Genomic DNA, 103,084 nt, shown 5'->3' with positions numbered 1-103,084 from the left:
CTGCGGATTTCGCGCGCGATCGTGCCCTTGCTGGTGCTTCTGGTGGCGATGAACATCGGCGGAATGATCGCCATGACGCAGATGGCGGATCTCGCCAACACGCCGCTCTACCTCGCCGTCTCGCTGTTCCTCGCCTTCAGCGCGGTGTTCTTCGCCTCCGTGACCTCGGTCCAGCCCAGCCTCTACCGGCTGATCTTCATTGCCTATGTCTTGTCGGCGGTGGCGACCTCGCTGCTCGRCATCGCCGGCTATTTCCACGCCTTTCCCGGCGCGGAGATGTTCACCAAATACGACCGCGCAGCCGGCGCCTTCCAGGACCCGAACGTGTTCGGGCCATTCCTCGTGCTGCCCGGCACCTACCTGCTCTACCTGCTGCTCACCGGCCCGGTGTCGCGCATGCCGCTTCTAGCGGTGCCGCTGCTCATCATCACCGCCGGCATCTTCTTCTCTTTCTCGCGCGGCGCCTGGGGCATGTTCGCGGTGTCGGCGGTGCTGCTTACCGCGTGCCTGTTCCTGCAGAGCGCCAGCGGCAAGTTCCGGCTGCGGGTGGTGGTGATGACGATCGCGGCCGTGGCGCTGCTGGTCATCGCTTTCCTGATCATCCTGCAACTGCCCGGCGTGTCGGACATGTTCACGCAGCGCGCGCAGCTCGAGCAGAGCTACGATTCGGCGCGGCTGGGCCGATTCGCTCGCTACACGATCGGCTTCCAGCTTGCGATGGAGCATCCGCTCGGTATCGGCCCGCTGGTGTTCGGCACGATCTATGGCGAGGATACGCACGACATCTGGCTGAAGGCGCTGATGGATTACGGCTGGCTGGGTTTCGTGTCGTTCCTGACGCTGACCTTATGGACGATCGGCGCCGGCTTCCGCATCCTTTTGCGCGACCGRCCATGGCAGCCTTATCTTCTGTGCGCCTATGTCGCCTATCTCGGCAATATCGGCCTCGGCACCTTCATCGACATCGACCACTGGCGCCATCTCTATCTGCTGCTCGGCCTGGTCTGGGGCGCGATCGCGCTGGAGTACCGGCACCAGAAGGAATTGYGGCTGGCGAGGCCCTAATCCCTCCTTGYGATTTCACCTGCGCGATAGATACCGAATTCGGTTGACCCGCACGGGGTTATCACGATACATCGCCACCCGGTCCGGAGTGTAGCGCAGCCCGGTAGCGCACTTGACTGGGGGTCAAGGGGTCGTCGGTTCGAATCCGGCCACTCCGACCATTTAAATCCTTGAAATCCCCCACGAAGGCGGCACGAACGTGCCAGGCGAGCTTATTCCCGCCGCTTAACTACCATGCGCAGCCAGCATCCGGCGCGCGCTTTCCTCGTCGGTGATCAGGATGGTCGGCGCGATCAGGTGCATGGCGCCGAGCAATGCATCGGTCTTCTCCTCGCCGCCGGAGGTGAGGATGCGGATCGGCGCCTTGCGCAGGCGGTCGACATCCACCGACATCACGTGGCTGTTGACGGGATGGTCGACCAGATCGCCCTTGCGGTCGTAGAAATGGAACAGAAGGTCGCCGACGGCGCCGCGCGCCAGCAGGGCCTCGCGGTCCGCTTCCTTGAGGAAGCCGCCGCGCGAGAAGGTGGTAGCCGAAGCGATGCCGCCGACGCTCAGCAGGACCGCATCGAGCGCGTCGGCCATTGCAAAAATCTCCTGCAGGCCGCAGCGTTCCACCAGCGCGATCTTGGTCTCGACGCTGTCGACGACGGCCGGCGTCGGCATCAGATAGCCGTCGCCCTGGAAGATCTGGGCGAAGCGCCAGGCGAACTCGGCCGGATTGACCCGGCGTGCGACGCCGACGCCGCCAAGCAGCGAGATCACGCTGAAATCGGTGAGCGACTTGGCGCTGATGAAGGGCAAGGTGTTGAACAGTGTCACGCCCCAGCCGACGCCGACCCGCATGCCGGATTTCATCGCGTCGGACAGGAACATGCCGGTCTTGGCGGCGATCGCCGGGATCGGATCGGCCTTGGGGTCGGTGAGCGGCGCCACCAGCGCCTGCTGCAGACCGAAGGTCCGTTCGAGCGCGCGCTCCAGCCGCACGATCTCCAAAAGCTCGCTCTCGATGGTGATCTTCACCTCGTTGCGCGCCCTTGCCTCGGCCAGCATGCGCACGATGGTGACGCGGCCGACGCCGAGCACGTCGGCGATCTCGTTTTGCGTCATCTGTTCGACGAAATACATCCAGGCGGCGCGGATCCTGAGGCGGTCGGTCCGGCTTTCGCTGACGACCTGCTCGGATGCCTCGCCAGCCGCCCTGCCGTTTTCTGGTTCGCCCTGCCGTCGCCTGCCCAAGTTCCCCTCCAACTCCGGCGACGACACCGTCCCGCCGATTCTGCATGCTGGTTAAATATCGTCTATTGATCTACCAATCGAGACGAACAATCTAGAGAGGGCGACTGGCGCCCCAAGCCGTGAGCGGCTTCAGCATTTCGAGGCAATTGGCGATGCTGCGACAAATCTCCGAGGATGTCCGCGCCAACCTGAAGGATCGGCTTCGGGAACTGCGCGACGCGATCCGCCAAGGCCGTCACGACAGCGCCGGTGATACCTCGCACGACATCGCCGGCAATTTGCCGCCCTTTCCGGGCCRCAGCCTGCTCGGCCATGCCGCGAGCGCTGTCGACGAGGCGCTGACGATCGCCGAATCCTTCGTTCCGCATTCCCGGCCGCTCAAGGTCGACGGCACGACCGTGAAAAGCCTGCGGGCCTATTTCCCGCAAGGCGACGAGGACCGGCAGATCGGCGGCGAACGTCAGTTCAGGCGTGATATGTATTACCTGACCCGGGCGGTTCTCGCCGGCTACGGCATCGACAATCCCCGTGTCCATGAGGCGAGTTTTTCCGCCGTGCATGTCGCGATGCGCAAGCGCCACGCGAATCTTCTGGCTGCCGCGACGGCGGACGCGGCATCCACCGACCAGGTCGCGGCGGCCTGCGCGGCTCTCCTCGTCGAATGCCTCAACCATCGTCCGGTCCAGCCTGGCGAGATCGGGACAGGCCCGGCGATCGCCGGCGACCGGTCTCTCGACATCAGGTGCCTTGCGCCCGTGGTGCTTGCCTGCGGACTGGCGACCAAGGCGCACGGCACGCCCGAGCCCGATATTCTCGAGATCGCCGTGCTGGCGGCCGAAGTGCGGGAAGATCGCATCAGGCAGGCCTGTGCCCATGCGAATGCGGTCCAGGAGTTGACACCGGTTCTCGCCACGCTGCTCGCGCATCTGACGTAACCGCCGCGTGGGATCCGCTATCGCTCGGCCGCCATGGCCGCGATGGTCTTCTTGGCGCGCTGGATCGAGGCCGGGCTCATGCTGAGCTCGGTCAGGCCCATCTTCACGAAGGTTGGGATCAGGTCCGGCCGGCCGGCGGCCTCGCCGCACATGCCCACCATGATGCCGGCGGCGACACCCGCCTTGGCGGTCAGCTCGATCGCCGACATCACCGCCRGATTGGTGACGTCGTTGAGCTTGGCGACCGTCGGGTTGAGGCRGTCGGCGGCCATGATGTACTGGGTCAGGTCGTTGGTGCCGATCGAGAAGAACGCCACCTCCTTTGCCAAAGCCGGCGCGATCAGAACGGCGGCGGGCGTCTCGATCATCACGCCGAGTTCGAAGCTCGCATACGGCACGCCCTCCGCCTTCAATTCAACCGCGCATTCGTCGACCAGCGCGCGGGTGCGCGTGACCTCGGCGATCTCCGAAACCATCGGCAGCATCACCTTGATGTTGCCGTGCACGGCGGCCCTGAGCAGCGCCCGCAGCTGGCGCTTGAAGATGTCGGGACGATCCAGGCACATGCGGATGCCGCGCCAGCCGAGGAAAGGATTTTCCTCGTCGGGGAATTCGATGCCGGCRATCGGCTTGTCGCCGCCAATGTCGAGCGTGCGCACGATGACCGAATGCGGTGCGAAAGCCTTGGCCAGCGCGCTGTAGGTCTYGGCCTGCATGTCCTCCGACGGCAGGTGCATGTGGCGCATGAAGAGCAGTTCGGTGCGGAACAGGCCGACGCCCATGGCGCCGGCTTCCTGCGCCGCCTCGATCTCCTCCAGCGAGCCGATATTGGCCGCGACCTCGATCACCGTGCCGTCGGCGCGGGTGGGCGTCACGCCCTTGAACACTTTCAGCCCGGCGCGCTCCTGCGCCGCGGCTTCGACACGCTTGTTGAAATCGGTGCGCGCGGCCTCGTCAGGGTCCACGAGAACGTGTCCCGCATTGCCGTCGATGGCGACCTCCTTGGCCGTCCGCAACGCGTTGATCTTATCTCCCAGACCCAGCACGGCCGGGATGCCGTGCGAGCGGGCGATGATGGCGATGTGCGAGGTGGCGCCGCCATGGCCGCAGACCACGCCGCCGATGCGCTTTAGCGGGGCGCGCGCAAGGTCCCAGGCGCCGATGTCGTCGGCGATCAGGATCGCGCCTTGCGGTATGGTTTCCAGGCTGACCTCGTCCTGGCCGAGCAGCACCAGGCAAATCTGCCGGCCGACGGCATGGACGTCGTCGGCGCGGGCGTTGAGATAGTGATCGTCGACGGCGCTGAAATCGGCGGCGATGGTGGCCGACGCCGCGATGACCGCCGAGACCGCGTCGTCACCGCCTTTGATCAGCCTTTCGACCTCGCCGGTCAGGCTGTCGTCGGCGGCGATGTCGCGCAGTGCCGCAACGATGCCACGGTCGCCGGCGGRGAGATTGTTCTCGGCAAGCGTGCGATCCATGCGCGCCTGGACGCTGGCGACGGCGCCGCGGAAGCGCTCGAGCTCACCTTCGATCTCATCGCCCTGCAGGCGCCTGCCCGGTCCCTCGATCTCCGGCGGGAAATGGGCGAAGGCCGGCCCGATCGCCACACCCTCGCTGGCGGCGACGCCTTGAAGTTTCGGGGGGCCATCCACCGCCGCGGCGGCAGGCGGCGCGGTCCCGGAAGCGGGCGTCGCAACTGCGGCTTCCGGGCCACCCTCACCCGCCTCGCTCTCGTCGTCGAGGCCGGCACGCGGGTTCTCCAGATAGCCGATCAGCGCCTCGATCGCTTCGATCGCGTCGGCGCCGTTGGCGCGCACGGTGACTTCCTGGTTTTCCTTGACTGCCAGGAGCATCAGCTTGACCGAGCTCTTGGCGCTGACCGCCTTGCCGTCCTTGACCAGCTCGACATCGGATTCGAAACCCTTGGCTAGTTTCACGAACCGCGTGGCGGGACGGGCGTGCAAACCTTCGTGCACTCTGACGATGGTCGAGCGTTCCATGGCAATACTCTAGGWTTGGGCGCTATCGACAGACAGCGCGGACATTATCAGGCGGCGATGGTGATGACAGCGCCTGGGGTCAGGGCCGCCACGAGCGCTCCGGTATCGACCTCGGATGCGCAAACCTCGCCCGGCCTTTCGGCCTCTGTCGCTCCGTTGAAGGAGATCACGACATGGCCCATCTCGCGGACCTTACTCCAGGCCGTGTCGCCGACCGCCGTTATAACAGCCGAAACCGGTCCGAGCGTGATCGACGCGYCTTTCGCTGGCCCGTTGTCGCTCGGGCCTTCCTCCGTCTTGTGCAGCACGGAGACCTCGGCCAGTTCGGGAGGCGAGCCATCCGCGAACAGGATGACCACGCCGCCCTCGGCGAGGTCCGCCACTTCGGGTCCGATGGCTGTGACCCGTGTCTTGAGAAGAACCGACATGTGGCGAACCTCGTTTTTTACCAGTGATTTAGAACACGATCAGGGAGACGACCCATGCGATCAGCACGGAGACCGGGCCCATGATCTGGCGGCTGATGAGCACCGCCGGCACACCGATTTCAATCGTCTTCGGCTTGGCCTCACCGAGCGCCAGACCGACGGGGACGAAATCGCAGCCCACCTGGGTATTGTAGGCAAACAGCGCCGGCAGCGCCATTGCGGGCGAGATGGTGCCGTTGGCGATCTGCGGGCCGATGATGGCGACGCCGATGACCTGCGCAATGACCGCGCCCGGTCCCAGGATGGGCGACAGGAACGGCAGGCCGCAGATGGCCGAGATGACCAGCAGGCCGACGATGTTGTTGGCCAGCGGACCCATCGGCTGCGCCAGCACGTCACCGATACCGGTATAGAGGATCAGGCCGATCAGCATGGTCACGAAGGCCATGAAGGGCAGCACGTTGCGGACGACCTGGTCGATGGTGCGGCGGCCGGAGTTGAAGAAGATGCCGACCACGCGGCCCATGACGCGGCCGATGGAGCTGATCAGGCCGATAAGCCCGCCTTCGCTGGGCAGCGGCTCGGCCGCCCTGGCAGTGGTGTTGTTGCTTGAACTCATCGTTGCTGCTCCCCCCGCAGTGGTGACCGCTTCGGATCCGTCCGCCATTGTGACGTTGGCCGGCTTCACGCCCGAAACGTAGATGTCTTCCGTGATGAACTGGGCGAGCGGACCCGCCTGGCCGACCGGCGTCAGATTGACGGTCGGGATACGCTTGCGCGGATAGACGCCGCAGCGCRCCGTGCCGCCGCAGTCGACTACGACGACCGCCATCTCGCTTTCGATCGGCGGCGACTTGAAGCCGTCGACGGCCTGGGCGCCGGTCATGTCGGCGATGAGCTGCGCCACCGGATGAATGCCGCCGCCGGTCACCGACACGACCTTGTTGCGCTGATCGGTCGGCTCGATGACCAGAGGGCCACCCCAACCGGTGGAGCCCTTCGAGATCTTTACTGCCTTGTATGTCTTGGCCATGGGTGTCCTCCCGCCCTTAGAGCTCGACGCCCTGGCGGCGTGCCATGATGGCCGTGATGCRCTCGGTCAGGATGCCCTTCAGAAGGATGACGACGAGGCCGACGATGGCGTACCAGATCGCCACCTTGACGTGATAGCCGTTGGCGATGACGCCCCGCTTCTCGAGGTCGAGCAGCGCGACCAGCATGCCGCCCCAGACGAAATACTCGCCGGGATTGATGTGCGGGAAGAGGCCGAGCGGCGGATGCACGTAAGACACTGCCGCGTCGTAGAAGGCGGGCTTGTGCTTTTCTTCCAGGAAGGAGCCGAAGGTGTAGGCCATCGGGTTGGTGAGGAAGAACACCGACAGGACCGGCAGCACCGTATAGCGGGTCAGCGCGATGCGGCCGGCGCCGCGTGCCAGGCCGTGGACGCGCTCCTCGCCGACCAGCTCGGTGACGGCGTAGAAGGCGGTCATCAGCACGACCAGGGTCGGAATGATGCCGGTGACGAAGCCGGCGAACACTTCGCCGCCCTTCTGGAAGATGCCGATGAAGTATTTGCCGATCGCGGTCAGCCAGCCGAGCTGCTCTTCCTGCTGCACGTTCTTCAGCTGTTCCTTGAGCTGATCGGCGGTGACCGGCGCGTTGTCGGTCGTGGCCTGCGCCAGGATCACGAGATGATCGGTGGCATGCTCGACGCCGAGCTTGCCGTGCCAGGCAGCATCCGAGACCATGGTGCCTGCGACATGCAGGTTATGCACCGCCAGGTCGGCATGCTGCGCCAATAATGTAATTACAGACATTTCTCCTCCTTATGACCCCTGCCGGTCATTCCCAGCCGGCCGCCGGTGTCGTTTAAGCCCTTGYTACGTTCAAGCCGGACAGGCCCGGCTTCTTCCCCGGCTCCGACCGCGCGCGGTCGATTTGCTCGATCGCCCGTTTCACGGCCTCRGCCACACCGGGTTCCCCCTCCCCCATGATCGCAGGGTTGGACCGGAGTCGATCGAGGGGGATGCCCTCGAATTCTTCATGTCGCTTGAACTTAGTCAGCACCGAACGGCCACTCATGACCATCATGCGGCGCACGACGAGATCCGGCGTCACGACGATCAGCGCAATCGTGCCCTTGGCGAGCCGTCCGCGGAAATTGYCCGCCCCGACGAAGCCGTCCTTGTACTGAGCCGTGACACCTTTGAAGACGTCCGAATAATGCCGCATCTGCAGCCAGACACCGAGCGATTGCAGCGCCCAGACAACAAACAGCAGAAGCAGCGCCCACTGCCAGATCGCCATTTCGGTTTCCTCCCGAGTCGCTTTCTCCGGCACATATTGAACGGAGCCGAGACGACCCGAAAGTGAGAACATTTGTTTCCTCGAATGTCAACATGTATTATATTAGCCGCCATAACGCTCCACAGCCGGCTGGCCGATTTCGGCATTGGCGGCCCTGTGCTAGCCTATCGTCAAACGGGATATGAGACATGGATCTGCCTTTCAGGCACGAACTCGCGCTTATGCCGGACCTTCGTCACCGGCTGCGGCAACTGCGCTGGTTTCGCGCCACTTTCCGCAGCAGCGCGAAGGTGGTGTCGGAAACCTTCGGCGTTCGTTTYGAGATCGACGAGGCCAAGCTGACGCGCGCCTTTCTCGACTGGATCGAAGTCATGGAAGCGCAGAAGCGATTCGCTGCGGTCGATCGCGCGGACTTCATTGTCTTCGCCGCCGGGCTGGTGCTGCGCGAGCTGATCCGGCAGGCGCCGGCGCGGGAGGTCTCAGGTCTCACCGAAATGATCGAGACCGAAGCCAATGCCGGCACGGCGGAAATCGTGCGCTTCTGGCCGGAGGGATTTCTCTATACCAACTATTGCGTGTCGGCGATCCTGGCCGTGCACGAGCAGGAGTTCGGCACGGCGCCCAGCATCGACAAATGCGCCGACGACTTGCGCACCTGGTGGTCCTATCGCGAGAACGCGACGGAAATGCCCGCCTATGCCGTGGCCTTCCTCGACCGCTTCCTCGGCGCGGAGCCCGATTGGATCACGCCCGACCGCGCCCAGTCGCGCCAGGCCATGCAGCGCGCGCTCGGATCCTCGCCGGTCAGCGAGGCGCTGCGCCAGCTTTGACGGTTGGCCGCCTTGAACATCTGACTTTTTATCGATAGCGATGTGCGCATTGGCACAGGAGCCGGGAGACGCGCGTGGCGCAACCTAGATTGATGATTTTCGATTGCGACGGCGTTCTCGTCGACAGCGAGCCGCTGGCCGCCAAGGCCTATGAGCGCGTCTATGAGAAACACGGCATGCCCGGTGTCCATGGCGGCATCATCGCCCAATGCATCGGCATGAAGCAGTCCGACATCATCGTCAAAATCAAGGAACTGACCGGCCACCAGTTCCCTCCGGCGGCCGACGGCGACATCTGGGCCGAGACCAAGCTGCTCTTCTCCGAGGAGTTGAAGCCGACGCCAGGGATCGCGCCGTTCCTGAGCACGCTTGCCGGAGACCGTTGCGTCGCCTCATCGTCGTCGGTCGAACGCATCAACCACAGCCTGTCGGTGACCGGACTGTCGCGCTTCTTCGGCGACGCGATCTTCTCCTCCTCGATGGTGAAGAACGGCAAGCCGGCGCCCGACATCTTCCTTTACGCCGCCGAGAAGATGGGCGCGAAACCGGCTGACTGCATCGTGGTCGAGGATTCGCCGTTCGGCGTCCAGGGCGCGGTCGCGGCCGGCWTGATCGCGATCGGCTATACAGGCGGCGGGCACACCTATCCCGAGCACAGAGCGCGGTTGAAAGCGGCCGGCGCCGACTTCGTCTGCGCCGATTGGCACGAAGTGGGCCGGCAATTGGCGGGGCTTGGCGTACCGRCCTGAGTTAGCGGAGGCTGGGGAAGCGACGGCGAGTCCAGTCACCGGGCGGGACCAATCCCCCCACGCGGAAGTTGAAGGACAGGACCCTCGTCGCATCGGCATCGACCTCGCAGCGGAAGCTCAGATCGTACCATTGGGTTGTCGTGCTGAAGGCAGCCTGCGGAGGGTTGAGAACATTGCCTTGCTTCAGGGGAATGGTCGGCAGCCATTTCGGCGAATAGTCGGCGCTTTGCRATTCCTGATTCAGGACGTTGGCGCAAAGATTGGCAACGCGCTGGTCGCGCGGCACGTTCTCCATCGAGCTCGTAGCCTGCATATTGCCGGTCGCACCCGGCGAGTAAAGCTTCCTGACGCCGGGCAGGCCGGAATAGATCGGCGCTCCCGCAGCCGCGCTGTCGGCGGAATTCGACCTTCCCGGGTTCCCGCTTGGCGCTCTCAAAGCCCTTGCGGATTTGAACTTGATCGCCTTGGAGGGTTTAGGCTTTGCCTTTTCGGTTGAGGATGGAGGCGCGGGCTTTTCGCCCGCCTCGGCCGTCAATGGCTTCGGTGGCGCGGCCGGCTGTTCTTCGGTGGTTTGTGGCGCTGCCTGTTGTTTGTCGGGCTGCTGCTTGTCAGTGTCCTCGGTCGGCTGCTTCTCKTCGCCTTGCGCGGGTTTTTCATCCGGCGCGGCAGTTGCCGGCTTCTCTGGGGCCTTGCTGGAGTCGGCCTGCTGCTCGGGCGTTGCAGGAGCTGGCGGGTTGGGCGCCGGCTTCGGTGCGACAGGCGGTTTTGCTGGTTCATTTTGGGCCGGCGACGGCGCRTTGGCCGGAGCGCTGCCTCCGTTGAGAGATTTCTCCGGGCCGGTATCCTTTTCGCCATATTGGAAAACGCGCTTCAGAACCGGGATGTCTTGCGGTTTCGGCGGCTGCGGCGGTGGTGGCTTTTGCTCGGCCTGCTCAGGCGGCTTTTCGGCCTTCTTTTCAGGCTTGGGCTCCGGCGGCTTTGGAGCAGGCTTCGGCTTGGGTTGATCGGGCGGCGGCACGATCGCGACGTTGACCGGCTGTTCCTGCTGATCCGGCTGCTGCTCGGGTCTGGGCAAGCCGAAGAACAGGAACGCCGCGATCAGGACATGCAGGAACAGCGATGYGGCCAAGGCCCACCGCCAATTCCGAAACCATTCCCGCATCTTGCCGTTCATTGCGCTCCGATGTGGAACGAAATAGCGGCGGCTTCAAGCACTTGCCGGGATTCGCGTGAGCTGCCGTCCTGACAAGTCGGTGATCGGAGGGCCTGCGGTACAAGATCAAGGCCCTGCAGGGAGTGGCTTACACCAGCATGCTCATCGGGTTTTCGATCATGCGCTTGAAGGCGCCGAGCAGTTCCGCGCCGAGCGCGCCGTCGACGGCGCGATGGTCGGTCGAGAGTGTCACCGACATCACCGTTGCCACCTTGATCTCGCCCTTCTTCACCACAGCCCGCTCTTCGCCCGCGCCGACCGCCAGGATCGTCGCATGCGGCGGGTTGATGACGGCGGCAAAGTCCTTGATGCCGAACATGCCCAGATTGGACACCGCCGTCGTGCCGCCCTGATATTCTTCGGGCTTCAGCTTGCGGCTCCTGGCGCGGCTCGCCAGGTCCTTCATCTCGTTGGAGATCACCGACAGCGTCTTTTCATCCGCACGCCGGATGATCGGCGTGATCAGGCCGCCGGGGATCGAGACGGCAACGCCGACATCGGCATGCTTGTGCTTGACCATGGCGTTTTCGGTCCACGACGCATTGGCATCCGGCACCGCCATCAGCGCCATGGCCATCGCCTTGATGACCATATCGTTGACGGACAGCTTGTAGGCGGGAACCTCGCCCTTGTCGGTCTTCCTCATAGGGGCCGCGGCATTGAGCTGCGTACGCAGCGCCAAGAGCGCATCGAGCTCGCAATCCAGCGTCAGATAGAAATGCGGGATGGTGGACTTGGCCTCGACCAGGCGGCGCGCGATGGTCTTGCGCATGTTGTCGTGCGGCACGAGCTCGTAGGAGCCTTCGGCAAACAGCTTCAGCACCTGATCGTCCGACATCGGTTTCGGCGCGGGCGCCGGAGCGGACGGGACTTCGACCGGAATCTCGGCGGCCGGCTGAACAGGAGTGGCCGCGCCTTTCGCGGCGACTGCGGCTTCGACGTCGGCGCGCACGACGYGGCCGCGCGGACCGCTGCCTGCTATAGCCGAAAGGTCTAGATTTGCCTCACGGGCCAAGCGTCGAGCCAGCGGCGTGGCTCGGGCAGGCCCCTGCGATTGGCTGATCTCCCCCCCTGTGGGGGAGATGGCCGGCAGGCCAGAGGGGGGCGCGACAGAATGAGTGGGTAGCGGGACAGCGCCCCCCTCTGTCGGCTTCGCCGACATCTCCCCCACGAGGGGGGAGATTGGCGCCTCACCCTGCTTGGCCTCATAAACCTCGTCGTCGRCATAGATCCAGGCGACGGRCTCACCGACGGGAATATCGACGCGCTCCTTGCCGGTGACGTTGCGCAGCGTGCCGCTGGCCGGCGCGTCGATCTCCATCGCCGCCTTGTCGGTCTCGATCTCGAAGAGCACGTCGCCCTTCTTGACGTGAGCGCCCTCCTCGGCAAACCAGCGCGAGATCTGTCCGGTCGCCATGTCCATGTCGACCTTGGGAAGAATGACTTCTGTCGGCATCGCTCAGCGGACCCCTTTCACGAGGTCGCGGGCAGCGGTGATGATGTCGGGAACCTGCGGYACCGTCGCCTTTTCCAGATCCGGATTGTAGGGGATCGGCGTCTCGGCRCCGCCGAGGCGCACGATCGGCGCGTCGAGATAATCGAACGCCTCGCTTTCGGCGACGAGCGCGCTCACTTCCGCGCCGATGCCGAGCGTCTTCACCGCTTCGTAGACGCAGAGCAAACGCGAGGTTTTCTTCACGCTGTCGATGACGGTCTGCCGGTCGATCGGGCGGATCGTGCGCAGGTCGACCACTTCGATGTCGAGACCCTCGCCTTCGAGTGCTGCCGCAGCATCGAGCGCCTTCTGCACCATGATCGACGTGGCGACGATGGTGAGGTCGCGGCCCTCGCGGCGGATCTCGGCCTTGCCGATCGGAACGGTGTAGTGGCCCTCGGGCACATGGCCCTTCATCTTGTAGAGCAGCTTGTGCTCGAAGATCATGACCGGGTCCGGATCGGCGATCGCGGCCAGCAGCATGCCCTTGGCATCGTGCGGCGTCGCCGGCTGGATAACCTTCAGGCCAGGCACATGGCCGAGCCAGGCCTCCAGGCTCTGGCTGTGCTGCGCGGCGGCACCGGTGCCGGAGCCGGCCGGGAAACGCATCACCACCGGCACGGAGACCTCGCCGCCRAGCATGAAGCGCATCTTGGCCGCCTGGTTGACGATCTGCTCCATGCCGAGTGTGGCKAAATCCGAGAACTGGAATTCGAAGATCGGCCGCATGCCGGTGACRGCCGCGCCCACCGCGACGCCGGCGCCGCCCAGTTCGGAGATCGGCGTGTCGATGACCCGGTCGGTGCCGTAGCGTTCGACAAGATCGCCGGTCACCTGGAAGGCGCCGCCATAGACGCCGATATCCTCGCCCATCAGGAAGACGCGCTCGTCCATGTCCATGGCGATCGCCATGGCTTCCTGGATCGCCTGGGCGTAGCTCAGTTCACGCACCGCGGCGTCCATCACGCTTGCTCCGTGTAAACATAGTTCGAAAGGGTGGCGATCTCCGGCGCCGGGCTCGCCTTGGCGAACTCGATGCCGTCGGCGATCTCCTTGGCGACTGCGTCGCGGATGGCCTGGATGCCCTGGTCGTCGATGAAGCCGAAATCGCGCAGCTCGGTCTCAAACAGCGTGATCGGATCGCGGTTCGCCATCCAATCCTCGATCTCTTCCTTGGTGCGGTAGCGGTTGCGGTCGCTCTTGGAATGGCCGCGATGACGGTAGGTCTTGGATTCGATCAGCGTCGGCCCCTCGCCCGCGCGCGCCCGCTCGACCGCCTTGAAGGATGCCTCGGCGACCTCGGAGAAGATGTTGCCGTTGACGATGACGCCGGGCATCGAATAGGCGGCCGCCCGCTCGGCGATGTTCTTCACCGCGGTCGAACGCGCCGTCGAGGTCGACATGCCGTAGCCGTTGTTCTCGCACACGAAGATCACCGGCAGCTTCCAGATCGCCGCCATGTTCAGCGCCTCGTGGAAAGCGCCTTCATTGTTGGCGCCATCGCCGAAGAAGGAGACCACGACCTTGCCGGTCTTCATCCTCTTGGACGAAAGCGCAGCACCCACCGCGATCGGAATGCCGCCGGCGACGATGCCGTTGGCGCCGAGATTGCCCTTGGCGACATCGGCGATGTGCATGGAGCCGCCGCGGCCCTTGCAGTAGCCCGTGGTCTTGCCGAAGAACTCCGCGAACATGCGGCTGACCTCGGCGCCCTTGGCGATGCAATGGCCATGGCCGCGATGCGTCGAGGTGATCTGGTCATCCTCGGCGAGCGGCATGCAGATGCCCATGGCGCTGGCTTCCTGGCCGATCGACAAATGCATGGTGCCATGGATGAGGCCGCGCATGTAGCACTCTTCCGCGCCCTCTTCGAAGCGGCGGATGAGGTACATCTTGTGAAGCACCTGCCTGAGCTGCTCCGGACTGTACTGGCGATAGACGAAAGGCAGGTTGGCCCGGCTATCCACGACGGCTTTGCTGGCTCCGGCCATGATCACGCCTCCACAGCGCCGTAAACGAGCTTGTCCTGTCGGGCGCGCAGCTCGGCGATCTTCGAGCCCGGCGCCGGCGCCGCGTTGGCATAGGTGATGAGCTCGCCYTTCTTGATGAGCGCCGTGACGGATCCGCCCTGCAGCAGGCCGCAGGGGATGGCCCGCGTCGCATGGGCTTCCGGCGCCGTCATGATCCAGGCGCGATAGCAATATTCGCCGATGGCATCGAGCTTGTCGCCCGGCTTCAGATCCTTCTTGGCGACCGCGCAGACCTCGGCCACGGGCTTCGCCAGCGGCACCATGTCGGCCTTGCCGTAGAGCACGACGCGAGCGCAGGTCAGCGGCACTTCCAGCGAGGTCAGATGATAGGGGCGATGGAAGGTGAAATACGGGCCCTTGCCCATCTTCAGGTCTTCCATGCGCTCCGAAATGCGCGGATGCGACATGTCGGCGACGACGAAGACGCCCGGCGCCACGCCCTTGCCGATCGAATAGTCGACGACGCCGACCTTCGACAGCACRCCACCATCCTTCTGCGGCACCAGCACCTTGGACAATTCGCCCAGCGTCGCGGACGGGCCGTGCATGCCGGGCTTGTCGGGAACCAGTCCGGTCGCGTTGGCGATCGCCGCCATCTCGACCATGGTCTTCGAACCRTCGACGAATTCGACCAGCATGCGCACATTCATATGCCGGCGCTTCGCCTCCTCCTCATAGTCCGGWGGCGTGGCGTCGATGTTGAGCGGGTTGTTCTTGCCCTTGCCGGCGGCAACGATCGGGTGGCCCATGGCGGAGACGAACTCGATCAGCTCCATGCRGGAAGACGGCTCGTCGCCGGCGCCTAGCGAATAGGTGACGCCGAGGCGGTCGGCTTCGCTCTTGAGATAGGCCCCGATGGTGACGTCGGCTTCGACATTCATCATCACCAGGTGTTTACCGTGCTCCATGGCCCGCAGGCCGATCTCTGCGCCGACGGCTGGAACGCCGGTCGCGTCGATGACCACGTCGATCAGGTCGTTGCCGATGATCAGGCTGGAGTCGTTGGTGACGGCGATCTTGCCGGCCTCCATGGCCGAGGTCATTGCCGAGGCGCTCGACACTTCCCGCGCGTGTCCGGTTTCCTGGAAAGCGATATCGACGGCCTTGCTGGCCGCGGGAAGGTTCAATTCGGAGATGGCGCCGATCTCGATGCYGGACATATGGGCGACGCGGGTGACGATGTCGGTGCCCATTTCGCCGGAGCCGATCAGGCCGATGCGAATAGGCTTGCCGGACTTGGCTCGTTCATCGAGATCGCGGGCAAGGCCCGTCAACGACACATTGGACGCCATACCGTGTATTCCTCCCATATCGCATGCTGTTCGGTTGCTTGACCGGTATTGAACATATGTATTTCTGTCAAGACTAATGTCCAGAATTTGACCATCAGTCGACGCTTTTCGAATTGGTCGGGGCGCAACGACGAAACACGCCGACGGCTGGCGCGCTGTGCGGAGCTAAATAGAGGCGAGCGCTCGCGCGCCGGGGCGCCGGTCAAAGCCGCGCGGYAGCCCTTTCGCGGGCCGCAAACAGATATCTAGGCGAGAATTGTTACTGGCAAACGTCGACCCATACGGCGCCGACCAGATCGGCCATGCGCTGCGGCGTGATGTGCACCGCGGCATTGGTGGCGCCGGCGGCGGGTACGACTTCGTCGAAAGGCTTGAGCGACAGGTCGCAATAGATCGGCAGCGGCGCCGGCAGGCCGAACGGGCAGACGCCGCCCGGCGGATGGCTGGTGACCGCCAGCACCTCCTCGCCGCCCAGCATGCGCGGCTTGCCGCCCATCCTGTCCTTGAACTTGCGATTGTCGAGCCGGGCGATGCCGCTGGTCACCACCAGCATGGTCTCGTCGCCAACGCGCAGGCAGATCGTCTTGGCGATCTGCGCCGGCGTGACGCCATGCGCCTCCGCCGCCAGCGCGACAGTGGCCGAGCTTGCCTCGGTGACGATGACTTCCACGTCCGGGGCGTGCGCGGCAAAGAAGGCGCGAACCGATTCCAAGCTCATGTGAATTCCTCGTCAGGATATCTTTGTCTTTACACGCAATTCCGGACGGAAAACCGCTCACGCTTTTCCTGGAATTGCTCGAGCAGCAGCAGTGGCGAATCGCATGATGCGGCCGATCTTGGCAAGAGCCAGCGCCTCCGCTGTGCAGGCACCAAAAAAAGCCCACCGGGCAAAATCCCGGCGGGCTCCTCGATGGGCGCTTTTCGCGTCTCTATTGCTGGGTGGGCCGATTCTCTTCGGCCGGCACGCTGATCAATTCCTCTTCCGGCATCTGCAGGGCCGAAGCGATGCGCCGGAGCTTGGCGGGGTCCGCGTCCTTGCCATCCTCGATGTCGATGATCTCGCCGACGGCCAGGCCGCAGGTCAAAGAGAGTTCCTCGATCGTATATCCCCTCGTCTCGCGAGCGGCTTTCAACGGGTTGAGGCCGGACGCGGCAATGATGTTGTTGGAAACAGCGTTTCGTGYGGTGTTGGGCATGGCAACTCCTTGGGATGAAACAGGGTCTGATGAAATGGTGTTGCCTGAGACGGCGGGAGAATGYTCGTTAACACATGATTTGCCAAGAGCACCGATGCGGCGTCACGCCATCGTGAAGCGGCGTTTTGGCCGTGCCTCAGGCTCCCACAATGTAAGGTCGCGCAGCGCTCAATCAAGTTCTTTTGAAGGTCCGAGACCAGATTCGCCGGCATTTTCGACGTCCCGATTCGTTAGCTTGCCGTCACCGGTGGCCGACAGACGGCGCCGGAAGTTTCCCGGAAGGACTAGATGCCATGAATTTGAAATCGTTCACAATTGTGCTTGGCACAATCTCAAGCGTCATCGGCGCGACGCAATCATGGGCGGCGGATGCCACACGTGTTCGAGGCACTGTCGTCAGCCTTGCCGGATCGACGCTGACAGTGAAGGACCGCAACGGCAAGACCGATGCGATCACGCTTGCCGACGGCTGGAAGATTTCAGGTGTCGCCAAGGCATCGGCAGCCGATATCAAGCAGGGTGATTTTCTCGGCATCGCCTCGATATCCAAGGCCGATGGGGGCAGCGGCGCGCTTGAGGTCGTGATCTTCCCTGCCGCTCTGAAGGGTACGGGTGAAGGCGATCGCGACTGGGATCTGCAGCCCAACAGCCGCATGACCAACGGCACCGTTGCCGACGTCACCGAGATAGAGGGCCGCACGGTGACGCTCACCTACGACAACGGCCAGAAGAAACGGATCGCGATCCCGCAGGCCACACCGATCGTGACGTTCGCCGCCGCCACGCCGGCGGATCTCAAGCCTGGCGTCGCGGTGTTCGTCAATGCCGAGCGCAACGGCGACGGCAAGCTCGTCGCCAACCGGGTCGTGGTGGGGAATCACGGCGTCGCGCCGCCTATGTGAGGCCAAGCGTCCACGCCCTCGGATTTCCAGAAATCGCGCGGTCTTCGCACCTCAGGGCGCACGCGGCGCTGGAGAACTTCTCAGAAACAATCCAGAAACAAAAATCTACATTTGGGAAAAATTGTCGAAAAAAACCAGGAGGATAGTCCCTATYGCGAGGCTTGGGTCACCGATTTGCTCCGGTGGATCTCTGAACGCCCGCGTAAAAGGAAACGAAGTCATGAAGAAGTCCCTCCTCTCCGCGCTCGGGCTGGCTCTGGCCCTGGCGTTCACCGTGCCGATCCTCGGCGCCACCAGCGCCGACGCGGCTCCGATGAAGAAGCATCACCATCATCGCCATCACCGCAGGCATCATCACCGCGTTCATCATCACCATCACCACCATCATCACCACCACAAGAAGATGGCTCCGAAGAAGGCCTGACCCTTCCTTTCTGCCKATGGGGAGACAGGCTTCGCTTGTCGAGCGGCCCAGCCTTCCCATCGGGTTTCTTCTGCTTAAAGCATGTCTCCCGGAAGTGGGAACCGGTTTTGGGACAAAGACATGCGTAGAATCAACAACCTGAAGCGCGGAGGGCGAATCTGAAAGATCGCGGCGCGCTTTAACATCCGGTGATCGAACCGCATGCCGGAATGTATGTGATGGGGCCTGYGCTGATCTGCCAGCCAGACACCGCCTGGGGCCGGCGGTTGCCCCTGTCGTCCTGACGCTTCGCCATCAAGCTCGGCTATCTGCCAAATCCCGTCCCGACGAGCCATAACGGGCTGACGTTGTGGCGGAAGATCGTCAACCACAATCCGCCGTTCGTGACGCTGACCGACAAGCTGGCGGCGGAGTGGGCCGCTTCCATGCCGAGGCGCTGCGCGCCGGATGCGCCGCGAGAGCCGCACCCAGGCTCTTTCAATCCGTTGATATTGCCGGCCAAACGAAAAAATCGCGCGGCATATGAACCTTTCCATTGCGGGCAGCACTAAGCGGTCATGGGCGCCGCGAAGGCGCTCCTCAACCCAACGGGACGCCAGGAGAAGGCGAGCCCGACAACCAATGGAAGGAATGTACAAATGACCAACCTCAAGCGTATCACCCTGGCCGCGGCTCTCATCGTCTCGGCTTTCGGCTCGGTCTCGGCGCCGGCCTTCGCGGGCATTCTGCCCGGCAGTGACGGCCCGATCTGCAAAGGCCAGGGCCCGTGCTCCCAACTGAAGGCCAACTGCAAGGGCACATATGTCGACGCCACCGATTCTTCGGGCACCGTCTATGGCAAATGCCGCCCGGCCACGGTTCAGGTCGACCAGAAGAGCAAGATCAAGCTCGCTCGCTGATCCCACCCGCGGCATGGAAATGGCGGCCGCATTTTGCGGCCGCCATTTCCATAGCGATTCCAAAGATCAGCGGCGGCTGATGAGAAGACCGGCAAGCAATCCGACCACGACAAGGCCGACGGCGGCGGTGGTCGCCGGATGATCGCGCGCCGTACGCTCGATCGCCCTGCCCCTGCGCCTTATTGCCGGCAACGCCTCGTGGAGGCGATCGGCAAGGTGCGAATAGTAGTCGGACGCCGCCTCGCGGCCATCCTCGTAATAGGCGTCACCGCGCCTGRCCAAAACTTTCTTGAGATCGTGCAATTGCCGCGAAAGCGCCGCGACTTGGCTGTCGATATCAAGGTCGGAGAGGGTGGAAAACGATGCCATGCTTATTGTCCTTCTCTTCGAGAAGGCCTAACGCGCGGACGACGAGCCAGTTCCGGCGGGCCGACCGCGTGGCATCAAGTCGAAGATGACCCGTTCAACGAACCTGGTCGAGCAGGCGCTTGCATTCCAGCAAGTCGAACAACGCCTCCTGCAGCAAGGCACGATTGTCACGCGACAATTTCGAAGAGTCGGGTTGAACCGGACCTTCGTCGTCGCTCTTGCCGAGGCCGAAGAAACGGCGGCTGGGCTTGACCTTCGGCTGGCCGACCAGCGCGTCCTCGTCGCCGCGCGGCTGGGCGGCCGCCGTCAGCGGCACCTGCTCGGCCTGGCGGCGCTGGGCGATCGCCTCCACTGCGGCCATGTCGCCATTGCCGATGGCGACCAGAAAATGATTGCCGTTCTCGCGCAACAGCTTCTGCACGCCTTTGATCGTATAGCCCTGATCGTAGAGCATATGCCTGATGCCCTTGATCAACTCGACATCCTGCGGCCGGTAGTAGCGCCGGCCGCCGCCACGCTTCATCGGCTTGATCTGGGTGAAGCGCGTCTCCCAGAAACGCAGCACGTGCTGCGGCAGATCGAGGTCTTCCGCCACTTCGCTGATGGTGCGGAAAGCATCGGGACTCTTGTCCATGGGCCAATCCTCCACACTGGACCACAATCCGGCGCATGATGCCGAATCGCGCCTTATTTCAGCGATTTATGAAACGATATTCAAGCCCAGCGTCAAAACGGCCGGCGGTTTTCAACCGCATTCGCCAGCAAATTACTTGCCGCCCTTGCCCTTGCTGTTCTGGTGCGAACGCAGGATCCGGTTCTTGAGCACGTTCGAGGATTTGAACGTCATCACCCGGCGCGGCAGGATCGGCACTTCCTCACCCGTCTTGGGGTTGCGGCCGATGCGCTCGTTCTTGGAGCGGACATGGAAGGTGGCGAAGGAAGACAGCTTCACCGTCTCGCCGCGAACGATGGCTTCGCAGATTTCATCCAGGACGGCCTCGACGAGCTCCGCCGATTCAGTTCGCGACAAGCCAACCTTCCGATAAACGGCTTCAGCAAGGTCGGCACGCGTAAGTGTCTTTCCCCCCATGCGACCGTCCCATCTGCTCGCAAAAACGTAAATCGATACAGGTAAAGGCAGAGCCTAAGTAATTGATCCGGCAAGGTCAAGAACCGAACCGGCGAGTTCGGCACTTACCAGCGGAGCAATACCGCGCCCCAGGTGAAACCTCCACCCATCGCCTCGAGAAGCACAAGGTCGCCCTTCTTGATGCGGCCGTCGGCGAYGGCCACCGAGAGAGCGAGCGGCACCGATGCAGCCGAGGTGTTACCGTGTAAATCGACGGTGACCACCACTTTCTCTTCGGCAATCCCGAGCTTCTTGGCGGAAGCGTCAATAATCCGTTTATTGGCCTGATGCGGCACGAACCAGTCGAGGTCCTGCGCCGTTATGCTGGCCTCGCCGAAGGTCGCCTCGATGACGTCGGTGATCATGCCGACCGCATGCTTGAACACTTCACGGCCTTCCATCCYGAGATGACCGACGGTTCCCGTCGTCGAAGGGCCGCCGTCGACGAAGAGCTTGTCCTTGTGCGTGCCGTCCGAGCGCAGGCTAGCCGCCAAGACGCCGCGATCTGTGATCGCGCCCGCGCCCTCTTCCGCCTCGAGAACCAGCGCGCCGGCGCCGTCGCCGAACAGCACGCAGGTCGAACGATCGCTCCAGTCGAGGATGCGCGAGAATGTTTCCGAGCCGATCACCAGGACGCGTTTGGCCAGGCCGCCACGGATATAAAGGTCGGCGGTGGCGACCGCATAAACGAAGCCCGAGCAGACGGCCTGCATGTCGAAGGCGAAGCCGTGATGCATGCCGAGGCGGTTCTGGATTTCAACAGCCGTCGCCGGGAACGTGTTGTTCGGCGTCGAGGTCGCCAGGATGATGAGGTCGATATCGGCGGGCGTCATGCCGGCGCTGTCGAGCGCGGCGCGCGCCGCCGCCTCTCCGAGCGAGGCTGTCGTCTCGTCGTCGGCCGCGACGTGGCGCTGGCGAATGCCGGTGCGCTGGACGATCCACTCGTCGGAGGTCTCGACCATGCCTTCGAAGTCGGCATTCTTCATGATGCGGCGGGGCAGCGCGGCACCGTTGCCGCGCACGACTGATCTGATCAAGGCTCGTTCCTATTCCTCGGCGTCGGCGGCGACACCGGATTTCCTGTTTGCCTGCGCAGTCGGGTTGCGCGCATGGAACAGATCGAGGTCGGCCTCGATCCGGTCAAGCAGATTGTTGCGCACCATGTCGTAGCCGAGCTCGATGGCGGCCGCAAAGCCATCCGAATCGGCGCCGCCATGGCTCTTCACCACGATGCCGTTCAAGCCCAGGAAGACGCCGCCATTGGAGCGACCGACATCCATCTTCTCGCGCAGCCTGTCGAAGGCGCCCTTGGCGAAGACGTAGCCGATCTTGGCCATGAGCGTGCGGCTCATGGCTGCGCGCAGATAGCCGGCGATCTGCCTTGCCGTGCCTTCCGCCGTCTTGAGCGCGATGTTGCCGGCAAAGCCCTCGGTGACCACCACGTCGACCGTGCCCTTGCCGATATCGTCGCCCTCGACGAAGCCGCGATAATTCATCGAGGCCAGATTGGCCTCGCGCAGCATGCGGCCGGCTTCCTTGACCTCTTCCTGGCCCTTGATCTCCTCGACGCCGACATTGAGCAGGCCGACGCTCGGCCGCTCGACACCGAACACCGAACGCGCCATGCCGGTGCCCAGAATGGCGAAATCGATAAGCTGATGCRCATCGGCGCCGATGGTGGCGCCGACATCGAGCACCACGCTTTCACCGCGCGTCGTCGGCCAGAGCGCCGCGATCGCCGGGCGCTCGATCGTGGCCATCGTGCGCAGGCAGAATTTCGACATCGCCATCAGCGCGCCGGTATTGCCGGCCGAGATGCAGGCCTGCGCGCCGCCGCTCTTGACCGCCTCGACGGCCTTCCACATCGACGACTTCCAGCGGCCGTGGCGCAGAGCCTGGCTCGGCTTGTCGTCCATGCGCACGGCGACCTCGCAATGAACGAACTCGCTCACCTCGCCGAGTTTCGGGAACTTGGCGAGTTCGGGACGCACCACGTCCTCGCGGCCGTAGACGACGAAGCGGATGTCAGGACGGCGGATGGCGACGGTCATCAGCGCCGGAATGACCACGCTCGGTCCGTGATCGCCGCCCATGGCATCGATGGAAATCCTGATCACGTAGTGTTTTTCTCACGGTTTGCCTGGCTTGCGGCGGACGCCTGCCAAGGTAAGGGGGCTCGCGAAGGTTCGGCGAAAATAGCGGTTTTGCGCCTGCGCACAACCAACTTTTCCAAAATCCGGACCACTCTCAGGATTTTCCAAGCAGCGAACGCAGCTTTTTCTGGAATTCRCTTTCCTCGGGCTGGTCGTCGCCGGCGACGTCGAGCGAGGCTCCCGGCTTGCGCGGATAGGGGTCGATCCCCAGGCCGAAAAACTGCTCCGCCAGCGCGCCGACGTCGATGGTGTCGCCGGAAAATGTCTCCGGACTGTCCGGCCCGTCGGCGTCGAGGATGATTTCGCCTCCGCCCTCGAAACCTTCGCGCCCAAGCTTCGACTGCTCGGGCAGAAACAGCGCCTCGACAGACTCGTCGATATGCGCAGCGATCGGATCCAGGGTGACGATGCAGGCTTGCGTGATGTCGGCCTCGACGCGGCCGGTGACCTTGACGCCATTGCGCTTCCAGGAGGCCACGAGCAGTTCGGCGCGATAGCTTTCGACCGAAAGCAGGTCATATTCGGCGGCGAGCGCCTCACGCTGGCGCTCATCGGCCTCGATAACGACAGGCAGGCCCTTTTGCGGCAGCCGCGCGACATTAGCGACAAAGGATACGGGGCTGCGCAATTCGGCGTCTTTCATCACGGCCTCCTTCACGCGGCCCCCGCGGCCGGGAACGCGGCGGTGCCGGCGACGATCGATTCGGTCGGCTGCGCGGCAAGCTTTTGGCAAGCCTCGCAGACATAATCCGCCAACAGCGGCGCCTTTGGCCAGGAACCGGCGTCCGGCCTGACGTTGCGGGTGAGCGCCGCCGCAAGCGCCACCCGATCGTCCTGCCTGAGCGCGTCGTCATAAGCGGCCGTGCGGCCGTAAAMCATCTTTGCCAGCTTCTTCATGCGTTTGGGCACGCCGACATCGCTGATGCCGAGCTCGCGCAGCGAATGCTCGACATCGAGAAAGAACTCGTCGATCAGCACTTGCGCGACCTCGGCGGCCACACCTTGCTCGCCATGCAGCCGGTGCTGGACGAGATACATGTGCAGCGACAGCATCTCGAAGCGGCCGAGCGGCGTATCCGGCACATTCCAGTCGGAATAAAACACCGTTTGCCGCGCCGCTGCCACGATTTGTGCGTAGAGCGCGTCGGTGATAGCGCGGTTGGCATTGCGTTCGCGGCCAAAAAGGCGCTGGAACATTGAGGGCGGTCTCCCGGGGACCTGYTGTTTGATTTGGCCTTGTTGCATCGGCGTCGAAGCTGGTTTACCGGTTTTGCGGCCCAGCGCAAGTTGCGGGGATGTGATGGAGAATTGTTGTTGGGTGCGCTGAAATTCAAGTCGTTCTTTGCGCCCGCCCCGGTGGGCGTGGCCTCGCTGCTGGTCGTGGTATCAGCGCTTTCCGCCTGCAATTCCTCCAAGATGTTCGGCGACCTCCATCCAAGCGAGACGCTGACGAAAGGCTACGTCATCGACCAGCAGGCGATCGATTCGGTGCCGGTCGGGTCGAGTCGCGAACAGGTGCTTCTGGCGCTGGGCACGCCATCGACGACGGCGACCTTCGACAACGAGGCCTTCTACTACATCTCGCAAACGCGCAAGCGCTACGTCRCCTTCGACAACCCCCGCATCGTCGACCAGCATGTGCTGGCGGTCTATTTCGGCGCCGACGGCCGCGTCACTCAGATCGCCAATTACGGCCTCAAGGACGGCAAGATCTTCGACTTCATCTCGAGGACGACGCCGACCGGCGGCAAGGACCAGAACTTCCTCAGCCAGATCATCAGCGGCGCGAGCAAGCTGGCGCCCGGCATTCCCGGCGGCGGCAGCGGCGGCACGCCCTGAGTTTACCCTTCCGGTCGATCTGCTGCAGCTCAAAACAGAACCCGTGAGGTCGCTCTCACGGGTTTTTGTTTGGCCATGGCCCGGCTTAGCTTGCCAGCTCGATAGTAAAATCCTATCAAGCCGACCGGGTTCGGGGGAACTTGAAATGATCGGCGACGAGCGCGCAGAACCGGAAGGTTGGATGGCCACGGGCACACCCGACCAGCCAACCGTAACGTCCGACTGGCTTGCGATCGACCCTCCGGCAATCGAGGGCGTCGGGATCAAGGAAATCAGATCCGTCGCGACGTCCAACGGCTACCTGACAGAGATCTTTCGCGAGGAATGGGCGCTCGACCAGTCGCCGGTCGGGCAAGTGTTCCAACGCACGATGTATCCGGGCGCCGTGACGGGCTGGCACGCGCATGCCGTGACCCTAGACCGTTTGTTCTGCTGCGCCGGCAGCGTGCGAATATCGCTTTTCGATGGGCGCAAGGCCTCGCCCAGTTTCGGCACGGTCTGGCACAAGATCATCGGCGCCTTGCGCCCGGCAATCGTCACCATTCCGCCCGGTGTCTGGCACGGCGTGGTCGCGCTCGGACCGGAGTCGGCGTTGCTGCTCAACCTCGTCGACAAGGCCTACGCCTATGACGCGCCCGATCATTGGCGGCTGCCACCCGATACGCAACAGATCCCCTACAAGCTGGTATAGCGTGGAACCGGCCGGCCCCCGCGCGTCAATCGGACGGCTCGAACCGTTGGTTTCGGTCGTCATCGCGACGCATAATCGCCCGGCGGCGCTGCGCCAGGCGCTGAAGAGCCTCCTGGCCCAGACGATGCCGAACTGGGAGGCGATCGTCATCGGCGACGCGTGTCGGGCGGACACCGCCGCAGTAGTCGCCGCATTCGAAGACGCCCGCATCTCCTATGTCGATCTTCCGGTGAATTTCGGCGAGCAGTCGGGGCCTAACAATATCGGCTTTGCCCGCGCCAGCGGACGCTTCATTGCCATCTTGAACCATGACGATCTCTGGTTTCCCGACCATCTGGCGTCCATGTGCGGCTGGATCGACGCCACCAGCGCCGATGTGGTCCTCGCACGGGGCGCGGCCGTCGTATCGGCCGAGAGCAAAGGCTCCAAGCACACCCTTCTCGGAAAGGGGCGCGGCGGCTTCTATGATCCCGTCATCACGGTGGGATACGGTTCGACGCAAATGATCCGGCGGAGCTCGCTGCCAAGGCTCGGGCCGTGGCGTCCGGCAAGCCAGTGCGTCTGCGAGAGTTCCCAGGACTGGCTATTTCGCGCCTGGCGCAAGGGCGCGCGGATCGCGACGATGCCGCATCTGACGGTGCTTATGCTGCATTCGGGCGCGCGCGAAGGCAGCTATGTCCACGACGCAGCCTGGGAGCAGGAAGAATTGCTGGAAGCAATGAGCGCGCCGGACGCACTGCGCGTCAGGATTCTCGGCAACGCCGAGGAACCTGCCCTGCCAAGCCGCTCCCGTTACCTCAGACGCAGGCTGYTGGCTGCCCTCGGCATGCATCCGCGAGCGCGTTCCTTCCGTCGCCATTATCGCCGCGGAACGCTCGTTGCCATGCTGCGCCAGACACGCGGCTTGCCGCCAATGCCCGAGCGAGAACCAGACGCCGACGAATTGCTGGCCCGCTATCGCCATGGCAGCGAAAGGCGGGAAGCCGACTGAGTGGCCGCCGGGACGCGGAATGCATGACGTCATGCCGAAAAGCAAAGCCCGCGGGATCGCTCCCGCGGGCTTTGTCCTGCAATCTCCGCCGCGATCAGCCGTGCGCGAGCACGGCGAGCAGAAGCAGCGCGACGATGTTGGTGATCTTGATCGCCGGGTTGACGGCCGGGCCGGCGGTGTCCTTGTAGGGATCGCCGACGGTGTCGCCGGTGACCGAGGCCTTGTGCGCCTCGGAACCCTTCAGGTGCTTGACGCCGGCCTTGTCGGTGAAGCCGTCCTCGAACGACTTTTTGGCGTTGTCCCAGGCGCCGCCGCCGGAGGTCATCGAGATGGCAACGAAGAGGCCATTGACGATGACGCCGAGCAGCGAGGCGCCGAGCGCCGCGAAGGCCGAAGCCTTCGAGCCCGAGATCAGGAACACGCCGAAATAGACGACGAGCGGCGCCAACACCGGCAGAAGCGAGGGGATGATCATTTCCCGGATCGCCGCCCTGGTCAGGATGTCGACCGCGCGTGCATAATTCGGCTTCGAGGTACCGGCCATGATGCCCTTGTCCTCGCGGAACTGCTTGCGCACTTCCTCGACGATGGAGCCCGCGGCGCGGCCGACGGCGGTCATCGCGATGCCGCCGAAAAGATAAGGGATCAGGCCGCCGAAGATGAGGCCGGCGACGACATATGGATTGGACAGGTCGAAGGAGATCTCGCCCATGCCCTGGAAGTAGGGGTACTTGTCGCCATTGGCGGCGAAGAACCTGAGGTCGTTCGAGTAGGCCGCGAACAGCACCAGCGCGCCAAGGCCGGCTGAGCCGATGGCATAGCCCTTGGTCACCGCCTTGGTGGTATTGCCGACCGCGTCGAGCGCGTCGGTGGAGTGGCGCACTTCCTTGGGCAGGCCGGCCATTTCGGCAATGCCGCCGGCATTGTCGGTGACCGGGCCGAAGGCATCGAGCGCAACGATCATGCCGGCAAGGCCGAGCATGGTGGTGACGGCGATCGCGGTGCCGAACAGGCCGCCGAGCTGGTAGGTGGCGATGATGCCGCCGACGATGACGATGGCGGGCAGCGCCGTCGATTCCAGCGAGACCGCAAGGCCCTGGATCACGTTGGTGCCGTGGCCGGTGACCGACGCCTGGGCGATCGAGTTCACCGGGCGCTTGTTGGTGCCGGTGTAGTATTCGGTGATCACCACGATCAAACCGGTCACCAGCAGACCGATCAGGCCGCAGATGAACAGGTTCTTGCCGGTGATGGCGACGCCGGCAACGGTGCCGACCTCGCCCCAGCCGACCGTGGCGGAGGTGGCGGCGGCAAGACCGACGATCGATAGCAGGCCGGTGACGATCAGGCCCTTGTAGAGAGCGCCCATGATCGAGCCGTTGGAGCCCAGCTTGACGAAGAAGGTGCCGACGATCGAGGTCAGGATGCAGGCGCCGCAGATGGCGAGCGGATAGAGCATGGCCGCGCCGAGAGCCGCGGTGCCACCGAAGAAGATGGCGGCCAGAACCATGGTGGCGACGACCGTCACCGCATAGGTCTCGAACAGGTCGGCGGCCATGCCGGCGCAATCGCCGACATTGTCGCCGACGTTGTCGGCGATGGTGGCCGGGTTGCGTGGATCGTCCTCGGGAATACCGGCCTCTACCTTGCCGACGAGGTCGCCGCCGACATCCGCACCCTTGGTGAAGATGCCGCCGCCGAGACGGGCGAAGATCGAGATCAGCGACGCGCCAAAGCCGAGCGAGACCAGCGAGTCGATGACGACGCGATCATTCGGCTGCAGGCCCATCGGGCCGGTGAGGATGGCGTAGTAGATCGAGACGCCGAGCAGCGCCAGGCCCGCGACCAGCAGGCCGGTGATGGCCCCGGACTTGAAGGCGATGTCGAGGCCGGCGGCAAGGCTGTTCGATGCGGCCTGCGCGGTGCGAACATTGGCGCGCACCGAGACATGCATGCCGATGAAGCCGGCGGCGCCCGAAAGCACGGCGCCGATCAGGAAACCGATCGCGGAGGTGATGGAGAGCAGCCACCAGGCGAGCAGGAGCACGACGATGCCGACGACGGCGATGGTGGTGTACTGGCGCGCCAGATAGGCCTGAGCGCCTTCGCGGATGGCCGCGGAGATTTCCTGCATGCGCTGATTGCCCTGATCGGACGCAAGGACCGAACGTGTCGCCCAGATGGCGTAAAGGACTGAAAGCAAGCCGCAGGCGATGACGGCGGTAATGATGGTCATTGCCGGATTTTCCTCGATTGTTGGCCCAAAAGAACCCCTCCCTGGGCCGTTGGAACGGAGATGCATGCCGCGCACGGAATCCACCCCTTGGCTGGGGTGTATGCGAAACAAGGCTTGGAACGTCAAGATATTGTTCGGTTTTTGCCCGGCTTTCGCCCAAAAGAAGAAGGCAGTAAACGTTGTGCCAGCACGGGCCTGGAATTAGATCGATTGAAATGACGCGAGGGCACCTTCGCGCAATCCGCCGACCTAGCGCTATTCGGCGCCCTGCCCCATGCGCCRCGCGGCGTAGCGCTCGATCGCCGAGAGGCCGTCATAGATCAGCACCGCGAGCGCGGCGACGATCAGGCCGCCCTGCAGAACGAAGGCAAGATTATTCGAGATAAGGCCCGCGATGATCACCTCGCCCAGCGTCTTGGCGGCAACCGTCGAGCCGATGGTGGYGGTGGCCAGGCTGATGACCACGGAAAGCCGGATGCCGCCGAGGATCACCGGGGCGCTCAACGGCAGCTCGACCTTCATCAGCCTTTGCCAGCCGGTCATGCCGGCGCCGCGCGCCGCCTCCATGACGTTGCCGGGCAGCGTGGTGAGCGCCGTCAGCGCGTTCTCGAAGATCGGCAGCAGGCCGTAAAGGAAAAGCGCGATCAGCGTCGGCTTCTCGCCGAAGCCGACGGCGGGCACGGCAAGCGCCAGCACGGCAACCGGCGGGAACGTCTGACCGATATTGACCAGGCTGCGCGACAAGGGCAGGAACTCGGCGCCGGCCGGCCTGGTAACCAGGATGGCTAAAGCCACCGCGACGATCGTCGCCGCCACGGTCGCGACCAGCACGGTGCGCAGATGCTGCAGGGTCAGCGTCAGCAGGCTGCCCTGGTTGTAGATCGCCGGCGCGCCATTCTCGGTCAGCGGCTTCAGCAGCGGCTCGAACCAACCGGGGCTGGTGATGAAGACCACCAGCAACGCCAGGACGGCCAGCCTCAGCAGCGCGGGCAGCCAGGCTTTCATTGCGGCCTCGCCGCGCGTTTCACCAAGCCTTCGACGGTGACACGGCCTAGCGGCTTGCCGTCGGCGTCCTTCACCGGCAGCGCGGGGCGCCCGGACCATAATAATTCGGCCAGCGCGTCACGCTGCGTGGCGTCACCTGGGATCGCCTCGCCTTCGGCGCCGCCCGGCTCCACGGCATCGCGCACAGGCCCGAGCGACAGCAGCCGGAACGGCTTTTCGCTGGCGCCGACCAGCGTCTCGACGAAATCGCTTGCCGGCCTCGCCAGGATCTCCGCCGGTTTTGCGTATTGCACCAGCTTGCCGGCATCCATGACGGCGATCTTGTCGCCCAGATGCACGGCCTCTTCCATGTCGTGGGTGACGAGAATGATGGTGGTGCCGAAACGCTTCTGGATCGCCAGCAGATCCTCCTGCGCCTTGGTGCGGATGATCGGGTCGAGCGCGCCGAAGGGCTCGTCCATCAAAAGCACGTTTGGCTCGGCGGCCAGAGCGCGGGCGACGCCTACACGCTGCTGCTGGCCGCCGGAAAGCTCGTGCGGGTAACGCGGGCCGTAGGCCTGCGGGTCGAGCTGGTAGAGTGTCATCAGCTCGTCGACACGCGCCTTGATGCGATCCCTGTCCCAGCCGAGCAGCAGCGGCACGGTGGCGATGTTCTGCGCCACCGTGCGGTGTGGAAACAGGCCATGGCCTTGAATGGCGTAGCCGATGCTGCGGCGCAGCTGATAGCCAGGCACGGAGCGGTTGTCGGCGCCGTCGAGCCTGACGACGCCCGAGGTCGGCTCGACCAGCCGGTTGATCATCCTGAGCAGCGTCGTCTTGCCGGATCCCGACGTGCCGACGATGGTGGCGATGGTCCGGGGCTCGATGACCATCGAAACATTATCGACCACCGTCGTTGCGTCGTAGCGCTTGGTGATGCCCTCTATCTCGATCATGCCGTCTCAACCCTGCGCTTGGTGGCTGTCATCTCGATCACCGCATCAAGGATGATCGCCGCGGCAAAGGCCAGCGCCACGGTGGGCAGCGCGCCGAGCAGCACCAGATCCATCGCCGTCTGGCCGACACCCTGGAAGACGAACACGCCGAAGCCGCCGCCGCCGATCAGCGCCGCGATGGTGGCGAGCCCGATATTCTGCACCAGCACGATGCGGATGCCGGTCAGGATCACCGGAAAGGCGAGCGGAAACTCGACGTCGAGCAGGCGCTGGCGGTCGGTCATGCCCATGCCACGCGCGGCGTCGTTGGCCGCGCGGGGTACACCAGCCAGCCCGACCACGGTGTTGGCCACCACCGGCAGCAGCGAATAGAGGAAGAGYGCCACAAAGGCGGGCGCGGTTCCGATGCCCCTGATGCCGATAGCGGCGGCGCCTGGCACATGCAGGGCGACCCAGCCGAGCGGAGCGATCAGCAGGCCGAAGAGCGCGATCGAAGGAATAGTCTGGATGATGTTGAGCACATTGAGCACTCCTGCCCGCAGCGTCTCGACGCGATGGCAAAGGACGCCGAGGGGTATGCCGACGATCACCGCGCCGACCAGCGAGCCGAGCGCCAGCGTGACGTGCTTGGAGGCTTCGGCCCAGAAGCTGTCGGCGCGGCTGGCATATTCCTTGAGGATGGAGAGACTGTCCCAAAGGCCCGACACAAGCAGCGCGGCGATGGCCAGAGCGGCAATCATCAAGACCCCCACGCGAGACCAGGGCGACAGGTTCAGCCGAGTCAGCACATCGGCCAGCAGCAGCGTGAAGGCAAAGATCAGCAGCCAGAAACCGGAGGCCGGGGCGATGCGGGCGAACGTGTTGCCGTCGGGCGTCAGGAAAGCACCGGCGACGCCGATCAGGATCGCAAGAGCGACCAGCGCGACGATGCTGGCGGCCAGCCTGATGATGAGCGGTGTCTTCAGCAGAGCAATGATGCCGCCCACGATCACGATCGCCAGCAGCAGCATACCAAGCGTCGGCGGCAACGCTTCGAGGATCGAACGCGCTTGCCCCGGCACGATACGGTTGGCGCGGAACGTGGCGAACGGGGCGAAGAGCGCCGCGTAGGCGACGATCGCGGCGATGACGATGCCGAGCTTGTCGAAACGAAGGGTCATTGCTTACCCCCTGCGGCTTTGGCGATTGGCGAAAGCCTACGGGACAGCCAATCTCCCCTTGCGGGGGAGATCAGCAGTTCCGCCAACCGCACCTCTCCGACTCGCGTTTATTATGCCGCGATCTACTTCAGGAACCCGTTCTTCTTCAAAAAGTCCTCGGCCACCCCCTTCGCAGGCTCACCACCCAATTGCACGCGCCCATTGAGCTCCTGCAGCGTAGTAAGGTCGAGCTTGGCGAACACCGGCTTCAGCAGCGTCTCGATCTCGGGATGTTCCTTCAGCACCTTCTCGCGGATGATCGGTGCCGGCTGGTAGACCGGCTGCACGTTCTTGTCGTCCTGGAGAACGACAAGGCCGGAGGGCTGGATGCCGCCATCGGTGCCGTAAACCATGGCGGCGTTGGCGCCGTTGGTCTGGTTGGCCGCGGCCGCGATGGTCGCCGCGGTGTCGCCACCGGAGAGCGTGATCAGCTGGTCGGGCTTCAGTGTGAAGCCGTAGGTTGTCTGGAAGGCCGGAAGGGCCGCCGCCGAATTGACGAACTCGGCGGAAGCCGCCAGCACCACTTTGCCGCCGCCGGCGACATATTTGCCGAAGTCCGTCAGCGTGACGAGCTTGTTCTCGTCGGCCACCTCCTTGCGCAGCGCGATCGCCCAGGTGTTGTTGGCCGGCGACGGCGACAGCCAGACGATCTTGTTGGCGTCGTAGTCGAGCTTCTTGGCGGTCTCGTAAGCCTTGGCGGCATCCTTCCAGACCGGATCGTCGGCCTTCTGGAAGAAGAAGGCCGCGTTGCCGGTATATTCGGGGTAGATGTCGATCTCGCCAGCGGTGATCGCCTTGCGCACCACGGGTGTCGCGCCGAGCTGGATGCGGTCGGTGGTCTTGATGTTGTTGGCGTTGAGCACGAGCTGAATGATGTTGCCCAACACACCGCCTTCGGTATCGATCTTCGAGGAGACAACCACCTGGGCGCTGGCCGAGGCAGTGGCAAGGCCGAGCGCGATGGCTGCTACGGCGAGCTTTCCGATTGAAAACATTGTGAAATCCCTTGCTGTGAACCGATTGATCGGTGGCTGCATATGAGCACGGCTATAACGGGCAGTCGGGGTACACGGTTTCATAACTCGGGGGACAGGCGCAATAATTTTGTTCGATCCGACAAAAGCGCTGTTCAACCCGACATAGCGCAATGCCGACCTAAGGCCGGGTGGCGGCCTGCCCTGTTCTGGGGAATACTAGAAAGGCGGGTCGGCGGCCAAAACAGGAGTGTGTCATGGCCAAGCACAAAGTCGGCTACCTTATCGGCAGCCTCGCCAAGGGCTCCATCAACCGCAAGCTTGCGAAGGCCCTCGTCAGACTGGCGCCGCCCGAACTTGAAATGACGGAAATCTCTTTCAAGGACCTGCCGCTCTACAGCTACGACTATGACGCAGCCTTCCCACCCGTCGCCCTGGAGTTCAAGAAAGCCATCGCGTCGGTCCAGGCGGTGCTTTTCGTCACGCCGGAGTACAACCGATCGATCCCCGGCGGCCTGAAGAATGCGATCGACTGGGCCAGTCGCCCCTACGGCAAGAACTCCTTTGCCCGCAAGCCGACCGCCGTCATCGGAACGTCGCCGGGCGCGATCGCTACCGCCGTCGCCCAGCAGAGCCTGCGCAGCGTGCTTAGCTTCTGCAACGCTCCCCAGATGAATTCGCCCGAAGCCTACATTCAGTTCACTCCGGGGCTGATCACCGACGATGGCGAGGTGACCGTGGCGTCAACAGAGACATTCCTGCGCAACTACATGCAGGAGTTCCACATGTTCATCGCGCGGGTCCTGCAGGTGCTCCCGCCGGATGCATGACGCTGGCCTCGTTTTCAGGCAGGTCAGGCAGGTTGTTCAAGTGGCCGGAAGAGCGGGTCGGGCGCCCCTTCAAGGTTTGGGAGCGCCCACAAGCTTCAACGTGCCGAGCGCCACAAAGCAGAGCGCGACGACCGGAAAGACAATCCAGTTCAGCATGGTCCAGCCCCAGGCATTGTAGATCGCGCCCGACATCAGCGAGGAGAATGCGACGGAGCCGAACAGGACGAAGTCGTGGAAGCCCTGGACCTTGCTCTTCTCGGAGGGCCGGTAGCTGGCGGCGACCATTGCGGTTGCGCCGATGAAACCGAAATTCCAGCCGAGCCCGAGCAGGATCAAGGCGGTCCAGAACTGCCACAGCGCCAGCCCGGAAAGCGCGACGACGGCGCAGCCGATCAACAGGATAAGGCCAGTGGCGACGATGCGCTCGGCGCCGAAGCGGTGGATCAGCGTGCCGGTGAAGAAGCTCGGCCCGAACATGGCCATGACGTGCCAGGAGATACCCAGCGTGGCATCGTCTTCCGACAAGCCGCAGCCTACCATCGCGAGCGGCGCGCCGGTCATGACGAAGCTCATCAGCGCATAGCTGCCGACGGTGCAGAAAAGTGCTGCGACAAAACGCGGTTGGGTGACGATTTCAGCCAACGGTCGGGCATCGCTTGTGTCAGTTTCGGTCACGGCGTTTGCATGTGGGGAAACGCGCAGGAACGACAGGACGAGCGCGCCGACCGCCGCCAGGGGCAGGATCGAGGCGAACGATCCCGCGAACATGACGGGGGCCAGCAATTCGCGGGTGTAGATGACGATCTGCGGCCCGAGGATGGCGGTGATGATGCCGCCCGCCAGCACGAACGAGATGGCGCGTGCCTTGAATTCGGGCGGCGCGTTGTCGGCGGCGGCGAAACGGAACTGCTGGACGAAGGCGCCGCCGACGCCGATGACGCAGAGGCCGAAGGCGAACAGCCAGAAGCTCCCGTGGAAGAGCGCGAGGGTGGCGATCAGGCCGCCGAATGCGGTGACCACGGTGCCGGTCGTGAAGCCGCCGCGATGGCCGAGGCTGCGGATGATGGCGGCAGCCGGCAAAGCGCCTAGCGCCACGCCGAGATTGAATCCGGTGATCGGCGCCGTCGCCAACGACTTGTCGGGACCGAGCAAGTATTGACCGGCAAGCGCGCCGAGCGAAATGGCGATCGGCGCGGCCGAGCCGACGATCGCCTGCGCGGCGGCAAGCAAGACGGCGGTGCGGCGCCCTTCCCTTCCGGCCTCGACGATCGCCGCAGTCGCGGTTGTCACGAGGCGTCCTTGCCACGTCCCTCGCCGCGTACCCGGCGCGAGACACGATCCAGCACGGCGTTCACCAGCTTCGGCTCGTCTTCCTCGTAGAACGCCTTGGCGATGTCGACATATTCGGAGACGATGACGGCGACCGGCACGTCCTCGCGCTTCATCAGTTCATAGACGCCGGCACGCAGGATGGCGCGCAGCGTCGAATCCAGCCGCGACAGCGGCCAGTCCTCGGTCAGGGCCTGGCGGATGACGGGATCGATGGTCTTCTGGTTCTCGACGACGCCGGTCAGGATGGCGCGGAACCATTGCGCGTCGGCCTCGCGATAGAGCGCGCCATCGACTTCCTTGCCGAGGCGGAAGGTCTCGTATTCGGCCGTGATCTCGAAGACGCCGCTACCGGCCACATCCATCTGATAGAGCGCCTGGACGGCGGCAAGACGGGCGGCGCCGCGCTTGTTGGCGTGGCGCACCGATCCGGTCGAGGCGGGCTCGGTCACGATTGGGCTCCGAATTTCTCTTTGTGCGCGATCATGGTCAGCGCCGCGCGCGCGGCGAAGCCACCCTTGTCGCCTTCTGTCTTTCGCGCACGCGTCCATGCCTGCGCGTCGTTCTCCGTGGTCAGGATGCCGTTGCCGACCGCGATCGCCTCCTGCACCGACAAGTCCATTAGCGCACGGCTCGATTCATTGGCGACGATGTCAAAATGATAGGTGTCGCCGCGGACGATGGTGCCCAACGCGACGAAGCCGTCATAATGCGTGCCGCCTTCGGCCGCGCCATCGAGCGCGAAGGTGATGACGGCCGGTATTTCAAGCGAACCGGGAACCGTCACCACGTCATAGGTGGCGCCGGCCTCATCGAGCGCGCCGGTCGCGCCTTCGAGCAGGGCGTCGGCGAGATCGTCGTGAAAGCGCGCTTCGACAATGAGCAGATGCGCCTTCGCCTTCGGGCGAATGAACGCTTTGCCGTGTTGGGATGTGCCAGCCATAAAAGTCTCCGGGGGGGGTTGCCGGTGACTTAGGCCGAAGCCGGGTTGATCGCAAGCGGAAGATTGCTGCAGTCAGACGCCAGTAGCCTGGCGATAGCGACGCACCGTGTCCCTCAGACGGTCGTTCACCGGCCGCGGATTGGTCAGCGCTTCAACGAATACCTTGCGATCGTCGACCGACAGATTGAGGCCGGGCGCGTCCTCGACGTGGAGCTTTTCTCGCCGAGCGGAGCCAATTTCGTCCTTGGTCATCACAGCCCCTCTTTCGCCGCCTCCGCCAGGCGCGCCGCGTAGCGGGCCATGGTGTCGATCTCGATGTTGACGCGGTCGCCCGCCCGGCGCTCGCCCCAGGTGGTAACGGTCAGCGAGTGATGGATGAGCAGCACGTCGAAGCGGGTGCCTTCGACCTTGTTGACGGTGAGTGAGGTGCCGTCGAGCGCGACCGACCCCTTGGGCGCGATGAACTTCGCCAGGTGGCGCGGCGCTTCGAGGGTGAAGCGCACGGCATCCCCCTCCTCCTTGCGCTCGACGATCTCGGCGGWGCCGTCGACATGGCCGGAGACGATGTGGCCRCCGAGCTCGTCGCCGATCTTCAGCGCCCGTTCGAGGTTGATACGGGTACCGGATTTCCAGCTCGAAGCCGTGGTCAGCCTCAGCGCTTCCTCCCAGGCCTCGACCTCGAACCAGCGCGCGTTCGAGCCTTGCTCGGGAAGCGCGGTCACGGTGAGGCAGACGCCACCACAGGAAATCGAAGCGCCAATCGCGATGGTGTCAGGATCATAGGCGGTGTCGATGCGCAGGCCGATGCCTTCAGCGAGCGGCTTCACAGCGGCTACCGTGCCAACGTCGGTGACGATGCCAGTAAACATTACAGACCCCTTACCCACTCGGCGTAAGCGTCCTCGCCGAAGCGCATGTCACGCAATTTGCGAAATCCAGCCGGGATATGGTCGGCGTCGATGGGCGATGCAATACCGTCCTCACCGATGGCGTCCGGGCCTTGGAAGAGGACAATGCGGTCGACAAGATTTTCATCGAGGAAGGCCTTGGCCACCTGGGCGCCGCCTTCGACCAAAACGCTTGCCATGCCTAGCGCGGCAAGGTCTTCCAGCAATTCCGGCAAAGCGACGACGCCGTCATGGGTTTCGGTGCCGATGAAGCGCACGCCGGCACGTTCGAGCGCCGCCCGCCGATGCGGGTCGGCTTCCAGGCAAGCGGCGACATAGAGCGGCACGCGGTCGACTCCGGAAACCAGCTTGGACGTCTCCGGCAACCGGATCTGCCGATCGAGGATGATACGCGCCGGCGAGCGGTTCTCCAGTCCCGGCAGGCGCACGGTCAGCGCCGGATCGTCCTCGAGCGCCGTGCCGATGCCGACCAGGATGGCGTCAGACTCGGCGCGCATCAGATAGACGTCGCGTCGCGCGATCTCGCCGGTGATGGCGACCTGGCCGGCGCCCTTGCGGCCGATCTTGCCGTCGCTGGAAAGCGCAAGCTTCAGAGTTACTTCGGGGCGTTTTTTCAGAGAGCGAGTCAGATAGCCGGCCATCTGCTCGGCAGCCTCGGCCGCCAGCACCTTCTCCACCACCTCGACGCCGGCAGCGCGCAGGATGGCGTAGCCCTGGCCGGAGACGCGTGGATCGGGATCGCTCGCCGCACCCACCACCCGCGCTATGCCGGCATTGACCAGCGCATTGGCGCAAGGCGGCGTGCGGCCGTGATGGGCGCAAGGCTCCAGCGTGACATAGGCAGTGGCGCCACGGGCCAGTTCGCCAGCCTCGGTCAGCGCCTCGGTCTCGGCGTGCGGGCGGCCGCCGACTGCCGTCACGCCGGTGCCGACGATCATCGGCCCGGCGCCGTCGTCGCGCACGATGATGGTGCCGACGGAAGGGTTGGTCGAGGTGCGGCCGGCATTGCGGCGCGACAGCCTGATGGCCGCGGCCATGAAACGGCGGTCAACGGCCGCCTGCGCGGCCTCGTCCAGTCGCGGTCCCGCCATGATCAGCCGGCGTCCTCTTCGGTCTTTTCCTCGTCGCCCTTCAATTCGCCCAGCAGTTCATGGAAATCCCTGGCCTCGCGGAAATTGCGATAGACCGAGGCGAAGCGGACATAGGCGACGTCATCCAGCGACTTCAATGCCTCCATGACCAGCCGGCCGACCTCACCCGAGGCGATCTCGGTTTCGCCCGAGCTTTCGAGCTGGCGCACGATGCCGGTAACGGCGCGGTCGATACGCTCAGGGTCGACATTGCGCTTGCGCACGGCGATCTCGACGGAGCGCAGCAGCTTGTCGCGGTCGAAGGGCACTTTGYGGCCGGACTTCTTGATGACGACGAGGTCGCGCAGCTGCACGCGCTCGAAGGTGGTGAAACGACCGCCRCAATCGGGGCACACCCGCCGCCTGCGGATCGCCGCGCCATCCTCGGCGGGACGCGAATCCTTCACCTGCGTATCTTCGGACTGGCAATAGGGGCAGCGCATGGAAAGCCTTGGGTTCGCGATTCAGGCATGATCCCGAAAAGTTGCAGGCTTTTCGGAGAAGATCATGCTTCAAAAACAAAATTTTAGAGTGAGAGGGCGATTCAAGGAAGCGTCATCTCACTCTGGTGGGCGAAAGGCTTAGAGCCTTTTGTGTCTCAGAGATAGCGAGGCGGGAGCAAGATTGCCAGCGCCCTGCCCCGCCGGCGGGCAAGCGTCAAGGCGCGACGTCCTTGGTCGAAAACCCGCAGGACGTGCCGAGATTGCGATAGGCCTTGGTGAAGCCGTCCATCGGGATGCTGGTGACCTTCTGTTTGCCGAAAGTCACATCGAGCGAGGTAACCTTGCGCATGGCGCGCAGCAGGGCAAGGCTGGTCTTGGCCTGGTTGTCGACCATCCAGCTGGGACGACCGCCGGCGGCGGCGTTGGAGCTTACGGTCGCCGCAACCTTCACGCCCGGATCACCGAAGGTCGCGGCGATCTTGTCGCCGGTCGGCAGGGTCTTGTTGTCGATAATGAACATGATGGCCGGATACGCGTCCGGCGGCAGCGCGTCGCCGGTCGAGATCGACAGCGTCAGGGACCCGGCATTGCCGGTGCCGTCGACGAAAGCCGTCGAGGCGGCGCAGGTCTTGTGCGCGTCCTGCCCGGTATCGAGCGTATCGATGATGGTGGTCCACTTGCCGAACGTATTGGTGGCCGACAAGTCGGCGTTCGTCTGCTCCTCAGCGACCGCGGCGGAAGCGGTCAGCGAGCCAAACAGGACCAAGGCGGCAAAGCGGGAAGTGCGCATCATCAAGTCTCCGGTAAGCCGCGCCGCCCGATCAAGGAGCGGCGCGCAGCGCAGGGATAAAAGATGACGCGCGGCGCCTGGTCAACCGAGATAGGGGTAAAGCGGGAAGCGATCGGTCAGCGCCGTGACCTTGGCCTTCACCGCGGCCTCGACCGCCGCATTGCCCTCGTCGGAATTCGCCACTTTCAGACCGTCCAGCACCTCGGCGATCAGCTTGCCGATCTCGCGGAATTCGGCCTGGCCGAAGCCGCGTGTGGTGCCGGCCGGCGTGCCGAGGCGCACGCCCGAGGTGACGAACGGCTTTTCCGGATCGAACGGAATGCCGTTCTTGTTGCAGGTGATGTTGGCGCGGCCCAGCGCTGCTTCCGCACGCTTGCCGGTGGCGTTCTTCGGACGCAGATCGACCAGCATCAGATGGTTGTCGGTGCCGCCGGAGACGATATCGAGGCCGGTCTCCTGCAGGCTGGACGCCAGCGCCTTGGCATTGGCGACGATGCTTTCGGCATAGGCCTTGAAGCTCGGCTTCAGCGCCTCGCCAAGCGCGACCGCCTTGGCGGCGATGACATGCATCAGCGGGCCGCCCTGCAGGCCCGGGAACACCGCCGAGTTCATCTTCTTGGCGATTTCCTCGTCGTTGCACAGGATCATGCCGCCGCGCGGGCCGCGCAGCGACTTGTGCGTCGTCGTGGTCACGACATGGGCATAGGGCAGTGGCGACGGGTGCATGCCGCCGGCGACCAGGCCAGCAATATGGGCCATGTCGACCATCAGATAAGCACCGATCGAATCGGCGATCTCGCGAAAACGCTTCCAGTCCCAGATGCGCGAATAGGCGGTGCCGCCGGCCAGGATCAGCTTCGGCTTGGTCTCATGCGCGGTCTTTTCGATCGCGTCCATGTCGAGCAGGTGATCGTCCTTGCGCACGCCATAGGAGACGACCTTGAACCACTTGCCGCTCATGTTGACCGGCGAGCCGTGGGTGAGATGGCCGCCCGAATTCAGGTCGAGACCCATGAAGGTGTCGCCGGGCTGCAGCAGCGCCAGGAACACCGCCTGGTTCATCTRGCTGCCCGAGTTTGGCTGGACGTTGGCGAAGTTGCAGCCAAACAGCTTTTTCGCGCGCTCGATGGCCAGTTCCTCGGCCACGTCGACGAACTGGCAGYCGCCATAGTAGCGCTTGCCCGGATAGCCTTCGGCATATTTGTTGGTCATGATCGAGCCCTGCGCCTCGAGCACCGCGCGCGACACGATGTTTTCGGACGCGATCAGCTCGATCTCATGGCGCTGGCGACCGAGTTCGTTGCGGATGGCGCCGAAGATTTCCGGATCGGCGTCGGCAAGCGTGGTCTCGAAGAAGGATTCGAATTTGCTGGAGGCTGCCGCTGCATTTGACATGGCTTGCTTTCCCTTGGGGCCGGAGGTCTGCGAGGTCGCCGCGCATTAACACAGTTGTTTTCGGGCCGCCACGTTTGCGGCGCGAAATTTGCTGGCCGGTTTGCGCCAAGACAGCGCACCCGGTTCTAATCCCGTGGCGCGCGGCCCTTCAGGATCGCTTCGGAGAAGGTGATCTCGGTGAACAGCTTGCGCGCGGTGTGGTCGTTGATGTCGCCGCGGCGAAGCATCGCCTGCAGCTCGGCGCGCTCGGCCTCGATGCCGGCAAGCCTGAGTTCGATCTCGATGCGGCCGGATTCGCGGGCCTCGGCGCGCGCTTCGTCGGCGCCRTCGGAGAGCGAGATGCGGCGCCGGTAGATAGAGGCGACGCTCTCGGCGATGGCGAGCTTCATCTCAGCCGCCTCGCCTTCGTTACTGTCGCCTGCGAGGCCTTCGATCCTGGCGATTGCCGCGTTGGCGGCGCCGACGCGAGCCCTGCGCTCTTCAGCCGCGCCCGGTTGCTCGCCCGGCTCGACGAGACCGCGCGCGACCGTCGRCAAAGCAAGGCTGGCAATCGCCAGTGAGCAGATGATGACGCCGGCCGCAAGAAAGATCACGAGGTCGCGCGCCGGAAAGGGCGTGCCGTCCTGCAAGGTGAGYGGCAGCGACAGGATGCCGGCCAGCGTCACGGCGCCGCGAACGCCGGCGATCGAGCCGGCAAGCCTGACGCGAAAGCCAAAGGRTTCGGCCTTGCGCTTGCCGAGCCGCGCGGCAAGCACCGCCCCGATGTCGCCGATCCAGATCCAGACGAAGCGCAGGCCGATAAGGCAGAGCGTGAGCAACAGCACGGTCAGGGCCGGCTCGAACAGCCAGTGCCGGGTGGTCAGTTCCGGCGGTACCTTGCGGATAATGTCTGGCAGTTGCAGGCCGAGCAGGATGAACAGCGAGCCGTTGAACATGAAGATCAGCATCGACCAGAGCGAGATCGTCTGGATGCGTGCCGAAACCGCCATGTGGCGGACGATGCCGGAATATCCGGTCAGAAGCCCGGCGGTGACCGCCGCCAGGATGCCTGAAGCGCCGAAATGCTCGGCGATCAGATAGGCGACGAAGGGCAGCAGGACCATAACCAGCACCTGCGCTTCTGCCGGTGTGCTGGTGATACGGCTGAGAATCTGCAACGACTTCGCCGCGATGAACAGCGCCGCGACACCGGCGAGGATGCCGACCGCCACGGCCAGGAGGAAGCTCAGGGATGCCCCGGCAAACGAAAAGCTGCCCGTGAGCACCGCCGCCACCGTGAAGCGGAACATCACCAGACCGGAGGCGTCGTTGAGCAGCGACTCRCCTTCCAATATGTGCATCAGCCGCRCCGGGACGAGATTGCGGTCGACGATCGAGGACACGGCGACCGCGTCGGTCGGCGACAGCACTGCGGCCAAAGCGAAGGCGACCACCAGCGGGATGCTCGGCACCAGCCAGTGCAAGGCGTAGCCGAAGCCGACGATGGTGAAGAAGACGAGCCCGATGGCGAGGTCGAGGATCGGACCGCGCAGCGCCATCAGCTCACGCTTCGGCGCCGAAAAGGCGTCGCCGAACAGAAGCGGCGGAATGAACACCAGCAGGAACAGTTCCGGATCCACTTCGATGTGAACGCCTCGCGCAGGCCAGGCAAGCGCGACGCCAATAGCGATCTGCAGCACCGGCAGCGGCACGCGCACCAGGCGCACCAACGCGCCCGAAACGGTCACGAAGGCGAGCACGACGAGGATGAAGACGGCGACGTCCATGGTGCGATTCCGGCTGTTCCACCGACCATGGGCAATTGCCGGCCTCGCGTCCAGCCGCCCGGGCATCGAGCGGCCGCACCAATCGCGGACGGGCCGCCGTATCGCTAAAGTGACAGGACCGCCTTCGGCACGGAACAAAGCACCGTGAAAGCGGGATTCACGACATTGCCGATGCGCAGGTTGCAGGTCTGGCTGACCAGTTGATGCGCGTCCATCGTATCGAGGCCTGTACGATGCGCTACCCAGCGCACCAGCCCGGCGGCCGCGATGCGGGCGGCGTCGTCCAGCGGCCGCGCGCAGCCGATGACACCGATATGGTTTTCGGTCTCCAGGCGCGGCCAGTCGAAGCTCCCGTCCGCGGTGGCCTTCTCCACGGAAAGGGTCGTGAAGAAGGCGCCCTCGACCGCGGTGCCGGCGATCTCGCCGTCGCCCTGCGCGTAATGRCCGTCACCGATATAGATGTGCCCGCCATCGATATTGGCCCGCAGGTAAAGCGTTGCGCCCTCGGTCAGATCCGGGATGTCGAAATTGCCGCCGAAGTCGCCAGGGACCACGCCGAGGCGGACCTCGCCATGCGCGGGCGCGACGCCCAGCGTCCCGTGGAACGGCCGATAGCCGGCACGCAGCGTGCGGCCGGAGGAGGTCTGCGTGGTCAGTTCGGTTCGAGCGGACGAAAGGCGCCAGATCCACACCCGCTCTTCCTGCTCCGCCTGCAAATTGGGCGAGGCGCGAGTTCCCGACAGGAAACCGAAATTCGGCGATATCGTCGCCACGCCCCAGTCGCGTGCCGGCTCCAGGCGGTGAAGGCGGATTGCCATGATATCGCCGGCCTTGATGCCTTCGACAGCGATCGGACCGACCAGTGGGTTCACCTTTGGATAAGGCGCGACCTCGCGCGGCCTGCCGTCGACGCTGGTCAGCCGGCCGGAGAAGCAATCCTCGGTGAAGACCGTGAATTGCTCGCCGGGCCCGACGGAAAGCCGCGGCGCATGCCCTCCCAATTGGAAGACGAAATCGTGCCCGTCGTTCAGCGGTCGAACCAAGTGCCGGCTCCCAGTTTCTCGACAATGTCGACAAATGCCTGCGTGGCGTCGCGATGGATGCTGTGGCCGACATTGGGCATCACGACGACGGACCGCTCGCCGACCTCCGCCCGCAGGCGCTGGGTGTCGTCGGGCGGGACGAACCGGCTCACGTCCGGCAGGACCCAGACCGTCGGCAGCATCTTGGCCAGGCGCGCCGCCTCGTCCCGCAGGTCCCAGGGCGCGTTGCCGGCGAAGGCCGAACGCGCGTCGTCGAAGGATATCTGCTCGAGCGACACGACCTTCCAGGCGGCGTCCCGCCGCGACCAGCCGGGATTGAGTTTCAGCAACCCCTCAATGTCGTGAGGCAGGTTTGCCTCGTCCCAGTCCAACATGCCCTTCGGCGTCGCCTTGTCGGCGAAATGCGAGACCGGGTCTTCCAGAAGCATCGCTTTCGGCCGGAACAGGCCGCGCAGCACGCCAAGCTGCGCCAGCGTGCCGCCGAAGGAATGGCCAAGCAGCACATCCGGCGCGTCGGGCAGGTTCTCGGCAAAATCGGCGAGCAGACTGTCGAAGGAGAAATCGCCATTGCCGCGCGCGCTTTCGCCATGGCCGCGCATGTCGGGAGCAATCACCTGCCAGCCGCGCGCGGCAAGCAGCCTGGCCGGCTCGGTCATGGCGCCCRCATTGGCGGTGATGCCGTGCAGCGCCACCATCGTCTTCGGCGCGCCGCGGTCGCCCCAGCGCATGATATTGAGCGTGACCATATCAGACTCCCGCCGCCCAGCCGACGATCTGCCGCCAGAGCGTCGTGTAGCCTGGCCAATCGACAAAGGCCGGCGGTGCCCAGTGCGGCCCGCAGTCGGACGCGAAGGCGACCGACCGCCCCTTGCCGAATTCAGCCGCGACGATCAGCGGATCGTTGCCGACGGTCGCGACCACCGTCGCCTTCTGCCTGGCGGCAAAGCGGTTGTAACCGAGCAGCGCCGGCCATTCCGCTTCCAGTCCGCCGACGATCGGATGATTTGCTGCGGCGACACGCGGCTTCACGCCTTGCGGCCGCTCGGCGCGGTCATCGCCTGCCTCCATCTCCACGCCCAGCACCTCGGCGACCTCCGTATCGCGATAGCGCGCCTTGGCGTCTATGCCCTGGAAGGTCATATAGCCGCCGACCATCACCAGTCCGCCGCCGCCTAGGACATAGTCGCGTATCGCTTCGAGGCGATTGGGCAGCGTCTTCGAGCGCACGAACGTGTCGGGGTGGAGCAACAAAGTGTTGGCGCCGATGTCGCTCAGCATGATGCAGTCGAATTTCGCCAACTCGCCGGCGCTGAAGGGGAAATCGCGCGCGGCGACGTGGGCGGGCTGGTAGACAACGTCCCAACCTCCACCCTCAAGGGCATCGCGCAGCCAGCGCACGCCTTCGGCGTATTCCGTGGTGGTGAAGGAATCGAAGCCCTTCTGGTGGATCGAATGAACGGTCCAGGATTCACCCGCTATCAGGACGCGATGGCTCTTTGTCATACTTCCTCTCCTGTTCTGTCGGGCCGTCTGGCCAACCGCTTCAGCGCGGCGWTGAAGGCGGCGTGGATGCCCTCCCCGTCAAGCTCGACGGCGATTTCGGCGTTCGGCGCTCCGGAGCGTCTGGCAAAGTCGATGACCGTGCGGCCATAGGTCAACCTGCCGGCGAGCTCGACCTCGAGGCGCGCCGGAACCGTCCTGGCCAGGGAAGGCTCGGCCGCGACAAGGGACGCCACGGGATCGTTGAGCGGCATGGCGGCAGGGCCGAACACGCCCGGGCGGAATGTCTTGTTCAGCGAGCGCAAGAGCTCGGCAGCGAAACGCCCGACCCTACCGCCGATCGCCTCGGTGTCCGAAATCAATCGATCGGTGATAACCGCCTGCGGTCCGACGTCGATCGGAACGAGCGTCAAGGGAATGCCGGCTCCGAACACGATGGCTGCCRCCTCCGGGTCGCACAGCACGTTCCATTCCGCCGCCGCGGTCTTGTTGCCGAGCCCCCATGCGCCGCCGAGCGACACGACGCGCTCTATCTTCTGCGGCAGACCGGGGTTGCGCCGCAACGCCAAGGCCAGATTGGTCAGCGGACCAGTGGTGACGACGGTGCTTGCGACGCCCGAAACGACGAGCTCGGCGATGAGGTCGCTGGAGTGACGTGGATCGAGTGGGACGGCGTCAAGATCCGGCCGCTCCGGATCGAGCGCGCTGGTCTGGTCGAGAATGCCAGCGATCAACCTTTCGCGCACCAATGGCCCCATGGCGCCAGCAGCAACCGGAACGTCGTCGCGCCCTGTGAAAGCCACGGCAATGGCGCCGTTTCGTGCCGTGCGGTCGCCGGCGAGATGGCCGGCGCCCGTCGTCACCGCCTTCAGGTCGAGCGCCTCATGACCGGCCGCGACCAGGATGCCGAGAGCATCGTCATTGCCCGGATCGCAATCGAGGATGATCGGCTTCGTCATTGGGGATTATCCCGAATTCGGGCCGGCCGGTTGCGCACGAGGATGCGCCAGCGGGCGAAAGTCAGGCCGATGATGGCGGCGAGATAAGGCAGCATCAGCACGAACTGCGAGGGGATGGCGAACACCTGCAGGCGGTCGCCCAGAGCACCGAAGAAGCCGAACAGGAAAGACGCCGCCGCCGTCATCCAGGGCTGGCCGCCGCCGAACAGCGTTGCGGCAAGGCCGATGAAGCCGCGGCCGCTGGTCATGTCCGGCAGGAAGAAATGCAGCTTGTCCATGGCAAGCTGCGCGCCGGCGAGCCCGGCCAGCAGGCCGCTGATCGCCAAGGACAGGGCCTTCATGGCGGCGATGCGGATACCGGCGGAGCGCGCTGCGTGCTCGTCCTCTCCCGCGGCCCGCAGGCTGGCGCCGAGTGGCGTCTTGTAGAGGAAGACATAGGTGAGCGGCACGGCGACAAGCGCGATCACCACGATGACGCTCTGGCCTTCGAAGGCCGGGCCGAGCACCGGCAACCAGGACAGCGATCCGGCCGGTATGTGCCAGATGTCGGGAAAGGCGATYGGCCTCAGGCCGCCCGGACTGTTGTAGTAGCGCTCGAGAATGAACAAGGTGCCGCCGGCGGCGAGCAGGTTGATGCCTAGGCCCGCCACGATGAAATCGGCGAAGAAGCGCAGGGTCAGCAGCGCCAGGAGCTGCGACAGCACCACCGCGACCACCAACGCCGACAGGAAGGCCGGCCAGGCGCTGCCGCTCCAGTCGCCGACCGCGACGGCGGCGAAGGCCGCCGCCAGCATCATGCCCTCGACCGCGACGTTGAGGATGTTGGCGCGCAAGGTAATCATCGCCGCCAGCGCGGCAAGCAGGATCGGGGTCGACTGTTCGAGGACCGCGGCGAGCAGCGATGTGAGGTTCATCCGCGCCTCCTCACGCTGCCTGGGCGGCGCGACGCAGCCGCGCCGTCATCAGCAGCACGAGCAGGCCCGTCAAAAGATTGACCAGCGAGCGCGGCACGTCGGTGGAAATCTGCATATAGGCGGCGCCGTTCAGCATCGCGGCGTAGAACAGCGCGGTCGCCAGCGAGCCGATCGGATGGACGCGGGCAAGCAGCGCGCAGGTCAGGCCGACCAGTCCGTAGCTCGGCGAGAAATTCTGCTCGAAGCGATGGCCGACGCCGAGCACGTAGAGCGCTCCGGCCAGGCCGGCCAATCCGCCGGCAATGACCATTGCCGATATCACCCGCCGCRCCGCCGGCACGCCGGTGGCCTCGGCGAAGCGAAGATTGGTGCCGGCCGCGCGAACCTCGGCACCCCATTGCGTGCGAAACAGAACGATCCARGAGACCACGGCGAGCACGGCGGCGACGAGGAAGCCGCTGGTGGCGCGCGGGACGAAGGGCAAGGGCGGCAGCCAGATCGAGTTCGGCACCATCCAGCTCACCGCGCCATAGGCCGTGGTGTCACGGATCACCTGGTTGGCAAGCCATGAGGTGATCAGCAGAATGATGATGTTGAGCATCAATGTCGTCACCACCTCGTCGACGGCGAGACGCACCTTGAGCACGCCTGGAATCCAGCCGACCACCGCGCCGGCAAGAAAGCCGGCGATAATGGCGAGCGGCATCAGCACAAAGGCCGGCAGCGAAGCGCCGGCGATGGCGACGACGGTGGTGGTGACCGCGCCGGCATAGAGCTGGCCCTCCCCGCCGACATTGAAGATGYCGGCGCGAAAGGAAAAGACGACACCCAGCGCGATCAGGGTGAGCGGCGTGGCGCGATTGAGGAACAGGGCGAAGTTGCCGAGCGAATCGAAATTGGCGAGCAAAAGGTCGCGATAGGCGCGGACCGGCTCATCCGTGATCGAGGCGACCAGCAGGAAGYCGAGCGCCAGCGTGAGCAGGATCGCGGCCAGTGGCGCGCGAATGACACGCAGGAAATTGGACAGCGGGGTTGCCATCACGCTGCCTCCTTCGATCCGCCGTTCATCAGATATCCGACGGTCTCATCGTCGGCCTCGGCGCGGTCGAGGACGCGCATCATGCGCCCCGAATACATGACGCCGATCCTGTCGGAGAGCGCGAAGATCTCCGACAGCTCGGACGAGATCAGGAGCACGGCGCGGCCCCGGTCGGCGGCCTRCAGGATGCGCGCGTGGACGAATTCGGATGCGCCGATATCCAGTCCGCGCGTCGGYTGGCAGATCAGGAGCAGCGATGGATCGCGCTCCAGCTCGCGGGCGATCACCAGCTTCTGCATATTGCCGCCGGACAGCCAGCCTGCCTGCGTCGAAGGCTGGGCGCCGCGCACGTCGAACTCCCTGATCTTGTCGCCGGYGAAGCTGTCGAGCTTGTGCCGGTCGATCAGGCCGCCGGAGAGCAATCCGGCGCGTTTGTAATTGGTGGCGGCGACATTCTCGGCGACGCTCATCGTGACGCTGAGGCCGCGGTCGAGGCGATCTTCCGGCACGAAGCCGAGACCGGCCTGCTGACGTTCGCGCAGGTCGGCGTCGGTCAGATCCCGGTCGCCGAAACGGATCTTGCCCGCCTGCACCGGCATCAGTCCCGCGATCGCCTCGGCAAGCTCCGTCTGGCCGTTGCCGTCGACGCCGGCGATGCCCAGCACCTCGCCGGCGCGCACCTCAAGGGAGATGCGGTCGAGCAGACGGCGGCCTGAATGATTGGTCATGCTGACATTGTCCAGCGTCAGAACCGGGGCGCCGAAGCTGCGCTGGGCGCTGCCCTTGCGGCCGACAAGGAATACCTCGCGGCCGACCATGTCGCGGGCGATGTCGGCTTCGGTGACATCGCCCGTATTGCGCGTGGAAATGCTGCGGCCGCGGCGAATGACGGTCACGCGGTCGGAGACGGCTTTCACCTCGCGCAGCTTGTGGGTGATGAAAAGAATGGTGCGGCCCCTGGCGCGCAAGCCGTCGACCACGCCGATCAGCTCATCGACTTCGGGCGGCGTCAGCACGGCGGTCGGTTCGTCGAGGATCAGGAGATCGGCGTCGAAGGCCAGCGCTTTCAGGATCTCGACGCRCTGGCGTTGGYCGACCGAAAGCGTGCGCACCGGCGCTTCCGGATCGAGATGGAAGTTGTAGCGCGCGATCAGCTCACGGGCGCGATCGGCCATCTGGCGGCGGTCGGAGAAGATACCCAGCCTGCGTGGCTGGCGGCCGAGAAACAGGTTCTCCGCCACGGTCATGGACGGCACGAGCGTGAAGTGCTGGTGCACCATGCCGATGCCGAGGCGGCTCGCGGCGATCGGGTCGGCGATCGTGACCGTCTTGCCGTTGAGCACGATGGAGCCGGCGTTCGGCTGGTGAATGCCGGCAAGGATGTTCATCAGCGTCGATTTGCCGGCGCCGTTCTCGCCGCAGATGACATGCACCTCGCCGCGCCGGACATCGAGGTCAACATGGCTGAGCGCGGCCTTCTCGCCAAACGACTTGGCAATGCCTGCAAGGCTCAAAATGATGTCCGGATCGCTCATCAGTACGCTTTCTGGGGCACGCTTGCTGGTCGGCATGGCGGGACGCTGCCTAGAGCGTTTCGCCGTTTCGCGGAACCGGCGAAACGCTCTATCTCTTTGTTTTTACGCAATTCCGGACGGAAAACCGTCACACACTTTTCTTGGAATTGCTCTTGGCAGCGTCCCGTTTCAAGGTCCTGGGAGGCTTACTTGAAAGCAGTGTCGACCTTGATCTCGCCGCTGACCACCTTGGCCTTGGCGGCGTCGACCTTGGCCTTGATGTCGGCGGGCACCAGCTTGTCGTTGTAGACGAGGCCGACGCCCTCGTTGGCGAGGCCGTAGATCTTGAGCTTGCCGAATTCGGCCTTGCCGTCCTGGATCTGCTTGATCGAGTCGTAGATCGAGTTGCCGATCTGCTTGATCATCGAGGCGATCACATTGTCCGGGTGCAGGCCGCTCTGGTCGGAATCGACGCCGATGGCGTATTTCTTGGAGTCCGCCGCGCCCTTGAGGATGCCGAGGCCGGCCGGGCCGGCGACGTTGAAGACCACGTTGGCGCCGTTCTGGATGGCGGTCTTGGTGAGATCATAGGCCTTTTGCGCGTCGTTGAAGTTGCCGATGAAGATCACTTGCACGTCGATGTCCGGCACGACGGTCTTGGCGCCCTGCTTGAAGCCGAGGATGAAGTCCTGGATGACCGGCAGGTCCATGCCGGCGACCACCGCGATCTTCGGATCGCCGGAGGTGAGCGGAAAATCCTTCTTGTCGGTCGCCGCGATCGCGGCCAGCGCGCCGGCGAGGTAGGAGCCCTCGTTCTGCGCGTATTTCACCGAAAGAACGTTCGGCTGCTTCAACTCGTCATCGAAGAAGACGTATTTCTGGTCGGGGTGCTGCGGCGCGACGTCGGCCAGATTGTCGTGCATGTTCGGGCCGGTGAAGACGACGCTCCAGTCCCCCGAATTGGACACCGCCTCGAGGTTCTGGCGCCAGAGCTGCGGATCGGTCGGCGAGGCCTGCAGCAGGCGCGTCTTGACGCCTTCCTTCTCGGCGCGGGCGAAGCCGGTGGCGGCATTGTCGTTGAAGCCCATGTCGCCGAGATTGTCCGACATCACATAGACGGCGCTGAAGTCGGCGGCGAATGTCGGCCCGGCCATCAGGCCGAGCCCGAAGGCGGCTGCGTATGCCATTGATTTCATGATCGATCTTGTCATTTGTTTTATTCCCCTTTCTTGGTCTAGAACTGTCTTTCTCAGGAGCGTGGCGGCGCCACCGAGTTGCGCTTGACCAGCGCGACCGGGAGCCGGGTGAGTTCCGGCGGCGACGTCTTGTCGATCAGCGCCTTGAGCGTGCCGAATCCGATGCGGCCGAGTTCGGCCGTCGGTTGGCGGATGGTGGTGAGGCCTGGCGCGAGGAGGTCGGCGAACGGCATGTCGTCGAAGCCGACCAGCGAGATGTCCTGCGGCACGCCGAGGCCTTTGGAACGCACAGCCTCCATGATGCCGATGGCAATGAAATCGCTGCCGGCGAAAACGGCCGTCGGCGGCTCGGCGCCGGCCAGCATATCCAGCATGGCGGCGCGCCCGAACTCGCGCGAATACTCGCCCTGGCGGATATCGCCGTCGTCAACTGTTATCCCCGCCTCGGCCATGGCGTCGCGGTACCCGGCCAGTCGTTCGATGGCGCTGAACAGCTTCGCCGGGCCGCCGATATGGGCGATGYGCCGGTGCCCGGCTTCGATCAGATGACGCGTCGCGGCGCGGGCGCCTTCCCGGTTCTYGACGAAGATCTTCGGAACGTTGACGCCCGGGATATCCTCATCGATCAGAACGATATGGCCGTAGTGGTGGAGCGTGGCGGCAAGCGAGCCGTCGTCCGGCCGATTGGTCATCATGATCAACCCGTCGACATGGCCGTCCTTCAGTCGCCTGAGACTCGCGAGCTCGCGCTCGCGATTGCCGCCGGTGCTGCTCATCAAGACGGAATAGCCGTGCTTTTCCGCCTCGTCCTCGACGGCGGCGGCCAGCTCGGCGAAAAACGGGTTGGCGATTTCAGGCGTCATCATGCCGATCGCCTCGGAGCGGCCGAGGCTCAAGCGCTTGGCGAGGATGTTGGGGCGATAGTCGAGCGCAGCGATGGCCGCATCGATGCGGGCGGCCGTCTCCGCCGGCAGATCGATGCGATTGTTGAGGTAGCGCGACACGGTGGTGGTCGACACCCTCGCCATTATCGCGACTTCATTGATGGTGCTCATGTCCGTCCCGGCCAGCAACAGACCGAAACGCTATCTCATAAAATGTGGCTAGTAAAGCGGTTGCGTAAAGTGGTTTACTAACTTTTTTGAGCTTACGCGGGCCGATCGGYGCCGACCCAGGCGGCGGGTTTGCTTTTTGTGTCAGGGATCATCGACAGGACGAAGCTTCAGCAGCAGGCCGCTCATCCGCCGGAAACCGTTCGCGCCCTCGAGCCGGGGCGGTGGCGCGACCAGCGATCGATCCAAGCCTATTCGCAGACACAAAAAAGGCCGCCGAGCGGCGGCCTTTCTCAAATAATGTCAAATGCTTACTGCGCGGAGCTGATCTGCAGCTCTTGGGCGCCGTCGAGGCCGTAGATGTCGTCGCGGAACTGCACGACRCCCGGGGCGGTCGACCAAGCCGACAGGTACAAGAAGTGAACCGGCACCGGGTTGACCACATTGATCGGCGTGTTCTCGCCGGTCTTGATCGCCGCCTCGAAATGYTGGCGGTCCCAGCCGGGCGTATCGCGCAGGATCCAGGTGACGAGGTCGCGCACGTTCTGGACGCGCACGCAGCCGGAGGAATCGAAGCGCATCAGCTTGCCGAACAGGCTCTGCTGCGGCRTGTCGTGCATGTAGACGCCGTCCGGGCTCGGGAAATTGATCTTGACCGAGGCCATGGCGTTGTTGCTGCCCGGATCCTGGCGGAAACGATATTTCGCCGCGTCGTCGGTCGACCAGTCGACCGTCATCGGATCGACCTCGCTGCCGTCCGGCGCGAACAGGCGAATGTGGCTATCCTTGAGGTAGTTGGGGTCCTTCCGCATCAGCGGAATGATGTCCTTGCGCACGATCGAGACCGGCGCGTTCCAGTACGGATTGACGATGATTTCGTTGATCTTCGAATTCACGATCGGCGTCTGGCGGTCGATCTTGCCGACGATCGCCGTGTGTCGCAGCACCACGCGGTCGTTCTCGACCGCCTCGACCTGGGCGCCCGGAATGTCGACCAGCACGTAACGGTTGCCCAGCGTGCCGGCCTTTTCCTTCAGGCGCTGCAGATTGGTCTGCAGCTGGCCGAGCCGGACCTGCGCCGACACGTTCATCGCGGCATAAGTGTATTTGCCCATGGCGCCGTCGGCCGGCAGGCCATGGCGGAGCTGAAAGCGCTTGACCGCCGAGTCGACATAGGAATCGAAGGCGGTCGAGATGCCGGCGCTCTGCGGCAGGTCGCCCGAGATCATCAGGCGCTTGCGCAGCGGAACGACATCGGGATCGTCGACGCCGAGCTGCAATTTCTTGGTCGCCGGAACCTGTTCCCAGCCGCCCTGGGAGACGATGTTCTGGTACTGCGCCACCGCCTGCTCGGTGAAGGCGACGGTCTGCTGGCTGAAGATCGGCAGCGTCGAGGCGACCTTGTTGGTGTTGTTGCCACGGGCATCGAACTGGTCGTCCCAATTGCCGCGCGTCGAGGATTTCAGGATATCCCCGATCACGTCCTGGGCGCTGGCGTGGCCGGCGACCACTGCAGCAGCGAGCGCGGAGGCTCCGGTAAGGAAGAAACGGCGGCTGGTTCTCATGGCAGACATTCTTAGCTGTTCGCTCTCGCTCAATTCGCTTGCCGGGCGGCTTGTCMGCACTCTAGGGGTCGCAAACTTAACAATTCGCCAACCATGACCCGCATCGCTCGGCTGCCAGAAATGCGCTGCCGCCACGCAGGTTCCAAGGAGCGCAGGGCACAGGCCCGCAGCATCACCCGCAATCCGCATCCACCGCGATTATGGCGGCAACGTGGCCTTGGCCCGCGATTTGCTTATGGCGGCAAGGTGAAAGAAAAGGCGGCGATGCTTTTTTGCATCGGCAGGATGACCGCGGTGCCCTAGTGAAGTCTACGCCCTCCTCGCCAGGCGCGGAGGCTTCGACGCACGCGAAGCGACGGCCAAACTCCCGCAGATGCCGCCTTCGCAGAAAGAAAGGCCGGCGCGTTCGCACCGGCCCCACATTCTTTCCCCACGGGCCGCGCTTCTTCGGCGCGGCTCTCCCGTCCCCATTCCGAAGCGCTTACATCCGATACGCGATCGTGTCGTTCCAGAAGCGGTCGAGGCGCTGCAGCGCGCGGTTCATCTGCTTGAACTCGTCGGTGTTGATGCCGCCGACCGCCTCGATCGAGCCGACATGGCGCTCGTAGAGGCCGGCGACGACGTCGGCCACCTCGTTGCCCTTCGGCGTCAGCGAGACGCGGACCGAACGGCGGTCGATGCGCGAGCGCTGGTGGTTGATGAAGCCGAGGTCGACCAGCTTCTTCAGATTGTAGGACACGTTCGAGCCGAGATAGTAGCCGCGCGAGCGCAGCTCGCCGGCGGTCAGCTCGGAATTGCCGATGTTGAAGAGCAGCAGCGCCTGGATGGCGTTGATGTCGGAGCGGCCGTTGCGGTCGAACTCGTCCTTGATCACGTCAAGCAGACGGCGGTGCAGACGCTCCACCAGCTGCAGCGATTCCATGTACAGCGAACGGATAGCCTCGCGGCGATCGTCGGATACGTTTGCGGTCTTCGCCGCCGGACGCGAATTGATCATTGTCTTTGCCTCTCGTTTGTCGCCTTGGTGATTTTTTGTTTTTCACCTTGATCGCGACACTATCGAATACTCATAAAATTCGACTTAAACGCCAGGGCTAACAAGAGCTTACCGGTAAGAGGTTTCGGAAGACGCTTAACGATCGGTCACCCGAGCAAGAACAATTAACCTAAAGATTTAGCCAACGGATTTTGAGAGAAAACGGGCCGCGAAATCGACCCGGAAAACCAACCTCCGGCCTATTGGYGGAGCTGGCGCTTCTGCAGCCAGATGGTGACGCGAAAGACGATGTAGAGCAAGGCCACGCATGCGTGCGAGATCACGATCAGCATCCGGTGGCCGAAGAGATCGGGGAAGCCGGCATACATCACCGTCTCCGTCACCGCGCAGATGAACCAGATCACCGGTCCCCAGGACGCCAGCATCCAAAGGCCCGCCGCGGCGAAGGGAAAGAAGACGGCAAGCGTCGCCGCCGCCACCTGCCAGTGCACCGGCATCAGATCGAAGCGCCACAACTGGCCCGGATAGATGCCGATCAGGCGGATCCAGTAGAGAATGCCAAACAGGAGGCAGTAGCCGGCGATGGCGCGCTGGAACCAGGCGAAGATGACCTCGGTGGTCGAGGGTTGCAGCACCACGCGCCTGGAGGTGACCTCGCTCACAGGGCGAGCTCCTTATCCCCGAGCGGCGCGAAATAGGCGTCGATGTCGGCGGCGCTGATGTCATCAAGGCCCGCCGGCCGCCATTCCGGTTTCGACCCCTTCTCGATGATGGCGGCGCGGATGCCTTCGTAGAAATCATGGCCGGCCAGCATGCGGTTGAGGATGCGGAACTCCATCTTCATGCATTCGTCCATCGACAGCGTCGATCCCGCGCTGATCTGGCGCCAGGCGACGTTGAGGCTGGTCGGCGAGCGGGTCTTCAGCGTCGCCAGCGTCTTCGCGGCAAAAGCATCCTCGGCCCCTGCCCGTTCAAGACTGTCGATGATGCCGGCGAGCGAGCCCTGCGAAAAATGACGCGCGATCGCTTCCAGGTCCTGCCGCTCGGTCTCGCGCCTGGCGGGCACGAAGAAATCGCGCAGCTCGGCGTTGGCGTCGCCGCTCGTCGCCAATTCGTCGAGCAGGCCCGCCTGGTCCTCGGCCTTGATGGTGTGGGTGGCCAACCCCGACCAAAGCGCGTCGCCATAGCGGATGCGATTTCCCGTCAGCCCGAGATACATGCCGAAAGCGCCGCCCAGATCCGGCAGCAAGTGGCTGGCGCCGACATCGGGGAAGAAGCCGATGCCGACCTCCGGCATGGCGAACTGCGCGTTTTCGGTCAGCACACGATGCGAGCCATGGAAGGAGACGCCGACGCCGCCGCCCATGACGATGCCGTCGATCAGCGCGACATAGGGTTTCTTGAAGCGGGCGATGCGGGCGTTGAGCCGGTATTCGTCGGCGAAGAAGTCGACGGGCGGCTTGCCGGCGCGTCCGGCCTCATAGATGTGCAGGATATCGCCGCCGGCGGAAAACGCCCTGCCCTCGGCCTTGACGACGACGACGCCTACGCCCGGATCCTGCTCCCAGGCGTCCAGCGCCTTGCCGAGCGCCTTGACCATGTWGTGCGTGACGGCGTTGAGCGCCTTCGGCCGGGTCAACGTGACCACGCCCGCTCTACCCAGCCGCTCGAAGCGGATCTCGTCGCCTCCGCCAAAATCCATCACCAGAAAATCCCTCTCTCCGCCCGCCGGGGGAGAGAAGTGCTAAAGGCGGCATGGGGACGCGTCAATGGTAGCGGGTCCGAGCTGGCGGTTCTTGCGCTGGCGGGCGGCCGCGCCAGGTGTTAGGTAACCGGCAAAGCACTGTGCCCGCGTCCGACCGGTTCGAGCAGATCGACATGCCTGGAATTTCCCGCTTCGTGGTTGGATTGGCCGGTCTCCTGTGTCTGGGACTGYCCGCCCGCGCGGCGGCGATCGCCGATCTCTACCAGGCGCAAACGATCGTCACCGGCACCGGAGACGTGAACCGGCAGATCGGCTTCAAGGATTGCCTCGACAAGGTCCTGGTGAAGGTCTCGGGCGACCAGCGCCTGACGCAAAAACCGGAGATGCTGGCGCTGCGCGACAAGGCGGCCGACTTCGTCCAGTCCTTCCGCTATCACGACCGGCTCGAAGGCATCCCGATCCATGACGAGCAAGGCACGCATGACAGGCCGCACGACCTGACCTGCATCTACAAGCCGACCGTCGTCGACAAGCTCTTGGCGCAGCTCGGCAGCAGGCCCTGGCTCGGCGAGCGGCCGCCGATCGCCGTCTTCATGACCGTCGAGCAAGGCTCGCGGCATTTCGTTCTGACGGCAGATGAGGATCAGGGCAAAACGATGCGCGAATCCTTTTCCAATGCCACCTTTCCATTGCTGATGCGCGTCACCTTTCCAAAGGCCGGGCAGCTTGGCGGCCTGAGTGGCAAGGCGCTTCCCGGAGCCGATACGGCAAGGCTCGACAAGCTCGCGAAAAGAGCTGGAGCGGCCCGAGCACTCGCCGGCAGCATCGTGTGGAGCGACAAGGACCTGGGCTGGATCGCCGACTGGCGGCTGGCCGATCATGGCAAGACCTATCGCTGGCAGGTGCGCGGCGTCAGCTTCGACGAGGCGTTCYGGGTGGCCATCAGGGGCGCGGCGCAGATCCTTTCGGGGAACGGACAGCCCTGAGATTCCTCGTCCCACGAAGTGGGGAGAGGTGGCTCGGCGAAGCCGAGACGGAGAGGGGGAACGCCGGTTCCGTCGGCAAAGGCCCTCGTATTGGAAGACTTCCGCCCTACGAAGGCCCCCTCTCCGTCCGCTTCGCGGACACCTCTCCCCCGCTTTTAGCGGGGGCGAGGAATTAGGCTCCGGCTGGCACAATCGTGTCGCATTGGTCAGCGGCGGAGACGCGTGGTAAAAGCCGGCGCAAAAGAGAGTTTCGGCCATGAACAAATTCACCCCCGCAAAGCCTGCCGGCGCGCGCAGCGTCGACGAGATCACCGGCAGCCGGCGGCTGAGGCGCATGCGAAAGGCCGACTGGTCGCGCCGGCTGGTGCAGGAGAACCAGCTTTCGGTAAACGACCTGATCTGGCCGATCTTCGTCGTCGAYGGCAAGAACACACGCGAGCCGATCGCCGCCATGCCGGACGTCTACCGCCTGTCCGTCGATCTCGCGGTGAAGGAGGCCGAGCGCGCCGCCAAGCTCGGCATTCCGGCCATCGCCACCTTCCCCAATGTCGARCTTGCGCTACGCGACCAGACCGGCTCGCACATCCTCGACCCGGACAACGTCATCAACCGCGCCACGCGCGCCATCAAGGACGCGGTGCCGGAGATCGGCATCATCACCGATGCCGCGCTCGACCCGTTCACCAGCCACGGCCATGACGGCATCCTGCGCGACGGCATCATCGTCAATGACGAGACTGTGAGCCAAGTCGCTGCCGCGGCCGTCATCCAGGCCGCCGCCGGCGCCGATATCATCGCGCCGTCCGACATGATGGACGGCCGCATCGGCGCCATCCGCGACRCGCTCGACGCCAACGGCTTCCAGGATGTGGCGATCATGTCCTATGCGACGAAGTTCGCTTCGGCCTTCTACGGCCCCTACCGCGAGGCGGTCGGCACCGCCGGCCTGCTCAAGGGTGACAAGAAGACCTATTACATCGACCACGCCAATTCCGACGAGGCGGTGCGCGAGGCCGAACAGGACCTCGCCGAAGGCGCCGACATGCTGATGGTCAAGCCCGGCCTGCCCTATCTCGACATCATCCGCAGGCTGAAAGACGAGCTGCAGATGCCGACCTTCGCCTATCAGGTGTCGGGCGAATATTCGATGATCAAGGCAGCGGCCRCCAATGGCTGGATCGACGGCGAAAAGGCGATGCTGGAATCGCTGCTTTCGCTTAAGCGCGCTGGCTGCGACGGCGTGCTGACTTATTTCGCGCCGACCGTGGCGGAAATGCTGAGKGGATAGGCTCCCTCCCGACTGATCTGATGCCTTTGCTGGATGACCGGCCGGCCATTCTGCCCGGTGGATTTTGTTCACCCTGCAGAATACTGATTGCAAAATGCAATCAGTTAAGCTATTCCGCTTGCACATCACAACTGCTCAGGAGGAAACCGTGTCCAAGCTCCGTGTCAATTGTTTTACGCTCTCGCTCGATGGTTACGGCGCCGGTCCCGACCAGAGCCTCGCCAACCCGCTCGGCCTGGGTGGCGAAAATCTGCACAAATGGATGATCAAAACCCGCTCGTTCCACCAGATGATCGGCAAGGAGGGCGGGACGACGGATACCGATGACGAGTTTGCGGTGCGCAGCTTCGAGAATGTCGGCGCCTGGATCCTCGGCCGCAACATGTTCGCGCCGAGCCGCGGCGAATGGCCGGACGACGATTGGAAAGGCTGGTGGGGCGCCAACCCGCCCTATCACGTGCCGACCTTTATTCTGACGCATCACAAGCGCGCGCCGATCGAGATGGAAGGCGGCACGACCTTCTACTTCGTCACCGACGGCATCCACTCGGCGCTCGAACAGGCAAAGGCGGCYGCCGGCGGCAACGATGTGCGCGTCGGCGGCGGCGTTTCGACTGTACGGCAGTATCTCGAGGAAAAGCTGATCGACGAGATGCATCTGGCGATCTCACCCGTCCTGCTTGGCTCGGGCGAGCATCTCTTCAACGGCCTCGATATGCTGAAGCTGGGATACCGCTGCACGGAGCAGGTGGYGACCGCCGATGCAACGCATGTGATGATCGGGCGGGCGTAGYTACAGYTTTTTCTCCCCGTCACTATACGGGGAGAAATGCCCGGCAGGGCAATGAGGGGCAGCACTGCCGGCAGAGATTAACGACCCGTGCGGCGAATTGGAGGCCAACCGTAGGCGCTGGCGCCGCCCCTCATCCGCCCTTCGGGCACCTTCTCCCCGTGAAACGGGGAGAAGGAAGGGCGCTAGTACTTCTCCGGCACGTAAAGCTCGCGCGGCAGCACCCGGCGCTCGTAGTCCGGATTGAAGACACGCTCCGGCAGCGTGATCTCCTCATGCGGAACCTCCTCATACGGCATCTGCTGCAACAGATGGTCGATGCAGTTCAGCCGCGCACGCTTCTTGTCGTTGCCCTCGACGATGAACCAGGGGGCTTCGGGAATGTTGGTGCGGGCAAAAGTCTCTTCCTTGGCCTTGGTGTACTGCTCCCAGCRCACGCGCGACTGCAGGTCCATGGGCGACAGCTTCCACTGCTTCATCGGATCGTGGATGCGCATCAGGAAGCGCATCTGCTGTTCCTCGTCGGTGATCGAGAACCAGTATTTCACCAGCGTGATGCCGGAACGGACCAGCATGCGCTCGAATTCCGGCACGTCGTGGAAAAATTCCTCGACCTGATCCGGTGAGRCAAAGCCCATCACCCGCTCGACCCCGGAACGGTTGTACCATGAGCGGTCGAACAGCACGATCTCGCCGCCGGCAGGCAGATGCGGCACATAGCGCTGGAAATACCATTGCGATTTCTCGCGCTCGGTCGGCGCCGGCAACGCGACGACGCGGGCGATGCGCGGGTTGAGCCGCTGCGTGATGCGCTTGATGACGCCGCCCTTGCCGGCGGAGTCGCGGCCCTCGAAGACCACCACCAGCTTCTTCTTGTGGTAGGCCACCCATGACTGAAGCTTGATCAGTTCGGATTGCAGCCTGAGCAGCTCGCGAAAATAGGTCATTCGCTCGATGGAAGGCGGATGCGACTTCTTGTAGATCTTGGCGATCTCGAGCGAGAGCGCCGGTTCGGAAAGCTCCAGCTCATAGTCTTCGTCGAGCGTGTCCTCGAGTTCGGCTTCGAGCCAGTCCTTCGCCCCGGAATTCGATTTCAATTCGTTCATCGCGCAGCTCCGTCTGCYTGTCAGCCATCATCGCTTCGGAATCCGCGCCGGCTCCGGACGGACACTCCTTGAGCCGACTGGGATACAGAGGCGCAATGACGGTTTTATTGCAATCGCCCGCCGCTGACCTCGAAGATATGTGATCGACCCGTATCGATAGCGGGGCGACAAGCCGCCGGAATTGTCCTACAAATCCCGTTGCCTCTTTTCCGGCGCCGGCCTTGGCGCCTCTTCAAACAAAATCGCGAGGACCGACATGGAATACCGCACGCTCGGCCGATCCGGCTTGAAAGTCTCGACATTGACGCTTGGCACCATGACCTTCGGCGGCGCCGGTCCGTTCGCCGCCGTCGGCAATTCCGACCTCGCGGAAGCCAAGCGCATCATCGACACCTGCATCGATGCCGGCATCAACCTCATCGACACGGCAAACGTCTATTCCAACGGATTGTCGGAAGAGATCATCGGCGAGGCGCTTGGCGGCAAGCGCAAGAACGACGTGCTGATCGCGTCCAAGGCGCGCATGCGCATCGGCAGCGGCCCCAACGACGAGGGCCTGTCGCGCCACCATCTGATCCGCGAATGCGAAAAGAGCCTGAAGCGACTTAGGACCGATGTCATCGACGTCTATTTCGTCCATCAATGGGATGGCCTCACGCCGGTTGAAGAGACGATCGCGGCGCTCGACACCTTGGTCAACCAGGRCAAGATCCGCTACATCGGCTGCTCCAACTGGTCGGGCTGGCAGGTGATGAAGGCGCTTGCCGTCAGCGACAGCCGCCATCAGGCCCGTTTCGTCACCCAGCAGATCCACTACACGCTGGAAGCGCGCGAGGCCGAATACGAATTGCTGCCGATCTCGGTCGACCAAGGCCTGGGCGTGCTGCCCTGGAGCCCGCTGGCAGGCGGCCTGCTCTCCGGCAAATATCATCGCGACAGCCCGACCGCGCGCCAGCTTGGCGGCTGGAAGGAGCCGCCGATCCGCGACGAGGACCGTCTGTGGCRCATCGTCGACGTGCTCAACGAGATCGGCAAGGCGCGCGGTGTCTCAAGCGCCCAGGTGGCGCTTGCCTGGCTGCTCGGCCGCCCCGCCGTAAGCTCGCTGGTGATCGGCGCCCGCAACGAGGCGCAGCTCAAGGACAATCTGGCCGCGGCAAGCCTGTCACTCAGCGAAGAAGAACGGCAGCGCCTCGACGCCGTCAGCCGGCCGCCGGTGCTTTATCCCTACTGGCACCAGCAGTTCACCGCCAGGGACCGTTTCGGACCGGCCGACAAGGTGCTCGACCGCAGCGCTATCTGACCCGCGGTCAGCCGGCGATGTAGCGCCAGACTTCCGCGTCTGGCTTTATCTGGCCGCTGAGGACAAAATATTTGTAGAGGACGAGAAGCGAAATCGCCTGCTCGTCCTGCTCATTRCCGAACTTACGGCAATAGGCGTTGGCGGCGGCGGTTATGCGCCCCGCCTCGGCGGGATGTTTTTCGAAATAGGCCACCTTGTCGACCAGGTCGGAGAAATCCTGCCGCAGCGGCACATAGTGGACGTTGGGCTCGACCTGGGCTTCCGCAAACCAGGTTTCGTAGGTTGGTTCCGGCATCAGGCAGAGCGAATTGGAGCTCATGATCCATTTCAGGTTTGTCGCGACGTCGTTGCCTTCGAGCGAGACGATGTAGCGATACTGTCGCTGCTGCTCGATGTTCAGGAACGGCTTGCGGTATCCATCCGGCGCGTCGGCTCTGTGGGAACCCGCATCGCAAATCGGCAGTTCGGCGGCCTTCTCCACGAAGCGGGTGCGGAGCGGATTGTTGAGATGGCCGCGCCAGACCACCATCGGGCGCTTGTCGGYGAAAGACAGCTTGTCGGGCGGCATGTAGAAGTGACGGAACTTGTTCAGCTTCATCAGCACGCCGTTCGCATTGTCGTCGCCGATGGGCCGGTCTTTGACGATCCTCGGGAGTTCCGGAACRCCCACGACGTCGCCGAATTCGAAATCGATCAGCAGGCCGGGATCGAAATAACGGGCGAATTCCTTGAGGTCGTAGTAATACATGCTGGAAGCGGTCGGCAGCTTGCCGACGGCCATGGCGTCCAGACTGGGCACGAACGGCTGTTCCAGCTTGTTGTAGTAGTTCAGTCGCTCGCGAACCGTCTTGCCTGAAAGCCTGGCCTGCTCGAGTCGATTGGCCAGGCGGTCGCGAAACAGGGATTGCGGTGCGCGGTCACGCGCGAAATTACGCGCGTAGTAGAACAGCTTTGCGGCGGTTCGTGAGAGTGAGGCCATGCGTCCGCGAGTTCAGCAAGATGGTCAATGGTAGTCTACCTTCATCCCCCTCGTCTCCTACAGCATTCTCCCGGCCATGTTGCAAGCCTGCTAATGCGAATGGCCCCAAGAGACTTTACGCCGCGACAACGGCGAACCCTCTGGCGCGCAAGCTGCGCCGGTCTTCATGGAGCGAGGCGACAARCCGATCGCGACTGCCGGCGATATGGGAAGAAAGCAGCCGCGCCGCTTGCTCGGCATCGCCGCTCCTGACGGCGGCGAGGATGGCGTGGTGCTCGGCCCAGGCGCGGCCGAGCGCCTTTTCATCCCGCACCTCCAGCCAGCGCGCCCGCGACAGCCTGGTCATCGCGTCGCGAACGGCCCTGAGCAGAAACTCGTTGCCGGAAAGCCTTGCCAATTCGATGTGAAAATCCAGGCCGACGCGATGCCATTCCTCGCGCGGCGTCTCGGCGTCGCAGGAATCGAGCATCGCCGCGATCACATCGATGCCGCTGCGGTCGTCGAGCGCCGCCGTCAGGCGAACCGCCGCCACCTCGACTGCCTCGCGGTAGACGGCGATCTGCCCCAGCTCGGCGAGGTTGATCGGCGCTACCGTCCAGCCGCGGCCATCGCGGCCGATCAGCCCTTCCGTTTCCAGGCGCAGCAGCGCCGCCCRCACCGGCGTGCGCGAAGCGCCGAACCGGCTCTCGATCCAACGCTCGGTCAAACGTTCGCCCGGGCCGATCTCCAGCCCGAGGATCATCTCGCGAAGCTGCCTTTCGACAGTCTGCATCTGCGACATTGTCGTTCCGTTCTCCGAAGCCGCATTGACAGCGGCAGGTGTCAGGTCCATGACGGATACCAGCTTGGTATCCCAAGCTGGTATCCGTAACAACCCCAGCATTAGCATGCGTGACATGACGCCGAACGAATCCGGACAAAGCGGCTTCAACATCCATTGGCGGCGCAACCTCGCCGTCTGCTTCGCCGGCTCGTTCAGCACGCTTATCGCCATGACGCTGCTGCTGCCGTTTCTGCCGCTTTACGTCGAGCAGCTCGGCGCCGAAGGCCACGCGGCGATCGTGCAGTGGTCGGGCATCGCCTATGGCGCGACCTTCTTCGCAGCAGCGCTGGTCGCGCCGTTGTGGGGACGACTGGGCGACCGCTACGGCCGCAAGCTGATGCTGGTGCGCGCTTCGTTCGGCATGGCGATCTGCATGTCGCTGACCGGTATGGTCCAGAGCGTATGGCAACTGGTGCTGCTCCGGTTGCTGATCGGTTTCGCCGGCGGCTATTCGTCGGGTTCGACCATCCTGGTCGCGATGCAGACGCCGAAGGAACGCTCGGGCTGGGCGCTGGGCGTGCTGGCGGCCGGCATCACCGCAGGCTCGCTGGTCGGACCGCTGCTCGGCGGCCTGCTGCCGCCGCTGATCGGTATCCGCGCAACCTTCCTGCTTTCCGGCGGCGTCATCTTCCTGGCCTTCCTGGCGACGACTTTCCTGATCAAGGAGAATCCGCCGGCGCCCAAGGCCTCCTCGGCGGTAAAGCCGAAGAGCGGCTGGTCGCAGATCCCTGACAAGCGGCCGATCGTCGCCATGCTGACCACCGGCATGCTGCTCGCCTTCGCCACCATGTCGATCGAGCCGATCATCACCGTCTATGTGCAGCAGCTCGTCGAGGACCAGAGCAAGGTGACCATGGTCGCGGGYGTCGTCATGTCCGCGGCGGCGCTCGGCACCATCCTGTCCTCATCCTGGTTGGGGAAACTCGCCGACCGGGTCGGCCACTGGAACGTCGTGGTCGGCGCCCTTGCCGTCTCGGCATTGCTGCTCATTCCGCAAGCCTTCGTCACCAATGGCTGGCAGTTGATCGGCCTGCGCTTCCTGATGGGCCTGGCGCTGGGCGGACTGCTGCCCYGCATCACCAGCGTCAYCCGCCACRACATCCMCGACGGGATCGGCGGCAACGTGCTCGGCCTGGCGATCTCGGCGCAATATGTCGGCCAGGTCGCGGGACCGCTGTCCGGCGGCTTTGTCGGCGGGCATTTCGGCATGCGCTCGGTGTTTCTGGGCACGTCGGTGYTGATGGCGCTGGGTGCTGCCTACAACTGGATTGTCCAGTCRCGCCGGGCAAGGCATATGCTGCTCGAGACCGGCAAATCCTGACAGGCGCCCTCGCCCAACCCCGGCATGGAGCATCCAAGATGAGCCTTACCGGGCAAGCATCAGACGGCAGGAGCCGCGTCCTCGTGCTGGCGGCCGGGCTCGTCGGCGCGGCCGGCGTGGCGCTGTCGGCGGCGGCCGCGCATCGCGGCGGCGCCTTCACCGGAACGGCGGCCAATTTCCTGCTGATGCATGCGCCGGTGCTTCTTGCCATCGGCCTGGCCGGCGGCAACCGCTGCCTCAGGATCGCCAGCCTCGTTCTGTTCGCGGGCCTGCTCCTGTTCTGCGGCGATCTGCTCGCGCGCGACTTTCTCGGCTCACGGCTGTTTCCGATGTCGGCGCCGATCGGCGGCACCCTGCTGATCGCCGGCTGGGTGGCGATCGCCGTCTCGGCGCTCTGGCGCCCGCGGCCGTAGACTATTTCCGACGAGTTTTTCAACCGGCGCGCCGCTTGCGCTTGCGCGCAGGCAGGTCGTTGGCGCGGCGCCGTTCAGGCTGCTCGGTTGCGGGCGTGATGCCCCAATAGTTGCGATAGATGTCCTGAAAAAGGTGACCAATCGGATGCATGACTGTCTCTCCCTTGTATTGAATCGATCCAATCTATAATGCGAAAAATGGCTGCGGATCAGCCGCGCTTGCGCTCCACGAGGAAGCGTGGCTCGCGGCGCCAGGGAGCCATTCTGCCCCGCCGCTTCTCGCTGACGATGACCGAGGCGATGCCCCAGTCGTTGCGGTAGATGTCCTCGAACAAACAGTTCACCGGATGCATGGCACCCTCCTATCGAAACTCGCTCCATCATGAAGCATTTTGGATCGATTCAAATCTTACCCCTCAGTCACGCCACGTCAAGCGAAATTTGAATCGATCCAACAAAAATGTTAGATGACCGGCGGCAATTCAGCGGTCATGTTCGTGGCGTGACCGGATTCGGAGGAACGACATGGCATCACTCCTCGAAGGCCAGGCGAGACCGATCAGGCTGGCCGATATCGCCAAGGCCGCCGGCGTCTCGCACGGCACGGCCTCGAATGTTTTCAGCCGTCCMGAGATCGTGCGCGCCGAAGTGCGCGAGCGGGTCAAGGCGGTCGCGGAGCAGATGGGYTATGCCGGCCCGGACCCGAAAGGCCGGCTGCTGCGCGCCGGCAAGGTCAACGCCATCGGCGTCGCCACCACAGAGCCCCTCTCCTACTTCTTCGACGATCCCTTCGCCCGCGTGATGATGGCCGGCATTTCCGAAGCCTGCGACGCCACCGGCGCGGGCATCGCGCTGGTGTCCGCCGCCAATCAGGAAAAGCTCGCCTGGAACATCCAGAGCGCGCTCGTCGACGGTTTTGTGCTGTTCTGCATCGAAGGCGGCTCGCGCCTTGTCGACCTGACGCGCGAGCGCAAGCTGCCCTTCGTCGCCCTGGAGCTCGGCTTCCAGGACGAGACCGTATCGGCGATCGGCGTCGACAACGTCGCCGGCGCGAGGCTCGCCGCGCGCCATCTCGCCGAACTCGGCCATCGCCGCTTCGCCGTCCTGTCGCTCGGCTTTGCCGACAATCGCACGGGCTTCGCGACGCCGGAAGTGGTGCGCAGCGCGGTCTACACCGGCACGCGCGATCGCCTTGCCGGCTATTTCGAGGAGCTTTCCCGCTTTGGCATCGATACGGCGAAAATCCCGGTCTATGAGACCGAGAACGAGGAAAAGAGCACCAGGGCCGGCCTCGAGGCGATCTTCGCCAGGGGTGAAAGGCCAACCGCCATCCTGGCAATGTCGGACCGCATGGCCCTGATCGCCATCGACTGGCTGAAGGCGCGAGGTCTCAGCGTTCCCGGCGATGTCTCGATCGTCGGTTTCGACGGCGTGCCGGACGGCGCGTTGTCCACGCCCCCGCTGACCACGATCGCCCAGCCGATCACCGAGATCGRCCGCCGCGCCGCGCGCATGATCCTCGACCATGACGGCGCCGTCCGGCGCGAGACGATGGGGGTCGATTTCGTCGTCAGAGGCTCGACCGGTCCAGCTCCGAAAGCCTGAGCAAGCTCAGGCGATCTAAAAGCGCGTCGCGATCCTCCGGATTCGCTCCATGCGCTTTAGTTCTTGATTTTATGCATGTCTTTGTCCCGAAACCGGTTCCCACTTTCGGGAGACATGCATTAGACGAAAGCCCGCCAGGCATCTTTCGTTGCACAGCAATCAGTAGCCGCCTGCCCTCGCCGGCAGCGGGTGCACGCCGAACGGCGCGCGCGCAGGCTCCTCGCGCACCGGCTTGGCGCGGGACGSGCCGAGGCCGRCAAGCCATTCGAGGTAGAGCGCAAGCGCGAGCTGCATGGCGATGCCCGCCGCGATCAGCAGCGTGTCGTACGCCAGGCCGCCCGGATTGATCAGTTTCAGCACCTGCGCCGCCATGGCAAGCAGCGTGCCCGCGATGAACACCGGCAGCGAGCGCTTGCCCAGGATCGCCAGGGGATTGTCGGGCCGGACGCGGAAGAGGTTGGAGACCGCCGGCAGCGCCACGATCAGATAGCTGACCGACAGGATGTGCAGGAGCCGCGGCAGCGACAGGAAGGTCTTGTCGAAACCGCCGAWCACCACCGGCAGGTTGAACCAGGTGATCTGCCCCCAGAGCGGACTATGCACCCAGATCGCCGCGCCGATCACATAGATGCCGGCAGCACCAAGCAGCCATGGATTGGCCGGGATCCGCCCGCCGCGCTTCACATGCAGCATGGCGGCAAGGCCGATGTTGAACAGGAATTGCCAGGACAGCGGGTTGAGGAACCAGAGGCCGGGCTCTGGATAGTTCGGCGGCGCGATCTGCCAGATGCCTGCGACGAGCCAGAGCAGGCCGGAAACGATCAGCGCCGGCACCGGCCGATAGCTGACGAACAGCACGAAGGCGGGCGCCGCCAGAAGCAGCGCCGCGTAGACCGGCAGGATGTTGTTGTAGCCGAGCTGATGGCCGAGTGTGACGACGCCGAGCAGCACCTGCGGCGTGTTCTTCATCAGGGGCTCGATGTTGATCATCGTCAGCATTTCCGGACGGTGCGCGAACAGCGCGGCGGCGCAAAACAGCGCGATCACCACCATCGTGATGACGATGTGCGAGATGTAGAGCACGCCGGCGCGCCRCCACATCTTCAGGGTCGCGAGCAACCGGCCGCCCGGCTTGAACTTCGTGCCGTAAGCCAGYGCCACCGAGATGCCGGAAATCAGCACGAAGGCTTCGGCCGCATCGGAAAAGCCGAAATTCTTGTAGGTCCAGTTCTCGAAGACCGTGCCCGGCACGTGGTCGACGAAAATGGTGAGCAGAGCAAGCGCGCGCAGCACGTCGATACGCGTGTCACGCTCTCCGGTACGCCTGTCGCGTTCGTTGGAAACAGGGGTGGTCATCGACAAAAGGCCTCAAAGCTGGTTGTTCATAGCCAGCAATGCGACCCCCGGGGCGCACCGCTTCGATTCCTCCCAGGGGAGTGTATCGCCGCAGAAACGGACTGAAATGCGCCTGGTTCAATCAACTTTCGCGGAGCGCGAAAATATTCCGTTTTGAAGCCGGCAAATCAACGAATCTCTCATGGAATCAAATGGATGTGAGCGTGTCCGAATATAGCGACGAAAACWGTATTATGCGCCGGGATCTCGCCTTCCCCTACCGTCTGCTGAGGCCGGCAAACGCAGGCGGCGAGTGCCTGTTCGTGCTGCACGGGTCAGGTGTCGACGAGACGACGATGCTGCCGCTGGCGAGRCAGATTGCGCCCCGTTCGGTGATTGTCGCGGCGCGCGGCCGCATCCCACAAGAGGATGGATTTCGCTGGTTCGAGCGAATCACGCCGATCAATTTCGAGCAGGCCAGCATCCATGCCGAGACGGCTGCCTATGYCCAATTCGCGACGGAAGCTGCGAGGATCCATGGGCTCGACCTGAAGCGTGCGACTTTCCTTGGCTATTCGAACGGCGCCAACGTCGTCTCCAGCCTGATGCTGCTCCATCCCGGCGTGGTCAGGCAGGCGGCGCTCTTGCGGGCAATGCCGGTGCTCGACACGTCCCCGATGACCGACCTCGGCGGAACACGCGTGCTGATCGTCGCCGGTGCCGCCGACCAGACCTACGGTCCGTTCGCGCCCGCGCTGGTGACGTTGTTCAGCGAACGCCACGCCGAGGTCGACGCACGCATCATTGCCTCCGGCCATGAATTCGGCGACGCGGACGCCGCGATCGTGCGGCAGTGGCTGGCAGCGCCTGCACAGATTGCCTGATCGGGCCGCYCAGGCGGGCTTGCCGCCGCCCGATCGACTGCCGCAATACGGGCACGGGAAATGGTCCAGGCACGCCTTCGCGAGCTATTCGAGCGGCCTCCCAGCCAGAACCCTCACCCATGCCCCATCCGGTTCCAGGCGTCCAAGCCCGCAATCTTGTAGGCTTCCGCCAGCGTCGGGTAGTTGAAGGTGTTGTTGACGAAGAAGTCGACCGTGCCGCCGAGATTGATCACCGCCTGGCCGATATGGATGAGCTCGGTGGCACCCTCGCCGACGATGTGGGCGCCGAGCAGGCGGCGCGTCTCGACCGAGAACAACAGCTTCAGGAAACCGCTTGAGACGCCCATGATGTGGCCGCGCGAGGTCTCGCGAAAACGTGCCAGGCCGACCTCATAGGCGGCGCCGCTCTCGCGCACCTGCTCTTCCGACAGACCGACCGTCGAGATCTCCGRCACGGCGTAGATGCCGTAGGGAAAGCTTTCCRGCGGCGGCGGCAGGTTGACGCCGAAGGCGTGGCAGGCCGCCACCCGGCCCTGCTCCATCGACGTCGAGGCGAGGCTCGGGAAGCCGATGACGTCGCCGGACGCGTAGATGTTGGGCACGCTGGTCTGGAAGGTATTCGGGTCGACCTTGATGCGGCCCCGGGCATCCGCCTCGATGCCGACCAGGTCTAGACCGAGGCTGGCGACGTTGCCGGTGCGGCCGGCGGCGTAGAGCACCATCTCGGAGCGGATGGTGCGGCCATCCGCCAGCGTCACCTCGGCATGGTCGGGCTTCGAGGCGATCTCCTTCACCGTGCTGCCCAGCCGGATGGTCATGCCGCGGTCGCGCATCTGGTGGATGAAGTCGTCGACAATCTCGCGATCGATGAAGTCGAGAATGGTGTTGCGCGGCTCGACCAGTGTCACCGGCACGTCGAGCGCGGAAAAGATGGTGGCGTATTCGACGCCGATGACGCCGGCGCCGATCACCGTCAGCGTGCGTGGCAGATGATGGAGCTCCAGCATTTCGTCGCTGTCGAAAACGCGCTTCTTGTCGAAGGGTACGTCGGCCGGACGGTGCGGCCTGGTGCCGACGGCGATCAGCGCATTGGCGAAGCCGACCTCGCTGTAGTCGCCATTGTCGGCGGTCAGGCTCGCCTTGTTCGGCGTGAGGAATTTTACCGCGGCGCGCGCGCTCTTCACCGTGTTGCGCATGAACTGGTGCTGCAGCACCTCAACCTCATGGTCGAGGGTCTTGTGCAGCCGTTCAACCAGGTCGCCGATCGAAATGTCCTGCTTGACCCGGTAGCCGCGCCCGTAGAAGYCGCGTTCGCGCCAGCCCGAGAGGTTGAGCACCGTCTCGCGCAGCGTCTTCGACGGGATGGWGCCGGTATGCACCGAGACGCCGCCCAGGCGCCGGCCCCTGTCGACCACAAGCACCGACTTGCCGAGCTTGGCCGATTGCACCGCGGCGCGGCGTCCCGAAGGGCCGCTGCCGATGACCAGCATGTCGTAGTCCATGTCCCCGTCCCCTTTGTGCGCCGCAGCACGCTAGACCGGGAAGAATGTCATGTTCAACAGGCAACACCATTCCCTCGGCAGACCGACCCGCCAATGCATGCGAAAACTTAACTGGACAGCAAGGCTTATATGCAATGGTCCTTATAAAGGGGAATTACGGGGTGGCAGAGTTGAGCATTCTCAAAAGTGATGCGCTGCCTGGCGCGGAAACGGGTTTTTGGTCCGGACTGCGGAGCAGCGAAACCATCATCGATCTGCGCGAGGGCCTGTTTCGTTTTATCGCGCTGGCCGTAGCCGCGGTCTTCGTCTATCGCGGCGCGCGCCATGTGGTCATCGATCCGGGCCGTCTCAATATCCTGCTGCTCATGATCTCCGATGCGCTGACCTTCATCTGGCTGCTTTTGGCGCGGCGGCCATTGGTGCGCGACTGGAGTCCTTTCACGGTATTCATCTCGCTGACCGCCGGTTTCGGCTCGGGCCTCGTCTCGCTCCAGGACGGCACCGCCATCATCCCGCTTTATATTGCGGYGGCGCTGCAGTTCCTGGCGCTGTGGCTGGTCATCTGGGGAAAGATGTCGCTCGGCCGTTCCTTCGCAATCCTGCCGGCCAATCGCGGCGTCGTCACCAGCGGCGCCTACCGGTTCGTTCGCCATCCCATCTATGCCGGCTATCTCGCGGGGCACATCCTTTTCCTGCTGTCGAGCTTCTCGCTCTACAATTTCACCGTCTACGCGACCATCACCCTGTTCCAGATCCATCGCATCCTGCGCGAGGAACGCATCCTGGCGCTGACTCCGGAATATCGCGACTATCTCGGGCGGGTCCGCTACAGGCTCTGCCCCGGTATCTTTTGATATCGCGCCCACYGGCCGACGGGCAGGTTCCTTGAATTCCGGGCCGCTCTCACCATTTGAGAGGACGGCAGGCATCTCGTTGTGGATGCGGCRATCGAGGAACAGACATGAACGCACGCGTTTTTGACGGCRAGATCATCACGACCAGGTTCGAGGATACCCGTGCCTATCGCGGGGTGCGGACGAGGCGTATCTTTGCCTTCCTGCTCGACTATTTCTTCGTCGCGCTGCTGACCATTCCMTTCGCCAWCCTGGTCGCCATTCTCRGGCTGTTGACCTTCGGCCTTGGCTGGGCGCTGTTTTCGGTGCTGGTGCCGATGGTCGCCATCCTCTACATCTGGAACACCCTGGGCRGTCACGACCAGGCGACGACCGGCATGAAGATCATGGGCATCCGCCTGGAGAAGCTCGACGGCAGCCGCATCGACGGCATGACGGCCGTGGTTCATTCGGTTCTGTTCTGGGCCGRCAACGTCATCCTGACGCCGCTGGTGCTCCTGGTCACGCTGTTCTCCGACCGCAAGCGCACGCTGCATGATCTTTTGCTCGGCACCGTGGTCACCCGCACCGACATCTGACGGTGTCCAGGGCCGCGCAGATCAAACCCCCGCGCCGCCCGCGCTAAAATATGAACAGGTCCACGCCGTCGCGTCAGCACAATCCTGTTGAAATTTTCGCCGGCCGGGCCAAAGGTAGGGCGATTCGCAGGAGCGTTTCCAAGATTAGATGACGCAGCATCCGACCCAGTCGCCGCAGTTCTTCCTGACCGCGCCGTCGCCGTGTCCCTATCTGGAGGGACAGTTCGAGCGCAAGGTGTTCACGCACCTTGTCGGCGACAAGGCGCCGGAGATGAACGACCTGCTCACGCAAGGCGGCTTCCGGCGCTCGCAGAACATCGCTTACCGCCCGGCCTGCGAATCGTGCCGCGCCTGCGTCTCGGTGCGCATCCTGGCACAGGAATTCGACCCCAGCCGCAGCATGCGCCGCGTTGTCCAGCGCAATACCGACCTCGTCGGGGCCATGCATGACGCGCAGCCCTCGACCGAGCAATACTCACTCTTCCGCGCCTATCTGGATGCCCGCCATCGCCGCGGCGGCATGTCGGACATGACCGTGCTCGACTATGCGATGATGGTGGAAGACACGCATGTCGACACCAAGATCATCGAATACCGGCGTCGCGGCCCTGACACTTTCATCACCGGCAAGGGCCATGGCGAACTGATCGCTGTCGCGCTCACCGACAAGATGGCCGATGGGCTCTCGATGGTCTATTCCTATTTCAATCCCGACTTAGAGGACCGCTCTCTCGGCACTTTCATGATCCTCGACCACATCGCCCGCGCCAAGGCGATGGGCCTGCCCCACGTCTATCTCGGCTACTGGGTCAACGGCTCGCGCAAGATGAATTATAAGATGCGCTTCATGCCGCAGGAGCATCTCGGCCCGAAAGGCTGGGAGCGCTACGACCACGAAGCGGTCAGTCGCTAAAACAGTTTTCCCGAACCCGCCCTTTCAAGGGAGAAGCCGGTCTTGCGCGCCCTCGCGCGAGATATGCGCAATCGCGCCGGCCCTTGCTCCCGATTTGTTTCGAGAACGATCACATGTCTTCCCACACCGATCACCAGAAAGGCCTCCTCGTCACCGCCATCGGCGGGCTGGTGCTGAGCATCGATATTCCGCTGATCCGGCTTGCCAATGGCGAGGCCTGGACCATCCTTTTGCTGCGCACCAGCTGCACCTTGGCGGCGGCGCTGATCATGTGGGCCGTCTGGCGCTCGTACAGCAAGAATGCCCCGCAGCTCATACCTGGCTGGCCGGGGCTGGTCGTGGCCGTGATCTACGGGCTCGGCGCGGTCGGCTTCATGACAGCCGTCTATCATACATCGACAGCCGACCTGGTCTTCATCCTGGCCTTCAACACCGTCTTCGCGGCGCTGTTGTCCTGGYTGTTCCTGAAGGAGCGGCCGCGGCCGCTGACCCTCGCCGCGATGGCGCTGATGATCGTCGGCGTCGCCATCATCGTCGGCGATTCCGTGGGCACCGGATATCTGTTCGGCGACCTGATGGCTTTGTGCTCCGCCTTCCTGATTGCCTGCGCCATCACCATCTCGCGTGCCAGCGACAAGGACATGGGCTTCACCGCGCTGATCGGCGTGATCCTGCCTTTCGGGGTGGCGGCGTTCATGGTCTCCAGGACCGGCTTTCAAGTCGACGCCCCCTGGTGGATCATCCTGAACGGCGGCGTCGTCATGCCGATCGCATTCTTCTGCCTCGCCAACGGACCGAAATACATCTCGGGCGCGGAAGTCGCGATGTTCTATCTCCTGGAAACGATCCTGGCGCCGGTCTGGGTGTGGATGATCTTCGCCGAGGCGCCGTCACGCAACAGCCTGATCGGCGGCGGCATCATGATCGTAACGCTGATCGCGCATTCGCTCTGGCAATTGCATGAAGGCCGCAAGCGCCGCGCGGACCTCGCGGTGCATCACCCGGCCTGAATCTTCCTCGGCTCGGCGGCCGCCTCGATCCGGGGCGGTCCACCGGCCTCGTCGGCCACTGGCGGGATCTCGTCCATCAATTCAACCTCGCGCAGCCATTCACGCCAGATGGCGACGAGCAGCGCCATCAATACAGGGCCAATGAACAGGCCGAGGAAACCCATCGTCTTGACGCCGCCGATCAGGCCGAAAAAGGTCGRCAGGAACGGTAGCTTGATCGGGCCGCCGACAAGCTTTGGCCGCAAGGTCTTGTCGACGATGAAGAGCTCGACCGCGCCCCAGATGAAGAGCGCCGCGCCGGCGACCAGCTTGCCGCTGGCGGCGAGGTAGATCGACACCAGGGTGAAAGAGAGCGGCGCGCCGCCCGGGATCAGCGCCATGATGCCGGTGAGAGCGCCGAGCGTGACCGGCGAGGGCACGCCGGCGAGCCAGTAGGCGGTGCCCAGCACAAGGCCCTCGCCGATGGCGATGATGGTCATGCCCGTCACGGTCGAGGAGATGGTTGCCGGCACGACACGCGAAATCCGCTCCCAGCGCGTCGRCAGGATGYGCTCRCCGAGACGATCGATCTGGGCCGCGAAAGACTCGCCGTCGCGATAGGCGAAGAACAGCGCGATCATCATGAACAGAAGCGTCAGCAACAGACCGAAGGCGCTKCCGCCGGCGGCCAGGGCGCCGCGATAGATGGTGCCGATGTTGGAACCGCTGATCAGCTGAATCAATTCGCCGATGCCGCCGGGATGGCCGAGATAGGCCGTCCACTGCTCGTTCAGCCACTCGCCGATCACCGGCATGGTGGCGATCCATTGCGGCGTCACCGCACCGTGGCGATTGGTCTCGATCGCCCAGACGACCCATTCGCGCAGCTCGTTGATGGCATAGGTACCGGCAAGCGCGATCGGCACCACAAGGAAGGTGAGGATAAACAGGATCGCCAAAGTTGCGCCGATGGTGCGGTTGCCGCCGACGGCGGCGAGCAGCCTTCGATAGAGCGGCCAGCTGGCGAAGGYGATGACGAGGGCGGCCAGCACCGGAAACAGGAAACCGTGGAAGAAGTAGACGCCGGCGGCGACGATCAGGACCAGGAGCCAGCGCGCCGCCGACAGCGGCGGAATGACGGCAGCCCTGAGCGGCGTCGACAGGCCGAACAGGCGCTGTCCCGGCTTCTGGATCTCGGCTCGCTTCAACCCGGCGTTTCTCCTCTGCCCGATGGTTCACTGGATATCTATGCACCATCATAGTGCAGCAATCGTGACGATAGTCCAAATAAGCCTTTCCTTCTCCCCTTGTGGGAGAAGGTGGATCGGCGCGCAGCGCCGAGACGGATGAGGGGTGCTCCAGCGGAGTGAGACGCCAAAAACGTCCAAGGAATTTAAGCGCTTATGTCCTAGAGGTCGCGATCCTTCCAACACCCCTCATCCGGCCGAGCTTCGCTCGTCCACCTTCTCCCACAAGGGAGAAGGGAAGGCGGCGCTACCCGAACTTACCCGTCCTCGGGAAACCCTTCGGCACCATGCGGCCGGCGGCGGCCCGCGAGCCGATCCACTCGACCAGTTCCTCGCGCGACTTGGTGAAGGTGCGGTCGGCCGAATCCTGCCAGGTCAACCCCGTCTCCAAAGTGAAGGTCTTCAGGTCCAGCACGCCGCCGTCCTTGTATTTCTGCAGCCGCACGCCCTTGCCGCGCGCCATCTCCGGGATTTCGGCGAGCGGGAAGACCAGCATTTTGCGGTTCTCGCCGACGATGGCGAGATGGTCGCCCGAAACCGGAATGYAACGCTTGGCCTCGTCCGGCGCCTTGACGTTCATCACCTGCTTGCCCTTGCGGGTATTGGCGAMGACCTCTTCCTCCGAAACCACGAAACCGTTGGCGTCGTAGGAGACGAGCAGCAGCTTTCGCTTCGGATCATRGACAAAGGCGGTGACGATGTCCTGATCGTTCTCCATGTCGACGATGATGCGGATCGGCTCGCCATGGCCGCGCCCGCCCGGCAGCCGGTCGGCGCCGATGGTGTAGAATTTGCCGCCGGTGGTGAAGACCAGGATCTTGTCCGTGGTCTGGGCATGGAAGGCAAGCTTCAGGCTGTCGCCTTCCTTGAAGGCGAGTTGCGAATGGTCGGTCAGGTGGCCCTTCATGGCGCGCAGCCAGCCCTTTTCCGATACCACCACCGTCACCGGCTCGCGCTCGATCATCGCATGCGCGATGTCGGTCAGGTCGTGCTCGGGCGCGTCGGCGAACTGGGTACGGCGTCTGCCGAGCTCGGTCTCCGGGCCGAACTTGTCGCGAAGCTGAGCGACTTCCCACTTGATCGTCGCCCATTGCTTGGCGTCCGACGCCAGCAAGGCCTCGATCTGCTTCTTCTCGGCGGTGAGGCCGTCGAACTCCTTGCGGATCTCGATCTCCTCGAGCTTGCGCAGAGCGCGCAGGCGCATGTTGAGGATGGCTTCGGCCTGGTTGTCGGTGAGCGACCAGCGGGCCATCATCACCTRCTTGGGCTCATCCTCCTCGCGGATGATCCTGATGACCTCGTCGATGTTCAGATAGGYGATCAGGTAGCCGGCAAGGATTTCCAGCCGTTTCTCGATCTCGCCGAGCCGGTATTTCGAGCGGCGGACYAGAACCTCGCGGCGGTGGTCGAGCCACTCCTTCAGCACGCCCTTCAGCGACAGGACGTTCGGCACCTTGCCGCGCGACAGCACATTCATGTTGAGCGGGAAACGGCTTTCGAGCTCGGTGAGCTTGAACAGCGATTCCATCAGGATGCCGGGATCGACGGTACGGCTCTTCGGCACCAGCACGATGCGGATGTCCTCGGCGCTCTCGTCGCGGATGTCTTCCAGCAGCGGCAGCTTGCGCGCCATCAGCAGCTCGGCGATCTTCTCGATCAGCCTGGCCTTCTGCACGCCGTAAGGGATCTCGGTGACGACGATGCTCCAGGTGCCCCTGCCCTGGTCCTCCTGGCCCCATTTGGAGCGCACGCGGAAACCGCCGCRGCCCGTCTCATAGGCCTCGAGGATCGAGGCGCGGCTGTCGACGATGATGCCGCCGGTCGGGAAATCCGGTCCCTGGACGAAATCCATCAGCTTCGCCACCGGCGCTTCCGGATGCTCGATCAGATGCAGCGCCGCGTCGCAAAGCTCGGCGGCGTTGTGCGGYGGGATCGAGGTYGCCATGCCGACRGCAATGCCGGAGGAGCCGTTGGCAAGCAGGTTCGGGAAGGCGCCCGGYAGGACGGACGGCTCCTCGTCCTCTTCGTTGTAGGTCGGCCGGAAATCGACCGCGTCCTCGGTAATGYCGGCAAGCAGCTCGCTCGCCACCTCGGTCATGCGCGCCTCGGTGTAGCGCATGGCGGCGGCGTTATCGCCATCGATGTTGCCGAAATTGCCCTGCCCGTCGACCAGCGGGTAGYGCATCGAGAAGTCCTGCGCGAGGCGCACCAGGGCGTCRTAGATCGACTGGTCGCCATGCGGATGGAACTTGCCCATCACGTCGCCGACGATGCGGGCGCATTTGGCAAAACCCTGATCGGGGTTGAGCCGCAAGAGCCGCATGGCATGCATGATGCGGCGATGGACCRGCTTCAGCCCGTCGCGCACATCCGGCAGTGCCCGGTGCATGATGGTCGACAGCGCATAAGCGAGGTAGCGCCGCTCGAGCGCTTCCTTCAGATCGACCGGTTCGATTTTGTCGCCGCCGCCATTGTCATCGGGCGGCAAATGCCTCTTTCCCATGGATTTGGACTAGCCGAGCGGGTGATTCGCGGCAAGCGCCGCGTGAACATCGGCGCATTTCGCCGCTGCCCATAAGCGCAACTGGCGATGTGAAGGATTTCACGGAAGCGGCGCCGCGGCAGCTGCAATTTGCCGCCGATCTGCAACAGGCTGTGGCGGCTTCATCACGCCGGCCAACATCAATCCGTTACATGCGGCCGCTATCTGGCATGCAACGCTCTGGCGAAGGGGCCGCGGCCTTCATGACAAATTCACCGCATCGGACAATGGCTGCCGCCCGGCGTTTGCCTTTCATCGCCATTTTCGACAAATGTGCCGGGAAATGCCTTTTTCCCGTCCCGTTCGTCACGGAATGGTGATGAAGCAGGTTTCAAACAAATTTCTTCATAGCCAAATCAGGACAGGGAACTCGCCATGACAATCCAACGCTCGACGCTCAAGAAACTGGCCTTTTCGACCTTTCTGCTGACGCTGCCGCTCAATGCGGCCTTCGCCGCCGATCCGGCGGTGGCCGAACGGATCAAGGCAGCCCTTGCCGCCCAGGGCGTCGACATTTCCTGGACCGGCGTGTCCGGCGACGATTCGAACGCCACGCTGCAGGGCGTTTCCATCAAGCCGGCGGCCGAGAAGGACGTGCTGCCCATCGGCGACGTCAAGCTGGAAGGGGTCAGCGAAGCCAATGGCGGCTATGAGATCGCCACCGTCTCGACCTCGCCTTTCGAACACAGCAAGGACGGCGTGACGCTCAATCTCAGCCCGGTGGTCATCCACGGCATGAAGGTCCCGGCCGAGGGCGGCACCGATCCGCTGGGCTCGCTGATGATGTACAAGTCGGCGGAGCTCTCCAACATGACGGTCAAGGTCGGCGACAAGACGGCGTTCGCGATGGACGGGCTTGCCGTCCAGATCACACCGCCGGCCGAGGGYAAGGCGATGGACTTCACCGCCAACACCGAAAAATTCACCGCCGACCTGTCGCTGGTCGACGACCCCAAGTCGAAGGAAGCCATCGAGGCGCTGGGCTACCAGAACATCTCCGGCAACATTGCGATGGCCGGAACCTGGCAGCCGAGCGACGGCAAGATGGAGCTGACGAAATATGACATCTCGGTCGAGAATGCCGGCACGCTCGGCATGACCTTCAATCTCGGCGGCTACACGGTCGACTTCATCAAGTCGATGCAGGCCATGCAGAAGCAGCTCGCCTCGCAGCCTGAAGGCGCCGACAAATCGGCGCAGGGCATGGCCATGCTCGGCCTGATGCAGCAGCTTTCCTTCAACGGCGCCTCGGTGCGCTTCGAAGACGATTCGCTGACCGGCAAGGTGCTCGACTATGTCGGCAAGCAGCAGGGCATGTCGGGCAAGGACGTCGCCAACCAGGCCAAGGCGATCGTGCCGTTCGGCATGGCGCAGCTCAACAATCCCGAGCTGACGGCGGAGGTTTCCACAGCAGTCAACACCTTCCTCGACAATCCGAAGAGCCTGGAAATCTCGGCCGAGCCGCCGTCGTCGGTGCCGTTCGCGCTGATCATGGCCGGCGCCATGTCCAACCCGCTGGACCTGCCGAAGACGCTGGGCGTCAAGGTCAAGGCAAACCAGGACTAACCGAATACGTCAGCTCCAAACGAAAAGCCCGGCAGCGATGCCGGGCTTTTTGTCGGGTCGATTCATCGAGAAGAAAGAAAGGCTTGGCTCTGATTCCTAGCCTTCCTTCTTCGTCACCGCGACGCGCAGCGACAGCTCGCGCAGCTGCTGCGGGGTGGCTTCCGACGGCGCGTTCATCAGCAGGTCGTAGGCCTGCTGGTTCATCGGGAACATGGTGATCTCGCGCAGGTTCTTCGCCCCTACGAGCAGCATGACGATACGGTCGACGCCGGCCGCCATGCCGCCATGCGGCGGCGCGCCATACTGGAAGGCGCGATAGAGGCCGCCGAAGCGCTCTTCCACCGTCGCGCGGTCCAGGCCGACCATCTCAAAGGCCTTGACCATGGTTTCCGGCAGATGGTTGCGGATGCCGCCTGACGCGATCTCGAAGCCGTTGCAGACCATGTCGTACTGGAACGCCTTGATGCCGAGCGGCTCCTGGCCATTCAGCGCATCGATGCCGCCCTGGGGCATGGAGAACGGGTTGTGGGCGAAGTCGATCTTCTTCTCGTCCTCGTTCCATTCGAAGAACRGGAAGTCGACGATCCAGCAGAGCTCGAACCGCTCGCGGTCGACGAGGTTCAGCTCCTCGCCGGCGCGGGTGCGCGCGGCGCCCGCGAAGCTGACGAACTTCTTCGGGTCGCCAGCGACGAAGAAAGCGGCATCGCCGTCGGCAAGGCCGAGCTGCTGGCGGATCGCCTCGGTGCGCTCCTCGCCGATGTTCTTGGCGATCGGACCGGCGCCTTCGAGTTTCTCGCCCTCCTTGCGCCAGAAGATGTAGCCCAGCCCGGGCTGCCCTTCGCCTTGCGCCCAGGAATTCATGCGGTCGCAGAAGGCGCGGCTGCCGCCGGTCTTGGCGGGAATCGCCCAGACCTCCGCCTTCGCGTCGTTGGCGAGGATGTTCGCGAACACCTTGAAGCCGGAATCGCGGAAATGATCCGAGACCGCCTRCATCTCGATCGGGTTGCGCAGGTCCGGCTTGTCGGTGCCATAGGTGCGCATCGCCTCGTCATAGGGAATGCGGCGAAATTCCTGYGTTACCGGCTTGCCGGCGGCGAATGTTTCGAAGACGCCGCGAAGCACCGGCTCCATGGTGGAGAGCACGTCGTCCTGCTCGACGAAGCTCATCTCGAGGTCGAGCTGGTAGAACTCGCCCGGCAGGCGGTCGGCGCGCGGGTCCTCGTCGCGGAAGCAGGGCGCGATCTGGAAATAGCGGTCGAAGCCGGACACCATGATCAGCTGCTTGTACTGCTGGGGGGCCTGCGGCAGCGCGTAGAAGGTGCCAGGATGGATGCGCGACGGCACCAGGAAGTCGCGCGCGCCTTCCGGCGACGAAGCGGTCAGGATCGGCGTCGAGAACTCGGTGAAGCCGACCTCCCCCATGCGCTTGCGCATCTCGGCGATGATCTTGGTGCGYGCAACGATGTTCTTGTGCAGCGTCTCGCGGCGCAGGTCGAGGAAGCGGTATTTCAGGCGGATGTCTTCGGGGTACTCCGGCTCGCCGAACACCGGCAGCGGCAGCTCCTTGGCGGCCGACAGCACTTCGATCTCACGCGCGAAAATCTCGATCTCGCCGGTCGGCAAGTTGGTGTTGACGGTCTCGGGCAGGCGCGCCTTGACCTCGCCGTCGACGCGGATCACCCATTCGCCGCRCACGGTCTCGGCGACCTTGAAGGCCGGCGAATCCGGATCGGYGACGATCTGGGTCAGGCCGTAATGGTCGCGCAGGTCGATGAAAAGCAGCCCGCCATGGTCGCGCACGCGATGCACCCAGCCCGACAGGCGGACGGAATTGCCGACGTCGGTCTTTCTCAACTGGGCACAGGTGTGGCTGCGGTAACGATGCGTGGTCATGGGTAAAGTCCGGAAAATTGCGGGCATCTGCCCGGCTCGAAAATTGGCGCGAAAAGCGCATGAGAGGCCGGCTTTGTCAAGGCAAGCGGTCACACAGGCGCGCTTCGGTCGTCAGGCAAAGTGGATTTGCGCGCCCCGGCTTTGGAAATCGGCGAGCGTGGCGGCAGGCGCGGTCTTTTCCACCACGAGATGGCGGATCGCGTCCGYCCCCGCCACGCGATAGGGCGCCGCTGTCGCGAGCTTGTCGTTGGTGACGGCAATGACTATGCCGGCGCTGTTTTTGACCATGGCGCGCTTGACCTCGGCTTCGGCCGAATCGAAGGCGGTAACGCCGCGCGCGACATCCAGCCCGCAGGAGCCCAGAAAGAACAGATCCGCGTCGAGCTGCGCCACGGCGGCAAGCGTGTCGGCRCCCACGCAGGTGCCGAGATCGGGCACATAGCGGCCCCCGAGCACAATCAGTTCGACCAAACGACGATCGGCCAGCGCCGAGGCGACGCCCAGCGAATTGGTGGCAATGGTCAAATCCATGTCGCGCGGGATCGCCCTGGCGATCGCCTCGTTGGTCGTGCCGCCGTCGATGAACAGCGACTGCCCCGCCACAAGAAGCCCAACCGCCGCCTTCGCAAGGCGTGCCTTCTCCTCGACCGCATGACCGCTGCGCTGGCCGACGCTCGCCGCGGCAAAGGGCGCCGAAGCGATCGCGCCGCCATAGACGCGGCGCAATTGCCCGGCTTTCGCCAGCTCGCGCAGATCGCGGCGCACCGTGTCTTCTGACACGCCGAAACGGCTGGCCAGCTCACCAGCCAGCACCTTTCCATCCGCCGCCAACTGGTCCCGAATAAGTTGATGCCGTTCTTCGGTGAGCATGCATGATCCTATTTATTTTTGCATGTTATTGCATGCTTTGCCTGTTCATGCAAGAAACGGAGTTGTGAGCGAGCCTAGGCGTTCGCCCGCCATATCTCCTTGTTGGATTGTCCGTGATGACCCTTGGCCTGAAACTCGCCCCTCAGCATCGCGTCTATGCCGGCTTTGCGATCTATTCCTTTGCCATGGGCAACATCTTCCCGCGCCTGCCCGACATCAAGCGAGCCATGGGGATCGAGGACGGCACGCTCGGGCTCGCCCTGATCGGCACGCCGATCGGCACACTGGTCGCGCTGACGCTGGCGACGCCGATCCTGGAGCGCGTCGGCTTTCGCCGCGCGCTGCTTTGGCTGGTGCCGCTGCTTGCGCTTGCCTATTCCATTGCGGTGCATGCACCGGGCCCGGCGTCTCTGTTCCTGATGCTGCTTCCGGTCGGACTGATGATCGGCAGCATCGAGATCATCTTGAATGTCGAGGCCGACAGGACCGAGTTCCTGCTGAAGCGACGCATCATGAACCGGGCGCATTCATTCTGGAGCATCGGCTTTTTCGGCGCCGGGCTGTTCGGCGGCGCGCTGGCGCATCTCGGGCTGTCGCCGCAACTGCATCTGGCGCTGGTGGCGCCGATGGTAGCCGTTGCCATGGCGCTGTTCCTCGGCGGCTTCCAACCGGCGCCCGCACGTTTCGCCACGACCGGCGACAAGGCGCCGGTGTTCGCCCGGCCGACGCTGCCGATCCTCATCCTCGTCGCGGTGACGCTGTCGGCAATGCTGATGGAAGGCGCAAGCATGGACTGGTCGGCGATCTATATGCGCACCGTATTCGACTCCGGTCCGTTCGTTGCCGGCATCACCGTGGCGCTGTTCGCCTTCTCACAGGCGACCACGCGGTTCTTCGCCGACAGCTTTGTCGACCGCCACTCGCCGAGCGGCGTGGCGCGCGTGCTGTTGGCGACGATGATGGTCGGCGTCTTCATCGTCTTCTTCTCGCCTCTGCCCTTCGTCTCGATGCTGGGCTTCGCGCTTTTGGGCATCGGCAGCAGCGCCATCTTCCCGCTGGCGATCTCGGCGGCGGCTCAGCGCACCGACCGTCCCGCGGCGATCAATGTGGCGGCGCTGTCGCAGATCTCCTTCGTCGCCTTCCTGCTTGGGCCGCCGCTGCTCGGCTTCGTGTCGGACCATTGGGGCATACGCTCGGCCTATGGCATCGGCATACCGTTCATCGTGCTCAGCCTGGCGGCCGCGGGCGCGCTTGGCCGTCGGCCATCCTCGAACGCTGTAACGGACGGAATAGGATCCGGCGCGACAGGAGAGCGAGCACCGGCGCGCGCCTACGAGGCATGAGCGGCTYGCCCGGCAACGCCGCCTAGCGGAGCGGGCCGCGACATCGCAGCTTGGCGCACAGGCACGCGACGCGATTTCGCATGGGAGAACCCGGCGATCGGCCACCGCTTACGTTGCGGCGGCTTGACGAAAGCGCGCGCGGCTGAAATTGAAAGAGGCCTAATACTGTGYCAAAAGCGATTTGATGCGCGTCATCACGACACAAGAAGAACTCGAGAGCGTTGTCGCGGCGTTCGAAAAGTCGGAATTCGTTACCGTCGATACCGAATTCATCCGCGAGACGACCTTCTGGCCGATCCTCTGCCTGATCCAGATCGCCGCGCCTGGGATCGAGGCGCTTATCGATCCGTTGGCGCCCGGCATCGACCTGAAGCCGTTTTTCCGGCTCATGGCCAATGAAGCGGTGCTGAAGGTCTTCCACGCGGCGCGCCAGGACATCGAAATCATCGTCCATCTCGGCGATCTGGTGCCGCATCCGGTGTTCGACACGCAGGTGGCGGCCATGGTCTGCGGCTTCGGCGACAGCGTTTCCTACGACCAGCTCGTGCAGAAGGTCACCGGAGCCCGGCTGGACAAGTCCTCGCGTTTCACCGACTGGCGGCACCGGCCRCTCTCCGACAAGCAGCTCGAATACGCGCTTGCCGATGTCACCCATCTGATCAAGGTCTTCCAGCATCTCAGCGCCGAGCTGAAACGCGAGGATCGCGCGCACTGGCTGAAGGAGGAGATGGATATCCTCACCTCGCGCGAGACCTACGATCCGMACCCCGAGGACGCCTGGAAGCGGCTGAAGATGCGGCTGCGCAAGCCGCAGGAGCTGGCGATCGTGCAGGCGGTGGCCGCCTGGCGCGAGCGTGAGGCGCGCGAGCGCGACGTGCCGCGCGGCCGCGTGCTCAAGGACGATGCAATCTACGAGATCGCGCAGCAGGCGCCGCGCGACGCGGCAGCGCTCGGCAAGCTGCGCACCACGCCGAAAGGCTGGGAACGCTCCGCTACGGCAACCGCCCTGCTCGGCGCGGTCAACGCCGCCCTTGCCTTGCCCAAGGACGCGATGCCTAAACTGCCGAAAAGCGTGCAGCCGCCGGAGGGATCGAGCGCGGCGGCGGAACTGCTCAAAGTGCTGCTCAGGATCGTCGCCGAAAAGGAAGGCGTCGCCRCCAAGGTGCTGGCCTCCAGCGACGATATCGACCGCATAGCAGCCGAAGGCGACGAAGCCGACGTGGCGGCGCTGCAGGGCTGGCGGCGCGCCGTTTTCGGCGAGCAGGCGCTGAGGCTGGTGCGCGGCGAGATCGGCATCAAGTTCGACAAGCGCAGGATCGCGGTGTTCGACCTGTAGCCTCTCCTTCTCTCCTTGCGGGAGAAGGCAGAGCCTCCCTCACACCGCCCCCAGCAAGTGCAGCGCGAACCAGATCCAGGCGACGAAAAGTATGCCGGCRCCGAGGAAAAACGCGCGGCTGCGGTGCAGCACATAGTTTCTGTCGAGATGCACCCAGGCGTGAACATAGCGTGAGATTATGAAGAGCCACATCAGCGCCAGCGTCAGATAGTTCACGCCGTTGGTGACGAACAGCGCCAGGCACAGAACGTGGAACAGAACCGGCAACTCGAACTGGTTGATCAGGTTGTTGGCGACAGTGATGCTCGAGGCYGGCTCGGTCGAGCGAACCTTGTACTGGCTAACCCTGGCCTCGCCCGACTTCACCGCGAGATAGCGCCGCTTTAGCATCACCAGATAGACGATATAGACCAGGAGCACATGCGCCAGCATCGRCCAGAAGATGGCGGTCTGGCGCATTTCTCCCTCAGCGCCGCCGCTGCCCGGCCAGCGCGAAGACCGCGATGACGAAGACCGGGATCGCCAGCAGCGCGAATTTGGTGACGGTCAGCGAAGAGGCGAAGGCCAGCGAATCGGGATTGGCCAGCTGGAAATCGGAGAGCAGCCGGGCCAAGGMAAGATTCTGGGCATAGTCGGCGGCCGTATAGGGCAGCACCAGCACGAGCGCGAACAGGGCCTGCACCTGCGCCGGCATGGCGCGGAACGTGCTGAGCCGCCGCCCGAAGGCAAGGATGAGGCTGACCAGCGTCAGCGACAGCAGCGCCGGGAACAAGAGATCGAAGGTCAGATAATGCCAGACGATGATGATCTCGCCGCCGCGCCGGCCGAGCGCGGTGAGCCAGGCCATGCCTTCGTCAGGCGTGAAGCCGGCGACGCGCATGTCGAGCGAGAACAGGCCGCCGCTCAAGCGCTGGAAATAGAGAAACTCCAGCGCCGTCATGACGAGGAATAGCGCAATCGAAGCGATAGAGAGCGCCGCCGCGTGACGCGACAGCCGCAGCACCGCCGCGCTCAAATCACGCCACAGTCCCCGCTGGCGGTCGGACTGATCGGCCTCTCGATCAAAGTCCGCCCGGGTAATTTGGGCTTTCGCGGAGCCCGGATCGCTCAACGCCTTGCCGCTCAACGGACTCTGGCTCCGATCCTCATAAGCCATTGATTCTGTCCATTCCGTTGCCTTCCCGGTAGATACCACTCTTTACCTTCACCCTACCGACATTTACCATTGGCTCCGCTGACACAGTGCTGACACGGCACAAAGATCTGACGGCGGGCGCGATGGCTGCAACTCTTGTTTCAGACAGACATATATCTCGACTGCCGATTCCTTCAAAGGGCCAAGCCCTCTTCTGGGACGGAGATGCACCTGGTTTTGGCGTTCGTGTCACGGCGAGCGGCGCCCGGAGCTTCGTCTTCAACTACCGCGTCCGCGGCACTGGTAAAGAGCGGCGGTACACGATCGGCTCAACGTCCGATTGGAAGGTCGCCATCGCGCGGCAGGAGGCCAAGCGCCTCCGCAAGATTGTCGACCTCGGCGGAGATCCGCTTGGYGAGCTGGAGGCGTCGCGCGAGAAAGCCGCCCAGGAACGCATCCGCAGCAAGACTGTGAACGACCTCATCGATCGGTTTAAAGAGGAGCGCCTGCCGGACCTTCGGCCCGCAACCCGCAAGTTCTATGGCTACGCTTTCACCAACCACATCGGGTCGGCGATCGGCAAGAAGCGTGTGGACGACGTCGAGCGGACCGACGTCGAGAAGCTTTTCAGGAAGCTCACGGCGCTCGGCCAGCGCCACCAGGCCAATCAGTGCATCGTGATCGCCGGCGTCCTGTTTCGCTATGCCATCGATTGGGGTTGGCGAACCGGTGAAAATCCGGCCCGCGGCATCGACAAGAATCACCTCTCGGGACGAGAGCGCTACCTCCTGCCGGCCGAGAGCAAGCGTCTGGCAAAAGCGCTCGAGGCTCTCGAAGATCGGCAGGCGGCCGCTATCTTGAAGGTGCTGYTCCTCACCGGAGCCCGGGTTGGTGAAACATGCAAGATGCGCTGGGACCAGATCGACTTCTCGCGCGCCACCTGGACCAAGCCCGCCAGCGTCACGAAGCAGAAGCGTGACCACCGGCTGCCATTGACGGCGCCGGTCCTCGACGTGCTCACGAAGATCAAGAAGGAGCAGTCGCCGAAATCGGAGTGGGTGTTTCCCGGCCGGAGCAAGGAAGGTTATCGGAACGACGTGCGCAGCGCCTGGGCGGCCGTTCTCAAGGCGGCCGAGATCGATCAGCTGCGAGTGCACGATCTACGCCACAGCTTTGCCAGCACCCTTGTCAGCAGCGGCTACAGCCTCCCGATGATCGGCGCCGCTCTTGGGCACGCCAGCACGACCACGACTCAGCGCTACGCGCACCTTGCCGACGATCCGCTTCGCGAGGCAATGACGAGGGCTGCCGACTTGATCGAGGCCGCGGCACAAGCAGACGCGCAAGATGATTTTCACGCGTCAAAATGAAAACGGGTAGTTCATTATCTTCAGTGCGGCCATCTAATTCACGTGATTTTTGAGCATCTTGGCTGCTGCTCGGCGGGTGTTGTCAGCACATAGTCAGCACGCGCCATCCATCTGTCGATAACTGACCAACAGCCTCTTGATCTTTACCCATTTTCGGCCGTACGTTCGCCCCATCGAAGGGACTGAGCCGAGCCACCGCTTTTTAAAAGCACGCTCTGACCCTTCGGCGTTTGTCCTACAGACGTCAGCCGACCGAAGCCCGCAAAGGGCGGTCCGCGACCCGATGGTTCCAGAGAACATTTCCAGTTCACTGCGCCCGTYGGCTTGATCTGYATCGCCATGGGCGCCCAAGAGGAGCCTACGACGGTGGATTACAATATTTTCGATGAATGGCCGACAGAGACCGAATTCGCGAAAGCGAACGGCCTGACGAAGCGCCAGGTCGCGCGGATGCGATCGAGGAAGGATGGCCTCCCCTTCGCCAAGCGAGGCAAGGAAATCATCATTCACGTTCCGACGGCGCGGGAGTGGCTCAAGAAGCGCTTGATCACGCCGAATCCCTCTCGCGAGGGGCGGGCATGAAGGCGGATCTTACCCCTCCCGAGCACGAGCACTCCGCCGCCATCGACGTGGCTGTGGAATGGCTCTCCCAGAATCCTCGCGACCGGATCGGCCGGCCGATCGTCCCCCTGTTGCGCGAAAGGTTCGGCTTGTCGGCGGTCGAAGCCTGCGAGGTCTGTCGGGAGGCCAACCTCGCGATGRCACGCGCTGCATGAGGACGAGCGCCAAGGAGGAGCATCCCAAGCGACGGTTCTTCGATTGGGCGAACACCGTCTCGGTCAAGAATCCTGGTCACCGGAAGGGAACGAAGACCAGCGCCATGGCGCGCCGGGCTGTCCTCAAGGTCATTGTCGAGCTTTGCGATGTGAAGGGTGAAACCTTCCATGGGCAGCAGACCATCGCAGAGCGCGCTTCTTGCGCAGAGATTACCGTCCGGCGGGCCTTGGCCGAGTTGGAGGAACTCGGTTTGATAACCCGTAGCTATCGGTACGACAAGCGAGGCAAGCGGACCTCGGATTTGATCCGACTAGCGGTCGCATTGATCGGTAGTGGAGAGCAGACTACCGATCAATCTGTAGTCGACTACCGGTCAGATAGTTCGTCACTACCGGTCAATGGGACCGGGGAATCTATAAGGGAATCTTCAAATGAATCTTTTCCCCCTTCGGGGGCGGCAGGGGGAGGAAAAAATAAATTTGGATTTTCGGGAACAAGGGGGTGCCGGCTCCCCGAGGATTTTGAGCCAGACCATGCCGACGCCACGATCGCTGGCCTATCACCTTCCGAGCWTGCGCACGAGGCCGCTAAGTTCCGCGATTATTGGATCGCTCAGCCTGRCCAGAAGGGCGTCAAAGCCGACTGGCGAGCGACCTGGCGCAATTGGTGCCGCAGAGCTGTTGAGGATCGAGACAACCGGTCTTCCAATGGAAGGCGGAATTTTGCCGACGTGGCACGGGATCATCTGTCAGGCCGAAAACAGACTGTTGGCCAACAGGCCAGGGATGAACTCAGGCGCGCATTCGGAGTGGATGCGCTAAGGCGCGCCTTCGACGACATCGAAGATGTACCACCTGTGCGAGCGCGTAATGTCGGTGAATCTGCGCGCCTCGAACTTCAACGCAGAGGTGAATATTACGCTGTCGWTGACCGCCCGAGCATCCCCGCCCCTTCCGTTGCGGAGACGGTGCCAACGAACATAGGCACGGTGCTAAAGACCATCGAAGGGATCCTGCAAATCGGCTCCGATAATCGCGAGACGTTGACGAGTTGGCTGACCCGGCTCGACGGACTGCCAGAGAGCGAAATGACCGAGGAGCACCGCCAGCGTGCCGCCGAGATACGGCGCCGGGTCATGTCCAAGGTGGGAGGCTCGGATGAAGCGGCAGCTTGAGTTGGATTTGCGGGCCAAGGTCCTGACGTTTCCGCTCTCGAGGCAGGCGGCCGAGGTCCGCGAGGTCGCGCGCCGGCTGGACGCCACGCACGGCGACGACGCGAAAACATACTGGCGCAGCGTCGTCGCGGACCTGGATCGCCGCCTGTCGGCCCATGGTCTTGCGCGAGAACAGATCGACCGTGAGCTGTGGGCGTTCTTCGATGCTGTCCAAATGGAAATGCTGCGCCAATACGGCGGCGACGCGCCGCAGAAAGGGCACACCAGGTGAACCAAGCAGAATTCATCAGACGAGAGCGAGCCGCCCAGCATCGACGGGACGGCTTCGAAGAGCGGGTCGCCTCGAGGACGTCCGAGGCCCGGGCTCGCGTCGCAGCAATCTACGCCAAGTTCTGCGCGCAGCATGCGGCCTCGAAGGGCGAGCGCCCCGAACGGTCCGACCGTCCGCGCGCGCGAGGCGACCAATGAACCGGACTGGAAAGGGTGGCACGCTCCCGAAGCTGACCAACCAGGACGCCGCTCGCGTGGTCGAGGCGCTACGCGCCCACGCTGGCATCAAGACGGCCGCCGCGGCTGCGCTCAAGGTCGGGAAGACGACGTTGTATGCCTTCCTCAAAGCACATCCCGACGTGATGGAAGCCGCGGCCGATGTCGACGAGGAGATCCTAGACCTCGCCGAGAGCGAAGTCGCGAAAGCCATCCGCGCCGGCGACATGGCGACGGTCCGCTGGTTCTTGGAGCTCAAAGGCAAGGACCGCGGCTACGTCCGGCGCGTCGAGAACACCGGCAAGGATGGCGGCCCGATCCAGACGCGGCAGAAGCCAGACCTCAGCGAGATCTCCGACGAAGAACTCGAAATCCTCGGGCGGATCACGGCGAAGCTCGAAGGCAAGTCCTGGCCTCAATAACCGTTTCGGTTACAACTTCATTCGAAGTGCATAACCAAAACGGTTACATATACTGTAACCAAAACGGTTATGTTACTTGCGTAATGTTTCACGTGGGACGGGAAAACTGCAATCCATATAAAAATTTGGCCTTGAACATTCAGTGTTCATCTGACCTAATCCAGCAGAGAAAGGGTGAGGTCRATCGGCTCATGACGAAACTCAGCGTCGGCGCAGTGAAGGAAGCGCTCAGCAAGTTCGGCGGCAACAAGGCCCATGCGGCACATGAACTCCAGGTGGCGCGAGGCACTTTGTACGCGTTCATCGACAGGACACCCGAGTTGCAGGCGTTCGCATGCGAGATCGGCCAAGACATCGCTCTCGCGAACTGTTTGCCCATAGCGCTGCGCCGCGGCGAGGTTTCTGCCGAGGACAGGGAGCAGCTTCGAAATCTGCTTTGCCGATGCCTCAAGACGGAGGCCCGCGCCGCCTGACCAAAAATGGCCCGCCGTGATGGCGCGCCCGTCCCCAGAAGGAAAGACCATGAAAATCATAACGAAGATCAGGGATGTGATCAGCGGCGCCAAGGCCCAGRCCGAGGCGTTGCGCGCTGAGGCCAACCAGGTCGATGAGTCCTATCGCACCACCCTGGTCGAGCTTGGCAAGCTGCACCACGCCAAGGAGCGCTTGCTGATGGACCTGTCGAAGGTGAAGGCCGGTCAGCAGCCGGGGGAAAGCCGCGACGCCTATGCGAAACGCATGTGGGAACTCGGTCAAGCCGAGCGACAGGTGAAGGAAATCGACCGGCAGATCGCCCGATGCAACACCCGGCTCGGTGAAATCGAGCGTGAGCGTGTCCGGCTCCGCAAGGAGCGCAAGGAGGCGGCCGCTACGACTGCGTTGRCCGAATCGACCGACGGCGCCGAAGCTCTCGCCGCGCTCGCCGACGCCAAGAAGATCGTTGAGGATTTGGAGGCCAAGCGCGAGGCGGCGGCGCGCCACACCAACAAGCTCGCCGAGGAGCGCGCGGCGATCAGCCTGCAGGCACACACAGGCGACGAGAGCGCCCGGCAGCGCCTGGACGCCATCCATATCGAAATCGGCCGTCAGGACTCAGAAGCGGCCAGCCTCGAGGCTGCACTTACCGAAGCGCGCGCGAAGGTCCGGAGCGCCGAGGCCGCCGTAGGGCACCAGGAGGCCGCCCGCCGGGAAAGCGAGGTCGCGCGGATCTCCGGGCTCGTCCTCACCGAGAGCGCCGCATTCGATGCCGCCGCCGGCGCGATGGTTGCTGCACTTCGCCAGCGGACCCATCTCATCATGGCGCTGGCGAAGCTTGGCGTCGACACCAGCGTCAGGAACCACCTGACSTCCGCAATGGCGGTGAACCGCGCGCTGGCCCGCGCCGGGATGAAAGACTTCGCTGACTTCGATGCCGGCGGCAACGCCGGACACCAGCGCAGCCTCGCCGACTACGATTCACTCCACATCGGCAGGTCGTCGACCGCGCCGCGCGCGGCATAAGGAGGGCACAGCATGTCACTCACAGTCGAAAAAGCAGCGATCGATACGGCCTGGGCGACACTCCAGACCGCCGTCGGCGCCTACTTGAGCGCCGGTGGCTCGCCCTGGTCGGCCGCGTTCTGGCTCCTCGCCCAGGTCGCCAACATCGACCCTCGCATCGCTAAGGTTTGCGATGGGCAGGCCGACAAGGCGATCAGCGCCCGGCAGAATCGCGCGACCACCTTCGCGGCGATGAACGAACGTCCGAAATAAGGAGGGACCGCGACATGACCGCATTTGATTTCAACGCTTCTCTCGCGAAGCAAGCGCATCAGACCTTCGACGCTGCCGTCGCCTTCATCCAGAAGCGCGATGACTGCCCGCCGCTGAATGCGATCTTCAAGGCCATGACCGAACATCCGGACCTTTACGAGGCCTCCGCAAAGGCACCGCCGGTGGTGGCGAAGAAGATCGAGAAAGCAGTCGACGATCGCATCGCGAAGGCGAGCAAAGCCATCGACGACATCGCGGCCGAAATTCGTCGGCCGGACGAGAGCTTCGAAACAGCCTATGCCCGAGCGCTCGACCAGCGACCGGATCTGTACACGGCATATAAAGCTGCCCATGTGGCGGCTCAGAAGGCGTCCGGTAACTGATCATCATGGCCGGGGCCCTCACGCATTTGCCTCTGACGGGCGTCTTTGTCAGAACCTCCTTCGGGAAAAAAGCTGGGCGGCGTCGGGCGCCGCCCAGCATCTCCTCACAGCCAAAGGGTGCCTGATATGGAAGTGGCTGGCAGCGTCGTCATCACGATCGGGGGCGACCTCTCCGCGCTTGAGGYCGCCTTGGCGAAGGGACGCGAGCAGGCGGCGGCGTTCGAAGCCCAGGTCAGCGCGAAGTTGAGTGCGCCCGCTATGTCGGCCGGCCTGGCCAAGATCGCCAGCCTCGTCGAGCAGAACAATACCTTGCTCGCGAAACTGACATCATCGGGCACCGCCGCCAGCGCCACGATGACCAAACTATCTGCTGCGACCACGGAAACCGCAGCGACCTTGGCGGCTGTTTCCAACGCTGCCAAGGCCACCAGTGCACAACTCAGCACGCTTGGATCGGGCGGCGCGGCCTTCACTGCCGGCACGATCTCGGCCAAGGAGTTTGCGGCTGCGCTTGAGGCCACGGGCGGCAACCTTTCGAAGATCACACCGCAGATGCTCGGCATGGCGGCGGCCGAAGATGCAGTCGCCGTCTCGACGGAAGCGGCCACAGCGGCTTTTCGTGGCCTGACCGAAGCGCAAATCCAAGCATTTGCCGCCCAGCAGGAAGGCGCGAATTTCAACCGCGCCCTGAATGAAAGCTTCGGCCTCATCAACTCGAGCACGAAGTCGGCCCGCGATAGCGCCAGCGTCTTCCGAGAAATGGCCGTCGCCGAGGATGCGGTGGCGGTATCGAGCCGCGGCGCGGCCGCCGGCATGGAAGCGGTCGGGGTTGCGTCATCGCATGCCGCTGGCCTTGGGGCGGGTGTTACGCGCGAATTTTCGGTGCTCGGCGCCGAGGTGRCGCGCGGCAATTTCAGCCGCATTYCCGGTTCGCTGATCGTGCTCAACGAGCGCCTGGTCTCGACCGGCACCGGCGTCCTCACGCTAGGCAACATGATGAAGGCGTTCGGCGGCTTGGCCGAAGTGATCTTCAACCCCTATGTGATCGGCTTCCTCGGCCTCACCATCGGTCTCGATCTGGCAATCAAGGGCTTCGACAAACTCACATCGAGCGGGCGCGACCTGGCGACTCTCCTCAAGGAGCAGAGGGAGGAACTGGACGCCCTCGGCGCGGCCTATGGCAACGCCGCGGCGCAGGCCAAGGCCTTTGCGGTCGGCGGAATCAACTCCTTCAGCATAGCGTCCTCGGAGACCCTGCACGGCCTGCAGCTGGAGATCGCCAGCAAGACCAAGGATCTGACGTCGACCCTGGGCTACCAGGGTGGCTTCGACAGCAGCAATCCGTTCCAAATCTACGACGACTTCAAGCCGTTCGAAGACGCGATCAACCACCTTCGCGAAACTGCCGCGGYCGGCACACCCGACATCCTCGGCTTCAAGAAAATGGTGGAAGACCGCTGGGCGCTCGATCCGAACAATGAGGCCCTCACCAAGTCAGCCGCCGAGCTCGAGAACCTGGTGAAGGATGCCCTCGGCGCTTCCGTCGCCCTGCAGCAATTGAAAATCGCCCAGGATCAGTTGCGCGGACGCGGCGACGAGGGCGCCAACATGATTGCCAACATGATCTCGGCCGGCAACGCTGCCGCCGAGGCCTTGAAACGCGTTGAAGATAGCGCCGGCACCCAGGGCCTGACGGCCTATGCCAGGGCGATCGCCAACATCAATCGGGAATTCGACGACGCCGTTGTGAAGGCGCATGCATCTGGCGCGGCGCTCGAGACGTTCAATCGGGCGCGCTATCTCGCCGTCCAGGAAGAAAGCCTGAAATCGCTCAGCGAGATCAGCTTCGATCAGCCGATCGCGGGCGCGAACGCGCTCGGCGCGGCCATCACCGGCGTCGGGAGTGCCGCCGCTGGCGTCAAGGTCGAGCTCGGCGGCATGGCGGCGCCGATCGTCAATATCACCCAGCTTTTCGGCCGGGCGAAGCTCGACCAGTTGATCGGCCTCGAATCCGCGACCAAGCAATTCGAGGACATGAAGCTGAAGATCGTCGACATCAACAGCCAGCTCGACATCCTCAGCCATCAAGATCCGGCCTCGATCTTCGGCACTGGAGCCCAGGGCGGCGCCGCCGACATCGCCGGCGCCTACAACGCGATCGACGCGATCTTCAAGCGCTACGATTCGGGGAACATGTCGGTGAAAGCCGTCCATGATGCAATCGAGCAGGTTCGCGCAAGCCTGGTTGCGCTCGGCGGCGACAACGCGAGCGTCAATGCCTTCGTCAACGCCATCGTCAACGGTGAAATGCGAGTGCGACAGCTCAACAGCGATGTTCAGCAGCTCGGGCACAGCATCACTACCCTGCCAAACAAAACAGTCACGATCACCGTTCGCACGCAGCGCATCGGCAGCGGCACGCAGTCGCTCTACGACGTGCCCGGCGGCACCGTCGGCGTTACGCGCTATGGCGGCAATCCAGGGGATCAGAACGGTCCTTCCATGACTGCCTACGAGGTCGCCGCCAGCGGCTACGGAAGCATGGGCGGATCGGGATCGCCCGGCACCACCACGGTCAACGTGACCCGCTTCTCGAGCGCCGTGCTGGCGGCCGGCGCGGAAATTCGCGCCGACGCGAGGCAGACGGCCGGCGCCTTCAGCGAAGTCGGCACAGCGGCAGGGGATGCAGCCAGCCAGGGCATGGGCGTCATAAAATCACTATCGGACAGCGCTCAGTCGTCGATCCAGCAGGTCTWTGGTGTCGCGGCTTCCATCGATAGCCTGCACGACAAAACGGTCACGATTCACGTCAGGACGGTCAATGACAAGGGCGGCGCCGTCACCGGCCCAGCGGCGCAGTCGAGTCAGTTGCAGGATGCCATCTCGGCAGTGGATTCCGTCTTCCGGTCATCGCCTCTCTACAACACCAACTATCAGGTGCCGCAAAGCCAGATCGACGCTACCCAGGCGGCGATAACCGCGTCCGGTGCCACCGATTATGCMGGAAAGATAGCGGCGAGCGGCCGCCAATCGACCAACATCATCGACCTGACGAACGATTCCGAAACAGCGATTGCGGGATCGTTCAACAGCGGCGGCATGATCCATCCTGGCGACAGCCAGYGCGTCTCATTCTTCAAGAGCCCTGACGAAACCGTCGGCATTTTCACGCCCGGCCAGATGCAGGCCCTTGCCGATCCGCAGTCTGGCTTCACCGGAACGCAGCCCACGGCCAACGACAATCGGGCGTGGACGGTGCTGATGAACGTCGAGGCCAATACGCGAAAAACTGCGCAACTGCTCGACGACATCAAGACGGCGAGCAGCRCATCGGCATTTGGCGGCTCGTCCTATAGCGGCGGCTCGTATGGTGGGGTGGACACTGGCCAGCAAGACCAGCTTTCCGCTCAGTATATGCAGGTGCTCCAGCAGGTGAAGGCCAATTTCAAGGCGGCCGGCATTATTGGCAGGGGCATCATCGGCTATGGCCTCGACGGGTTGGCGGCGAGCGCCGAGGAGATCGCGCGCAACATCGTCTACGGCGGGRCATCGCCGCTCGGTGCGGCGGCACCGACGTCCTACGAACGTGACATGGCGAAGCAGGACGCCCAGATGAAATCGCTCTACGGCTTCAACTCAGGCGGCATGATCGCACCCGGCGATAGCCAGGAAGTCCGTTTCTTCAAATCGCCCGAGGAGACGGTGGCGATCTTCACGCCGGCGCAGATGCAGGCGCTGYAGGGCGCCAATCAGAACCAGAGCACGCAAGCGGCGGCTGACCAGCGACCGATCCAGTTCAGCCAGACCAATCACTGGAACGGCAACGCGCCGCCGTCACAAGAAAGCCTGGCCGCCGTTCGCCGCGCCACCGCGCTTGGCTTCATGGATGCGCAGAGGGCCGCCCGTGGTCGATAAAAGCAACCCTCCTGAAAAATGGTGGAAGCCGCCTCCCGAACTCGCCGAGGTTGTCGAGGCCAGYCGGCGCGGATTTCGAGCGCAGTTCGGCGACTTTGGGGAAGCRCAGATCTCTGCCTACGCGCTTGGAACCTCYGAAGATGGGGAATTCTTGGCGTTCCAGTTTCAACGACCTGACGGCAGCGTGCACCGCTTCACCCTGTCGGCGTCGATGCTACCTCAATTCATCACTGAGCTTGCCGGCGCCACCGATGACATGAACGTGYGGCGAATCGCGACGGCGCTCGTGGCTGCCGAACCGCGGGGGCAGGCATGATCGCCAGAGCTACGGAAGGGCTGAACGCCTTGCCCGTGACATGAAACCCCGGCGCGCGGGCCGGGGTTTGTTGTCTCAGCCGACTTTCCTGGCCGGCGGCTCATTGATGATCTCGCTATGAAGATCCTGGAGCGCCTTCACCATCTCGACGGGACGAGAGTTAATCAGCAGGAGATATGCACGCATCGCCTGAACTGGCCTCGAACGGCCCTGCTCCCACTGCTTCAGTTGATCGAACCCGAATCCGAATGTGGAGGCAAAGTCCTTCTGCGAAAGGCCAGTCTTCGCGCGGATGGCCTTCACGTCAATTTCTGCTGGCACATGAAGCTTATAGGGCTCGGCCTCGCCGCGTGCGACGGCAAGCGCTTCCTGCAGGCCCTCCGCGATCTGATCGAATACCTTCTTGCTCATGCTCTTTCTCCACCTGCGGCTAGCGGTTGGACGCGTCTCGCATATTCTTCCACAATAGCCTTGGTCATTTTATGAAGACCGTTACGTTCGGCCTTCGAAAGGTTGACCTTCTGGCTCTTCCCAAAAACCGTTATCAGGAAGACCGGTAGGTCGGTGCCCGTGTAGAATGTGATCGTGCGGACGCCTCCGCTTTTGCCTTTGTTGTTGCCTCGAATCGAGAACCTAACCTTCCTGCAACCACCTGTTCCGACGATCTCTTCACCGTCGTCCGGGTTGGCTGCTATGTGGTCAACGAAGTCCTCAATGTCCTCATCGGACATCCCGGCCGCTTGCGCTGCCCTACGAAAGGTTCTCAGCTCTGACACTGTATGCATGCCGTGCATAAGTATGTAAACTACGCACCTTGTCAACTGGTAAACGGGCTAGTCTGTTCCACGAGCGACCTCACAAAACGCGGAGCACATCGTTCGTCACTTGCTCGGCGCCATCGGCCTCGCATGGTATTTGCAGAGCAGGACGAACTGAGGCCGCCCGGCCAACTGRCTCGATATCGATGAAGCCGGGAGCGTCAGGATCTGCGCGTTGAAATCGCAGAAGGACTGCACCATCTCGGCGACGTCCTCGGCGTTCATGTCGTCGACCTTCATGATGTCGCCCTCCTGGCAGTTGCCGCTGGCAAGCGCAATCGCGAGGTGGCGACACTGCCGCTCCTCGGGAGCCTTCGCCGGCGCCACTGGTGCCGCGGCCGGCTCCGGCTTCAGCGCATCGTAGCAGGCCACTCGATCGGCGCCTTCGACGAGCTRCCGRCAGTTGTTGATGGYATCGAACGTCTGCGCGTGCGCCGTGCCGGCCGCCGCGAAGAGCGCGCCAATCGCCAAGAGCCGAAGCATCCCCACCTCCCTAGTCGTGCCCGATCAGATACTTGCGCACCTGAAATAACAGCGCAAGACGGGCCCGGTTCGGGGACAGTGCAACCAAAATGGTTACACGAAGGGTGCCAATTTAGGCCGTGAGATAGCGCTCAACTTCGTCGAGATCGGCGCTGTACGGAAATGCCCCGCTGCCGCARACCACGCCATTGGTTTGCGTGTCGATCAGCATATAACCCCCGAAATCCACTGCCCGGGGGTCTCTTCGTTTGCTTTTCTCGAGCCTCAGTCCTTGGCGCTCAGCCATTCGACGCAAGCGGTTCTCTTTCACCTTCATCTCCTGATCCATGATGCTAGAACCTATGCTCCAAATGATGCTTGACGTGATGCTGGAAGTCAACCATATATAAGCAGGCCGATCAAGTGCTGGAACACCTGACCGGCCCTGACCAAAGCGAAAAGGAGATTTTCGACATGGCTTACCTCCGTATATCACTCTCTCGGATCGCTCGCGATCCCGTCGTCGCTGCCTTCCTGGCCCGCGGCGAGCGCGATTCCGACGCCGAGCCCATCGTCATTCCGGTGCGCTTTCCCCGGCCGCCCTTCAAAGACGGCGCTGCGGCGCGCCGCGAACTGGAGTGCATGTCATGAGGGCCGTCGTCGCGATGATAAAGACCGCAGTCGCGGCCGAGCCGATGGACCCCTTGTTGGCTGCAATCAACCTCTACAAATTCGCTGGCGAAGCCTACGACGACATGCCCGAGGATCTGACCGAGGAGCAGGAGGCCGAGGCCTTCGAGCGCCTCTGCAGCGATCCGGAGGCCGTCCTCGCCGCATGGAATTCGCCGGCGAGCACGCGAGAGAGCGCGCTGGCCGCAGTCCGTCTCGCGCTGCAGATCGGCCAGGAGAGCGACTCCGAGCCGACCATGCTCAACCTGATGAAGCAAGCACTGGCCTATTTCGAAGGCCACAGCTAATTTCGAGCCGGTCCCCAAACCCGGGGAGCGAAGGAATTGATCGGCTCCGCGATGGTGCGGAGCCGATCCATTTTGGCGAGGACCGCCAATGCGGGACGGATATCTCAACGACGACGTGCGCGCGCGCCTTCGCAAGCTTCATCAGCTCGCCATCGACCAAGGCGAGCACTCCGCCTTCCTCGATGCCGTCAACACTGTGCACGCCGGCCTCCATTACATCAAAGYGACCCGCGACGAGAAAGAGGCCGAGCGGTGGATGCTCGACCTCTTCAATCGAGCGGAGTTCGTGCGGGATCCGGAGATCATCGCAAGAGCACGATCGCCGGAACATTGGGCGCAGCRCCTCGCCGCCAACGGCTTGTCGGTCTCCGCCGATGAGATTCGGGAGCGTGCGCGAGYCGACCGCACGTTCTACCAGATCGGCGACGATATGCTGCTCACGGCCCACCAGTTGGACGAGGTCTTCCAGGTCGACAACACCCCGGAAGCTCGAGCCCGGCGCGCAGCGAGGAACGACCCCCGGCCCAGCGCCGCATTCAATCGCGTCATGGCCCGGCTGAAAAAGCCCAAGCCGAAGCGCTCGAAATAGGGCCTGTTTTTGCTCATTTCTGAGCGAAACCTCTGCGGTTGAAAAGTCTTCCTGACCGGAAGACTTTCACCCATCGCCCATGGCATATTTACCTGACCCAACCTGACAGAATCGAAAAGAGCGATGGGGAAGGCAAAGCTTCCGGAAGCGGTGAAAGCCCTTGTAGTGCAACGGCTCGCGCGTTTCGACTCGCCGTCGGAGGTCGCCGAGGCGGTCAACCAAGAATTCGGGATCAAGATCACCCGCCAGAGCATCGAGTTTTTCGACCCAACGAAGCATGCCGGAAAAAACCTCGCACCAAAGTGGCGAGCGATGTTCGAGGGCACTCGGGCGGCATTTCTGAAAGAGATCGCGACGATCGGCGTCAGCCACCTCAGCGTGCGCCTTCGCATGCTTCAACGCATGGCGGACAAAGCCGAGGAACGAGGCGACACGGCCCTCGTCATGAAATTGYTCGAGCAGGCTGCGCGTGATGTCGGTGGCATGTTCACCAGCCGGCGCGAGGTCAGCGGCACGCCTCCGGCGGTCGCAGCCGTCGCGATCGTGCCGAGGCAGTAGATGGTTCTGAAGTCGCGGGATCTGGCGAGCCTACCCCCTCTCGACGAGATGCCCGACGATTTCGCTCTCACCCTTCCGGAGGCTTGTCACGTCTTTTTCCGTGACATGATGGGGCCGGGCTCGCTGCGAGCGGCCCGTGATCGAGGGAGYCTCGCCATGCAGCGCGCCGGCCGACGGGACTGGGTGACCGCCGGCGCAATGCGCGAGTTTCTACGTCCAGGGCAAGCGGATGACGCTCGGCCGGCGGCGCCGACCGCCTCATCTGATCTGGACCGCATACAGGCCGCACGAGCTGCGGCGCAATTGATCGCATCGCGGCTGAAAGCGGTGCGGAAGCGGCGCCCGGAGGAGTAGCCATGCGCAATTTTGCGTCAGGGGGCCTGCTTGGATTTCAGCACGGGCCGTTTTCGCCAAATTCGGCGAATACTGAAAAACCGCTCAACCCATTGATTCCGAACGGCTGAATTTTAAGCATCCACCGCCCGATAAATTCTTATCGGCGGTTGCCGCTCCCCGATCCAGGGGACCGGCTATGTCTGCGCAAAAGTGCGCACACGTCACGGGGGCACGCATATTGTGCGTACCCTTGGAGGCGGAGCTCAGATTTCCCCCATTTAGGGGAAATCCCTGGTCGCGAATTTTCGACCGAATTAAATCAGCGGCTTAGCGCGCCTGGCCACGTCGAAGGCATCGAGGTCGCTCTCGAGCCAGTATCGGCGCCGGCCGCGCCAATGCGGCTCGGGAAAGCTGCGGCTTGCGAGGCGACGGTCGATCGTCTGGTCTGAGATCTGGTAGCGCCGGCACACCGCCGCAGTGTCGAGTTCGCGCCGCGGCTTCGTGACCCAGGACATCTGCAGCACCCCTGCCCTTTTTGCTGACACAGCGCTGATATCTAAAAAATCAGCCTCGTGCCAATGACGTCAGGCAGATGTAATTAAACGACTTTTCCGCCTTTTCTACAAGCCGCCCGGGTAATTTGGGCTTTCGCGGGTGATCGTGACGTCATGGGCGTGGCTTTCACGAAGTCCGGCGTTGGATATGCGCACAAAGGTGGCGCGCTCGCGGAAATCCGCAAGGTCACGTCCACCCACATAACCCATAGCGGCTTTCAGGCCGCCTGCAAGCTGGTGCAGCACGCCAGCCACAGGTCCTTTGTAGGGAACCTGTCCTTCAATGCCCTCCGGAACCAGTTTCAGGGTGTCGCGAACCTCGGCCTGGAAGTAGCGATCGGCCGAGCCGCGCGCCATGGCGCCGACCGAGCCCATGCCGCGGTAAGCCTTGAAGGAGCGGCCTTGGTGCAGATAGACCTCGCCCGGGCTCTCGTCAGTGCCGGCCAGCAGCGAGCCGATCATGGCGGCGCTTGCGCCGGCGGCGAGCGCCTTGGCGAGGTCGCCCGAATATTTGATGCCGCCATCGGCAATGACGCTCACGCCGGCCTTGCTGGCCGTCTCGACCGCCGACATGATCGCCGAAAGCTGCGGCACGCCGACGCCGGCGACGATTCGGGTCGTGCAGATCGAGCCCGGACCGATGCCGACCTTGACGGCGTCGGCGCCGGCATCGATCAGCGCCTGCGTGCCTGCGGCGGTGGCGACATTGCCGGCCAGGATGCGCACTGAATTGGAGAGCTTCTTTGCCCGCGCCACGGCCTCCAGCACACGCTGCGAATGGCCATGCGCGGTATCGATGACCAAAAGGTCGACGCCGGCATCGATCAGGCGCTCGGCGCGCTCGAAGCCGTCATCGCCGACGCTGGTGGCGGCGGCGGCGCGCAGCCGCCCCTGCGCATCCTTGGTGGCATGCGGGTTGAGCTGCGACTTCTCGATGTCCTTGACGGTGATCAGCCCGACGCAGTTGCCGTTCCTGTCGACCACCACCAGCTTCTCGATGCGATGCTTGTGGAGCAGGCGCTTGGCCTCGTCCTGGTCGACATTCTCCTTGACCGTGATCAGGTTCTCACGGGTCATCAGCTCGTAGACCTTCTGCGACGGATCGGAAGCGAAACGGACGTCGCGGTTGGTGAGGATGCCGACCAGGCGGCCGACCGTGTGGCCGCCGGTGCCGCCGTTCTCGACCACCGGAATACCGGAAATGCCGTTTGTGCGCATCAGCGCCAGCGCGTCGGCGAGCGTGGCATCCGGACCGATGGTGACCGGGTTCACCACCATGCCGGATTCGAATTTCTTGACCTGCCGGACCTGCTCGGCCTGCTCTGCCGGGGTCAGGTTGCGGTGAATGACGCCGATGCCGCCGGCCTGCGCCATGGCGATCGCCAGCCGCGCCTCGGTGACAGTATCCATGGCCGCCGACAGGATCGGCACGTTGAGATCGATATCGCCGGCAATGCGGGTGCGGATGTCGGTTTCGCCAGGCATCACCTCGGAATGGCCGGGCTGCAGGAGCACGTCGTCGAAGGTCAGCGCCAGCGCGCCGGTGGACGTTTCGATGATTTTTGCCATGGCCARTCCTTTTGAATGCRGAAAAGGCGCCGGGCCGATTGGYCAGCGCCGACTCTCATCTTCCCTTTCAGGATTGGCGCTGGCTGGTAACACGTCCCGAGACGGAAGGAAAGCGGGTCGTTACTCGACGCGCCGGGTTCCTATTCGGCGCCGAGAAGGGCATCGAGCAAAGCATGACGCGGCGACRCAAAAGGATTTACGACAGTTACGCCGCCCCAAGTAAAGCCGTCTTGTAGGTCCTCTGACAGAAGGAGCCGGCAACCCGTTTGCGACGCGGCGGAAAGAATGACCGCATCCCAGATACCAAAACGATGATCGGCGGCCAGATCGRCTGCCATCATCATCACTTCGGGTGTTGTCCCAGTAATCGGAAATGCGTCTCGCCAACTCAGCAGTGCGTCTCGAGCTTCTTCCGGCGATCGCCCGGCCTTGCAGACAAGCACATTGTACAGTTCACCCAGGACCTGGATCGGAACGATGGCAGTCTCTTGGGGAACGCTGCGCAACAAGTCGAGAACGGTATCGCGTTTTTCAACGCTGTTGACCCCTTCCGCGTAGACGAGGATGTTGGTGTCGAGTGCGACCTTCACCGGTCGTCCTCATAAAGCTCGTCACGGGTCCAATGCCCCGCTTGCACGACTGGCTGCCGTTCAAGTCGTGATAACAAAGCCGCGCGCGAGCGGGCAGGCACGCCTTCGTGCTTATCAGCAGGCACGATCCGAGCCACTGGACGTCCATGGCTGGTCACGACGTAGCTCTGGCCCTCACGCACCTCACGAAGGATATGTGAGAATCTGCGATTGGCATCGGCAGCCGATACGGCTTCATCCACGATTGCACCCATTTGTAGTTATTTTCACTACAATAGCGATAGTGACTGAATTTATCAAGCATCTTGGGGTCGTTGACTCGCCCCACCAGTGGTTGCGGTCGCACAAACGTGACAGCAATTTAATGCGACATCCGGGCCGAGGCGTGATAACCGCCCGGTCGCACCGGTTCGCCCCCAAGCCGGTGCCAGAATCGCGAAGACAAATCAGGGCGTTTCCCCTTGAACCGCATCATCCCGCTTATCCTGGCGGTCGCACTTTTCATGGAGAACATGGATTCGACCGTGATCGCGACGTCGCTGCCGGCGATCGCCATCGACATCCACACCAGCCCGATCGCGCTGAAGCTGGCTTTGAYGGCTTATCTGGTGTCGCTGGCGATCTTCATTCCGATCAGCGGCTGGATGGCGGACCGGTTCGGCGCCAAGACCGTGTTCCGCGCCGCGATCGGCGTCTTCATCGCCGGCTCGGTCGCCTGCGCCTTTTCCAATTCGCTGCCGGCTTTCGTGGTGTCGCGCTTCCTGCAAGGCATAGGCGGCGCGATGATGACACCCGTCGGACGCCTGGTGCTGGTGCGCGCCACGCCGAAGAACGAACTGGTCGCGGCGATGGCCTGGCTGACCGTGCCGGCGCTGGTCGGACCGCTCGTCGG

Annotated in this window: 114 protein-coding genes and 1 tRNA gene (1 of these 115 running past the window's edge); 46 read left to right on the top strand and 69 right to left on the bottom strand. The window is 63.8% G+C overall.

Translation table 11 applies throughout. The features are described 5' to 3' along the window. On the top strand, nucleotides 1-1,065 hold a 1,065-nt coding region (locus LCM4576_RS17315; RefSeq protein ID WP_071033296.1), incomplete at its 5' end, for an O-antigen ligase. Between the two features lie 84 nt (nucleotides 1,066-1,149). Continuing rightward, a tRNA-Pro gene (locus LCM4576_RS17310) sits at nucleotides 1,150-1,226 on the top strand. Between the two features lie 64 nt (nucleotides 1,227-1,290). Here LCM4576_RS17310 and LCM4576_RS17305 read toward each other — a convergent pair. Further along, nucleotides 1,291-2,304 carry a sugar-binding transcriptional regulator gene (locus LCM4576_RS17305; RefSeq protein WP_071033295.1) on the bottom strand — a complete coding sequence of 338 codons (1,014 nt, stop codon included), beginning with the start codon at nucleotides 2,302-2,304 and terminating at the stop codon, nucleotides 1,291-1,293. 152 nt (nucleotides 2,305-2,456) lie between these two features. Between LCM4576_RS17305 and LCM4576_RS17300 the strand changes: the two genes are divergently transcribed. Next, nucleotides 2,457-3,239 (top strand): hypothetical protein, encoded by a 783-nt coding sequence (locus tag LCM4576_RS17300; protein ID WP_071033312.1) that lies wholly within the window; start codon nucleotides 2,457-2,459, stop codon nucleotides 3,237-3,239. 17 nt (nucleotides 3,240-3,256) lie between these two features. On the opposite strand, the gene ptsP is transcribed toward LCM4576_RS17300, so the two are convergent. From ptsP to LCM4576_RS17275, 5 genes are read right to left on the bottom strand one after another with little or no spacing between them, the layout of a single operon-like run. After that, nucleotides 3,257-5,242, bottom strand: a complete 1,986-nt coding sequence (gene ptsP / locus LCM4576_RS17295) for a phosphoenolpyruvate--protein phosphotransferase (protein WP_071033294.1) — start codon at nucleotides 5,240-5,242, stop codon at nucleotides 3,257-3,259. 47 nt (nucleotides 5,243-5,289) lie between these two features. Next, the gene (locus LCM4576_RS17290; protein ID WP_071033293.1) at nucleotides 5,290-5,670 is read right to left on the bottom strand and encodes a PTS glucitol/sorbitol transporter subunit IIA; all 381 of its coding nucleotides are present in this window, start codon (nucleotides 5,668-5,670) and stop codon (nucleotides 5,290-5,292) included. Between the two features lie 28 nt (nucleotides 5,671-5,698). Further along, nucleotides 5,699-6,703, bottom strand: a complete 1,005-nt coding sequence (locus LCM4576_RS17285; RefSeq protein WP_071033292.1) for a PTS glucitol/sorbitol transporter subunit IIB — start codon at nucleotides 6,701-6,703, stop codon at nucleotides 5,699-5,701. A gap of 16 nt (nucleotides 6,704-6,719) precedes the next feature. After that, the gene (locus LCM4576_RS17280) at nucleotides 6,720-7,487 is read right to left on the bottom strand and encodes a PTS glucitol/sorbitol transporter subunit IIC (RefSeq protein ID WP_071033291.1); all 768 of its coding nucleotides are present in this window, start codon (nucleotides 7,485-7,487) and stop codon (nucleotides 6,720-6,722) included. Between the two features lie 52 nt (nucleotides 7,488-7,539). Continuing rightward, nucleotides 7,540-7,977 (bottom strand): transcriptional regulator GutM, encoded by a 438-nt coding sequence (locus tag LCM4576_RS17275; protein ID WP_071033290.1) that lies wholly within the window; start codon nucleotides 7,975-7,977, stop codon nucleotides 7,540-7,542. Nucleotides 7,978-8,165: 188 nt separating this feature from the next. On the opposite strand from LCM4576_RS17275, the gene LCM4576_RS17270 reads away from it, so the two are divergent. Both LCM4576_RS17270 and LCM4576_RS17265 read left to right on the top strand, forming a co-directional pair. Further along, the gene (locus tag LCM4576_RS17270; RefSeq protein ID WP_071033289.1) at nucleotides 8,166-8,807 is read left to right on the top strand and encodes a hypothetical protein; all 642 of its coding nucleotides are present in this window, start codon (nucleotides 8,166-8,168) and stop codon (nucleotides 8,805-8,807) included. Between the two features lie 74 nt (nucleotides 8,808-8,881). Beyond that, entirely contained in the window at nucleotides 8,882-9,556 is a 675-nt protein-coding gene (locus LCM4576_RS17265) for an HAD family phosphatase (RefSeq protein WP_071033288.1), read from the top strand. A gap of 1 nt (nucleotide 9,557) precedes the next feature. On the opposite strand, the gene LCM4576_RS17260 is transcribed toward LCM4576_RS17265, so the two are convergent. The 7 genes from LCM4576_RS17260 to LCM4576_RS17230 form a co-directional block, all read right to left on the bottom strand. Beyond that, nucleotides 9,558-10,730 carry a DUF930 domain-containing protein gene (locus LCM4576_RS17260; RefSeq protein ID WP_071033287.1) on the bottom strand — a complete coding sequence of 391 codons (1,173 nt, stop codon included), beginning with the start codon at nucleotides 10,728-10,730 and terminating at the stop codon, nucleotides 9,558-9,560. A gap of 127 nt (nucleotides 10,731-10,857) precedes the next feature. Then, entirely contained in the window at nucleotides 10,858-12,225 is a 1,368-nt protein-coding gene (locus tag LCM4576_RS17255; protein ID WP_071033286.1) for a pyruvate dehydrogenase complex dihydrolipoamide acetyltransferase, read from the bottom strand. A gap of 3 nt (nucleotides 12,226-12,228) precedes the next feature. Then, nucleotides 12,229-13,227, bottom strand: a complete 999-nt coding sequence (locus tag LCM4576_RS17250) for an alpha-ketoacid dehydrogenase subunit beta (protein WP_071033285.1) — start codon at nucleotides 13,225-13,227, stop codon at nucleotides 12,229-12,231. After that, the gene (locus LCM4576_RS17245; protein WP_052467886.1) at nucleotides 13,227-14,255 is read right to left on the bottom strand and encodes a thiamine pyrophosphate-dependent dehydrogenase E1 component subunit alpha; all 1,029 of its coding nucleotides are present in this window, start codon (nucleotides 14,253-14,255) and stop codon (nucleotides 13,227-13,229) included. The genes LCM4576_RS17250 and LCM4576_RS17245 overlap by 1 nt, the downstream gene beginning before the upstream one ends. Nucleotides 14,256-14,257: 2 nt before the next feature. Further along, nucleotides 14,258-15,586 (bottom strand): NAD(P)H-dependent oxidoreductase, encoded by a 1,329-nt coding sequence (locus LCM4576_RS17240; protein ID WP_071033284.1) that lies wholly within the window; start codon nucleotides 15,584-15,586, stop codon nucleotides 14,258-14,260. A 259-nt stretch (nucleotides 15,587-15,845) separates the two neighbouring features. Then, on the bottom strand, nucleotides 15,846-16,304 hold the full coding sequence (locus tag LCM4576_RS17235) for a YbaK/EbsC family protein (protein WP_041006387.1): 459 nt from the start codon (nucleotides 16,302-16,304) through the stop codon (nucleotides 15,846-15,848). Nucleotides 16,305-16,515: 211 nt separating this feature from the next. Further along, on the bottom strand, nucleotides 16,516-16,782 hold the full coding sequence (locus LCM4576_RS17230) for a helix-turn-helix domain-containing protein (protein ID WP_071033283.1): 267 nt from the start codon (nucleotides 16,780-16,782) through the stop codon (nucleotides 16,516-16,518). A 293-nt stretch (nucleotides 16,783-17,075) separates the two neighbouring features. On the opposite strand from LCM4576_RS17230, the gene LCM4576_RS17225 reads away from it, so the two are divergent. From LCM4576_RS17225 to LCM4576_RS17210, 3 genes are all read left to right on the top strand, one after another. After that, complete coding sequence (locus LCM4576_RS17225) at nucleotides 17,076-17,684, top strand: hypothetical protein (RefSeq protein ID WP_041008483.1); 609 nt, start codon at nucleotides 17,076-17,078, stop codon at nucleotides 17,682-17,684. A 220-nt stretch (nucleotides 17,685-17,904) separates the two neighbouring features. Next, a complete protein-coding gene (locus LCM4576_RS34865; RefSeq protein WP_071074739.1) occupies nucleotides 17,905-18,108 on the top strand; it encodes a hypothetical protein in 204 nt (67 codons plus the stop codon). A 638-nt stretch (nucleotides 18,109-18,746) separates the two neighbouring features. Beyond that, on the top strand, nucleotides 18,747-19,007 hold the full coding sequence (locus LCM4576_RS17210) for a hypothetical protein (protein WP_041006397.1): 261 nt from the start codon (nucleotides 18,747-18,749) through the stop codon (nucleotides 19,005-19,007). Nucleotides 19,008-19,073: 66 nt separating this feature from the next. Here LCM4576_RS17210 and LCM4576_RS17205 read toward each other — a convergent pair whose 3' ends face one another. The 7 genes from LCM4576_RS17205 to LCM4576_RS17175 form a co-directional block, all read right to left on the bottom strand. Next, complete coding sequence (locus LCM4576_RS17205; protein ID WP_071033282.1) at nucleotides 19,074-19,376, bottom strand: glycine zipper domain-containing protein; 303 nt, start codon at nucleotides 19,374-19,376, stop codon at nucleotides 19,074-19,076. Between the two features lie 94 nt (nucleotides 19,377-19,470). Further along, complete coding sequence (locus LCM4576_RS17200; protein WP_040983239.1) at nucleotides 19,471-20,010, bottom strand: MerR family transcriptional regulator; 540 nt, start codon at nucleotides 20,008-20,010, stop codon at nucleotides 19,471-19,473. Between the two features lie 132 nt (nucleotides 20,011-20,142). Beyond that, nucleotides 20,143-20,466, bottom strand: a complete 324-nt coding sequence (locus LCM4576_RS17195) for an integration host factor subunit alpha (RefSeq protein WP_040983242.1) — start codon at nucleotides 20,464-20,466, stop codon at nucleotides 20,143-20,145. A 104-nt stretch (nucleotides 20,467-20,570) separates the two neighbouring features. Continuing rightward, nucleotides 20,571-21,542: a beta-ketoacyl-ACP synthase III gene (locus LCM4576_RS17190; protein ID WP_071033281.1), complete on the bottom strand. Its 972-nt coding sequence runs from the start codon at nucleotides 21,540-21,542 to the stop codon at nucleotides 20,571-20,573. A 9-nt stretch (nucleotides 21,543-21,551) separates the two neighbouring features. Then, nucleotides 21,552-22,622 (bottom strand): phosphate acyltransferase PlsX, encoded by a 1,071-nt coding sequence (plsX, locus tag LCM4576_RS17185; RefSeq protein ID WP_071033280.1) that lies wholly within the window; start codon nucleotides 22,620-22,622, stop codon nucleotides 21,552-21,554. A gap of 130 nt (nucleotides 22,623-22,752) precedes the next feature. Continuing rightward, complete coding sequence (locus LCM4576_RS17180) at nucleotides 22,753-23,301, bottom strand: DUF177 domain-containing protein (RefSeq protein WP_071033311.1); 549 nt, start codon at nucleotides 23,299-23,301, stop codon at nucleotides 22,753-22,755. 11 nt (nucleotides 23,302-23,312) lie between these two features. Then, nucleotides 23,313-23,855, bottom strand: coding sequence for a ubiquinol-cytochrome C chaperone family protein (locus LCM4576_RS17175; protein WP_071033279.1), 543 nt, complete (start codon nucleotides 23,853-23,855; stop codon nucleotides 23,313-23,315). A gap of 117 nt (nucleotides 23,856-23,972) precedes the next feature. Here LCM4576_RS17175 and LCM4576_RS17170 point away from each other — a divergent pair, with 117 nt between their 5' ends. The 3 genes from LCM4576_RS17170 to LCM4576_RS17160 all read left to right on the top strand — a co-directional run bounded on the left by LCM4576_RS17170 (nucleotide 23,973) and on the right by LCM4576_RS17160 (nucleotide 26,179). Continuing rightward, a complete protein-coding gene (locus tag LCM4576_RS17170) occupies nucleotides 23,973-24,497 on the top strand; it encodes an outer membrane protein assembly factor BamE (protein WP_071033278.1) in 525 nt (174 codons plus the stop codon). 145 nt (nucleotides 24,498-24,642) lie between these two features. After that, nucleotides 24,643-25,188, top strand: a complete 546-nt coding sequence (locus tag LCM4576_RS17165) for a dTDP-4-dehydrorhamnose 3,5-epimerase family protein (protein WP_083354923.1) — start codon at nucleotides 24,643-24,645, stop codon at nucleotides 25,186-25,188. A gap of 1 nt (nucleotide 25,189) precedes the next feature. After that, a complete protein-coding gene (locus LCM4576_RS17160; protein WP_071033277.1) occupies nucleotides 25,190-26,179 on the top strand; it encodes a glycosyltransferase family 2 protein in 990 nt (329 codons plus the stop codon). A 94-nt stretch (nucleotides 26,180-26,273) separates the two neighbouring features. Here LCM4576_RS17160 and LCM4576_RS17155 read toward each other — a convergent pair whose 3' ends face one another. The 5 genes from LCM4576_RS17155 to LCM4576_RS17135 form a co-directional block, all read right to left on the bottom strand. After that, nucleotides 26,274-28,415 carry a sodium-translocating pyrophosphatase gene (locus LCM4576_RS17155; protein WP_040983252.1) on the bottom strand — a complete coding sequence of 714 codons (2,142 nt, stop codon included), beginning with the start codon at nucleotides 28,413-28,415 and terminating at the stop codon, nucleotides 26,274-26,276. Nucleotides 28,416-28,670: 255 nt separating this feature from the next. Then, nucleotides 28,671-29,420, bottom strand: a complete 750-nt coding sequence (locus LCM4576_RS17150; protein WP_071033276.1) for an ABC transporter permease — start codon at nucleotides 29,418-29,420, stop codon at nucleotides 28,671-28,673. Continuing rightward, a complete protein-coding gene (locus LCM4576_RS17145) occupies nucleotides 29,417-30,355 on the bottom strand; it encodes an ABC transporter ATP-binding protein (RefSeq protein ID WP_071033275.1) in 939 nt (312 codons plus the stop codon). The genes LCM4576_RS17150 and LCM4576_RS17145 overlap by 4 nt, the downstream gene beginning before the upstream one ends. Then, entirely contained in the window at nucleotides 30,352-31,515 is a 1,164-nt protein-coding gene (locus tag LCM4576_RS17140) for an ABC transporter permease (RefSeq protein ID WP_071033274.1), read from the bottom strand. Before LCM4576_RS17140 ends, LCM4576_RS17145 begins: the two co-directional genes overlap by 4 nt. Nucleotides 31,516-31,637: 122 nt before the next feature. After that, entirely contained in the window at nucleotides 31,638-32,549 is a 912-nt protein-coding gene (locus LCM4576_RS17135) for an ABC transporter substrate-binding protein (protein ID WP_040983260.1), read from the bottom strand. Nucleotides 32,550-32,785: 236 nt separating this feature from the next. Between LCM4576_RS17135 and LCM4576_RS17130 the strand changes: the two genes are divergently transcribed. Then, the gene (locus tag LCM4576_RS17130) at nucleotides 32,786-33,358 is read left to right on the top strand and encodes an NADPH-dependent FMN reductase (RefSeq protein ID WP_040983262.1); all 573 of its coding nucleotides are present in this window, start codon (nucleotides 32,786-32,788) and stop codon (nucleotides 33,356-33,358) included. 69 nt (nucleotides 33,359-33,427) lie between these two features. On the opposite strand, the gene LCM4576_RS17125 is transcribed toward LCM4576_RS17130, so the two are convergent. The 20 genes from LCM4576_RS17125 to LCM4576_RS17030 all read right to left on the bottom strand — a co-directional run bounded on the left by LCM4576_RS17125 (nucleotide 33,428) and on the right by LCM4576_RS17030 (nucleotide 52,844). After that, nucleotides 33,428-34,648 (bottom strand): MFS transporter, encoded by a 1,221-nt coding sequence (locus LCM4576_RS17125; RefSeq protein ID WP_071033273.1) that lies wholly within the window; start codon nucleotides 34,646-34,648, stop codon nucleotides 33,428-33,430. Then, nucleotides 34,645-35,139 carry a transcription antitermination factor NusB gene (gene nusB, locus LCM4576_RS17120; RefSeq protein ID WP_040983266.1) on the bottom strand — a complete coding sequence of 165 codons (495 nt, stop codon included), beginning with the start codon at nucleotides 35,137-35,139 and terminating at the stop codon, nucleotides 34,645-34,647. The genes LCM4576_RS17125 and nusB overlap by 4 nt, the downstream gene beginning before the upstream one ends. After that, complete coding sequence (gene ribH / locus LCM4576_RS17115) at nucleotides 35,136-35,630, bottom strand: 6,7-dimethyl-8-ribityllumazine synthase (protein ID WP_071033272.1); 495 nt, start codon at nucleotides 35,628-35,630, stop codon at nucleotides 35,136-35,138. Before ribH ends, nusB begins: the two co-directional genes overlap by 4 nt. Nucleotides 35,631-35,702: 72 nt before the next feature. After that, a complete protein-coding gene (locus LCM4576_RS17110; protein ID WP_040983270.1) occupies nucleotides 35,703-35,882 on the bottom strand; it encodes a DUF1778 domain-containing protein in 180 nt (59 codons plus the stop codon). Continuing rightward, complete coding sequence (locus tag LCM4576_RS17105) at nucleotides 35,882-36,499, bottom strand: riboflavin synthase (RefSeq protein ID WP_071033271.1); 618 nt, start codon at nucleotides 36,497-36,499, stop codon at nucleotides 35,882-35,884. The genes LCM4576_RS17110 and LCM4576_RS17105 overlap by 1 nt, the downstream gene beginning before the upstream one ends. After that, on the bottom strand, nucleotides 36,499-37,629 hold the full coding sequence (gene ribD, locus LCM4576_RS17100; RefSeq protein ID WP_041006418.1) for a bifunctional diaminohydroxyphosphoribosylaminopyrimidine deaminase/5-amino-6-(5-phosphoribosylamino)uracil reductase RibD: 1,131 nt from the start codon (nucleotides 37,627-37,629) through the stop codon (nucleotides 36,499-36,501). The genes LCM4576_RS17105 and ribD overlap by 1 nt, the downstream gene beginning before the upstream one ends. A 2-nt stretch (nucleotides 37,630-37,631) precedes the next feature. Then, a complete protein-coding gene (nrdR, locus tag LCM4576_RS17095) occupies nucleotides 37,632-38,111 on the bottom strand; it encodes a transcriptional regulator NrdR (RefSeq protein WP_071033270.1) in 480 nt (159 codons plus the stop codon). A 214-nt stretch (nucleotides 38,112-38,325) separates the two neighbouring features. After that, nucleotides 38,326-38,901, bottom strand: a complete 576-nt coding sequence (locus LCM4576_RS17090; protein WP_071033309.1) for a hypothetical protein — start codon at nucleotides 38,899-38,901, stop codon at nucleotides 38,326-38,328. 81 nt (nucleotides 38,902-38,982) lie between these two features. Further along, nucleotides 38,983-40,296: a serine hydroxymethyltransferase gene (glyA, locus tag LCM4576_RS17085; protein ID WP_071033269.1), complete on the bottom strand. Its 1,314-nt coding sequence runs from the start codon at nucleotides 40,294-40,296 to the stop codon at nucleotides 38,983-38,985. Nucleotides 40,297-40,421: 125 nt separating this feature from the next. Then, nucleotides 40,422-42,062: a Na+/H+ antiporter gene (locus LCM4576_RS17080; protein ID WP_071033268.1), complete on the bottom strand. Its 1,641-nt coding sequence runs from the start codon at nucleotides 42,060-42,062 to the stop codon at nucleotides 40,422-40,424. Nucleotides 42,063-42,166: 104 nt separating this feature from the next. Further along, complete coding sequence (locus LCM4576_RS17075) at nucleotides 42,167-43,105, bottom strand: acetamidase/formamidase family protein (RefSeq protein WP_071033267.1); 939 nt, start codon at nucleotides 43,103-43,105, stop codon at nucleotides 42,167-42,169. Continuing rightward, nucleotides 43,090-43,851 (bottom strand): alpha/beta fold hydrolase, encoded by a 762-nt coding sequence (locus LCM4576_RS17070; protein WP_071033266.1) that lies wholly within the window; start codon nucleotides 43,849-43,851, stop codon nucleotides 43,090-43,092. Before LCM4576_RS17070 ends, LCM4576_RS17075 begins: the two co-directional genes overlap by 16 nt. 1 nt (nucleotide 43,852) lies before the next feature. Further along, nucleotides 43,853-44,608, bottom strand: coding sequence for a glutamine amidotransferase (locus LCM4576_RS17065; protein ID WP_041008450.1), 756 nt, complete (start codon nucleotides 44,606-44,608; stop codon nucleotides 43,853-43,855). Continuing rightward, nucleotides 44,605-45,564 (bottom strand): nucleoside hydrolase, encoded by a 960-nt coding sequence (locus LCM4576_RS17060; protein WP_071033265.1) that lies wholly within the window; start codon nucleotides 45,562-45,564, stop codon nucleotides 44,605-44,607. Before LCM4576_RS17060 ends, LCM4576_RS17065 begins: the two co-directional genes overlap by 4 nt. Continuing rightward, a complete protein-coding gene (locus LCM4576_RS17055; protein WP_052467882.1) occupies nucleotides 45,561-46,478 on the bottom strand; it encodes an ABC transporter permease in 918 nt (305 codons plus the stop codon). The genes LCM4576_RS17060 and LCM4576_RS17055 overlap by 4 nt, the downstream gene beginning before the upstream one ends. A gap of 10 nt (nucleotides 46,479-46,488) precedes the next feature. Continuing rightward, nucleotides 46,489-47,517 (bottom strand): ABC transporter permease, encoded by a 1,029-nt coding sequence (locus LCM4576_RS17050; protein WP_071033264.1) that lies wholly within the window; start codon nucleotides 47,515-47,517, stop codon nucleotides 46,489-46,491. Beyond that, on the bottom strand, nucleotides 47,517-49,052 hold the full coding sequence (locus LCM4576_RS17045; RefSeq protein ID WP_071033263.1) for an ABC transporter ATP-binding protein: 1,536 nt from the start codon (nucleotides 49,050-49,052) through the stop codon (nucleotides 47,517-47,519). Before LCM4576_RS17045 ends, LCM4576_RS17050 begins: the two co-directional genes overlap by 1 nt. A gap of 185 nt (nucleotides 49,053-49,237) precedes the next feature. Beyond that, the gene (locus tag LCM4576_RS17040) at nucleotides 49,238-50,227 is read right to left on the bottom strand and encodes a BMP family ABC transporter substrate-binding protein (RefSeq protein WP_157900523.1); all 990 of its coding nucleotides are present in this window, start codon (nucleotides 50,225-50,227) and stop codon (nucleotides 49,238-49,240) included. Nucleotides 50,228-50,280: 53 nt separating this feature from the next. After that, complete coding sequence (locus LCM4576_RS17035) at nucleotides 50,281-51,282, bottom strand: LacI family DNA-binding transcriptional regulator (RefSeq protein ID WP_071033308.1); 1,002 nt, start codon at nucleotides 51,280-51,282, stop codon at nucleotides 50,281-50,283. Between the two features lie 308 nt (nucleotides 51,283-51,590). Next, entirely contained in the window at nucleotides 51,591-52,844 is a 1,254-nt protein-coding gene (locus tag LCM4576_RS17030) for a murein L,D-transpeptidase (protein WP_071033261.1), read from the bottom strand. Nucleotides 52,845-52,937: 93 nt separating this feature from the next. On the opposite strand from LCM4576_RS17030, the gene LCM4576_RS36530 reads away from it, so the two are divergent. Beyond that, nucleotides 52,938-53,147: a hypothetical protein gene (locus LCM4576_RS36530; protein WP_131803552.1), complete on the top strand. Its 210-nt coding sequence runs from the start codon at nucleotides 52,938-52,940 to the stop codon at nucleotides 53,145-53,147. Between the two features lie 178 nt (nucleotides 53,148-53,325). Here the strand turns inward: LCM4576_RS36530 and ldtR are convergent, their stop codons facing one another. From ldtR to LCM4576_RS17015, 3 genes are all read right to left on the bottom strand, one after another. Then, nucleotides 53,326-53,841: a transcriptional regulator LdtR gene (gene ldtR, locus LCM4576_RS17025; protein ID WP_040983294.1), complete on the bottom strand. Its 516-nt coding sequence runs from the start codon at nucleotides 53,839-53,841 to the stop codon at nucleotides 53,326-53,328. Nucleotides 53,842-54,080: 239 nt separating this feature from the next. Continuing rightward, the gene (locus tag LCM4576_RS17020) at nucleotides 54,081-54,503 is read right to left on the bottom strand and encodes a DUF6163 family protein (RefSeq protein ID WP_071033260.1); all 423 of its coding nucleotides are present in this window, start codon (nucleotides 54,501-54,503) and stop codon (nucleotides 54,081-54,083) included. After that, a complete protein-coding gene (locus tag LCM4576_RS17015) occupies nucleotides 54,500-55,543 on the bottom strand; it encodes an enoyl-CoA hydratase/isomerase family protein (RefSeq protein WP_071033259.1) in 1,044 nt (347 codons plus the stop codon). Before LCM4576_RS17015 ends, LCM4576_RS17020 begins: the two co-directional genes overlap by 4 nt. Before the next feature lie 176 nt (nucleotides 55,544-55,719). Between LCM4576_RS17015 and LCM4576_RS17010 the strand changes: the two genes are divergently transcribed. From LCM4576_RS17010 to LCM4576_RS17000, 3 genes are all read left to right on the top strand, one after another. Then, complete coding sequence (locus LCM4576_RS17010) at nucleotides 55,720-56,532, top strand: DUF2066 domain-containing protein (protein WP_071033307.1); 813 nt, start codon at nucleotides 55,720-55,722, stop codon at nucleotides 56,530-56,532. 256 nt (nucleotides 56,533-56,788) lie between these two features. Continuing rightward, complete coding sequence (gene hemB / locus LCM4576_RS17005; protein ID WP_071033258.1) at nucleotides 56,789-57,820, top strand: porphobilinogen synthase; 1,032 nt, start codon at nucleotides 56,789-56,791, stop codon at nucleotides 57,818-57,820. A 148-nt stretch (nucleotides 57,821-57,968) separates the two neighbouring features. Further along, nucleotides 57,969-58,613: a dihydrofolate reductase family protein gene (locus tag LCM4576_RS17000; RefSeq protein ID WP_071033257.1), complete on the top strand. Its 645-nt coding sequence runs from the start codon at nucleotides 57,969-57,971 to the stop codon at nucleotides 58,611-58,613. 182 nt (nucleotides 58,614-58,795) lie between these two features. Here LCM4576_RS17000 and ppk2 read toward each other — a convergent pair whose 3' ends face one another. After that, nucleotides 58,796-59,716: a polyphosphate kinase 2 gene (gene ppk2, locus LCM4576_RS16995; protein ID WP_071033256.1), complete on the bottom strand. Its 921-nt coding sequence runs from the start codon at nucleotides 59,714-59,716 to the stop codon at nucleotides 58,796-58,798. Between the two features lie 256 nt (nucleotides 59,717-59,972). On the opposite strand from ppk2, the gene LCM4576_RS16990 reads away from it, so the two are divergent. Further along, entirely contained in the window at nucleotides 59,973-61,016 is a 1,044-nt protein-coding gene (locus tag LCM4576_RS16990) for an aldo/keto reductase (protein WP_071033255.1), read from the top strand. A gap of 7 nt (nucleotides 61,017-61,023) precedes the next feature. Here LCM4576_RS16990 and LCM4576_RS16985 read toward each other — a convergent pair whose 3' ends face one another. Beyond that, nucleotides 61,024-61,995 (bottom strand): glycosyl transferase family 90, encoded by a 972-nt coding sequence (locus LCM4576_RS16985; protein WP_071033254.1) that lies wholly within the window; start codon nucleotides 61,993-61,995, stop codon nucleotides 61,024-61,026. A 115-nt stretch (nucleotides 61,996-62,110) separates the two neighbouring features. Next, complete coding sequence (locus tag LCM4576_RS16980) at nucleotides 62,111-62,776, bottom strand: GntR family transcriptional regulator (protein ID WP_071033306.1); 666 nt, start codon at nucleotides 62,774-62,776, stop codon at nucleotides 62,111-62,113. A gap of 115 nt (nucleotides 62,777-62,891) precedes the next feature. Here LCM4576_RS16980 and LCM4576_RS16975 point away from each other — a divergent pair, with 115 nt between their 5' ends. Both LCM4576_RS16975 and LCM4576_RS16970 read left to right on the top strand, forming a co-directional pair. Next, nucleotides 62,892-64,139: an MFS transporter gene (locus LCM4576_RS16975; protein WP_071033305.1), complete on the top strand. Its 1,248-nt coding sequence runs from the start codon at nucleotides 62,892-62,894 to the stop codon at nucleotides 64,137-64,139. A gap of 38 nt (nucleotides 64,140-64,177) precedes the next feature. After that, nucleotides 64,178-64,552, top strand: a complete 375-nt coding sequence (locus LCM4576_RS16970; RefSeq protein ID WP_071033253.1) for a DUF423 domain-containing protein — start codon at nucleotides 64,178-64,180, stop codon at nucleotides 64,550-64,552. 19 nt (nucleotides 64,553-64,571) lie between these two features. Here the strand turns inward: LCM4576_RS16970 and LCM4576_RS37535 are convergent, their stop codons facing one another. Together LCM4576_RS37535 and LCM4576_RS36825 are read right to left on the bottom strand one after the other, a co-directional pair. Beyond that, nucleotides 64,572-64,703, bottom strand: coding sequence for a hypothetical protein (locus LCM4576_RS37535; protein WP_274534968.1), 132 nt, complete (start codon nucleotides 64,701-64,703; stop codon nucleotides 64,572-64,574). 58 nt (nucleotides 64,704-64,761) lie between these two features. Further along, nucleotides 64,762-64,905 (bottom strand): hypothetical protein, encoded by a 144-nt coding sequence (locus LCM4576_RS36825; RefSeq protein ID WP_198540259.1) that lies wholly within the window; start codon nucleotides 64,903-64,905, stop codon nucleotides 64,762-64,764. A gap of 172 nt (nucleotides 64,906-65,077) precedes the next feature. On the opposite strand from LCM4576_RS36825, the gene LCM4576_RS16965 reads away from it, so the two are divergent. Continuing rightward, nucleotides 65,078-66,157 (top strand): LacI family DNA-binding transcriptional regulator, encoded by a 1,080-nt coding sequence (locus LCM4576_RS16965; protein ID WP_071033252.1) that lies wholly within the window; start codon nucleotides 65,078-65,080, stop codon nucleotides 66,155-66,157. Between the two features lie 159 nt (nucleotides 66,158-66,316). Here the strand turns inward: LCM4576_RS16965 and LCM4576_RS16960 are convergent, their stop codons facing one another. After that, entirely contained in the window at nucleotides 66,317-67,513 is a 1,197-nt protein-coding gene (locus LCM4576_RS16960; RefSeq protein ID WP_071033304.1) for an OpgC family protein, read from the bottom strand. A gap of 191 nt (nucleotides 67,514-67,704) precedes the next feature. Between LCM4576_RS16960 and LCM4576_RS16955 the strand changes: the two genes are divergently transcribed. Further along, nucleotides 67,705-68,376 (top strand): alpha/beta hydrolase, encoded by a 672-nt coding sequence (locus LCM4576_RS16955; protein ID WP_071033251.1) that lies wholly within the window; start codon nucleotides 67,705-67,707, stop codon nucleotides 68,374-68,376. Nucleotides 68,377-68,489: 113 nt separating this feature from the next. Here the strand turns inward: LCM4576_RS16955 and sthA are convergent, their stop codons facing one another. Continuing rightward, the gene (sthA, locus tag LCM4576_RS16950) at nucleotides 68,490-69,878 is read right to left on the bottom strand and encodes a Si-specific NAD(P)(+) transhydrogenase (RefSeq protein WP_071033250.1); all 1,389 of its coding nucleotides are present in this window, start codon (nucleotides 69,876-69,878) and stop codon (nucleotides 68,490-68,492) included. Between the two features lie 161 nt (nucleotides 69,879-70,039). Here sthA and LCM4576_RS16945 point away from each other — a divergent pair, with 161 nt between their 5' ends. The 4 genes from LCM4576_RS16945 (at nucleotide 70,040) to LCM4576_RS16930 (ending at nucleotide 73,233) form a co-directional block, all read left to right on the top strand. After that, entirely contained in the window at nucleotides 70,040-70,732 is a 693-nt protein-coding gene (locus LCM4576_RS16945; protein WP_244510825.1) for an isoprenylcysteine carboxylmethyltransferase family protein, read from the top strand. 107 nt (nucleotides 70,733-70,839) lie between these two features. Further along, nucleotides 70,840-71,310, top strand: a complete 471-nt coding sequence (locus LCM4576_RS16940; RefSeq protein WP_071033248.1) for an RDD family protein — start codon at nucleotides 70,840-70,842, stop codon at nucleotides 71,308-71,310. 148 nt (nucleotides 71,311-71,458) lie between these two features. After that, nucleotides 71,459-72,223, top strand: a complete 765-nt coding sequence (locus LCM4576_RS16935; protein ID WP_040983323.1) for an arginyltransferase — start codon at nucleotides 71,459-71,461, stop codon at nucleotides 72,221-72,223. A 113-nt stretch (nucleotides 72,224-72,336) separates the two neighbouring features. Next, entirely contained in the window at nucleotides 72,337-73,233 is an 897-nt protein-coding gene (locus LCM4576_RS16930; protein ID WP_071033247.1) for a DMT family transporter, read from the top strand. Here the strand turns inward: LCM4576_RS16930 and LCM4576_RS16925 are convergent. Both LCM4576_RS16925 and parC read right to left on the bottom strand, forming a co-directional pair. Further along, nucleotides 73,221-74,420, bottom strand: coding sequence for an AI-2E family transporter (locus LCM4576_RS16925; protein ID WP_071033246.1), 1,200 nt, complete (start codon nucleotides 74,418-74,420; stop codon nucleotides 73,221-73,223). The two genes, LCM4576_RS16930 and LCM4576_RS16925, sit on opposite strands and share 13 nt — an antisense overlap. Before the next feature lie 286 nt (nucleotides 74,421-74,706). Next, nucleotides 74,707-76,962 carry a DNA topoisomerase IV subunit A gene (gene parC / locus LCM4576_RS16920; protein WP_071033245.1) on the bottom strand — a complete coding sequence of 752 codons (2,256 nt, stop codon included), beginning with the start codon at nucleotides 76,960-76,962 and terminating at the stop codon, nucleotides 74,707-74,709. 89 nt (nucleotides 76,963-77,051) lie between these two features. Between parC and LCM4576_RS36320 the strand changes: the two genes are divergently transcribed. Together LCM4576_RS36320 and LCM4576_RS16915 are read left to right on the top strand one after the other, a co-directional pair. Continuing rightward, entirely contained in the window at nucleotides 77,052-77,321 is a 270-nt protein-coding gene (locus LCM4576_RS36320; RefSeq protein ID WP_131803261.1) for a hypothetical protein, read from the top strand. Between the two features lie 55 nt (nucleotides 77,322-77,376). Further along, a complete protein-coding gene (locus tag LCM4576_RS16915) occupies nucleotides 77,377-78,567 on the top strand; it encodes a hypothetical protein (protein ID WP_071033244.1) in 1,191 nt (396 codons plus the stop codon). 96 nt (nucleotides 78,568-78,663) lie between these two features. Here the strand turns inward: LCM4576_RS16915 and aspS are convergent, their stop codons facing one another. Both aspS and LCM4576_RS16905 read right to left on the bottom strand, forming a co-directional pair. Beyond that, the gene (aspS, locus tag LCM4576_RS16910; RefSeq protein WP_071033243.1) at nucleotides 78,664-80,460 is read right to left on the bottom strand and encodes an aspartate--tRNA ligase; all 1,797 of its coding nucleotides are present in this window, start codon (nucleotides 80,458-80,460) and stop codon (nucleotides 78,664-78,666) included. Nucleotides 80,461-80,571: 111 nt separating this feature from the next. Further along, nucleotides 80,572-81,330 carry a DeoR/GlpR family DNA-binding transcription regulator gene (locus LCM4576_RS16905; protein WP_071033242.1) on the bottom strand — a complete coding sequence of 253 codons (759 nt, stop codon included), beginning with the start codon at nucleotides 81,328-81,330 and terminating at the stop codon, nucleotides 80,572-80,574. A 116-nt stretch (nucleotides 81,331-81,446) separates the two neighbouring features. Here LCM4576_RS16905 and LCM4576_RS16900 point away from each other — a divergent pair, with 116 nt between their 5' ends. Then, nucleotides 81,447-82,673, top strand: coding sequence for an MFS transporter (locus LCM4576_RS16900; RefSeq protein WP_083354935.1), 1,227 nt, complete (start codon nucleotides 81,447-81,449; stop codon nucleotides 82,671-82,673). A gap of 184 nt (nucleotides 82,674-82,857) precedes the next feature. Further along, nucleotides 82,858-84,009 carry a ribonuclease D gene (rnd, locus tag LCM4576_RS16895; RefSeq protein ID WP_071033241.1) on the top strand — a complete coding sequence of 384 codons (1,152 nt, stop codon included), beginning with the start codon at nucleotides 82,858-82,860 and terminating at the stop codon, nucleotides 84,007-84,009. A gap of 39 nt (nucleotides 84,010-84,048) precedes the next feature. Here rnd and LCM4576_RS16890 read toward each other — a convergent pair whose 3' ends face one another. Together LCM4576_RS16890 and LCM4576_RS16885 are read right to left on the bottom strand one after the other, a co-directional pair. Continuing rightward, complete coding sequence (locus LCM4576_RS16890; RefSeq protein ID WP_071033240.1) at nucleotides 84,049-84,468, bottom strand: MAPEG family protein; 420 nt, start codon at nucleotides 84,466-84,468, stop codon at nucleotides 84,049-84,051. A 7-nt stretch (nucleotides 84,469-84,475) separates the two neighbouring features. After that, entirely contained in the window at nucleotides 84,476-85,165 is a 690-nt protein-coding gene (locus LCM4576_RS16885) for a hypothetical protein (protein ID WP_244510823.1), read from the bottom strand. Between the two features lie 122 nt (nucleotides 85,166-85,287). On the opposite strand from LCM4576_RS16885, the gene LCM4576_RS16880 reads away from it, so the two are divergent. From LCM4576_RS16880 to LCM4576_RS16825, 12 genes are all read left to right on the top strand, one after another. Further along, entirely contained in the window at nucleotides 85,288-86,514 is a 1,227-nt protein-coding gene (locus LCM4576_RS16880; protein ID WP_071033302.1) for a site-specific integrase, read from the top strand. A gap of 339 nt (nucleotides 86,515-86,853) precedes the next feature. Beyond that, entirely contained in the window at nucleotides 86,854-87,096 is a 243-nt protein-coding gene (locus LCM4576_RS16875; protein ID WP_131803260.1) for a hypothetical protein, read from the top strand. Further along, nucleotides 87,093-87,290 (top strand): hypothetical protein, encoded by a 198-nt coding sequence (locus LCM4576_RS16870; protein WP_071033238.1) that lies wholly within the window; start codon nucleotides 87,093-87,095, stop codon nucleotides 87,288-87,290. The genes LCM4576_RS16875 and LCM4576_RS16870 overlap by 4 nt, the downstream gene beginning before the upstream one ends. Continuing rightward, complete coding sequence (locus tag LCM4576_RS16865; protein ID WP_071033237.1) at nucleotides 87,287-88,465, top strand: helix-turn-helix domain-containing protein; 1,179 nt, start codon at nucleotides 87,287-87,289, stop codon at nucleotides 88,463-88,465. The genes LCM4576_RS16870 and LCM4576_RS16865 overlap by 4 nt, the downstream gene beginning before the upstream one ends. Next, nucleotides 88,449-88,736, top strand: a complete 288-nt coding sequence (locus LCM4576_RS16860; RefSeq protein WP_071033236.1) for a DUF6074 family protein — start codon at nucleotides 88,449-88,451, stop codon at nucleotides 88,734-88,736. The genes LCM4576_RS16865 and LCM4576_RS16860 overlap by 17 nt, the downstream gene beginning before the upstream one ends. Before the next feature lie 193 nt (nucleotides 88,737-88,929). Continuing rightward, nucleotides 88,930-89,373: a hypothetical protein gene (locus LCM4576_RS36525; protein ID WP_071033235.1), complete on the top strand. Its 444-nt coding sequence runs from the start codon at nucleotides 88,930-88,932 to the stop codon at nucleotides 89,371-89,373. A 191-nt stretch (nucleotides 89,374-89,564) separates the two neighbouring features. Continuing rightward, nucleotides 89,565-89,846, top strand: coding sequence for a helix-turn-helix domain-containing protein (locus tag LCM4576_RS36520; RefSeq protein WP_157901218.1), 282 nt, complete (start codon nucleotides 89,565-89,567; stop codon nucleotides 89,844-89,846). A 49-nt stretch (nucleotides 89,847-89,895) separates the two neighbouring features. Continuing rightward, on the top strand, nucleotides 89,896-90,873 hold the full coding sequence (locus LCM4576_RS16845; RefSeq protein WP_071033233.1) for a hypothetical protein: 978 nt from the start codon (nucleotides 89,896-89,898) through the stop codon (nucleotides 90,871-90,873). Between the two features lie 12 nt (nucleotides 90,874-90,885). Beyond that, nucleotides 90,886-91,125 carry a hypothetical protein gene (locus tag LCM4576_RS16840; protein WP_071033232.1) on the top strand — a complete coding sequence of 80 codons (240 nt, stop codon included), beginning with the start codon at nucleotides 90,886-90,888 and terminating at the stop codon, nucleotides 91,123-91,125. Between the two features lie 14 nt (nucleotides 91,126-91,139). Continuing rightward, on the top strand, nucleotides 91,140-91,508 hold the full coding sequence (locus LCM4576_RS16835) for a hypothetical protein (protein WP_071033231.1): 369 nt from the start codon (nucleotides 91,140-91,142) through the stop codon (nucleotides 91,506-91,508). 126 nt (nucleotides 91,509-91,634) lie between these two features. Further along, nucleotides 91,635-95,423 (top strand): hypothetical protein, encoded by a 3,789-nt coding sequence (locus tag LCM4576_RS16830; RefSeq protein ID WP_071033230.1) that lies wholly within the window; start codon nucleotides 91,635-91,637, stop codon nucleotides 95,421-95,423. After that, nucleotides 95,413-95,739 carry a hypothetical protein gene (locus LCM4576_RS16825; RefSeq protein WP_131803259.1) on the top strand — a complete coding sequence of 109 codons (327 nt, stop codon included), beginning with the start codon at nucleotides 95,413-95,415 and terminating at the stop codon, nucleotides 95,737-95,739. The genes LCM4576_RS16830 and LCM4576_RS16825 overlap by 11 nt, the downstream gene beginning before the upstream one ends. Nucleotides 95,740-95,814: 75 nt before the next feature. Here the strand turns inward: LCM4576_RS16825 and LCM4576_RS16820 are convergent, their stop codons facing one another. The 4 genes from LCM4576_RS16820 to LCM4576_RS16805 all read right to left on the bottom strand — a co-directional run bounded on the left by LCM4576_RS16820 (nucleotide 95,815) and on the right by LCM4576_RS16805 (nucleotide 97,368). Beyond that, complete coding sequence (locus tag LCM4576_RS16820) at nucleotides 95,815-96,150, bottom strand: DNA-binding transcriptional regulator (protein ID WP_071033228.1); 336 nt, start codon at nucleotides 96,148-96,150, stop codon at nucleotides 95,815-95,817. Then, on the bottom strand, nucleotides 96,147-96,524 hold the full coding sequence (locus LCM4576_RS16815; protein ID WP_071033301.1) for a type II toxin-antitoxin system RelE/ParE family toxin: 378 nt from the start codon (nucleotides 96,522-96,524) through the stop codon (nucleotides 96,147-96,149). Before LCM4576_RS16815 ends, LCM4576_RS16820 begins: the two co-directional genes overlap by 4 nt. 96 nt (nucleotides 96,525-96,620) lie before the next feature. Further along, on the bottom strand, nucleotides 96,621-97,040 hold the full coding sequence (locus tag LCM4576_RS16810) for a hypothetical protein (protein WP_071033227.1): 420 nt from the start codon (nucleotides 97,038-97,040) through the stop codon (nucleotides 96,621-96,623). A 112-nt stretch (nucleotides 97,041-97,152) separates the two neighbouring features. Next, nucleotides 97,153-97,368, bottom strand: a complete 216-nt coding sequence (locus tag LCM4576_RS16805; RefSeq protein WP_071033226.1) for a hypothetical protein — start codon at nucleotides 97,366-97,368, stop codon at nucleotides 97,153-97,155. A 74-nt stretch (nucleotides 97,369-97,442) separates the two neighbouring features. Between LCM4576_RS16805 and LCM4576_RS16800 the strand changes: the two genes are divergently transcribed. From LCM4576_RS16800 to LCM4576_RS16785, 4 genes are all read left to right on the top strand, one after another. Beyond that, nucleotides 97,443-97,670: a hypothetical protein gene (locus LCM4576_RS16800; protein ID WP_071033225.1), complete on the top strand. Its 228-nt coding sequence runs from the start codon at nucleotides 97,443-97,445 to the stop codon at nucleotides 97,668-97,670. Next, the gene (locus tag LCM4576_RS16795) at nucleotides 97,667-97,996 is read left to right on the top strand and encodes a hypothetical protein (RefSeq protein WP_071033224.1); all 330 of its coding nucleotides are present in this window, start codon (nucleotides 97,667-97,669) and stop codon (nucleotides 97,994-97,996) included. Before LCM4576_RS16800 ends, LCM4576_RS16795 begins: the two co-directional genes overlap by 4 nt. 88 nt (nucleotides 97,997-98,084) lie before the next feature. Further along, nucleotides 98,085-98,585 carry a hypothetical protein gene (locus LCM4576_RS16790; protein ID WP_071033223.1) on the top strand — a complete coding sequence of 167 codons (501 nt, stop codon included), beginning with the start codon at nucleotides 98,085-98,087 and terminating at the stop codon, nucleotides 98,583-98,585. Nucleotides 98,586-98,708: 123 nt separating this feature from the next. Further along, nucleotides 98,709-99,143, top strand: coding sequence for a DUF2280 domain-containing protein (locus LCM4576_RS16785; protein WP_071033222.1), 435 nt, complete (start codon nucleotides 98,709-98,711; stop codon nucleotides 99,141-99,143). A 650-nt stretch (nucleotides 99,144-99,793) separates the two neighbouring features. On the opposite strand, the gene LCM4576_RS16775 is transcribed toward LCM4576_RS16785, so the two are convergent. From LCM4576_RS16775 to LCM4576_RS34860, 4 genes are all read right to left on the bottom strand, one after another. Further along, entirely contained in the window at nucleotides 99,794-99,994 is a 201-nt protein-coding gene (locus LCM4576_RS16775; RefSeq protein WP_131803257.1) for an AlpA family transcriptional regulator, read from the bottom strand. Nucleotides 99,995-100,099: 105 nt separating this feature from the next. Next, complete coding sequence (gene guaB / locus LCM4576_RS16770) at nucleotides 100,100-101,602, bottom strand: IMP dehydrogenase (RefSeq protein WP_041011519.1); 1,503 nt, start codon at nucleotides 101,600-101,602, stop codon at nucleotides 100,100-100,102. 140 nt (nucleotides 101,603-101,742) lie between these two features. Then, a complete protein-coding gene (locus tag LCM4576_RS16765) occupies nucleotides 101,743-102,192 on the bottom strand; it encodes a PIN domain-containing protein (protein WP_071033219.1) in 450 nt (149 codons plus the stop codon). Next, nucleotides 102,189-102,434 (bottom strand): type II toxin-antitoxin system prevent-host-death family antitoxin, encoded by a 246-nt coding sequence (locus tag LCM4576_RS34860; RefSeq protein ID WP_082047363.1) that lies wholly within the window; start codon nucleotides 102,432-102,434, stop codon nucleotides 102,189-102,191. Before LCM4576_RS34860 ends, LCM4576_RS16765 begins: the two co-directional genes overlap by 4 nt. 219 nt (nucleotides 102,435-102,653) lie before the next feature. On the opposite strand from LCM4576_RS34860, the gene LCM4576_RS16760 reads away from it, so the two are divergent. Then, nucleotides 102,654-103,084, top strand: the start of a protein-coding gene (locus LCM4576_RS16760; protein WP_071033218.1) for an MFS transporter. Its footprint extends 991 nt past the window's final position; the window shows 431 of its 1,422 coding nt (coding positions 1-431); its start codon is at nucleotides 102,654-102,656; the stop codon falls past the right edge of the window.

Source organism: Mesorhizobium sp. LCM 4576, assembly GCF_001854815.1.
Classification (GTDB): domain Bacteria; phylum Pseudomonadota; class Alphaproteobacteria; order Rhizobiales; family Rhizobiaceae; genus Mesorhizobium; species Mesorhizobium plurifarium.
Note: the sequence above shows the minus strand (reverse complement) of the source record. Positions and strands in the feature narration are given on the sequence as shown.

Coding starts and splice junctions, on each gene's coding strand:
- ldtR (WP_040983294.1), bottom strand. CDS start 53,841: ATGATCAATTCGCGTCCGGCGGCGAAGACCGCAAACGTATCCGACGAT.
- LCM4576_RS17040 (WP_157900523.1), bottom strand. CDS start 50,227: ATGAAATCAATGGCATACGCAGCCGCCTTCGGGCTCGGCCTGATGGCC.
- guaB (WP_041011519.1), bottom strand. CDS start 101,602: ATGGCAAAAATCATCGAAACGTCCACCGGCGCGCTGGCGCTGACCTTC.
- LCM4576_RS16860 (WP_071033236.1), top strand. CDS start 88,449: ATGAAGCGGCAGCTTGAGTTGGATTTGCGGGCCAAGGTCCTGACGTTT.
- LCM4576_RS17165 (WP_083354923.1), top strand. CDS start 24,643: ATGATCGGCGACGAGCGCGCAGAACCGGAAGGTTGGATGGCCACGGGC.
- LCM4576_RS16795 (WP_071033224.1), top strand. CDS start 97,667: ATGAGGGCCGTCGTCGCGATGATAAAGACCGCAGTCGCGGCCGAGCCG.
- ribH (WP_071033272.1), bottom strand. CDS start 35,630: ATGGCTGGCACATCCCAACACGGCAAAGCGTTCATTCGCCCGAAGGCG.
- LCM4576_RS17200 (WP_040983239.1), bottom strand. CDS start 20,010: ATGGACAAGAGTCCCGATGCTTTCCGCACCATCAGCGAAGTGGCGGAA.
- LCM4576_RS17110 (WP_040983270.1), bottom strand. CDS start 35,882: ATGACCAAGGACGAAATTGGCTCCGCTCGGCGAGAAAAGCTCCACGTC.
- LCM4576_RS17155 (WP_040983252.1), bottom strand. CDS start 28,415: ATGACCATCATTACCGCCGTCATCGCCTGCGGCTTGCTTTCAGTCCTT.
- LCM4576_RS16815 (WP_071033301.1), bottom strand. CDS start 96,524: ATGCATACAGTGTCAGAGCTGAGAACCTTTCGTAGGGCAGCGCAAGCG.
- LCM4576_RS16900 (WP_083354935.1), top strand. CDS start 81,447: ATGACCCTTGGCCTGAAACTCGCCCCTCAGCATCGCGTCTATGCCGGC.
- LCM4576_RS17245 (WP_052467886.1), bottom strand. CDS start 14,255: ATGGCCGGAGCCAGCAAAGCCGTCGTGGATAGCCGGGCCAACCTGCCT.
- LCM4576_RS17225 (WP_041008483.1), top strand. CDS start 17,076: ATGAATTTGAAATCGTTCACAATTGTGCTTGGCACAATCTCAAGCGTC.
- LCM4576_RS16775 (WP_131803257.1), bottom strand. CDS start 99,994: ATGTCCTGGGTCACGAAGCCGCGGCGCGAACTCGACACTGCGGCGGTG.
- LCM4576_RS17145 (WP_071033275.1), bottom strand. CDS start 30,355: ATGATCGAGATAGAGGGCATCACCAAGCGCTACGACGCAACGACGGTG.
- LCM4576_RS17065 (WP_041008450.1), bottom strand. CDS start 44,608: ATGACAAAGAGCCATCGCGTCCTGATAGCGGGTGAATCCTGGACCGTT.
- LCM4576_RS16835 (WP_071033231.1), top strand. CDS start 91,140: ATGACCGCATTTGATTTCAACGCTTCTCTCGCGAAGCAAGCGCATCAG.
- LCM4576_RS36520 (WP_157901218.1), top strand. CDS start 89,565: ATGACGAAACTCAGCGTCGGCGCAGTGAAGGAAGCGCTCAGCAAGTTC.
- LCM4576_RS17090 (WP_071033309.1), bottom strand. CDS start 38,901: ATGCGCACTTCCCGCTTTGCCGCCTTGGTCCTGTTTGGCTCGCTGACC.
- LCM4576_RS17135 (WP_040983260.1), bottom strand. CDS start 32,549: ATGTTTTCAATCGGAAAGCTCGCCGTAGCAGCCATCGCGCTCGGCCTT.
- LCM4576_RS17235 (WP_041006387.1), bottom strand. CDS start 16,304: ATGAGCTTGGAATCGGTTCGCGCCTTCTTTGCCGCGCACGCCCCGGAC.
- LCM4576_RS16935 (WP_040983323.1), top strand. CDS start 71,459: ATGACGCAGCATCCGACCCAGTCGCCGCAGTTCTTCCTGACCGCGCCG.
- LCM4576_RS34865 (WP_071074739.1), top strand. CDS start 17,905: ATGAAGAAGTCCCTCCTCTCCGCGCTCGGGCTGGCTCTGGCCCTGGCG.
- LCM4576_RS16840 (WP_071033232.1), top strand. CDS start 90,886: ATGTCACTCACAGTCGAAAAAGCAGCGATCGATACGGCCTGGGCGACA.
- LCM4576_RS37535 (WP_274534968.1), bottom strand. CDS start 64,703: ATGCATCCGATTGGTCACCTTTTTCAGGACATCTATCGCAACTATTGG.
- LCM4576_RS36525 (WP_071033235.1), top strand. CDS start 88,930: ATGAACCGGACTGGAAAGGGTGGCACGCTCCCGAAGCTGACCAACCAG.
- LCM4576_RS16875 (WP_131803260.1), top strand. CDS start 86,854: ATGGGCGCCCAAGAGGAGCCTACGACGGTGGATTACAATATTTTCGAT.
- LCM4576_RS36825 (WP_198540259.1), bottom strand. CDS start 64,905: ATGCATCCGGTGAACTGTTTGTTCGAGGACATCTACCGCAACGACTGG.
- LCM4576_RS16970 (WP_071033253.1), top strand. CDS start 64,178: ATGAGCCTTACCGGGCAAGCATCAGACGGCAGGAGCCGCGTCCTCGTG.
- LCM4576_RS17210 (WP_041006397.1), top strand. CDS start 18,747: ATGACCAACCTCAAGCGTATCACCCTGGCCGCGGCTCTCATCGTCTCG.
- LCM4576_RS16820 (WP_071033228.1), bottom strand. CDS start 96,150: ATGAGCAAGAAGGTATTCGATCAGATCGCGGAGGGCCTGCAGGAAGCG.
- ribD (WP_041006418.1), bottom strand. CDS start 37,629: ATGGCGGGACCGCGACTGGACGAGGCCGCGCAGGCGGCCGTTGACCGC.
- LCM4576_RS36530 (WP_131803552.1), top strand. CDS start 52,938: ATGACCCGCATCGCTCGGCTGCCAGAAATGCGCTGCCGCCACGCAGGT.
- LCM4576_RS17130 (WP_040983262.1), top strand. CDS start 32,786: ATGGCCAAGCACAAAGTCGGCTACCTTATCGGCAGCCTCGCCAAGGGC.
- LCM4576_RS17195 (WP_040983242.1), bottom strand. CDS start 20,466: ATGGGGGGAAAGACACTTACGCGTGCCGACCTTGCTGAAGCCGTTTAT.